The following is a 115,343-nucleotide window of genomic DNA, read 5'->3' on the forward strand; positions in this document are numbered from 1 at the left end:
ATGGCCTAACCATCCGATACGAGCAGGTAATCCTTGAAAAGGAACATACTTACGTGCTAATTTGATCCAATCTGTGATAATGGTATTATCTGAAAAGTGCTCTAAAAGATAATCATCAATAATGTGAATGTCCTTTGGATTCCCTGACAAGGCTATCCAACGAAAAGGACCTATGGCTCTTTCAAATAGAGGTCTTAAGAAAGCTTCTGTAAAAATAGGAATATCGAAGGCATTCTCAACTCCGAACCTTTTTGCCTGTGTACGAATATTATTCCCATTATCAAAAACTTTAGCACCTTTATTTTGGAAAGAAAGAATTGCTCTGACTTCTTTAGCAATTGAAGCACCAGCATCAGATTCTAGTTTCTTTGGATTTGACTGACGAACTCGTATCACTTTTTCTAAAGAGTAATTTTCTGGAACATAGCCATAAAGAAGATCATGAGCTGCTGTCTGATCACTCACAATATCAGGAACGATTCCTCGATCTAAAATATCTTGATAGACTGTTGCTGCATTTCCGATAACTGCAATAGAAACATTTTCACCTTTTCTTTTAGCATCATCTATCCACGACAATGCTTGATCTAAACTATCAGTCTTTTTATCAACATAACCAATTGATAAACGCTTATCAATATTGTCTTCATTAACATCGACAACAATAATATTTGCACCCGCCATTTTAGCTGCCAGAGGTTGAGAACCACCCATTCCACCCATACCAGCAGTAAGAATTAATCTCCCTGACAAATCATCGCTGAAATAAAGACGACTAATAGACTTAAAGATTTCATATGTTCCCTGTATGACGCCTTGTGAACCAATATACTGCCAATCTCCTGCAGTCAATCCACCCCAAGCAATTAAGTTTTTATCATACAAATCATAAAAATTTTCCGAAGTCGCCCACTTTCCAACTAAATTAGAATTAGCCATTATAACCAAGGGAGCATCTGGATGTGTTTTTAAAATGCCTATAGGTTTCCCAGATTGTATAATTAAGGATTCATCTTCCTCAATCGTTTTTAAACTTTCGACAATAGCTTCATACGACGACCAATCTCTTGCTGCTTTGCCTAGAGCACCATAAACGATAAGATTATCAGGATCTTCAGCATTTTCCAAAACATTTTCCAAGAGCCTAAGAAGCGCTTCTTGACGCCATCCCTTAGTTCTTAGTTGATTTCCTCTTTGTGCTTTTATCTTCATCCCTGTACTTCCTTTTCTTTAAATATGTTTTTTATGTTATCACCAAACAATTGTCTTGCATAAGCTATTTTTTTATGGCGCATCATAAATAAAAGTTATGACCGATTGTAAAAGTTTCAAATTATTCATGATTTATATTTCTCAATTGAAAACAAAAATACCTCAATAATTGGAAAAAAAGTCCAATCATTGAGGTACGATTTATTATCTTAGTCCTAGTATAAAATTAATATGATTTTTCTGCCTTAGTTGAAATTGCTATAGCCTTCTTCTACCCAAAAAAGGACGACCCGCAGGCCGCCCTCTCTGATTTATGAAAAATAAGTATTGCTTACTTAATAGAACATTATTATATCTATTGAACCTTAAAGAAACCTTAAAATAAGTTATTTTTTTTATGGTTTCAATAGATTTTTACTTAAACAGCGAATCTCTCTAATTCATGGTATACTGAAAATACAAGATTAATCAAACGAGGCGTGTTATGAAAAATTTAAAATTTCAATCCGTTTTTGACATCATCAGTCCTGTCATGGTAGGGCCTTCCTCAAGCCATACTGCAGGAGCTGTTCGTATCGGAAAAATTGTTTCGGCAATCTTTGGTGATGCACCCACTGAAGTAGAATTTCAACTTTTTAATTCCTTTGCAAAAACCTATCGAGGTCATGGGACAGATGTGGCTCTTGTGGCTGGTATTTTAGGTATGGAAACTGATGATCCTGATATTCCGCATGCGCTTGATATTGCACACGAAAAAGGTATTAAGGTCTACTGGAAGATTAACAAAGACAGCAATGTACCGCATCCTAACACCACTCGTATTACACTAAAAAATACTTCACTCTTACTAATTAATCTAATTTCAATTTTTAATTTAATCATAATGATAGAAAATTTACCTACTTCTCCTCATCCCAACCAGTCTTTTTCTTTGGCAATGCGGACAGCTTCTGTTCTGTTGCCTGCATCGAGTTTGGTCAGGATGGCTGTCATGTAATTTCGAACTGTTCCATTTGAGAGGAAGAGGCTTTCTGCGATTTCTTGGTTAGTTGAACCTTCGGCAACCATGACCAAGACTTCTTGTTCACGTTGGCTAAGTGGATTATTGTCAAAGGCGACACCTTCAACTAGCTCTGGCGAGTACTCCTTTTGACCTGCTAGGACGGTATGGATGGTCGCCATAAGGTCACTGATGGAACGCTCTTTGAGCACATAAGCATCCACCTGGGCTGCAAGGGCTCGTTTAAAATAGCCTTTACGTTTGAAGGTGGTCACAATAACGACCTTCGTTTCTCTTTGGTTGGCACGGATCCACTCTAGGACATCAAGACCTGTCTTAACTGGCATTTCAATGTCTAAAATTGCTACGTCGACCTCTTCTTTTTTCAAGAGAGCAATGGCTTCTTGACCATCACTGGCCGCATGGACATCTTCGACATCGTCTTCCAACATGAGGAGTTGGCAGAGGGCATCCCTCAACATTGACTGGTCTTCGGCGACTAATAATTTCATGCTTTTCCTCCCTCTTTCAAATGTACACGAATAATGGTTGGATGCGATTGAGACAGAATTTCCAAGTCTCCATCTACCAAACTGAGACGCTCTCTGATACTGTGTAGCTCTTGTCCTGTGACTTCCTCAAAGCCACAACCATCATCCTCAATCTCAAGTACAATACCATGATCACGTCTTAGACGAATCTGACAGCTATCGGCCTGGCTATGTTTGATGACATTATTGGCCAGTTCACGAAGCACCATGGACAAGGTCGACTGGCTAACGGGTGACAGGCTGTCTAAATCAAGGCTACTATCCACGGTCAGGACGATATCAGATAGGTCAAAGAGCCGCTCAAGTTCCAGTAGCTCCTCGGCCACCGTTCGGTACTTGAGCTTATTGACAATCTCACGCACCTCGTACATGGAGTCTCGGCTGATCTGGTTCAATTCTTCCAGATTCTTTCTAGCAGCTTCATACTGCTCCTTGTCCATCTGTTTTAGAGCCAACTCGGTTTTAAGACTCATCATGGCAAAGGTATGCCCTAAGGTATCGTGCAAATCACGACCGATACGATTGCGTTCATTTTCAGCTGACAGGATATTAATGGTCCGATTCTGCTCCGCAAGGGCTTCTTCCATCTTTCTCTCCTGACGCATACGGTTTTGAAAATAGTACATTCCCAAAGAAAAGAGGGTAATAGCCATAGACATGAGATGGGTACTCAAATCGTCTGTCAGTAGGAAGGATGATGACGTCAAAATCAAGAGTGTCGCTATAAAGGATAAGAATCGATAAGAAGATATTCTATCCTCAAAGCGCCAAACGAGAAGATTAACATTGAAAAAAACAAACCACATCATGCCACCTTGGAAGGAAATGGACATAAAGATAATGTAAGCTAGAGTGTAAAACCACAGAAATGGAATCCACTTGCTATAAGCTTTTTTCAAATACACTATAAGGAGATAAGCGGTGGTAAACAGGCCCGTCAAAACTAGGGTCCAAACTGGAAAATACCCACCAAAAACTCCTAAGATCGGGAAGACAAGGAAAATCAGACTAACAAAATAAGCAAAATCATTTTTCTGGTATGTTCTAAACATGGTCACTTTCTCTGTACGATTTGATAAAAAGGGCTAAGCCTGTAGTTATTGTAGCAATGACCAAGATAAAAATGAGTGATTTCCATGAAAATTCCCCTTTTTTTGAGAAATTGACTACCAACTGATTAATATGATAGATGGGTGTCCACTCCGAAATGTGCTGAACCCATTTTGGAAACATGGTAACTGGCATCCAAGAACCACCGATAATAGCAAGTCCAAGAAAGACGATATTTCCGACGATAGCCATGATTTGTTGAGACTTAATTTGGGCTAGGAGTAAGCCAAAGGATAGGAAGACTAGACTTGACAAGAGTAAAAGAGCACCTGAACCGAGCCAATGTGATAATGGCATCTTAACATCACGCACAAAAGCTCCTACACAGAAAGTTACGATGATAGCAACCATAAAGTTCATAAGAACTCGGAAGATTTTAGAGAGATAGTAGGCCTGAATACTGATTTTTGAATGTTCGATGTAGGTTAACCAATGCTCCGTTTGATCCTCTCTAAGCATGTAGGGAAAGGTAAAGAAACCAAAGCTGGACATAGAGAATCCTGTCATCGTCAACATATAAGACAAGATAAAGGCTTTTTGTGACTCTGGGTCAGGACTCATTTCCATACCTGAATACAAGAGGAAAAATCCGACGGGCATTCCGATAGACATGATAAAGACGGGCCAACTGCGCCATGTTTTTATCCATTCGATTTTAAGTAGTGCTTTCATGACTTGTCCTCCCTTGTGCTATCAAATAGGCTATCTAAAAGTGTCTTGTTTTGAATTTCAATGTCAGAAATGCGACAGCCTTGAGCTTGTAAACTACTCCATACACTTTCAATATCTTTAGTCATAAAGGTTACAACATCGCGTTTTTCAGTCACATCATAAATGGCTGCCAGTTTGTCAAGACTTGGCGCAAAGCGACTTGCTAAAGTGACTTGTTTTTCCTTTTCTTCGCTACGCATAGCGTGTGGCGTAGTATCCCTGATGAGTTTCCCCTGATGAAGGACCAAAATACGGTCCGCTGTGTGCTCGACTTCTTCGATATAGTGTGACGAATAGAGGATGGTCACACCTGACTTTTTCAGATCATTGATGATTTCCCAGAAACGTTGGCGTGTCGTAGTGTCCATCCCTGCTGTCGGCTCATCTAAAAAGAGAATGTCAGGCTTGCCAATTAGACAGAGGACAAAGGCAAGAAGACGTTTTTGTCCCCCTGAGAGTTTGTTCGCAAACTGCTGATACTGGTCGTCTTTGAATTGTAAAAGTGCTTGAATCTCTACTTTAGATAACCCATTTTCAGAAATATCTTGGAAAAAAGTAAGCAGTTCCTTGACTTTTAATTGAGAGGGAATGGTATTTTCTTGAAGGAGAACAGCAATTTGATCTTGTGCTTTACCCTTTTTACCCTTGATAAAGACTTGACTGCTACTGGCTTTCTTATCACCAAGAATGCAGGACATTAAGGTCGTTTTACCAGCACCATTTGGCCCAATTAAAGCAAGACAGTCGCCATGTCCCACCTCAAAGCTAATATGGTCTAAAATCGTTTTTCCCTTAATCTTTTTGACAAGATTTGTGACTTGAAGGATTGCTTCACTCATGTGTGTGATTTCCTTTCTTTTGAAAAAAAGCTAAAAAAACATAACAATCTGCAACAGACACACCCATAACACTATAGAGAATATCACTGCTGCCATGAAATAGGACATAAGCAAAGAGGATGGTCCAAGTTGTTGCTAGGAGCATGATGCTCAGTATTTTCAATAGTTTCATGCTGGGCCTCCTAGTTTTTCAAATCATTTATGACTAGATCGATAAAACTTTTAGCCATCGATATGAGAATGTAGGCTGAGATAGATAAGCCAATAATCATGCCAAGATTTGAGAAAATAGCTTCAAAGTTGCCTTTTTCAAAGATATCAGTAAACATGCTAAGTCCAGCAAAAACAGTTGCGATAACAGCGTAGATAAGGTAAGATGTTTTGATTTTCATGAGATGACCTCTTTCGTTTTTATTATTTCTGAGTTATGACTAAAGTATATCTTTTTGGTCACTCTCTTTTTAGCACCAAATGTCATGACATGATATGACATTTGTCATGTGACGTAAAAAAAAGCCAACCTAAGCTCAGCTTTTCATTTATCTTAATGACTCTTTTTTGAATGGTTCTTCCACCATGATGAGAGGATAGAACCTGAGATATTGTGCCAAATGCTAAAGATAGTTGATGGGATAGCAGCTTGTGGCACGAAATATTTCATGGCAAGCGTTGCCCCCAAGCTTGAGTCTTGCATACCCACTTCGAAGGTAATGGCTTTTTGTTGAGGTTCTTCCAAACCAAGGAGTTTTGAAAATCCAAAACCAAGGACATAACCACAAAGATTGTGGAGTATGACAACCGGAATGACAAGAGCTGTCGCTGCTGTGAAAATATTGGCATGGTTGGCAGAAACCACTGCCCCAACAATCAAGAGGATGGCAACCTGTGAAATCAAAGGCATAATCTTAATGATGGCATCGATTTTCTTACCAAAAATAGAGTGGATAACCACACCCAAGATGATAGGAACAACAACGATACGCAAGGTACTAAGAAAAAGGTTCTGTGCAGGCACACTGACATACTGATCAGCCAAAAAGGACAAGAGCGTTGGAATCATGAGTGGTGCCAAAAGGGTTGAAAGGGTTTCGATAGAAACATCTAAGGCGACATCCCCACCTGAAAGAAAGGCCATGACACTAGATGAAGTTCCACTCGGACAAGACCCAACTAGGATAACACCTGCCGCTGTCGCACCCTTAAGATGGAAAATTATACAAAGCAACCAAGCCAAACCAGGCATGATGACATAGTGGGCAACAGTCCCAAGGATAACAGGAATTGGACGCTTAGCAATACGCTTGAAATCCTCAGTGGTCAAGGTAAGCCCCATACCAAAGAGAATCAAACCAAGCAAGTAGGCCGTATTGGGAATGACCCAACTACTTGTTGCTGGAAAGGCGTAGTTAAAGACAGCCCAGAGAATAACAGCTGCAGTAAACCATTTGCTGAGCCATTTACTAAAAGATACAAGTGAATCCATAGTGTAACCTTCTTTCTATTTTCATGATATAGTATAGCACTTTCATTTTGAATTTCAAGATATGTTTGGAATTTTCTGAAATTTATTTCAAAAAGAATAAACCCTCGCACTTGAATGGCGAGAGCTTAGAGATTTCTATAAACTTTAAACCTTGTCTTTCGACTTCTCTTCAAACTGCTGAGCCCGTTCTTCTCCCCACCACAGTGGTAACAATTCCCCCAGAGTGATGGTTTGACGTGTTTCGTAGTCAACCATAAACTCTAAGTTACGATTGTCAGGATGGAGCTCCATTAAAAATTCTCGACAGGCTCCACAAGGCATACCAGACGGTCCACCGTGAGGTGGCTGGTCTCGAAAGGCAATAATACGCTTAACTTTGGTCTGACTAGTCTCTTGATACATATTAAAAAGGGCAGCTCTTTCGGCACAAAGATGGAAAACACCACAAGTCCCTTCCATACAAAAGCCTGTGAAAATTTGTCCATCTTCAGCCTCCACGGCAGCTACAACATGCCTAGCATAGACAAAGTCTGAGACTTCCTGTGGCTGATACAAGGCTTGAGCTTTTTCATACATTTTCTGCCAAATATCCATTATTTCTCCTTTAACCTCGATCACTTTCTCTATGAGACTTGATAAAGAGTGCAAGCCCTGTTGCTACTACATTATAAGCCAAAATAAACAAAAGTGATTTCCATGAAAATGTCCCGTCCTTTGCAAAATTAACAACTAACTCATTGACATGATAAACAGGCGTCCACTCAGAAATGCTCTGAACCCACTTTGTCGGGACCAAGCATCTTACAACAATTGGCACACTGGGTACAATCAATTTCTTGAAAGACTTCATTGTGTACCTGCTGAACAATCTTATCTAAATTTTTAGGAGCCTTCTTCTTGAGTTGTGCTAGAAACTTTCGGTGCTCCCCTTGCTTTTGACGTGCCAATTCCTCATAACGTTTGACATCAATAGTCTGTGACATGTGTTTTCTCCGATAATTTATAATTCTGTCATCTATTATAGCATAAAAGAAATAGAGCCTAGCTTGAACTAGACTCTATGTCAGTTACATTGATACTATTCTACGATAAGAACGCGATGTTAGGACGAAAACCAAGATATAAGCTAGGAAGAAAACACCACAAACAATGATAGTGACCACTAACATAAGATCTGGATTGAGAACTCCAATGATACGCACAATCAAACTGATCATATGATAAGCAAAGGCCAAGTGAATAAAGGCAAAAATCAAAGGGAGGAAGAAGACGGTAAGAACTTGCTTACGAATGGTTTGCTTGACTTGAAGGTCGTCCAAACCAATCTTTTGAAGAATAACAAAGCGCTCACGATCCTCATAACCTTCGGAAATCTGTTTATAGTAAATCACAAGAACTGTGCCAAGCATGAAGATGATGGATAGGAAGATACCAATAAAGAAGGTTCCGCCAACAAAGCCATTTACCATCCCTTCTGCATCATATCGGCTGTTTGCAGAGAAGTAAGACTCAGGGACACCTGTAGTTTGTCCAGCTAACTGTTTTGTTGCTTCACCTGCTATTTGGTCTAGCAAATCTAAATTTTTCTTGGCATCATGTGTGGGGTCCTTGACGTTAACACCAACATAAGTAGCTTGCGCTATTGATGTCCCTTTCATTGATGACTCAAAAATCTTGATATCTGGTACAACTAAGTAGCTATAATCTGACACAATAATCTTATAGATATTTGGTACTTTTTTATTGATAAAGTCACCAAGTTGCCTATGAATCTGGTAGTTCTTACCATCTATGGACAGACTCTTTTGCGTCTTCAATGTTTTATTCTTAGTGTATAAGGCAATTTGATTAGAACTGAGATTGAGTTCTTTCCCTGTCAATTGCTTAAAGGTTTCTTGAGAGAAGACCAGAACAATTGATTTTGGAACAACTTTTCTTTCATTTTTAGTAAAAACAGTTAACTTATTAGTTTCTTGATTTTTTATACCAAAGAAAAGATAAGAGACAGCTACTTCTTCATTTGCTTGCTCACCTGTTTTGATTAAGAAATCATCCATAAGCTTTTTAGTGCTTGTAAGGTCAACTTTATTGCCCGAAACTGAATAATCATGTGGAGCAGCACTCACCAAATAGTCTTTTTTCCCAGCATAGATACTTGCAGCTCCTACAAGTGTCACCAAAACCATACTTGAGAGGATAGCAATAGTCGCCAGCCCAACTGCATTTTTCTTCATCCGAAAGACAAGGTTGGAAATGGAAATCATATTATTAGGCTTGTAATAGTAGCTTTTCTTCTTTTTCAAGAGTTGCAGAACTACTGTTGTCCCGGCATTAAAGAGAAGATAAGTTCCTAGAATAACTAGTAAAACAGCCAAGAAAAAACTCATAATAGCTATTACTGGATTCTGAACAGAAAGAGCAAGGTAGTAACCATACCCCATAGCCCCAAGCCCCAAAAAGGTCTGAATAACTAGGAAACGTCCCTTTTTTTCACCCTTAAGGCCATCTTTAGTTAATTGTAAAGGATTAAGCCGTAGCAATCGGAAACCATTTACCAAAACCAACAAACTAAAAATACAAGCAAAGATGACAAGAACAATAGTAATTGTCATTACCTGAAAGGTTGAAACTAAACCAGTACTTTCACCGATAATCCTTTGAAGAAAAGCATAGATGAGTTTATCGAATAGCGCTCCTACACCTATACCTAGAAGCAGAGTCACAAAACCCAAAATCACCGTTTCTTTTAACATCATACTAAAGAGGTGACGCTTCTCTAAACCTAACACACTATAGAGACCAAGCTCCTTTGAACGGTTTTTCATGACAAAGCTGTTGGCATAAAGAACAATGATTCCTGAGGATAGGGCGACAATCACAAGTCCCATACCCAAAACCATCTTGATAGGATCTGACCCAGTTAAGTCATCCAGATGTGGATTAAGCGTTAAAGATGTAAAAATATAGGTAATGGCAATAGCCAGAATAGTTGCCAAAGCAAAAGGATAATAAAGCTTACGATTTTTTATGAGATTGGACAAAGTCAGTCTATTGGTTAGACGAAACATATTAGTTCACCTCACTTGCCATTGCAGTTAGTGTATCGGAAATTTCTTGGAACATTTGATGTTCAGACTTATCCCCTTTGAAGATTTGATTATAAAGAATACCATCCTTGATAAACAAAACACGCTTCGCTCGACTGGCGGCCGCTGTCGAGTGAGTTACCATGAGAATGGTCTGACCGCTGGCATTAATAGCATCAAAAACATCCAATAGCGCCGCTGAAGATTTGGAATCCAAAGCACCTGTTGGCTCATCTGCTAAGAGTATTTCTGGTTTTGTGATGATTGCACGCGCAACCGCAACCCTTTGATTTTGGCCACCTGAAATTTCATAAGGGTACTTCTCCAGTAAGGAATGAATTCCCAGTTGACGACTGATTGCATCTACTTGTGTCATCATTTGCTTAAGTGGGCGACGAGAAAGAACCAAAGGTAGCAGGATATTATCTTTAACTGATAGGGTATCTAAAAGATTGAAATCTTGGAAAACAAACCCTAATCTTTCACGACGGAAGCTAGAAGCATCCTTGTTTTTGATGGTTGCTGTGTCCATACCATTCAGATAGACACGCCCTGCTGTTGGTTTATCAAGCATGGCAAGGATATTAAGCAAGGTTGATTTTCCTGACCCGGACTCACCCATGATTGCAACATAGTCACCTTTATCAACCGTAAAATGGATATCTTTAAGGGCTTCAACCTGATTTCCTTTGAAACGTGTTTTATAGATTTTTTTAACATGTTGAACATCTAGTAATGTCATAATAAGCTCCTTTATTTTATAGATTTAGAAGAGATTCTAGGAACCTCTTACTTAACTTCTGATACCATTTTATAGAAAAAGCAAGGTCTCAACCATAACCCTTGCTTTCATTTCTAGCCTTATTTCTTACACTTTTGTAAGTTATTAATCAATAGCCAACTTCTGCTTTTGAAAATGAATGGAAACTGTGGTTCCTTGACCTACTTGGGAGCTAATACTAATATCATGTCCAAGCTGATCAGCTATTTTCTTTGAAAGATAGAGACCCAGTCCAGACGACTGCTGAGTTAAGCGGCCATTGTAACCTGAAAAACCACGCTCAAAGACACGTAAAATATCACTATCCTTGATACCAATCCCAGAATCTTTAAGATAAAGCCTATTATCTTTGAAGTAAATGTCAATGCCACCACTTTTTGTGTACTTCAAACTATTTGATAAGACCTGCTCTACGATAACCAAGAGCCATTTTTCATCTGTAACGACCTCAACATCCAAGTCATGTAGATTAATAGTTAATCCTTTTTGAATAAAGAAAATACTATGCTTTTTAACAACTTCTTTAACCAAGGGGTCTAATGCAACCTGCCTCAACTGCAAATCATCATGAAAGTTTTCCAAACGTAAATACTGCAAGACCAGATTGGTGTAGGCATCAATCTTGAAGACCTCTTGCTCCAAGAGAGCCCTCGTTTTACTATCTGTAACATCCCCTAACAATAATTGACTAGCCGCTATTGGCGTCTTGATTTGATGCACCCAAAGGGTATAGTAGTCCATCAAATCTGTATAGCGCTTGCGCTCCTCCTCAGTCTGAACCATTTGACTCTCCTTAGCATTTTCCAAGGCCTGAGCTAGATAAAACTCTAAAGGACTTGATGGTGTCATTTTCTCATAGAGATAGGCTAAGTTATAAGACTGATAAGAGCTAACCAAGTCCCAAATAGCTATGATGATAGCCACAAATGTCAGTATGGTCAAGGCATAATGAAGAATATCTGCTGCCTCTTCAAATAAAAAGGCAAACAAAACCAAGATGATTTCATTAAAAATAAACAAAAGATAGAAAGGTAGACGAGACCTAATCTGATATTTGACAAATTGACGCTTATCCATCATGACGCAACCCGTAACCGACACCTTTCTTGGTTTCAATAAAGTCCTTCAAACCAACTGCCTCTAACTTCTTACGTAAACGTGCCACATTGACAGACAGGGTATTATCATCAATAAAGAAGTCACTATTCCAAAGCTCCTTCATGAGGTCTTCCCGACTAACGATATTACCAGCATGTTCGAAGAGAGCTTGTAAAATCTGAAACTCGTTCTTGGTCAAAGAAACGACTTCTCCCTGATAAACCAGATCCATGGCCTTAAGGTTCAAAATCACACCCATATATTCCAAAAGACTCTGATCCTTTCCAAACTCATAAGATCGGCGCAAAAGCCCTTGAATTTTTGCCAAGAGAACATTTTGGTCAAAGGGTTTAGTCACAAAGTCGTCCCCACCCATATTGATTGCCATAACGATATCCATGGCCTGATCTCTGGAAGACAAGAACATAATAGGCACCTTGGAGACCTTACGAATTTCCTGACACCAATGATAACCATTAAATAGAGGTAAACCAATGTCCATAAGAACCAAGTGGGGCTCTACTTTTACAAAAATAGATAATACTTCCATGAAATCTTCAACAAGAACAACTTCGTAACCCCATTGTTCTAGCATTTTTTTGACTTGTTGACGGATAACCTCGTCGTCCTCCACTAATAAAATCTTATGCATAACTCTACCTCTTTCATTTCCCACTATTATATCAAGAAATGCTATAAGAAACGACAATTCTCAGCAAATCTTACAATAATGTTAGATTGAATTTTACAACTTTTAAAATAGTGCGTTTTCATAGGAAAATCCTTTGAGTCTTCAAAGAAAATATAGTATTATAATAGAGTTGATGTTGGTTTATCATCAACCAACGACAGCTTCATCAAATAATGAGAACATTACTTATTTATGTCACGAATCGGCGTGACGTTTCTACAAGGTGCCGTAACACCTAACAATGAGTAAGTCATAAAGTCATCAAAAGATTTTATCGTCTTTTTATGATTTTAAAGGCTTGCTTGGCAAGCCTTTTTCTGTTATTCGATTGGTTTGATCTTTGTCAGAGTCTCAATAGAATATGAGAAAAATCAAAATACACTTTATTTTTTATAGGAGGTAATATGAAATTACTGGAAGACCGTATTCTCAATGATGGGAATGTCCTTGGGGAGAACATCCTCAAAGTTGACTCTTTTTAACTCACCAAGTTGACTTTGAGCTCATGCGTGAAATTGGAAAGGTATTTGCTAAAAAGTTCAAGGATACTGGCATCACCAAGGTGGTGACTATCGAAGCATCTGGTATTGCACCAGCCCTCTATGCTGCTGAGGCCTTGGATGTCCCTATGATTTTTGCTAAAAAGGCTAAAAATATCACCATGAATGAAGGAATCCTCACTGCTGAGGTTTATTCCTTCACTAAGCAGGTGACTAGCACTGTCTCTATCGCAAGCAAGTTCCTCACTCCTGAAGATAAGGTTCTCATCGTTGATGATTTTCTGGCTAACGGCCAAGCTGCCAAAGGCTTGATCCAAATCATTGAAGAGGCTGGCGCACACGTCGAAGCTGTCGGAATCGTTATCGAGAAATCCTTCCAAGATGGTCGTGCTATTTTGGAAGAAGCCGGCTACCCAGTTGTTTCACTTGCTCGTTTGGAGCGTTTCGAAAATGGTCAGGTCGTATTTAAGGAGGCAGACATCTAATGCAAAATAAAGAGAAACACTCGCAAGCGGCAATCTTAGGACTGCAACACTTACTCGCCATGTACTCAGGCTCAATCCTGGTTCCAATCATGATTGCTGGTGCTTTGGGATACTCAGCTCATCAATTAACCTACTTGATTTCAACTGACATCTTCATGTGTGGTGTGGCAACTTTCCTCCAACTTCAACTCAATAAACACTTCGGTATTGGTCTTCCAGTTGTGCTTGGAGTTGCCTTCCAATCAGTGGCTCCACTCATTATGATTGGTAAGAGTCATGGTAGCGGTGCCATGTTTGGTGCCCTTATCATTTCAGGGATTTATGTTATCTTTGTTTCTGGTGTCTTTTCAAAATTTGCCAACCTCTTCCCTTCCATCGTTACGGGATCGGTCATCACAACTATTGGTTTGACCCTTATCCCTGTCGCTATCGGAAATATGGGGAACAACGTTGACAAACCTACTGGTCAAAGCCTCTTCCTTGCAGCTATCACGATTCTTATCATCCTTTTGGTTAATATTTTTACCAAAGGATTTATCAAATCAATCTCAATCTTAATTGATTTGGTTATAGGTACTGTTATCGCAGCAAGCATGGGCTTAGTTGACTTCTCACCGGTAGATGCGGCACCTGTTGTCCATGTGCCAACACCGTTCTACTTCGGAATGCCTAAATTTGAGTTGTCATCAATCATCATGATGTGTATCATCGCTACTGTGTCAATGGTTGAATCAACCGCGGTTTACTTGGCGCTTTCTGACATTACCAAAGACCCAATTGATAGCACTCGCCTCCGTAACGGCTACCGAGCTGAGGGTATGGCCGTTCTCCTTGGTGGAATCTTCAATACCTTCCCATATTCCCATACACAGGTTTCTCTCAAAACGTTGGTCTTGTGAAGTTGTCAGGCATTAAGAAACGCTTGCCAATCTACTATACAGCTGGCTTCCTTGTTCTTCTCGGACTCCTTCCTAAGTTTGGTGCCTTGGCTCAAATCATCCCAAGCCCAGTACTTGGTGGTGCTATGCTAGTCATGTTCGGTTTTGTTTCTATTCAAGGGATGCAAATCTTGGCACGTGTTGATTTTGCTAACAACGAACACAACTTCTTGATTGCTGCGGTATCAATCGCTGCAGGGGTTGGTCTTAACAATAGCAACCTCTGCAACAGTTTACCAACAGCTTTCCAAATGTTCTTCTCAAACGGTATCGTGGTCGCAAGCTTACTTGCCATCGTCCTCAATGCCATTTTGAACCATAATAAAAAAGAAAAATAACACAAGAACACCTGAGTCGCTTGACTTAGGTGTTTTATCATGCAATAAAACATATTGAATCCAAGTCATATCTATAGTACAATAAAAATATAAATGTTTGAAAAATTAATTTAGAAAGGAGAATAGAATGCACAAAACACATTCTCTCCGTGAGCGATTTCTTGTTTTCTTCAAGATTTTTGTGCCCATACTAATCTATCAGTTCGCCAACTTCTCGGCAGCCTTTGTGGACACTACCATGACTGGTCAATACGATGCCCTACACTTGGCGGGTGTAGCCATGGCAACGAGTTTATGGAGTCCTTTTTTTACCTTCTTAACAGGTATCGTCTCTGCCTTGGTTCCGATTATCGGGCACCATCTAGGGGCAGGTCGCAAGGATCGAGTAGCTCCAGATTTCTATCAATTTCTCTATATGGCTTTAGGTCTATCACTGATCCTCTTTGCCCTCGTTTTTCTGGGGGCACCCTTAGTTCTGGGACACTTAGGTTTGGAACCAGTGGTCAGAAAGGTAGCCCTTGGTTACCTACGCTTTTTGAGCCTTGGAATTATTCCCCTTCTGCTCTTTAGCGTGGTTCGCTCCTTCCTTGATGCGCTTGGCCTCACGCGCCTTTCCATGTACCTCATGCTTTTGCTTCTACCACTAAATGGTTTCTTCAATTTTCTCCTCATCTATGGCATCGCTGGTCTACCAGAGTTGGGGGGAGCCGGAGCAGGTCTGGGAACTTCATTGGCTTACTGGGCTCTTTTCCTTATTTCCATCGCAGTTATCAGAAAGCATAAGAAGGTTAAACCCTACCAGATTGAAAAAATCCAACCCCTTGATAAGACGGCTCTGCTTGATGCACTGAAACTAGGCCTCCCCATTGGTGGAACGGTCTTTGCGGAGGTCTCCATCTTCTCAGGCGTTGGTCTAGTTATGGCCAAGTATCCATCCCTAGTCATTGCCAGTCATCAGGCGGCCATGAATTTCTCAAACCTCACGTATGCCTTTCCTCTCAGTGTTTCCAGTGCAATGGCTATCATTATTTCTTATGAATTTGGAGCTAAACGCATGGATGCGGTTAAGAGCTATAGCAAACTAGGACGTCTAACTGCCTTAGTTTTTGCTGGCTTTACCTTGTTCTTTCTCTATTTCTTGAGATATGATTTAGCTGAACTCTATGGACATGAACCTGAGTTTTTGAGAATGACAACCGTTTTCATGACCTATAGCCTCTTCTTTCAAGTATCGGATGCCTTTGCGGCTCCACTTCAAGGAATTCTGCGTGGCTATAAGGACACCAAGGTTCCTTTCTATCTCGGTGTCTTGTCCTACTGGGGCTTGACCTTTCCTGTTGGTTACCTTCTTGAAAAAGTTGCTGGACTGGGTCCATATAGTTACTGGATTGGCCTGATTGCCAGTCTTATCGTCAGTGGTCTTTGTTACCAATGGCGCCTAAATAGAATCGTCAAACGCTACGAATCACATCATTAATATACCTTAAACAGTCTAGTTAGACTGCTTTTTCTCTGCTCAAAACTTGATAATAAAGAAAAAGCCTCCTTCATATTGAAAACAAATAAACTGTTGTCAATGTACAGAAAGTTTCTTTTATGAGTGATTAGTTATATTCAGATTTTCCTGCTTATTGCCAAACTGGATCCATTAATGAAAGCATAGATGTTTAATATTGAAAAAGGTCAATTTTTGTCCTGAAAGGTTAGGTGATATTTTATGTTAGATTTAAAAGGCTTTCCTTAATTTCTTTTACATGCAAAAGAGGTTGGTAGCAAGGGACTCCAACCTCTTTAGTTATGACATGATTCTGCTAAAAACATCTCTTAAAACTCGTGACTAGTCAATCTACTTGGTCAAGTAAGTAGGCATAGCCTTCTTTTTCCATATCAGCTTTAGGCACAAATCGCGTTGCTACACCATTGATACAGTAGCGTAACCCCCCCTTGTCACTTGGCCCATCTGGAAAGACATGCCCAAGATGAGAATCTCCTACACGACTACGAACCTCAATACGATCCATATTGTGAGAATGGTCTTCTTTGTAGTTGGCAACCTCGGGACTAATAGGACGAGAGAAACTTGGCCAGCCACAGGCTGAATAAAACTTGTCCCTAGATGAAAAGAGAGGCTCACCGGTCACTACATCAACATAAATCCCTGGTTCAAAATGATTCCAAAGTGGGCTTGTAAAGGCTCGTTCTGTTCTATTTTCTTGGGTCACAGCATAGGCTTCTGGACTCAGACTTACTTTAAGTTCCTCCTGACTTGGCTTGTGATAAGAACTTGAATCAATAACAGGGTTAACGGCTTGATTAACATTAATATGGCAATAGCCATTAGGATTCTTCTTGAGATAGTCCTGATGGTATTCCTCAGCAGGAATAAAGTGCTGAAGTGGCAACAACTCAACCGCCAAAGGCTGACCGTATTGCTCAGACATTTCTTGGAAAACTTTCTCGATGATTGGAAGGTCATTTACATCAGTATAGTAAACACCCGTACGGTACTGGGTTCCCACATCATTCCCCTGTTTGTTTTTGCTTAGAGGATTGATGATACGGAAAAAATGTAGCAGAATCTCTCGCAATGTCACCTTGCCAGCATCATAGGTCACCTGAACAGTCTCAGCATGTCCCGTCTGACTGATGAGCTCATAACGAGTCGTCTCACTACTACCATTAGCATAACCCGAAACCGCATCTAACACACCAGGCACACGAGAGAAGTACTCTTCCACACCCCAGAAACAGCCACCAGCAAGATAGATCACATGATTATTTGGATTTGACATTTTTAGCACTCCCTTCACTAGATACTTGCATCTCCACGCTTTAAGTGTAACTCTTTTTGGGAGATTTCGCACTTATGGTGACTTGGAGAGAAAAAAACAACGACATTGGGTCGTTGTTTGATGAGGGTTATTTTTTATAAGTGGCATCAATACCTGAGAAGTATTTTTTAGAAAGTTTTGAGACTGTTCCATCTTTAATTAACTCTTCCACAGATTTATCCGCTTTTTCTCGTAAGTCTTTATTTTTTCCTTTATTGAAAGCAATGGCAATGTTTTCTTGTCCTAATTCACCATCCAAAATCTTCAGATCTAGATTTTTTTGTTTAATAATAGCTGATAAGATTGTCTTAGAGTTTGAGTAACCATCAACTTGACCATTCGTTACCCCTGTCAAAGCTGCTTCACGGTCATCGAAGGTTTGAATTTGAATAGATGGATCATAAGCATTAACAACTTTAATTTGGTTTGAACCAACGGTTGCTGCTAATGTATGACCCCCAAGCTCATTAATATTTGTTAGTGAAGAATCTTTTTTAACGACAACACCATATTGGAAGGTTGCATACGGTGTTGTGAAATCGTAAGATTTTTGGCGTTCATCCGTAATTGCGATACTACTTGCGACCGCATCAACTTTACCACTTTGCAAAAGACCAAACAGTCCATCAAAACTTGTTGTTATAAACTCCACTTTATAGCCGATTTTCTTGCCAACTGCTCTAGCAATTTCTACATCAAAACCTGTCAAATCACCATTCGAATCTTTATAAGAACCAGGGAAACTTACACCTGTTGTGGCAACACGTAGAACCTTTTCATTTGAACTAGATTTTGAGACTGTTTGGGTCGTTTTCGAACCTGATGCAGTTTGATAGCCAAAATATGCAATTACAGCAATAAAAATAATACCTACAATAGCAAAAATTGATTTCTTTTTCATAATAATCTCCTTTATAAATTAAATAGTTACTTGTGATAAAACTTCATCCACTTTTTCTAGACATTCACCAATATTATTTTTAGGATCTACCCAAGATAATATATCTTCTTTTGTGAAGTTTAACCTCACCCTCTCATCTGAGTAAACCAAGTCAATGAAGTCTTTGTTTTCTTCAAGTGCAGTCATTGCTGCCTGATAGACAATTTCGTGGGCAGTCTGTTTGCCGAGTTTTAGTCCCACTTCAAACATGATACGCTCAGAATATGGGAGAGCTCCTTGTTTATTTAAATTATCAAGCATCTTATCTTGATTAACTTTCAATCCAGATAAAATATAAGTTGCGTTGACGATTTGAGCATCAAGATAGCTTGTAATTTCTGGTAAAGCTACCCATTCATTACGCCAATGAATAGCATCCCGCTCACCATCAATTAGAAGCGATTGAAACATCAAATCAACATCTTTAAAGACCGGTTGTGTCAGGCTCGCTAACCCTTCAATAAGGGCAGGATTACGTTTTTGAGGCATGGTTGATGATCCTACTTCACCTTTTTTAAAAGGCTCATGTACCTCATCAATTTCTGTTTTCATCAATGTAAAAAGCTCACGACCGATTTTCCCAAGTGTACCTGAGAAAATACCTAAAACACTTGCAAATTCAGAAAAACGATCTCGAGAAGGTTGCCAAGAGATGTTAGGAACAGCTAAGCCTAACTCTTTTAAGACTGCCTTCTCAACTTCTCTTCCTCTACCGAAAAATGAGGCATAAGAACCAACCGCACCACTGATACTACCTACGAAAACATCATTCTCAAGCAATTGCTTCAACCTTCGTTGACTTCGTAAGAGTTCATCCAACCAGATTGACAATTTGAAGCCAAAAGTGATTGGAATAGCATGTATACCATGTGTCCGACCTATCATAAGTGTCGAACGATGTTCTTTGGTTAATTTTGCTAGAGTAGAAATAAGGTCTTTTGTATGATCCAAAATGATATTATAGGCTTCTTTAGTTTGCAACATTATACCAGTATCCACTATATCTTGGGTAGTGACACCATAATGAACAAACTCACCTTCTTTTCCTCCAACCTCTTCTTGCAAAGCATGAATGAGAGCAATCAATGAATGACGTTTCTCAGCACTTTCTTTTTGTAGAGAAAGAAAATCAAAGTTATCTACCTTGGCTTTTTTCACAATTTTATCAGCTGCTGATTTTGGAATGATGCCTAAATCACCTTCAATCTTCGCTAAAGCAGCTTCAACAGCCAATTGTTTTGAAATTTTATTATCATCACTCCATATAGAACGTATAGCTGGAGTTGAAAAATTATTTTGCAATAATATGGAATCTAAAACACTCGTCATAGAATCTCCTTACAATTCTGCACTTTCTGGTGTGCCTCTGTACAGTGAGTTTACAAAAGAACGTACCCTATCATGACTACCCTCATTAGATAGTAAAATCTTAGCATCTCCTTGAGTTAGGATTTCACCATTTTCTATAAAGACAGCCTTATCTGCAATTTTTCTTGCAAACTCCATTTCATGTGTTACCAAGATCATTGTAATATTCTTCTTCGCAAGATTTACAATAACTTGAAGAACACTTTCAACCATCTCAGGATCTAGTGAAGACGTAGGTTCATCAAATAGAATAACTTCTGGATGAAAAGCAACCGCACGCGCAATTGCCACCCGTTGCTGCTGACCCCCAGATAGGGTAGCAGGGTATTGTGAAACAAATTTCTCAAGACCAACGTCTTTTAAAGCTTGTAGCGCAATTTCTTTAGCTTCTGACTTACTATATTTTCCGTTTAGAATAAGAGGACGATACACATTTTCTAGTACGGTAAAATTTTTAAATAAGTTAAAACTCTGAAAGATCATTGTTGAGTATTGTCTTATCTCTCGAATAGCATTCTTAGACAATTTTGAAGTATCAACTTCTGTATTAGAAATCCGTAATATACCTTGACTGGGCTTTTGAAGTAAATTAATAGTTCTTAGTAGGGTTGTTTTACCAGAACCACTCGGTCCGATAAAAACAGTAACTGAACCTTTTTCAACTTCCAAGTCAATATTTTTCAAAATTTGTTTTTTACCAATTGTTACATCTAGATCTTTCAAACTAATAAGAGTCATGTAAATCCCTCCTATACGGAATTTCTAATTCTTTTTCAAATTGTTTTTGAACCCATGTATATACTACAATCATTATCCAATATAGTAGACCAACTGCTAAATAGGTTTCAAAATAACGAAACGATTCGCCAGCAATCATCTTAGCATTACCAAAAAGCTCTGTTATCCCTAATGTAAAAGCCAAAGATGTTTCTTTCAACAAACTAATAAAGGTATTGCCTGTTGCAGGAAGAGCATTTAGGGTAGCTTGGGGAAGGATTACATGAAGAAACAACTTCCAAGCAGGAATATTCAATGCTTCCCCAGCTTCAATTTGTCCCTTATCAATAGAGTTAATTGCCGCCCTAAATATTTCTGACAAGTAAGCAGCCTCTTTTAACCCAATTCCAATTAAAGCAGCAGTTAATGCCGACATTCCTTTGAAAGCAGGAAATAGTTGAGGCAAACCATAAAAAATAAGGAACAATTGAACAAGCGTTGGCATTCCCCTAAAGAGAGAAATATAAACTTGTGAGATAAATATCAAAACCTTACTTTTAGACAATTGCAACCATGTAATAAATAGTCCAATTAGAATAGCTAAAATCATAGAAATAAGAGCTATAAAAATAGTTACTGGAATATAGGCTGGTAACTTTACAAATAATTCAAAAAAATATTCCCAACTAAAATTCATTAACATTCTCCTTTATTAGATCTTGTAATTCTTTATCATTAACATTCAAAAGAGCTTTTTTATCCAATATCTTAATCATATATATAGTCTTATGATCCGAAAAAAGTTGTTTTTCCGATAAGTAAACAAAGCCCAACTTCTCATAAGCTTTGATAAGCCATGGGTGTTCAAGTGCAGTTCCCAAAGTTATAGCAGGTGCTCTCAATTTCTTAATAACAAATTCGTCAATTACTTCTTCTATAAGCATCCTAGCCAAAGACCTCCCTTGATAATCAGGATGGGTCGCAACCCAACCAAGATGAGGTAAAGCAAAGGGAGAAGGATTTTTAGACCATGGTAATCTTAGAGATGCTGTTGTCACTATCTTTCCATCGGCCTTTTCAGTAAACATGGGTTGCCCTAGCCAATGGTCTTCAACTTCCTCAGAACTAATGGTAGCAGCTTTGAAATGAATTCCTAGCTTTTCATTATTACTATATGCTGTGTGAAAGAGTTCTGTGAGCTGTTCAATCTCTTTTATACTAACTTTCTCCATATCTTACCTTTCTGAAAGTAATTTCTTGATTTCACCCAGTGTTAAAGTTTCTCTTTCTTTTATCTTAAATAGAACATCTAATTTTCCATGACTTAGCTGAGAAGCCTTCTCAAAAATGTCATCTTCTAATAAAGGATTAGCTGGTGAACCTTTAGGATCCTCAACTAAGAATGAGTAAGTCTCCTCTTTAGTAATGATTTCTAAACAAATAGTCCTTTTTTCTGAGCTTGCTTTTAAATCATTTTTTCGTGTAATCAGATTTCGAAACTGATGAAATGCTTGGTCAACAGTGTTTTCAGAGAAATCAGAATAGTCAACCTTACCTTTTATCAAACCCAACCAAGTAATATACTCGATTGAAAATTTTCCCTCGATACCATTTTGAGGAGTACGATGTGTTAAAGCTCTGTCACCATCCTCGGTAAAATGAATAACAAGACTTTCAATTTCTGATAGAGATAGGTTTAGTTCAAAAGCTTTCTGAGCCGCTTCTAAACCTGCTGTTGCTGCTGAGCAGATAGGATAATTCTTAAACCAAAGACCCACTTTTTCTAACTGGCTAGGTTGCAACCAATTCTCTAGAAGTTGCTTACTATCTAATGCCTTACCAATTATAGTTTGACTCCATCCTCTTTTAGACGAAAAAGGATCCGCATACGCACTTAAGCCTGACCTTATTATTTGATAAGCAACCACTGCATTTCTCGCTGCAAAACCCGCATTCAATGGTTTACCATCAGTTCCTTCTTGATATAGAAAACCAGATGCTTGACTTGTGGCCAATGATAATAATTGCGAAAAACAATCGCTCGATAACTGTTTTAAGCTTCCTATTGCTGCTGTTGCTGCCAAAGTCCCAATTGTTGCTGTCGCATGCCAACCTTCTTTGACATGTTGTGGTTGAAATTGTTGCCCCAGTCTACCAGCTAATTCAACTCCTTGAACATAGGACCAGAGAAAATCTTTTAGCTGAACATCATTCTCAGAAACTGCAAGCAAAGCTGAGAAAATGACTGCACTTGGATGTCCTCTATAAGTTACTAAAACATCATCTAAGTCTTCGTAATGTGCTAGATAACCTTGTAATAGAGCTAATCTCTCAGGAGTCGTTGAATACGATGAAAACCAGATTTTTTTCTCTCCTAGCAAACCGAATGATTTAATAAACGCTTGGTTCTTTGTAGTTTCCAAGCCCTTTGATAAACAAGCAAGATAATCAATAAATGCTAGGTAGGCTATCTCAAGTTGTTTTTGATTATGAGTGGAAGGTTTATATCTTTTCAAGAGATGAAAAACTAAATCTTCAGTTACTGTCATATAACTCTCTTCTTTTCTAGAAAAGCAATTAGCTTCTCAATTCCTAATTGAATCGTTTTTAAATCTGATACTAAACTTAATCGGATGTATCCCTTACCAAATTCTCCAAAAGTAGAACCCGGAATCAAAGCTACTTGTTCCTTTGTAAGAAACTCTTCCACAAAAGTAATATCATCTATTGTTTTAGGTAGTTTAATCCAAATGAAAAAAGTTCCTTCTGATTTTATAACATCAATATTATGTTCTTCCAACAGACTTAAAACAAGATCTCGTCTTTCCTTATACAACTTTTGAAGTTGCCCACGTTCCTTCTCTGAATATAAAAGTGCATATGTCGAAGCATCCTGAACCGATCCAAACGTTCCTCCAACAGAAGCCCTAATATAGCCTTTTAGAAGAGAAATAACCTCTTTGTTTCCGACTGCAAAAGCAATCCCAAAGCCCGCCATGTTAAAGGTCTTAGAAAGTGTATAGATTTCTATTCCTACTTCTTTAGCTCCGGGAGCCTGCAGAAAACTAGGAGATTTTCCTGAAAAGCTAATATCCGAATAAGCAAAATCATGAGAAACAACAAGATTATTCTCTTTAGCAAAGGCTACAGTTTCCTTAAAGAATTCGTCATTTGCTCCAGCACCAGTTGGGTTATTGGGATAATTTAAAAAAAGTAATTTTGATTTCTCTAGGATTTCTTTAGGAATAGATGAATATTGAGGTAGAAAATTATTTTCAATAGTTAAAGGGAGAGGATAATTAACGGCTCCAGCCATCTTAATTCCCGCATCATATCCAAAAAATGCTGGATTCGGTGTTAAAACGATATCTTCAGGATTCGCCAGAACCATTGGTAAAGCAGTTAATGCCACAAGCAAACCACTAAATATCATCACTTCGTCATTACTAAGTTCAACATCATACTCAGATTTATAAAAAGAAATAATTGCTTCTTTTAAACTGTCCTTACCTCCATATGGAGGATAGCCCTGATTTTTCACCTTAACTGAAGCCTTTAAAAATTCTTCAACGATGGGTTGAAAGGTCGGTTGATCAGGATTACCTCGTCCTAAGTTAATGACCCTTTTTCCCTCTTTGTTTAATTTTTTTATTTCTCCCTGTTGATGAGATGTAAAATGATTCTGTCTCTGAGACACTCGATAGGGCGCTATTATTTCCATATCTATCCTCTAATTTCTTCTAAAGCTTCCCTGACAATGTGTGCTTCCAAACCTGGGAATACTGATTGAACTCGGCTATCATTTGATTTAGATATATAGTTAGATAATTCATCAAGCTCTTCGTCTGTATCCAAGCCCAGTTCTTTTAATGTCAAAGGTAAACCAATCTTAGCGTGGTAGTCCTCAATCTCCTTACGATAAACTGCCGAAGGCTCCCTTTCAATGATTGTCTGTAGAAGACTTCCTAAAGCAACAGCTTCTCCGTGTGTTTTTATATAATCCGGTTTTACTTTGACATAGCCATTATAAAATGCATGAGCTATAACACTTCTACCATCTTGATCCAATATCCCATCTACAGATGCAGCAACTAAGAAAATCGTATCAAATAAATTGGTCAATGCTAAATCGTCTAGGGCTTCAATGTCAGTCACCTTCAACACTTCACGCCTACAGATTGTAATATACTCTTTTCCTATTTGTGCAGAGACAAGGTTCTCATTTTCCTTGGTAATTTGTCGTCTTATTTCATAAAATTTAGCAAGTGTATCCCCAATGCCCCATAAAAGATATTTTCGTGGTGCTGTCTTTAGAATATCTGGTTCCAACAAGACTAAATCCACCGCTTTTTTATGTCTCACATTAGCTATTTTTTCGTGAGCCTCAGAATAGACAATACTCTTTGTTGTAAGGGCGGCACAGTTTGAAGGAACTGTTTGGACGATAACTGATTTTATCGATAAGTTATCAGTTACAAGTTTTGCTGTGTCTACCAACTGACCATCACCAAAAGCAATTAAAGCATCCGCATCAGTGATAATTTTTTCTATTCTTTCAACTTCTTGGAATGTGCAATATCCCGTGAACAATATTATAGATTTTCAACTAAAAAGCTTTCTGGGAGAAATGGTTTGATAACTTCCAGTACTATCTCGTCTGTCAGAATAATAGATCGATCAATTCCTCTATCCTTCAATAAAGATGGGAGTTGATTCAAAATACCGGCCTTATTTATATATTCTGATAGTCTCATTCTAATAATGCGTTTTACCATCGTTACTCCTTTTTAAAATGATTCAGTAGCGCAAATGCACTTTCAACGAAATAATTCACTGCAACTGGTAAAGCTTCATCTCTAACAATAAAATCATCATGGTGCCAATCAGGAGCATTCTCTTCACCATTTGAACCTACAAAAGCAAAGACCCCAGGAATCTTTTCCTGATAAGCAGCAAAATCCTCTCCTCCTGTTGAAGGAAGTGTTTCAATCACTTCAGCAAACTTTTTGCTATTTTCAAAAATGATTGGTGTCAAGTCTCTATCGTTAAATGTTACATTTGGAGCATTTCCCCAATTGATCTCAACTCTTGCATCAAATTGTTGCGAAACAGCTTTTACGACTTTCTCAAATCTTTCAATTACAGAAAGTCTTACCTCTGGATCAAAGGAACGAATGGTTCCTTCAAAATAACCATTTGCTGGAAGGACATTCCAAGTTGTACCTACATCAATATGAGTAACTGATAAAACAGCTGATTCAAAAGGTGATACCGTACGAGACACGATATTTTGCAAATTATTAATGATTGTCGTAATAACCAAAACAGTATCAACACCAAGGTCTGGACGAGCTGCGTGAGCACTCACTCCATTTACTATTACTTTAAACTGTTCAACCCCTGCCATAATTGCACCTGAGCGTAATCCAATTTGACCTGGTTTTAGATGCGGGTTATTATGGTAACCAATAATAGCTGAAACATTTTCAAGCCCACCAGCTTCAATAACCTTATAACCACCTTGAAAGTTCTCCTCAGCTGGTTGGAATATCAACCTAACTGTCCCATTTAATTCAGCTTCACGCTCTTTCAGTAGTTCTGCTGCACCAAGCAAACTTGTTTGGTGAAAATCATGACCACACGCATGCATAGCACCATTTGAACTAGCATAGTCAAGATTCGTCCTCTCAACAATTGGAAGTGCATCAATATCAGCACGTAAAGCTATAATTGGTAACCCAGATCCAATCTCAGCAATCACACCTGTCTCCAATGGATAATCCAAAGGTTTGATTTCAAGCTCAGATAAATAGTTTTTTATATATTTTGTTGTTTCATATTCTTGCTCAGAAATCTCTGGATGTTCATGAATATAGTGTCTCACTTTAGCTAATTTACTATAAAAAGTATCAGTCATCGGGTTACCTCTCTCGAAAATTTCATAGTCCATATCATAACATTGCATTCTAAACTTGCATAATTGTCATAAATTATGGCTAGCTATAAAAAATATTTATTGCAAATTTTTAATCTATCTATATTTCCTTATAGAATAATGGTTTTATACATTTCTAAATACTCTTATAAAAAGAAAAATGAGAGATGACATTACTAAAACCTATCTACCCATAAATAAAATCTATCACCCACACAAAAAAAATCCATCACAATTGTGATAGGATTTTATTTTTATTCCATTTCAAAGCTTTCGCTCTTGATTTTATCTGGTAAAACGAGAGACAAGAGGATACACAAGATGGCTGGTATCAACCATGGCAATGATGCTCCCGATAATGGAAGGAAGTTAATGATGGCATTAAGTCCTGCAAGTTTGAACTGACTGCCAATTACACTAAGCAAAGCGATAAGTGTCACTACAGTAACTGTAATTTGCATACCAGGTTTAGACAAGGCTACAAACTTATTAGCAATTACAATCATAACAATTGTAATTGTAATTGGGTAAAGAATCAAAAGTACTGGTACTGAGAAAGCAATGATATTATTAAGTCCCAAGTTGGCAATCGCAAATCCAATAAGAGTAAAAACAATAGCATAGGTTTTGTATGAGACTTGTGGGAAGGCCTTATTAAAGAACTCACCGGTCGCCACAATCAAGCCTGCTGTTGTCGTAAAGCACGTCACTGTTACCATAACTGCTAGGAAAATCTGTGAAATCGGACCAAAGATAGCCTGTGTTGCACTCGATAGAACTGCTGCTCCAAGGTTAGCACCTTCTCCCAAAGTTGATGTATCAAGTGGGAAATGGTTACCCAAGAATGCTAGACCTAAGTATAAACCTGAGAACATCAATCCAACCAGAATACCTACAATCCAAATGGTTGAGATGTGCTCTTTTTTAGATTTAAAGCCTAATTGATTGAGGGTTACTACTGCCACCACACTAAAGGCTACCGAAGCCAAGGCATCTAAAGTATTGTACCCTTCCAAGAAACCATTACCAAAAGCTGAGGCTTTATAAGCTTCTGTTGCAGTATGTGTGCTATGACCACCATATTTAAAGGCACCAACTACAATCAAAATAACGATTAATAGGGCAAAAATAGGAGTCAGGATTCGACCAATACTATCTAAAATCTTAGAAGGATTCATTGCAATCCATAAAGCCAAGGCAAAATAAACGGCTGTGAAGGCAAGTAACCATAGACTAGTATGACTATTACCAAGCATTGGTTCAATACCAATTGAAAAAGCTGTTGCTGCTGTCCTTGGGATGGCAAAGAATGGTCCAATAGACAAGTAAAGCACCGACAAGTATAGCAAGGCAAACTTAGGTGAGATTTTTTGAGAAATCTCATGAATATATCCCTTCGGATTTAGAGCCCCAATAATAAGTGTTAGAATTGCAATTCCGACACCAGATAGAACAAAACCGGCAATAGCTGGCCAGAAATGACCTCCAGATTCAAAGCCTAGCTGAGGTGGGAAAGTTAGGTTTCCCGCTCCGAAGAACATACCAAACAGTAAAAGGGCTGTAAGGCCTCCTTTTTTTAACATAAGTTACTCCAATCTAAAACAAAACATGACGTTTCAAAAGGAAACGGCTTGTTCATTAATACTTTTAGTTAACTTAATTAGTATGACATGATTAATTTGGAATTTCAAGCTATTGAAACTTATCCACAAAGGTTTTTAAAATTTCAAATATTCTGTCTGATTGTATGAAAAAACTAGACAAGATTCCTATCTCGTCTCGTTTAACGACTTAAATTATGGGTGACTAACAATTAGTTCAAGATTTCCCTCGATTTCCCAAGCTTGAACATCGCTTGGTAGAATGAAATAACCTCCTTTGGCAATGTCGTAATCTTGCCCGTCTACGTTAAGGCTTCCTTGACCATCAAGCACACTAAACAAACTGTAATCAGCAGTCTTTTCAAAATCAGCCTTACCTGAAATTTCCCATTTGTAAACAGCAAAGAAATCACTTGCCACTAAGAGCGTTGATTTGAGATCATCTACTTTTGTTGTAACTGGGCGACTGTTGGCAGGTTCACCGATAGTAAGCGCGTCGATAGATTTTTCTAGATGGAGATCACGCAAATTGCCTTGGTCATCCTTACGGTCAAAATCATAAACACGATAAAGTCGTATCACTAGATTGTTGTGTTTCAAGAACCATGATACCTGCACCAATAGCATGCATGGTACCACTTGGTACATAGAAGAAATCTCCTGCTTTAACTGGAACCTTGGTCAAGAAATTTTCCCAATCCTTACTTTCAATTTGCTGGCGCAATTCTTCTTTTGATTTAGCATTGTGACCATAAATGATTTCTGCACCTGGTTCAGCGGGAATGATATACCAACACTCTATTTTACCAAGCTCACCTTCATGTTCAAGTCCATAAGCATCATCTGGGTGGACCTGAACTGAAAGCCAATCATTGGCATCCAAAATCTTCGTCAAAAATGGGATATGACAACATTTTAGATATCTTCATCACTGAATATGATAAAGGAAACATTAATGTCGTGACTTATTAGACAAATCACTTGCATTACGGTCTAAGATTTTCTACAATGGTCTCATCATAAAAAAGGAGGTACTATCATGGGTATCGAAGATAAATTGAATCAAGCTAAAGGAGCTCTTAAAGAGGGTGCTGGTAAACTGACTGGCGATAAAAAGACTGAAATCGAAGGTGCGGTTGAAAAAGTTGTAGAAAAAGCAAAAGACGGTATCAAATATGTTAAAGAAGGCGTTGATGATGCGGTTGAAGTCCTTAAAAATAGCTTTAAAAAATAAGACAAAAAAGAAGTTTTCAAGCCATTTGGCAAGAGAACTTCTTTTTTATTTTTTTCTAAACTGAAATTACTTACGAGATCGCTTGCTTCCTTTAAGTGCAAATGATGTTTCATAAGTACAGCTCCTAATGCACCTAATCCCAAGCTACTCACATCACCAGTATCTGGTAAAGTTGATTTATTTACTTGGCTACTTTGTGAACTTTTAGCAGACTGGTTAGCCTTAGAGCTTTTATTTTATTTTTGAACAAGATTAGTTTGTACAACTGAGCTACCCAAAATTAAGCTAGCGACTAGGACTGCCCCAACTTTTTTCCCGTTTTGATGATTTCTTAATGGCATAACGTTCTTGTGTTTGTTTGGTATGTTTGTATGTCATCTATTAAACCTTCTACTTACTTTTGCGATGACTCTATTAAACACTAGAAAACTAGAACAAGGCTTAAAGAAACGTTAATCTTTACTTAAAGTAAAAAAGTCCCCAAAATATTGAGAACTTTCAATCTCTAGGATAGACCAGTCTAAATTTTTCCAAAACAACTTGGCTTTCCTAACTAAAATTCAATCCGGCCTCATGCAACCATTTGCTAAAGAGGTCCTCATGAATCTTTTGCCAGTAAGCTAGGATTCAATCTCCTTTACCTTCTTTGTATGGTCAACGCTAACTTGTTTAAAAGGAAGAACCACAATTTTAGTTGTTTCAATAATACAAACGGCATTTTACTTGGGCAATGGGGCCTAGCTAACTGCAAACAAGTCGACAGGTGAGCTAATTACTGTCTTTTGTCCCATCAAAACCAAATTGTGAGCTAGTCTGTCTCTACTTCAAATATCAAAAATGGTAGGCCAAAAGGGCTCTACCATTCTCATCTTAATACTTAGAATGTTTGTAACCGTAAAAGGCATAAATAGCCGAACCAATTAGCACTGCTATGCCAAAGGCTGACCAGGTTTGCCAACTGTACTGACTCATAAATGAGAGACAGACGATGATGGAAAGGATTGGTAAGACAGGAACAAATGGGACCTTGAACTCATCCTTCTGTGGCAAGCCCTTGTCTTTACGAAGAATGATAAGAGCAATAGCCAAGAGGACCAAATAAGCCAAAGTCGAAATATTAACCAAGGATGCCATATTAGCCAAAGAAAAGATGCCTGATGAGATGGCAGAAAGGACTCCAGTCAAAAGTGTCGCATAATGTGGAACCTTATGGGTCTTTGAAACCTTTTGAAAAGTTTGTGGAAGAAATCCATCACGCGCCAAGCTATAAACCATGCGACTAAGGGCATAGGCCATGGAAATACATACGGTAATCAAGGTCATAATGGCAACTACCGATACATAATTGGCTGCCCAAGACACACCAATATAACGAAGGGCATAAGCTACGGCATCGTCGACATTTAACTTGGTATAGTGGACAACTCCCGTCAAGACTAATGAAACCACTGCATAAAGTGAAGCGACGATAATCAAAGCGAGAACTATACCTCGAGGAACATTCTTTTGTGGTTCCTTAATCTCATCTACTGTCATAGAAATGGATTCAAATCCAAGAAAACCAAAGAACATGAGAGAAGCACCTGCCATAATCCCCGTCTTCCCACCATAAATTTGGCCGAAGCCAAATGGTGCAAAGTTAGCCCAGTTGTCCGGATTCAGATGGAAAAGACCAACTAGGATGAAAACCGCCAAGGCAGAGAACTTAAGCACTACTAGGAGTGAGTTCAAACGAAGGACTTGTTTGGAATCCATGAGGAGAAGAGCCGTCACAAGCACCAAAACCAAGACTGGCAATAGGTCAATATAGGTCCCCTGACTCGGATTAAAAGGGCCACTGATAGCCTTGGGGAGCTGTAGACCAAAGCTTGCCAAGAGCCCCTTGAGGTAGGCTCCCCAACCAGAGGCAACACTAGACACGGCGTTCATGAAAACGATCATTGTAAGCCATCCGCCCATCCAAGCAGGGTACTCACCCCAAGAAGCATAGAGATAACCATAAACACCACCAGCGGATGGATAGCGTGAGGCAAACTCAGCAAAGAAAATCGCCGACATACCCACACAAACGGCTGAAATCAAAACCGAAATAATCAGGGCTGGACCTGCCAAGGTTGATGCCGCGGTACCAGTAATCGTAAAGATTCCTGTCCCAACCATGGCACCGATTCCCAGAAGGACTACATCCCTAAGGGTCAGATGCCGTTTCATCTCGGTTTGAGACAAACCAACATCCTTTTTACGAAAAATACTCATTTTTATACTCCATTTTCTGAGAAATACCGCACTATTATACCATACTGCAAGACAAAAATAGAGCTATTTCTGTGTTTTTATACCTCTATTAATAAAAAACATATCAAGATTAAGATTTCGTAACAAGTATTTTCTAACGTGTGCCCTATATCTATCAAAAACCGACTGCTCAAAACTTTGCTTTAGTTGTCCATTATTCTGCAGTTTTAGTAAATTGGGATCATTTAAATTAGAAAACACTATGGAAAGGTTACCAATTGCGTTTGATTTTTCTAATGAAAGATGTTAGAAAGGTGGCATTAAAAGGAAAAGGGTAACTTTTATGGAAAATAGAGTTCAATTTAAACTTCATAAAGTGAAGATACAATGGGTTACCATTGCCGTGTCTGGTTTGGCATTTTGTGCCTCTTTGATTGGAGTTAGTGTCTCTGCCGACGAGCAGGCAACAAATCCATTAAGCTCAGCTAACACAGCTGAGAGCGTCAGCCAAAATCCAGATCTTGTCGTCACAGAAACAACTGTAGCTACGACAAAAGCTAATCAAGTCGCAACCAATCATACAACTGATTCAACTGCTACTGTTACAGCTGATAAGCAGCCTGTCCATAAAGAAGACCAAGCAAGTAGCACTTACAATTTGGCTAGCATCGAAACAAGAACTGCTACTTCAAATTCAGAAGTAGCTAGCTCAGCTACTGACGTAAACAGTCAAGTACCAGAATCTGTTGAAACTGCTGTCGTTTCTGGTGGTCATTTCAAGAGCGATGCTGATGGCAACTGGTACTATCTCAAAGACGGGAAAAATCTGACTGGTGCTCAAAACGTTGACCATTTCGACCTTTATTTCCACGAGAATGGCAAGTAGGCCAAGGGGGAAATTGTCACTGAAAATGGACAATTTTTCTACTATGACCAGGACAATGGACGTAAGGTAACAAATACTTCTATCAACATCGATGGTCAAACCTATAATGCAGATGCCCAAGGACGTTTAACACCTGTTCTTCCTGAAACTAACAAACGCAACCAGTTTATCGAAGATAATAACCACAACTGGTATTACCTTGGAAAAGATGGCAAACCCGTCACTGGTGCTCAGAACATTGATGGCATTAACCTCTACTTCCACGAAGATGGTAGACAAGCTAAAAACGAAATCATCACTATTGATGGTGATAGCTACTATTTCGATAAAGACAATGGGCGTCGTGTAACAGGTCGACAAGCTCTTGACAACGTCAACCATAAATACTTTGGTTTTTACTACTTCGACAAAGATGGCAAGATGGTCAAAGATGACTTCGTCACCGAGAATGGCGATCTTTACTACTTTGATGCTACTGGCAATCAACCTAATTTTGTCTTTGTTTCAGATAAAGCTGGTCATTGGTATTACATGAGGTACTTCAAGGCAACTAAAGGTTTCTCAGCCCCATTTGGTTTTGATGCCGAATTCCTAGACCGTAGCCCGTAGCCAATCCGGACTATAAGACATGCGTGCATAACCTGAACGGCCAACAGTATTACTTTGATACTAAGACTGGTATCATGGTAACCAATCGCTATGTTTCTGACGATCAGGGGAATTGGTATTACTTTGGCAAAGATGGTAGAGCGCTTCACGGTTTTCAAACAGTGGACGGTAACCTTCATTACTTCAATGATAGTGGCCAACAAGTCAAAGGTGACTTTCTTTACTACAATAACGATATTTACTATTTCGATAAGGATAATGGAAATCCAGTAACTAACCAATTCGTTAATAGAGATGATGCTTGGTACTATTTCGAAGCTGATGGTAAAGAGCCGTCTCTGGTTTCCAAACCATTAACGGACAGAACCTATGTTTCCACGAATATGGCGTTCAAGCCAAGGGACAATTGGTTACTGTTGACGGCAAAACCTACTACTTCGATCCAAATACAGGTGACAAGTGGGTTAATCGTTCACTTACCTTAAACGGTACGGTCTATAACTTTGACAATAATGGTGTGGTAACCACTAAAGCTGACCAAACCACACATCAAAACCAATTTGTTAAGGGTACCGATCAAGAATGGTACTACTACGATGCTAACGGCAAAAAGGTCACTGGTTTCCAAACCATTAACAAGGACCTCTACTACTTTAACAATAAAGGCGCCAACAAGTTCGAGGAGGTATTTTCAACCTAGGTGAAAACTACTACGTCGCCAACAAAGATACTGGTGCTACCCTTCGTAATGCCTTTTATCACGATACATCAACTGGCCCTTATGGCAACTTCTCTGAAAATATCTATTACGCTGGCAATGACGGTGCCTTCAAGACAGGCTGGTTAGAAGTCAACGGTAACCGATACTACGCTAGCGACTATTCTGATGACGACACCCCCAAAGGAAACCTTTACACAGGAGTCATCAGTTCACAACTCTTTAGTCCAGATGGGAAACTCTTGACAAACGGTCTCTAGCCTGAATTCAAGCGTACTGGTGAAAATGCTTATGAGCTTGAGGGTGTCTATGTCACAGATACTAACGGTAATATCAAAGAAGGTCCTTATCAGTATGATGGTAAGGTTATTGGGTCTAAATATAGTAGCATCCGCCAATCACAATGGTCAACTTTTGACGAATGGAACATTCTTAATGGACACCTCTACCACTTCGACTCAATGCCAATGACCTTCACAGCCCCAAATGGCCAAAAAGTGACCACAAACGTTGCCATTACAACAACTAACAAAGCCCTTACCTATCGAGGTGTGACCTTTAATTTTGATGCCAAGGGTATTGATGCGACAAAAGAAAAAGCCATCCACTTTGACCAATTGCAAACGGATCCTAGCGGTACAAGTTATCTCTATGAAAATGGTCAAAAAGTCACTGGTTTGAAGACCTTTGATGGCGTCAGTTACTATTTCTATGAAGATGGTCGTCAAGCCAAAGGAACAGAGGCTACAATTAACGGTAAAACTTACCAATTTGACCAATTGACTGGTATCATGACACGCAACGCCTTTTCAAAATCATACAATTATGAAGGCTCTCCACGCTATCCATACTACCCAACACGCTACTATGGCAACGACGGAGCTGCTCTTACCGATTGGCAAACCATCGACGGCAAAGACTACTACTTCCTAGCTAGTGGCAACCTTGAAACAGGACGTTTTGTCATAGGATACAGAGCCTACAATACTGATGACAATGGCGTAGTTGCTGACCGCAAGGGTGAACCTGCCTATCGCAATCGTATTCTCTACGATAAGGGTGACAACTATTACTACAATGACAAAAGTGAGAAAGTTACCGGCTTCCAAGAATTTGACGGAAAAGTCCTCTACTTCGACGCTGAAGGCAAACAAGTCCTCGGACGCTTTGTCACAGTTGATAACTACACCTATTATTTCGACCCTAAAACAGGGGAAAGATACACTAACCGCTCTGTCCTCATCGATGGTAAAATCTATACCTTCGATAAAGATGGACATGTGGTGTCTTAAGATGAGATGAAACCAAGACTTATGTCTTGGTTTTTTTGACACCAAAATGATAGGCTAGGAGGACTCTAGTATTGTACTGACCCCAAAAAGTTAGACAACTAATTTATCCAAAGGATTTAGTTCTGTATTACACAGGACTAAGTCCTTTTAATTTTACCTTAATGCGTTTGTTGTTGTAATAATCAATATAGTCTACAATAGCTTGTTCCAATTGCTCAAGTGAGTGAAACGTCTTCTCGTAACCATAAAACATCTCAGACTTAAGAATGCCAAATAAGGACTCCATCATACCATTTGTCTGGACTATTTCCCTTACGTGACATTGACGGTTGGATCCCTTTATCCTCTAAAAATTGATGATAATACTGATGTTGGTATTGCCAACCTTGGTCGCTATGGGAAATTGTATTTTCATAATATTCTCTGTTATAATCACAATATATCAAGGAGGAATTAAAGAACATGAATAAGAAATTACATGCTATTATTGGGTCTTAGTGCTGCAATTTTAGCACTTGGGCTATCATCTTCTGCACTTGCAGATGAACAATAATTGCCAGTAAGTCTTCCCGCTAAAGAGGCTCTTGATAACACTTCTTTTGAAAACCTAGTTGTTGAAAACATCCCTGCTTCAGCCGTTGATGTTAATCTAGCAAACGAATCCGCAAACACAGTTACTACTGCTAATCCTGCCACTGAAGTTAACTCAGCGACCACTGCTGTCCTTAATGAGGAAGTAACTGCACCTGCACCAGTAATTGAAAATGCAACCCCTGTAAATCTTGAAGAATCAAGTCCAGTTGTATACACACCAACAGTTGATGAGCGTGTGTCAGAAGTTCGTATTCATCATATCCGTCGAACAACCGAAGCAAGTTACTCACAATTCAGCTTTCAAACAGATGTGCTTTACGCAACGATTTAAACTCCTGCTTTCACTGAATACGACAAAGCTGCTTTTGCGCCAGCAACCGTTACCGATGAAAATGGAAAAACATGGTATTTTGCTAAATACGATGACATGGTGCTTAACAACAAGAGTAATTACGGTGCTCCAAAAAAAGGAATTGTTTCAAGTCCCATTATTGATGTCACCTACTTCTATGATGATGTTAGCCTTGCCGCCAACTGTCGCGCAACAGGCCCGTTTTGTCGATGATAAGGGACAGGAAATTGCTCCAACAAAAGTCAACATGGTTAGACGCGATATTGATTTAGCTTACTATGCCTATTCCCCGACTGCACCTAAAACAATTCAGGTGAATGGTAAAACATATGAGCTACAATTAATCGATGACCAAGAAATTAAGTCACACAAATTTAGCATCTCAAATACTGTGACAATCACGTATATTTACAAGGAAGTAACTGAAGGTACAGCTGAAAAACCTGTTACACCAACTACTCCAGTTATACCAACAAATAATAAAAAATTTCGTCTTCCTAAAGGCAATAACGGTGTAAAAACGCGTATCCCTGTTAACTACAAACACCAAACAAATTCTTCAAACCAAGGAACTGCAAAATTACGTCTCCCTAAAGGGAATAATGGTGTCAAAACACGTGTACCATCTAAAAAGAACACTCCTATCCTTGCAGTAGATTACCTATAAGTAATAAATAAACAAAGATAAACTAAACTCGTCTTTGTTTTTTTCATTCCTAATCAACACAGTAGTTTTTTAAATCATATATTCCAAGTCGTAACTAGCATCAGAAAGAATACGTGCCAAAAATTGTTGGGTGCGTTTTTCTTTTGGTCTGTAAAAAATGTCCTTTGGACTCCCCTCTTCAATGACATGGCCACCATCCATAAAGACAACATGATTAGCTACATCTCGTGCAAAGCCCATCTCATGAGTAACGACTACCATTGTTGTTCCTTCATTAGCAAGTTGTTTCATAACGTCGAGAACATCCCCGACTAACTCTGGATCAAGTGCAGATGTTGGTTCATCCAACAAGATAACTTCTGGTTTAACTGCAATTGCTCTGGCTAAGCCAATACGTTGTTGTTGACCACCTGAAAGTTGTGAAGGATAGTAATCTTTAAACTCCAAAAGACCAACTTTCTTAAGTGCCTCTTTAGCAATTTGTTGTGCTTCACCTTTTGGAACTTTTCTAGCAATCACTAAACCTTCTAAGATGTTCTCAATGGCAGTCTTATTGGCAAATAAATTGTAATGTTGGAATACAAAAGCCGTTTTCTTTCGTATATCCAAAATCTCTTTTTTCGACAATTTGTCCAAAGAGTAATCCTTACCAGCAATTGTTAATTGCCCTCCATCTGCATTTTCCAAATGATTAAGGCAACGTAAGAAAGTTGTTTTTCCTGAACCAGATGGTCCCAATATAACAACTACATCTCCCTGTTTCACTTGTAGATTAACATCAACAAGAACCTGACGATCTCCAAATGTTTTTGATATATGTTTAGCTTCTAGCATAGTGACTCCCTCTACGTAAATTGCAATTTTCTTTCTCCAAAATTAAAGAGAACTTGAATGATACCACAAATGATTAAATATAAAATGAAGATGACAAAATAAGATTCAAAATATTGATATCCATATGCTGCTTCAACTCGTGCAATTGCTGTTATATCCTTAATCGTCATAACAAAAACAAGTGAGGTACCTTTTACAATATTAATAAATAAGTTACACAAATTTGGCAGAGCAGCTTTAAGCGCTTGTGGAAAAACTATTCTCAAATAGGCTTGTCTTGTTGTTAAACCTATGGCTTGTGCAGCTTCTAGCTGCCCCTTATCAACAGTTAGCAATGCTGAACGAATGATTTCAGATAAGCTTCCTGTTGTCATCAAGCTATAGATAATAAAAGCATAGTAGAGCGGATTAACCTTGAAGATATCTACATGACTTCCAATTCCTTTAAAAAACTGGTTTAGTAAACTGGGGAATAAACTATAAAAAAATAAAATTAACAAAATGGGTGGCGTTGCTCGGATAAAGGCAAGATAAATAACTGAAAATGTTTTGACACCTCTAACCTGATAAATTTGACCTAACGCTAAGAAAAGAGCAGGTAGAAAACTCAATAGAATAGCCACAACCATGATTCCAAGTGTTACTGGGACCCCATGTAAAGCTTTGATAAAGGTATCAATAATAAAAGTTGAATTCATTTTTTACCTCGCTTTGATACTCAATTTTTTCTCTATCATTCTAGAAATTAGAGATATTATTAATGCTATTCCCCAATATACAAGGGCAACAGCTGTGTATGTCTCCAAAGAATAATTTCCTAAATGACGACTAATCAAAAGGTTTCCCTTCCCCATGACATCAATAAATCCAATCGTATAAGCCAATGCTGAATCACGCATTAGGTTAAGCATAGCTGTTGTAATATTAGGTAAAGCAATCCTAAATGCTTGAGGGGCAATAATTCTTACAAAAGTTTGTTCAGAAGTAAGTCCAATACTAAGCCCAGCTTCTAATTGTCCTTTAGGAATTGCTTGATAAGCTGCTTTAAACACTTCTGATATCATTGCTGAAAATAGGAGAACCATGGTCACAAGAACAAATATCAATTTAGACCAATCGTTTATATCTAACCCTAACCACCAATTGAGAAATTCAGGAACTCCATAGAATACCAAGAACAACAATACAATAGGTGGAGTACAACGTAAGATAAAAACATAACCCTTAGCCAGATTTTCAAGAACTTTATTCTTAGAAAGACTTGCCCATGTTATCAAACCTCCTAATAACGACCCTAGTATAGTCGTTAACAAGAGAACTAACAATGTCATTGGTAAGCCCTTTATGATTTCGGGAATTGCTCCAATCACTTTTGAAATGTCGTAATTGACCATATTTTCTCCTAACTAAACTCGTTCAGAAGCTTATCAAAGTAGCCCACTGTTTATACATCACAATCTAATTATTTATCAACAAATGAAAAAACATCTTCGCCAAAGTATTTTTTAGATAACTTTTCAAGCGTACCGTCTTCTTTTAGTTCCTTGATAGCCTTAGTATATTCTTTTGAAAACTCTTCATTCTTACTATCACGATGGAAGAGTGGGTAAGTCGGAATACCTTTATATGGGAACCAAGTTAACTTATCCGCATATTTATGATAAGCACCATCCTTATCAGTCACAGCTTTTTCAAAAGACAATTTAATATCAAAATAAGCATCATAACGATTTTCCAAGACCCATGCATAGGCATCTGAAACTTGGAAAGATTCTGCAGATGTCAACTCAATTGGCTGATCTTTATGTTTATCGTTATACTCCTTGATAACATTCCACTGTGCATTTTGTGGTGAGATAGGTACCAATTTCCCCTTTTGTTTGGCAAAATCTGAGATATTTTTATATTTATCTTTATCTTCCTTACGAATGGTAAATCCAATAATACTTGCTCCAATTGGATCTTTTGGTATGATGAACTTTTTAGCTCGTTCATCTGTGTACCAAGCACCCTTAGTACCAATATCATATTTACCTGACTCCAGACCGATTAAGAGGTCATCATCACTTGTTCCTGTATATTCAAATTTATACTGAGGAAGCTTTTTATCAATTTCCTTTAATACAGCTACCTCATAGCCATCAGAGTTACCATCTTTATCCACAAAATCATAAGGAACATAGTTCTGATTATGGGCAACTTTTAGTGTTGTCACCTTTCCAGAGTCTGATTTTCCCTTTTTATCTCCTGTTAAACTACGTCCAATAACTGTAGCTCCAATAAGTGCTACAACAACAGCTCCACCAATAATCCATGTCTTTTTACTCATATTAATCTCTCCTATTTCTTATAAAATTGCTGCTTCACGAACCCATGCAATACGCTCGAGGCTAATATCACTAGGAATCGTACAATCAGCCCCTATGATTAACCCATGAGTTCCTGTATCAGCAATAATCTCTTTAACCTTTTCTTGAATGACCTCTTTACTTCCATTGTATAAAAGACCATCTTTACCATTTTCAAAACCTCCAAGAACTGTCCGGCCACCAAAAATATTACGACCTTCTGCCAAACTAATTCCTTCAGAAACAACCGCCCAATTAACTACCTGAGCAGGATAATCTTTAAAAAGTTCAATGTTGTTACGGGCCCCTTCATAACCACAAATATGTAGAATATTATGTCCTTTAGCTTCGTTAGCTGCTTCTAAAACCTTTAATTCACTTGGAGCAATGATTTCCTTATAAATCTCAGCGCTAACACGATTATCTTGAATACTTTGAACACTTAGGTAAATACCATCAGCACCTGCTTCTTCAATCACCCTCTGACTAAGACTTGCAATGTCTTCGCCAATAACATCTAAAACATGATTAAACGCCTTACGGTTCTCCACCATGTAATCTGCGATAAGATCATCCCCACCTGAAACTCTTCCAACTAACCATTTAAAATAAGTAACAGGAGCGAAAATATTGTAAATTGCAACAATATCTTCAGGAAAATCGGCAATCAGACTTTTTACAAGTTCAACTTGTGCAGAAATCCAAGGATGTTTTGCACCTAAAGGTTCAAGCCTTTGCAAATCACTGATTGATTTAAAATCTTTAAAAGCTGGTTGTGGGTAGGCAAAGAAACCATCACTCATCAATTTAACAAAATCAGGTTTGACTTCTGCAATAAAATTTTTATGACCAGCTTTGTTCTTATCAATAATTCCTGGATTTTCAAAACCATGTAACCACTCGTCTTCAGTTGTAAAATGATGCCAAAATCCTACTGGAACACGATCAACACTCTCTCCACGAAATGCTTTCAAAACTAACTCTCTTTTTTCTGACATAAGATTCTCCTTTTCTTTTATCCTAATATCAACAGCTTAATGAACATACCTAAAATTCTATAAACTCCTATTATCATCGCTGTTTCAAAAGTGAATGACATAATCCTATCAGAGAATAACAAATCAGTAAAATAAAAAAATTTTATCCTCTGCCATAAATTTAATTTATGATTAAAGTATCAAACTCCCAATCAAGCCAGTAGTTATCTATTATCAAGCTATCTATCACTATAAAGTATTATCCCTGTTGGTTATAAGTAATTCTTAACGCCAAGATAAATAATTTCTATCACAAACATCATTTAATCTCTGGTCTTCTTGAAAAATCACTTATCTGACTAACTTTGCTATAATAGTCTCAAACAAAGCAAAGGAGACTTTTTATGACTAACTTATACGATTTTACAGTTTCAGACCAAGCTGACCAACCTGTGTCTCTCCAGGACTATAAGGGAAAGGTAGTTCTAATTGTCAACACAGCAACAGGCTGTGGTTTGACGCCACAGTATCAGGGCTTACAGAAACTCTATGACAAATACAAAGACCAAGGATTCGAGATTCTTGATTTTCCTTGTAATCAGTTTATGGGTCAGGCTCCAGGTAGTGCTGAAGAAATAAACACCTTTTGCACCCTCAACTACCATACAACCTTCCCTCGTTTTGCCAAAATCAGGGTCAATGGTAAGGAAGCTGAGCCACTTTTTGATTGGCTTAAGAAAGAAAAATCCGGACCACTTGGGGCTAGAATTGAGTGGAACTTTGCTAAGTTTTTGATTAACCGTGAAGGACAAGTCGTCGAACGCTTTTCTTCCAAAACTGATCCACTAAAAATGGAAGAGACTATCACGTTTCTTCTCAATAACTAAAAACAAAAAACGAGAGTAAAACTAGAACGACAATCACTGACTGTCGCCGGTTCTGCTCTCGTTTTCTGTGTTAAGAAAAAAAGTATAGAAAGAAAATTCTCTTTATTTTAGAACAAAGCTGTCAATGCTGTAATCATTCCAAAGATGATACCTGGCGCATTTGCATCAGCCAGGGGAAGGTCACGTTCTTTTTTAAAGAGACCATAGTAAACCCAAAGACTACAGTTGACAGCTGCTACCAAAGGTTGAATAAAGTTTCCTTCATGACCAGACAGATTGTCCATGATTTGTGGCACGTAAGATACGTACATCATTACTGACATGAAGGTCGCTACCCAACATAGGGTTTTCATTTGTTTATCAGACATGTTGATTCTCCTCCTTCATAAAAAAATTCACTTTGTCCTTTAGACCTGTTATATTATCCTCGAGACATGTTTCAATCTTTTAAAATTAAAACAGTGTCCATCTCACGCTATCATAGCAAAGAATGCAAGGATTCTGGGACAATGTTAATAAGCGGAAGTCATAAAAATGTCCCATCATGAGAAAAGAAGCGAAATAGCCAAGGAGCGCTCCAGCTCCAAAACTGAGTCCAAAAGCCCAAAATCGTTTAGCCAACTGGCCATTGCTATACCGCAAAGTCTTTAAAATTCCTAATTATTCCTTGTGGTCATCGACAAATTGTTTGATATAAAAACACATGAGTAGGATTGACGTTAAGGACAAGACAACCCCACTGAACCATGACCACCATCCAAGATAGCGAAACCTGGGCATCATAGTAGGTCTGAATCATCGTATTGGTTTTAGAAATCTCCAACTGCTCGATATCCAGGTAAAAATTCAAGAAGAGATTGGCCACAGAGACCGCACAAGCCCCAATAATACTGACGACAACTAATTTTCGAATATCTTTTACTGAAAACATGGCTTACCATCCAATCTCATAGGTAGTCTGAGGCTGATCGTTGGTCACCACTTCGGTAATCTTGCCACTATTGACGCGAATGATGGTTCTTGCCATATCCGCAATATTTTGGTTGTGCGTCACCATGATTAAGGTAAAAGCCCAGCTTTTCCTTCAACTTCCAGATATAGTCAAGAATCTTGCGCCCTGTTTCTTCATCGAGAGCTCCCGTTGACTCATCTAAGAAAAGAATCTCTGGCTTTTTGGCCAAGGCCCGAGCTATAGACTCTCTCTGATGTTCCCCACCAGACAATTCACTTAGATACTTGTCCAGCTTATCGCCAAGACCCAAATCCTCAATGATCTGCAAAAAATCGTGATTGTTTGCCAGGTCAGCTCCCATCTTTACATTTTGTCTAACCGTTAGATTAGGCAATAAATAATACTGCTGGAAAATAAAGGAAATCTTCTCACGTCTGAAGGCTGTCAATTGAGCATCCGTGAGTTGAGATAAATCCTGTCCTTGAATGAGAATATGCCCCTCATCTACCTTGTCTAATCCGGATAATACGTTTAAGAGGATTGACTTTCCTGATCCAGAAGGGTCTAGGATAACCACATCATCCTGGTCTTGAATCTGCAAATCAATTACTTTTAAAACCTTGGTTTGACCATAGCTTTTGTGAACATTTTCTAGTTGAATCATTTCTTTCCTACCATTTCTTTGATGAGAGATTGACAAACTTCTGTCATTAATCAAATCACTTCTTCCATGCTGAACTGATAAATACCAGAAGCAACCAAAGAGGTCATCCCATGTGAGTAGACAAATAGATGCTGGTACAAGCGACTAGCTTCCTCTAACGTCAACGGATAATCTGCGATAATCGAATCCAGAACCAATTGGTAACTATGATCCTTCATGGGAAGAAAATCTTGAAAGCGACGAATCGGATCCTTGCTAGGATTTTGGAAAAGCAATTGAAAGAGTTGGGGCTCTTTTGAGGCGAACAGGATATAAGCAACCCCGACATATCGAAACGGCTTCTCATCTTCTAAGGACTTGCGTATATACTCCACCACGACCATCTCCGCAGCAATAATAACCTCTGCTTGTAACTCAGACATATTAGCAAATTGCCCAAAAATGACTCTTGGTGTAGCTCCCAGTTTCTCTAATGCCCCAGCCGTCAAACTAGCCATGCCCTTCTCTCTCACCAATTGTAAAGCCGTCCCAATCATAGTCTCTTTACTAAATTTAACCTTTGGTGGCATAAGACTCCTTTCACGCAACAGTTGTTACGCAACATTTGTTACCTAACAAATACCATAACAAAGAAAGACTTGCCAAGAAAAATCTGCAAAGCATAAAACAAAAAACCAGCTCACCGATACAAGTGACGTCTGGTCTACTAATAAATATTCTAAGGTAAATCATTACCTGCAGACAGGTAGATTTGGTACCATTCCTTGCGGGTCAAGGTGACTTCTGCTGCTTTCCCCACTTCAAGGACATGCTGGGGCTTGGTTGTTCCGATGACAGCCTGCATCTTACCTGGATAGCGGAGGACCCAAGCAAGGGCGATAGCTGTCGGAGTGACCTGGTATTTCTTCGCCAAGTCATTAAGGACATGATTAAGGGCTGCAAACTCTTCATTTCCGACAAAATTCCCCTCGAAATAGCCATGCTGGAGGACGGACCAAGCCTGAATCACTGTGTTATTTAAGCGACAATACTCAAAGACACTGCCATCTCGCACGGCTGCTTTAGGACCTTCCATATTAACATGAAAACCAGCCTCAAAGCTCGGTGTAAAGGCCGGCACTCAACTGCAACTGGTTGACTTTTAGGTGCTGTTTGACAGCCGTTTTGAGCAATTCCATCATCATAGGATTTTGATTGGACACTCCAAAATGACGAACCTTTCCTACTTGCTCCAAGTGGTCAAAAGCTGCCGCCACTTCTTCAGGCTCCATGAGGGCATCCGGTCGGTGAAGGAGGAGACTATCTAATCGTTCAATCTGCAGACGCTCAAGGATGCCATCAACGGAGTCCAAAATATAGTCCTTGGAAAAATCAAAATAGGTAAAGCTATCCTTGCGAATACCACACTTGGACTGAATCCACATCTGATTTCGAAGATCCGGACGGCGCTTGAGAACCTTCCCCAGCAGAACCTCACACTGGCCATCACCATAGATGTCCGCTAGGTCAAAAGTGTTAATGCCAATCGACAAGGCTGTATCCACCTAGACCTCCACCTCATCTTCACTCATATGACTAATCCGCATCATCCTAAGAACAATGGTTGATAAACGCTCATTTTCAGCAAACTCAATATACTTCATGTCCGCCTCCTTTTCTATAGTTCTATTGTAGTGAAAAGGGTTTCAAATCTCAAGTTATAGCTTTCATTTATAATTAATCTACTAACTGGTATTAGGATACAAAAAAATAACAAGATTTCTCAATCCTGCTACTTTTTTGTCTTATCATTTTGATAATGTTCAGTCATAGTACAGCCAATTGTCAAGCTAACTGCCTGAGTTAAAGTGATTATTTATCGCCAAAAACTTTGAAACGACCTTCTGTTTGGATGTCTTTGTCTCCTGCTGCTGCTACGATTTGACCAAATGGTGCTTGAGCACGGAGTTTCCAGTTAGCTGGAATGTCATATTTTTCAGCTAATTGTTCATCAACAAGTGGATTGTAGTGTTGTACGTTCATACCGATATTCTTCTCAGCCAAAGCCAACCATGTCGCATAAAGGGCGATTCCATGACCTTGCTCTGACCAAATTGGGAAGTTTTCAGCGTAAAGTGGGAATTGCTCTTGAAGGCCTTTCACTACATCTTGATCTTCATAGAAGAGGATTGTTCCCTTAGCTTGAGCAAAACCTGCCAAACGTTCTTTTGTTGCCTCAAAAGCTTCTGCTGGCGTTACTTTTTCAAGCTCTGAATAAGCGATTTCATTCCAGAAAGCATCTGATTCTTCATCCAGCAAGATCACCACACGTGATGTTTGTGAGTTGAAGGCTGTTGGTGTGTTAAGGACAGCTCCTTGAATGGTTTCAATCAATTCTTGGTTAGAGAGCTCAAGGTCTTTTCCCAAAGCATAGATTGAACGGCGTTTTATTTGTAAGTCTGTAAAGTAGGTCATAGGTATTCCCTCTTCCTTTATCATAAATGTTAATTGTTAAAATTGTTAAGCTACTTTGTAATAACTTTGATTACAATAACCATTATAGCCGTTAAAAATGTAACGTCAATAGTTACGACTCAAAAAATCACTAGTTATTAATATTTCTTTCTTACGCGTGTCAAAATACCATCCTTATCCTAAACTGTTAACTCATTAGAAGATGACCATTTGACCTTGCCTCCACGATTGTTAGTACGCTCTGCTATGCCAACCAAGTCGTCCTTGTTTGCCAATTCAATGACGTGGTAAGCAAGACCAGGCATATCTTTGTCACGTTTGGACAAGTTTTTTCCGCCCCACTCGTTGACAGCAAGGTGACGGTGGTAATCACCTGAAGCAATCCAACTAGCGCTTGGAATGGTAAACTTATCCGCTAGCTCTAAAACATCCTGATAGAAAGTACTTGCTAGCTGACTATCTTTGACTGATAAATGAATATGCCCCATGCGAGTATCCTTAGCTATCACAAAAGGCTCAACCTTCCGTCCCATATCGTAAATTTCTTGAGCTGATAACTCTTCTGTGACACCAACGATGCGACCATCCTCACGAATATCCCATTCAGCAACCGGCTTGTCTCTATAAAGCTCAATACCATTGCCTTCAAGGTCTTCCAAATAAAGGGCTTCACTATAACCATGGTCAGCTGCACCGACAAATGGATAATCCAGATCAGCAATATGTTTGAAAACATCTGCTAAATCTTCGCGAGACGGTAACAAAATCGCCATATGGTAGATACCATAACTGGACTTGACCGCTTCCTCACGATTGGTCTGAATCAGATGGACCAAAGGCTTGTTTCCAGCTCCTAAAACAACTTCCCTTTCCGTTTTGGTTAGGATTCCAAGTCCAACAATCTGTGTGTAAAAGGCCGTCTCCGTCTGACCAGCTAAGTCCTTTACATTGAGTACCGCCTCTGCGAGGTAAATCTTACTATTGTAATCGTATGTCATATGATTTTCTCCTGTGTTGTAATCTTTTATGTGACATTATTATACTTGGTTTTATTGTAATATCAATTATTACAACCTAGAATCAAAAAAGAAACCGAATAATTTTGGCTCTATAATTTCTGTAGTGGGTAAAACCACCATAGAGATTATAGAGCTTTTTGAATGCAGACAAAAAGTCCCATAAGAACTATAATGAAAAGCAACCAAACCATCATTAGGAAGAACTTATGAGACTTATTAAGAATACCACAGAATTAATCGGAATTAAAGACCAAAATATCAAGATTTCACTTGTTTTTGAAACTGACACTCATATCGAGATTAAAGCAAAACTTGATTACCCTGCACCATCATGTCCTCATTGCCATGGAAAGATGATCAAGTACGACTTTCAAAAGCCTTCTAAAATCCCTCTTCTCGAGCAAGCGGGAACGCCAACTCTACTACGTCTGAAAAAACGTCGTTTCCAGTGTAAAAATTGTAGGAGAGTAACGGTGGCTGAGACATCTATCGTTGAGAAAAACTGCCAAATCTCCAATCTAGTCCGACAAAAAGTTATACAACTCCTAACTGAGAAGGGATCACTAACTGATATTGCAAGAAGACTTCGCGTGTCGACGTCCACTGTCTATCGTAAGCTTGATCAGTTTACTTTCAAGGAACATTATGACAAACTTCCAGCTGTTATGTCCTGGGATGAGTTTGGGTTCAAGAAAGGGGAATTGGCTTTTGTGGCGCAGAATTATGAGACAAACGAACTCATAACCATCCTTGATAATCGCCGCCAAACTACTATACGAAACTACTTTTGAAGTATCCATTGAAAGTCCGACAACAGGCACAGTTTATCACGATGGATATGTCTGGAGCTTATATTCCACTGGCTCGCAAGCTCTTTCCAAACGCAAAAATCGTTCTTGATCGTTTCCACATCATCCAGCACCTTGGACGTGCCTTTTTAAAGACAAGAATTGCAATTATGAACCAGTTCGATAAGAAGTCACTACCCTATCGAGCCTTGAAAAATCACTGGCGACTCTTCCAAAAGGACAGCCGTAAACCATCTCTCAACTCTTTTTATTCAAAGACTTTCCGCCAAACTTTAGCACCACATGAAGTTGTCGCGAAGACACTAGTCTTTTCAAAAGAGCTTACTGACTACTATACACTTTATCAGCTTTTGCTTTTTCACTTTCAGGAGAAGAGAGTAGATGAGTTCTTTGAACTGATAGAGGAAAATAGGAGCAAGGTCAATCATTATTTTCAAACTGTCTTTAGGACTTTTCTTAGACACAAGCAATACATCAAAAACGCACTAGAAACGGACTATTCAAACGCGAAACTTGAAGCGACTAATAAGTTGATCAAAGACATCAAACGTTTGGGCTTCGATTTTAGAAACTTTATCAACTTTAAGAAGCGTGTCTTCATCACACTGAACATACATAAAAAAAGGACCTATCCGGTCCTCTCTAGATGTTAGCTTTTCGTCACCCACTACAGTTGACAAAGAGCCATAATTTTCGATTTCTTATCATTTAAGATCTAAAAATCAAGCTCCAGTTTCTTTCCAGTTATCCTTAGCATCCTTTAAAATACCAGCTAAAGTTTTCTTTTCGAGTTCTTTTTCCATTGCCATTTGAACATCTTCTAGGCTCTGATCCAAAATACCATGAATATTACGTCCTACTGGACACGCTGGATTAGGATTGTCATGAAAACTAAAGAGTTGCCCACTTGGACCGATGCTATCCACCGCACGATAAACCTGTAAAAGGTTAATTTCCTCTGGTGCCATGGCTAATGTCGCTCCTCCACTTCCCCTTTGAACAAAAATCAAGTCTGCTTTCTTCAGTTGTGACAAGGTTTTGCGGATAATAACTGGATTGACACCCACACTACTCGCCATTAAATCACTGGTTAGCTTAGTTTCATTTCCCTTATTTTGTGCTATGAGGGTCAAAATATGGACAGCAATGGTAAAGCGACTTGGAATTTGCATATCAAGAACCTCTCGTTAATCTTTTTCTTTTCAATCAATTATAACAAAACCAACGTTGTAAAACAAGGAGTTACAACAACTGAAAGAGTTCCTCTTACACTAAAAAAATAGAGCTATCATAAACTCTATCCTTTTGTATTTGAAAATAAGTAACTAGACTAATAATACATAGTATTATTAGTCTAGTGAGGCTCTAACTTGGTCTTTTGCTTCTTGCGAAGACCTTGTCCTTCGATATGTTGTTTGATCAAGTCCACTACTTCATCATTGGTTGGTAAATCCGAGTGTTGGGCATCTTCACCTGTAACAGTGATTTCAGTGTAACTTTTTGCCTGATTCTGATAGATATATTTCCCAGCGGACACACTAGCATCAGGAACCAGCTCGTCCGAATCATAGGTAATGGTTCCCGCTACCGAATAGACATGCAGGGTAGACGGAATATTCTCTTTAGCAGCTATAAAGTCTGCTAGCATGACCGATTTATTTTTAATATTGGTTTCAGTGAAATTATAGGGCGTTCCGATAGTCATCAAAGAATTTATCTTGACATCGTAGTCGCTAAGATAATTTTCAATAAAAGCCGTATAAATCAAGCCACCATTTGAATGTGCCAACCCTTTAAAATTATTGAAATTGTATTTATTCTGCAAGGCTTCAAAGGCCTGATTCATCATCTTGGCTTGTTTCTTAATGTTGCTATAGCCATCCTTATTATTTTCAAATCCGATAACAATAATAGGCTCATTGTCATTTTTCCTGATATTACCCTCAAAGGTGATACGCCCATTATTCCAAACCTTAACCTTGAGGAGGCTATGCTTGACACCACGACGGTCTTGATTAAGCTTACGTACTAGGCCATCAAATCTATTTTCCGTAGCAGAGCTCCCTGGAATCATGATAATGGGAGACAATTTTGAATTATAGAAAGTCTCTATTTCCTTGACATTTTTCCTAGTCCAACTATAGGATGGGACGGCTAGACCAATGAGAAAGAGAGCAACAAGGATAAAGACCAACTTAGTTTTTTTATTTAGTTTCAAGGCTTTCTCCTTCCTCTTTTAGACCGTGTTGTACCTTATTAGACAGACGCACAAATGGAATAAAGATAAGAATGTCGACTCCCAAACAGAGGATACTAATAGCTAGAGCTCGTAAGCTACCCCCAGTTCCGATAAAGGCGTAAAGAAGACTTGGTGTGCCATCTGGAACTGGATAAACCGCAGCTGGCATAAGATGGATAGCCAAGGACACCGCAGCAATACCTATATTTACCATAGGTGCCAGTAGGAAAGGAACCAAATAAACTAAATTTAACAAGACTGGTATCCCCACCATAAATGGAGCCCCATAGTTAAAGAGACTAGGAAAGACACTTAGAAGACTCACCTTCTTATCCTTATAACTGGTTGATGCTAAAAGCAGAGCCACCAAGAGGGCTAGCCCTGAGCCAATGCCAGCAACCATACCATAACTATGATAAAGGTTTGTTAGCGTATAAAGGTGGGGAAGCCCAGTCGTCGTATGATGAGAAACAGCATAGGTCAGATTTTCCAAGGCAAAACTATCCTCGGCAATGGAATTTGGGGTAAAAACCTGATTATTCCCAATCCAAGCAGAAAAAGTGTTCAAAAGTCCCATCATAAAGGTTGACAACAGATGATTATCAGTTACAGTAAAGGTAGAAGTAAACTTCCTAATCGTTTGAAAAACATTAGCTTGATCTCCAATAACAAGAAGAAGGTTAAGCCCAATAGCTAAAATGAGTGATAAAAAAATGGGACGAACAGTCTTTGGTTGATAAATATAGTCCTTATCCACAATCTGATCATCACTAGCTCTCGAAAAGCGAAAAATCTGGCCAACCAGATACCCCACAAATATAGCCAAAATAATGTTGATTGAATCCGGTAAATTGATACGAGTCAAGACACCATCGTTTAGCGGTGACAGCAACAGCTCCTGCGATCCTATAATCAAGCTAACCAAAAGGGATGTCACACCAGCTGTACCAGTACTTCTACCATAGTGACCAGCTGTGTATTTTCCTGCAAAATAGGTTGATAAGGGCCCTGCTAAGCCACCAAGAAAGTTGGAAAGATTAATGAGCACCTGCCCAGTTATCTTAAAGGTCGGTAACCAGTCAGAAACTGAAAACAGCTGATTGATATAGCCCATCTCCGAAAAAACAGATAGTGAAATCACCCGAATAATTCCTGAAATCAGAAAAAATGGAAAGAGCGAAATCAAGGTCTTTTGAGTAATCTGGACAAAGCCCCGCTCACGAAGCCAGAGAAACCTCAGGATCAAATAGTCTATCATGAAAGACTCCTAGAAATTGGCAAAAGTAAACTTTAAATGCAACGTTTTCTTACATTATAGCACAAAGAAAGAGGCCTCACCTTAATCCTGGGTTACACCAACTTCTCAATCTTACTAAAAATACTTTGTTATCTTTTAATACAAAAAAACATGAGTCTCCACTTTTGAGACTCATGGCCGATTATTTATTAAGCAAAAGTAGTCACATCAGAGGCGTCCAAACGAACAGACTCAAAGCCTTCTTCATCAGCTTTCCCAAGGGCAATAATCAAAATAGGCACATGTCGGTCTTCATCAAGACCAAACGCTTTGGCAAGACCGTCTTTTTTATAGCCACCGATGGCATTTGTATCGTATCCATAAGAGCGAGCAACGAGCATTAACTGCATAGCAGCAAGGCTAGAGTCGATATGGACAATTTCATTCATCACTTCGAAAGGAGCATTCTCATACATTGGTACAATGCTTGATAGTTGTTTCTCCTTGACCTCTTCTGGCATTTTTCCTTGAGTAACGGCCTTCCCATAGATTTCTTCTGCTCTTTCTTGGCTCTTCAAATCGGCAAAAATGAGAACCATGGCTGAGGATGTTTCATTTTGTACACCATTGTAGCTGACAAAAGGTTTCAATTTATCTTTGCCTTCTTCGCTATCAACGACAACAAAGCGCCAAGGTTGCATGTTCACTGATGATGGTGCCGTAACGGTTTTATCCAAGATTTCCAACATTTCTTCACGTGGAATCTTGACAGAGGTATCAAACTTACGAATGGAACGACGGTTATATACAATATCTGAAAAATCATTACTTACTATAGGCATCTTATGTCTCCTTTTTATCATTAGACAAAATTAATATAACCAAGATTATAGCACAAGACTATTTTTATCAAAAACAATTACTACAAAAATACCTAAACTAAAGATTGGTTTTCTTGAGTCCCAGACGTTTCACTTCAGATGAATAGTAAACCATGATGGTCAAGAGGCTGAGTGTGATTAGCCAGATTGACTTAATATAAATGAAGCGCATGAGAAGAGCTGATACAACAGCACCAAGCATAAAACTGCCTACGACAAAGCTATAATTGACCGCCTGGCAACGATATTCTTTCTGATCCTTGCTACCCTGAATAACATAATAAAGTGCCGTCAGCATCCTTCGATAATTTCCTGAAGTCATAAAAATCATAAAGGGGTGATTTTCAATCTGACTACCGGTAAAAGTCTTCATCATGACACCCACAGAAAATGCAATAATCAGAAGCTCTATTAGAGCATTTGGCCTTAAGAATGGTAAAATAGCAGTCATCACAAAAAGAGGAAGTAGACCATGAACACGCCAGTAAGCATTCTTACGATGGTCTTTAAACCACATTCCAAAAAGAAAACCTATGGAAAAGAATAGAGAAACATCGCAATATGTTATGGTACATGCTACTACTACGCCAGTCAGCAACTAACAAGAGAATATTCCCCGTCTGAGTGGCAACCAAACTATGGTAATACATATGACAAAAAACATTCCAAAGCTCCCCCCCAAAAAAACTGAGCAAATTGGCCATCATACGTGTATTCTGAGGCAAAAGATTTCGAGACGCCATTACGTAACTCCCATCTATAAATAAAAAAATGATAGTTTTATTATAGCAAATCTAAAGAAACACACTAAAAAGCAACCCTGACGAGTTGCTTTTTCTATTAAAAATTAACTGTGTCAGGATCAACCTGAGTTTTGATTCCTTGAATCTTATCCAAGACTGCCATGTCTTCCTCTGACAAATTAAAGTCAAAGATATCCAAGTTGGCTTCAATATTTTTTGGTGTCACTGACTTAGGTAGTGGCAAGAAACCTTTTTGAAGGCTCCAACGTAGGGCAACTTGAGCAACAGATTTTCCATTACGTTCAGCTACTGCTTCAACATCTTCATTCCCAAAAATACTACCAGTACCTAGTGGGCTATATGCTTCAAGAAGAATGTCACGCTCTCGGCAATAGGCAACCAAATCTTCTTGGGTACAACCTGGAGCCAAGAGAATTTGATTGACATGTGGCATAATTTCAGCTGTTTCAAAAAGAGCTTCTAGATGATGTTGCATAAAGTTAGACACACCGATAGCACGTATCTTACCTTCTCTGTAGGCTTCTTCCATTGCCTTCCAAGCCCCTGCATTGCCAGCCTTCCAAGCATCATTCTCACGAAGTGCCTTTGGATTTGGCCAGTGGATGAGAAAAAGATCCAAATAATCTACACCTAATCTTTCGAGAGATTCGTCGATAGAGGCCTTAGCCAAATCGTAATCGTGCTTGTCATTCCAGAGTTTAGTCGTTAGGAAAAGATCCTCACGCGCCACATCACTATCAGCAATCGCCTTACCTACAGAAACCTCGTTACCGTAGATTTGTGCTGTATCAATATGTGTGTAACCAACCTTAAGTGCGAAACTAACGCTATTGTAGGCTACTTCCCCTTCTGGAATCTGCCAAGTCCCAAAACCAATTTTAGGAATAGCAACCCCATTTGAAAGTGTATATGTTTCCATCCTGTTCTCCTTTTCAAGTTGTAATAGAATTATCTTAAAAGATATCAGATAAAAATGCAAAGATTTACTATGAACTATAGGAAAAACTCCAAATTGTAGTTTTCTACCAGGTGGTGCTCCTATTCCTTATGATTAATCTCTATCGTCATAACCTTTTGGATGGCTTAAATGCCATGCCCAGGCACTTTCGATGATTTTTTCGATATTGTCAAATTGTGGTTTCCAACCTAGGACTGTACGAGCCTTTTCAAAGGATGCAATCAATGTATCTGGATCACCAGGACGACGACCTGCTTTCTCAGCTGGAATTTCTTTACCAGTAACCTTACGAGCTGCTTCAAGGATTTGAAGATTTGAGAATCCTGTTGAAGAGCCTAAGTTGAAGGCTGTTGACTCATTGCCCTTACGGAGATACTCCTCTGCTAAGAGGTGGGCATCCGCTAAGTCGAATGGATGTACATAGTCACGAACATTGGTACCATCTGAAGTATTGTAGTCATCTCCAAAAATCATGATTTTCTCACGAACACCTTGAGCCACTTGGAGAATAATTGGCAAGAGGTGGGTTTCAGGACCATGATCCTCACCAATCGAACCATCAGGTTTGGCACCCGCCACATTAAAGTAACGAAGAGGAACATACTTGATGCCGTAGGCTTGGTCTGACCACTTCATGATAGTTTCCATCATAAGCTTACTTTCACCGTAAGGATTGATTGGGTTTTGTGGTGTGGTTTCAAGGATTGGAATTTCCTCAGGAATACCATAAGTCGCAGCTGTTGATGAGAAGACAATGTATTTGACACCACATTCGTTCATGACCTCAAGCAACTTCACCATACCAGAGGTGTTATTGTCAAAATATTTAAGTGGTTTTTCCATAGACTCAGCCACAAGTGAGTAAGCCGCAAAATGAATAACCGCATCAACATCAGGATTTTCCTTAAAGACTTTACGCATAAAATCTTGATCTGCTAAATCCCCCTCGTAGAATACAGCGTCTGGATGGACTGCCGCACGGTGACCCGTCACCAAGTTATCCACGACAACAACTTTTTCTTGGCCCGCTTCAACCAAACGGTCCACCATGTGAGAACCGATGTAACCAGCTCCACCTAAAACTAAGATTGCTATAAATTTACCTTTTTCTTATTTTTCTATTATGAAAACATACTTCTAGTCTACGAGACCAACTTGAGTTAAGTAAGGTGAAAGAGGATAAAAAATGGTCGCCAACAGTTAGTTGGCAAGCATTTTTCCTTTATGAAATTAAATATTCTAAAGCGATTGTTATCTAGAAATCTAACTGCTGAGATGAGAACCCAAATTAAATAATAACTCTAAAGGACTATCATAAAAAATACGTTTCATGATTGACTTTCACCTCTTTTTCTCCAATAAATCGTCCTTCGCTAATAGCCTTTACCTTCGGCATTTGATATAATTTTTCTCAGAGGTATTTTTATTTATGAAGAAACAAGCTTTTAGTTCTGAACAGTATTTGAATCTACAACGCGACCATATTTTAGAGCGTATTAACCAGTTTGACGGTAAGCTCTACTTGGAGTTTGGTGGAAAGATGTTGGAAGATTTCCACGCTGCCCGTGTCCTTCCTGGTTATGAGCCTGACAATAAAATCAAGCTCCTTCAAGAGTTCAAAGATCAGGTTGAAGTGGTCATTGCCATTAATGCTAGCAATATCGAGCACTCTAAGGCTCGTGGTGACCTTGGTATTTCTTACGACCAAGAGGTCCTTCGTCTGATTGATAAATTCAACGAGCTCAATATCTATGTAGGTTCTGTTGTTATTACGCAGTATTCAGGTCAACCTGCGGCTGACGCCTTCCATAACCAACTGGAAAAAAATGGCATCACGTCTTACATCCACTACCCTATCAAGGGCTATCCAACGGATATAAACCATATCATTTCTCCTGAAGGTATGGGAAGAAACGACTATATCAAGACTAGCCGTAACCTGATTGTCGTTACCGCACCTGGTCCTGGTTCTGGTAAATTAGCAACATGTTTGTCTAACATGTACCACGACCAAATCAATGGTATCAAATCAGGTTATGCTAAATTTGAAACATTCCCAGTTTGGAATTTGCCGCTTCATCACCCAGTTAACTTGGCCTATGAAGCTGCCACTGCCGACCTTGATGATGTCAATATGATTGACCCATTCCACTTGGAAACTTATGGCAAAACTACGGTAAACTACAACCGTGACATCGAGATTTTCCCAGTCCTCAAACGTATGCTTGAGCGCATCCTTGGTGAGTCACCTTACGCTTCACCTACGGATATGGGTGTTAACATGGTTGGTTTTGCCATTACGGATGATGAGGCAGCTAAAGAAGCCTCTAAACAAGAAATCATCCGTCGCTACTATCAAACCGTTCTTGATTTCAAAAATGAACGTGTGCCTGAGACTGCTGTCAAGAAGATTGAGTTGCTCATGAATGATCTTGGTATTACTCCTGAAGATCGCCAAGTGGTCGTTGCAGCACGCGCTAAGGCTGAAGAAACAGGTGGTTCTGCTCTTGCCCTCGAATTACCAAATGGTCAAATCATAACTGGTAAAAATTCTGAACTCTTTGGTCCAACTGCAGCTGCTTTGATTAATGCTATCAAGACTTCTGCAGGTATTGATAAGGATACTAAACTTATCGAGCCTGAAGTGGTTAAACCTATCCAAGGTCTGAAAATTGACCATCTGGGTAGCCGTAATCCTCGTCTACATTCCAACGAAATCCTCATTGCCTTGGCTATTACAGCTGCCAACAATGTGGATGCGGCACGTGCCATGGAGGAACTTGATAACCTTAAGGGGTCTGAAGCTCACTCAACTATAATCCTTACTGATGAAGATAAAAATGTTCTTCGTAAGCTTGGTATCAATGTCACATTCGATCCTTACTATCAATACGACAAATTGTACCGTAAGTGATAACTGACTATAAACATCAAAGACCTCAGTTTTAATAACTAGGGTCTTTTAAAAATGACTTTAGCTTGATAAAGAAAAAAGGGAAACTCTATCGAGTTCCCTTTTTGATAACTAATTTTTCGTCTCAACCCGTTCCTAATAAAAAGGGGTGGCCTAGCATTATTATGAAAAAAATGAGTTAAAGGTATCAAACAGAGGGCTAAGCCACTCCCGATTCTAATCAGCCTACGATTTCTAACTTGAGAAAAGGTAAGCTAAAAAGCAAAACTATAGTAGATAGAACAGCAACAAGTGGGAGGTAACGACCTCCAAAAAGGTAGAGAAGCAATGGAGCTATCGCTATCAAATGATTTAGAAAATTGCTAGTAACCCGAACGGTTTGTCCATCCTCCACAGTAATAGTGTTGGACTTGTAACCCAATTTACCAACACTCAATCGAGCTTTTGATGATGGTAGGGAAACAGTCACTGCTTCCACACCAGAAACCGTCCCGACAAGACTAGTGTCTACTCGAATGGGACTCTTTCTAGCCACCTTACTAGCTTCTATTGTAATACTAGCCACTAAGCATCTCCTTTTCCTATCTTCTACTTATAGTATACACTTTTTCGAAAAGCTTTCACAAGATAATCGACTATTAAATCAAGGTTCCTTTACAATTTTGTGCCTTTTCAAAAAGTATTGGATATCTTGATTGCTATATCACTATCCACTTTTCCTTCAAAAAATCAATTATTTTTGACAGGAAATCCGTTATAAGATATTAAGATATAATGTAACAACGTCGTTTACAACTAGTTGGTAATAATGTAAATATAGAAAAAAGGTTACATGAAATCATATAAAGGAATTCTCCTACTAACCGTAAGCATTGTTCTTACGGTCTACGTCTGGTTAGCAACGGGCATGACAAACTTCGTCACTCCCGGTCTAGCTTTAACAACCTTATCATGGACTTTTATGTTGGCAACACGATCACGACTTTTAGAAAACTCTTTAACGGAATTGAGAGAATGTACGCTATCCACAAATTTCTTGCCATCTTATCAGTTATTCTCCTTGTCTTCCACAACATCGGTATGGGGAGTCTATAGGGGTCCCGTCTAGCTGGTCAGCTAGGAAACCTTGACATTCATACTTTCTTGGCCATTGTAGTTCTGGCCTTTCTTGGTAAAAGTCTCAAATACGAGACTTGGCATTGGCTTCATCGGTTGGTTTACTTAGCCTATATTTTTGGTCTCTCCCATGTCTATTTGATTATAGTTTTTTTATTTCATTTTCAATCTCTTGGTCTTTCCATCTTATAGCCCTAATCCCAAACAGTTTTGATAGCAGGAGTATTTGAATTTGTATACTTGGTCAACTCTTGCCTCAAAGCATGGATATGAACATTGAGTGTATTGCTATCATCCACATATTCCTCTTGCCATACCGTCTCGTAAAGTTCCGTCTTTGAAAAGGCTCTCTCAGGATTGCTAGCCAATATCCATAGAAGTTCAAAGGATTTCACTGTCAATTCCAAAGATTGGTCCCCTATGTGAACCTCATGAGTCACATGGTAGATTACTAAGTCACCAAGATCGATCCGCTCTGTCTCACTTCAACGGCTAAGGCGACGTAAGATATTATTCACTCTTAAAACCAATTCGCGCAGGCTAAACGGTTTGGCTATGAAATCATATCCCCCCAAACTTAATCCATAAATCTTATCCTGCTCGCTTGTTTTAGCAGTTGTAAAGAGAAAGGGTTGATTAGGAGCAATATATTGAACCTCACTGATAAAATCATAACCGTTCATATTGGGCATCATGATATCTGTGATGATGACGTCAATAGATTTTTTTCTGAAAAGTTCTAATCCCTCCTTGCCATCATGAGCAACTAAAACATCGTATCCCGCCTGTAAAAAATAGCGGTTTTGAATATCTATCTCATCATCAACCAGCAAAATTGTCTTTTTCATCTGACGCTCCTTTGATAAAAACAGTGTTACACATAGTCAGTATAACACTATTTATTCTAATATTTAAATGATTTGAATCTTAATCTTCTCGTTTGGTTGTCAAACCTAAAAGTCCAACAAGACCTGCCAAGGCTAGACCAAACATACCAAGGCCAGCTGTAGCCGTTTGAGCTTTCCCAGTATTTGGTAGTATAGGTTGCCCATCATTTTTCTTAGTCTTAGCCATGGAATTATCTGTGGAATCAGCCATTCTCATCTCTGAAACATGGGCCTCTTTCGTCATATATTTAATTTTGTTCATTAAGTCTGACGTAGAAGAAGACATAGATATCTGATCTCCTTGAGGAGTTCTGGACATCATTTCTGATCCATGAAGTCGAATCGTTACTTGATGAGTAGCAACTAGATTGCTCAAGTCTGGTTTGCCATCTTTAGAACCATACACTTTGACAGTAGCTTGGTAAGTGTGAGTGCCATTGGCACGAAGTTGGTCTAGAAGGGCTTGTCCTTCTTTGCCTGTCGTGTTACCATTCAAATCTACTTCTTAGAAATATTGGCCTTTAGCCAAGCCTTTTGGAGGTGTTGATTGTATCTTTAGGTAAGTGGGGTTGGAATAAATATAAAACACATAAGGAATTAAAGGCAGAAGAAAAAAACGAAATAGAAACTATTAAGGAAACAAGTGCAAAGGATTATGCTGAAAATCTATTGAATGAAGCAGATAAAGATGATGAAATTGTCGATATTATCATTGATGAAGATGGTTCAATCATTACAGTTGATTTTAGTTAATCTAGTTAAAAAGCAACAACCACATAATATAGGTTGTTGCTTTTTTTAGTATATGTGATTTTCCAAAAGATGAATTTGAAGAATATTGTCGAGTTGGACTAATCTATACCCTTCATTAGTCTTTATTGATATTTCCTTACGAGACAGTTCTCTCACTTCACCAAATAAAGTAACTTTTTTATCTCTATGTTTGATAGTGAACTGCCCTTTAAGTTGGTTGGCATAGAGTTGAGAAAGTAATAAGAGTTTCTGAGGTTTACTTAAGTCTGTTGAGAAGTCAAAACGATTTTTAGCAGCATGTAATGATGAGGTATGTTCGGACAGAAAGAACCCCATCCACTTTTGCATCCCTGGATCCTGGTATTCTCTTGCTGCTTGAAATGGTAAATAGGAACGATCAATCATTTTAAACCATCCAATCCTCCAGCAGAATGTCCTCCTATAAGACTACTTCTGGCAATACTTCTCGATGCACCGTCAAGTGCATTAGCTTTTAGTAGAGAGGTAAAGCCAAATTGGTCTCTGATAGAATCTATTGCTGTCTGGAGCCTTTCTTCTTTTTCAATTTGTTCGACATCATCGAACAGTGAGATTAAATCAAAAGATTCATCTACAAAACCAGAATAATTAACCGCTACACTTCGGATTGCTCCTGAAGTGTATTTATTATGGAATAACTTCAACACATAGTTTGTCAGCTTGTTAGTGTTATTCGTTGGTTCAATTTTCATTTGAGTATTGATAGAACGTTTGTTTTCTTGCTTAGAGTAGCCAAGGTGTATAGAAACAACAGTCGCTTTTTTGCCTATCCTTCTCAGTCGGATAGCAACTTGCTCGGCCATCTCTCTAAGGACAATCTCAATATCACGTTGTCTAAAATAGTCTCTAGGGAGAACCTGGGAGTTGCCTAGACCTTTTGATTTGGGTTTATAGGATTTATGAACGTTACTTTCATCAATACCATTAGCATGAAACCATAAACGAAGGCCAGCTACTCCTAGTTCTTTCTTCAAGATATCTGGGTTAGCATTTGCCAAGTCTTTGATTGAATGGATACCTAATGTGTTGAAGCGTTTCTCCATTCTTTTACCGATACCCCAGAAATCCGTCATGTTTGGAATAGCCCATACTTTCTGCTCTACATCCTCATAGGACCAATTAGCCCTCATGGTTGGAGTTTTCTTTGCTTCATTATCAAGGGCAAGTTTAGCTAGTAAAGGGTTAGCGTTGGACATACCAACGGTTGAATAGATACCAGTTTGTCTCCAGATGTCTCTTTGGATCCTTGATGAAATAAGGTCGAGTTTTTGCTTTCGAGACAACTGCTTATCTGGAACGAAGTAATTAAGAGAACTAGATAGGTCAATAAAACCTTCATCTATAGAATAAGGGTAAATATCATTTGGGCTACCATAGTTTTGAAAAATGCCTTGGATTTCCATATTAACTGCGATATACTCGTCCATTCTGGGAGGAACGATGAAAGTCACTTTTGCCCAGTCTTCAATGAATCGCACGTATTCTGGATCTGTTCTCAGTCCTTGTTTCTTGGCATTGTAGTACGAGAACTTTCTTGTTTGAACATCAAAAGGGAGGTCGTATGCTCTTCCTACGTTTGATTTCCCAAATACTTTCTTAAATATCGGTGAAGAAGCTAGGATAAGACCTGCAGAGTTATCAGCTCTACTCATAACACATAGAGAAGTCTTTAGAGGATGTAGCCCTCTCTCAACACATTCTACGCTAGCATAGAAAGACTTCATATCAATAAAGGCAATATCACTGCGAGGTTCCCTAGTGTAATCAAAATATCCCATGTGTTACCTCTTTTGTTAGTTTATATACTAACAAAAGTATAGACTATTTTCGTGAGGTTTTCAAGTGTTACAGTGTTGCCAATAGTATTTGAGAGTAAAAAAACACCAATAACTGTGTAATTGGCGTTTTCAGTAGTCTTCTAATTCATTTTAAAAGGAGTATCGAGTTATAAGTAACTTATTTAGAACTTCCCATTGATGATGACTCGGTAGAGGCATTAGAGTTATTGCCTCCGTTGCTATTATCTAGGACATTGGCACCCAAGAGCGAATTATAACCATTTTCATCAACATAGCTATGGTATTCAGGATTTAACATTATATCATTTGATGATTCGGGAACCCCAGAATCTTGTTGTTGTGCAGGTGTTTTTGGGGTGCTTCCAGCTACAGTTCTGGTGTCACTATAAGCTGATTCACTAACGGTTGCTTGAGTAGAGTTTGAACTAGACGATGATGGTTTCGTAGAGGATGAGGTTTCCGTTTTTGAGGTGTTTTTGCTTGTGCTATCATCTTTAATCTCAATTAACTTCTCATATATTTTTTGCGTCAAAGCATTTTGTTGCGATGCCGTTAATGATGCTGCGACACGAATAACAACCGTTCCGTAAACATAGTGTGACCCAGGGTTGATGACAGTTGGAAGGCCATCGAAAGCACTTAAATAGTCATTTCGTTTTTTGGCATCTTCTGCAGTTTTATAGACTTCAACACACCCACCTGCATCCGTACCTTTTGCTACTAAATCAGCACCAGGAACTGGATTAGTTACTTCGTTGTCAGCGAAATAAACTGCTGCCGTATAACTTCCTTGCTTGTTTAAGCCTTGGTTTGGATCATTATCTTCTGTGGCTGACTGAACATCTGAAATCGTATCAATTTCCTTAAGACGACTTTCCACAAATGTATTGGAAGGATTTGTAATTTGTTTTAACTGCTTAACACTTGTTGAATACTTCTGGTTTTTATCTTTAAGTACTTTTATCTCTGTTGTGTAGTTAATTGGTTTTTTTAGTGATTTAACTTGTTTATTGATGTCGCTTGTTTTCTTTTTGATTTTAGGAATTACTTGTTTTTTCTTTTCAGCAGTTGAGACTTCGTTTTTTAACTCAACCGTCAGACTTTCGTCTAAGGGTTTATCTTTACTACTAAGTAGTTCCTTAGATACTTTGATTGTTTCCTCTATGCTACGGTTTTCTTTTTGAATTTTGGCTGTCACTTCATTAAATGACTGTACCGCTCTTTGATGTGGTGAAATTGCAAGTACATAGTACCCTATACCGAAACAAAATAGTACGATAAGAGAAATTATGGCACTTTTCTTTGTATTAATTCTTTTCATAAAATCAGATTTCATTTTTAATCTCCAAAAATCAAGTGTTCGTTACCTCAAATAGCTAACGGGGACTTCCTATTAAGTATTCTGTTTTTATTATACTTAAATATTCTCACATTTTAAAGTAGTCTTTTGATTATTATTCTAGAAAATTATTGGAGTTGAGAAGTGAAATGTTGCGCGTGGTATGCGATTCAATACAAAAAGGATAGCATATAGTGATGTTATCCTTAGTTCATTCAATGTTTATTGTGCAGGTCTCAAGGTTGCTGCTACTGTTCTAATAGAACTTTGTGTAAGTTCAACTTGTCTTTCTTCATCTGTGATTACACGAGGTTTTGGAAAGTTTTCGATAGTCTTTTCATGTTCTTTGGCTTATTTTTTGGCTTGTTCAAGTCGTTGGTGTTGGGCTTCTGGGCCCCAGTCTTTTTCTGCAGCAATCTCAGAGAGCATAAAGGCACTATATCGATATGCTTCTGGAACAATCGTCTGAATTTGTTCTTTAGTGAAGCGGTCTCCCTCACTATAATCGACGACATCCCAAATTAGTCCACCATTGCCATCTTCTCGTGCTGCAAGGAAGTGTTCGCATCCGATAGGATTTGAGAGATTGATCATAAAGAGTTCTTCAGACCATTCTCCAGTCATTACAGCATCAATGAATGTTTTATATTCATCGTCCGAGGCAAAATTTAGATGCCCATCCTTTTCAGCTTTTTGAGCTTCACATAATACCTCAAAACGTTCTTGGGTACCATTTATCTAACCCCCCAGCCAACGAAATGATGAAATCATTATCATAGGTAATTGCCTTATTAACAGCCGAACTGCATAAGAACAATGAGACAACCATCAGAACCGCAAAAAGTAGTTTTTTAGGCATAGTCATCCCCTCCTAATTCCATTCCCACCACTATTATACCATTTAAACAATTTCAACCCGAAAGAAACCTAGTGTATAATAACCGTTCTTTATATCGCCTATGATACCTCTCAAAATTCAAAGAGCCAGGAAAAATCCTGACTCTTTATTTGAGTTATTACTTATATTTCTGTTTGATTTCACGCATCCATTTTTGAAGAACAGGACCTAATTTCATATTAAGCATCAACTTATTGCCTGCAAAGGTATTGGTAGCTTTATCAGGATCCAATGTTTTAGAGATATCATCACGAAATGGAATCTCTTCTGGCTTGATAAGACTGTACTCTTTAAGCGACTTACTAAGTAAATCAGCATCAATCCCCCACTCGGACGCAAATGCTTTAACTTCTTTGAATTGTTGTTTGTCCTGCCAATCCTGAAAGGCTTCATCAAAATTGCTAGTAGCCGGAATGTGACCACCTCGTAATTCTTCATTAACAAAACGTTTCAAAGACTCAGCCTTTTCATGTTCCCCAAGGTTACTCAACTCTTGGATTTGCTCTTGAATTAAGACCAAATTATTATCATTGATTACAATATAACCACCTTCTGTTGTCGTCTTATTTCCAATTAACTCTAGGATGCTCTGAGCATCAATGACTTGAAATCCTTGAAGTTTAGTTCTCCCTTGTAATTCTCTAATGACTTCCTCTTCTGGTCCATCTCCACCTCTAGGGAAAAGGTTTCTATAAGCACCTATATACTGAAGCCACTTATGCTCATCAAGGCCAAAACGCTTATTATCCCAGACAAATTCATAATATTGTTTAACAACATTTAACTGTTTAGCAGCTTCTTCGAATGCTGCTTTAAATCGTTTTTTGCCGTCTTCATCGTCACGTAGGTCTATCCATCGTGTTGGGTCTGAAAGTTCTTGGATGAGATTAACCATTCGCTTATTCAGTTCATCGACAGCATCCTCATACTTAGCAACGATAACTTTACTATTATTACCCCCGCTACCATAAAGTTCAAGGGCAGCCCTAACAAGCTCTTGTGTCATTCTTGGATATTGGAAATTAATAATCGTTCCGAATTCTTTAGAAGAACCAAAAACACGATTTGTTCTAGAATAAGCCTGAATCAAGCCTTGAAGTTCAAGACGTCTATCAACATAAAGGGTGTTAATACGTTTTGAGTCATAACCTGTTAGTAATTGGTCAGCAACAATAAGAATATCGATATTCTTAGGGTTTCTACCACTGCCCCCACGTTTCATACGGTCTGTTACATCTTCAAAGTAGGCTGCTTCACCATGAGTCTTATTACCAGGAACAAAGGAAATACCAGTAAAACTAGCATAATCTTCAAACATCTCATCAACGACTTCTTGAGCAATATTATCTGGATCATTCTCGTTTCCAAAGCTAAACGTCATGGCGACATTGGGTTTAGCTTCACCATCTTTAAATTTCTCAGCAATTTGTTTCTTAAATTCATGGTAATAAGCAATTACACGCTCTTTATATGCAGCCGTGAGGATTGCATTAAACTCTCCGTTTTGAGACTGTTCCTGCCAACCATCTAGCACTTCTTCAACTACTCGTGGAATATGAGTCTCATCTTGGTAGATTAAGATACCTTCTTCTGCAGCCTTGCTTTCAACCTCCAAATCATCCCACTGATAGACCTCTCGTGCGATGGCTTTCTCACCTTTTTCTGGGTGTTGCTCAGATAAGGTCTCAATCAGTTGCTCACGGAGTTCATCATAATTTCTAAACTCGCCTGTATTGATGTAATCAACATGAAAACCTAAGACATTACCGTCCGCAATCGCTTCATCGATAGTGTATTGATGGAGCAAGGGGCCAAAGAGCTTTTCAGTCGTATTAATGAGCTCGCTACGTTCATTGACTTTACCTTTAGCCTTATTTTCATCAAACAAGGGTGTCCCGGTAAAACCAAAGAACAAACCATTTTGAAAGAAATACTCTTTAATTTTAGCCATCATACCACCCATAGTTGTCCGATGGGCCTCATCAATAATAAAGATTATTTTCTTCTCTTTTAGGCTATCATCCTGTCCTTTAACAAGACTTTCAACGAGGTTATATAGTTTAAAGGTTGTTGTAACAACAATCCCACTCTTAGCAGACATCAATTGTCTTCTAAGTTGATAGGTGCTTTTTGTATCATCCACATTTACCGATTCATAAACAGAATAAGCCTTAAAAGCTTCTGAAGTTTGGTCGTCAAGATCACGTCTATCTAATAAGAAGACTACCTTATCATACTCCGTTCGAGTGGCTAAAACCTGAGCTGTCTTAAAACTTGTGATGGTTTTTCCTGAACCAGTTGTATGCCAGACAAAACCACCGTGCGGTATACTATCATTTGGCGAGCCAAAAACGGCCTTTTCAATGGCTTGTAACGCGTGGACTTGATAAGGTCGCATCAACATATGACGGCGATTTTCTTCAAATTTATCTTCATTTATTATCAAATAATCCCCAACCATTTGATGGGCCATAGGAATCTTTAAGAAATGTTCAATGACCTCTCGATAATCAGTCAGAATACGATGACCCAAGAACTTACCATCAACTTGACTTTTTCTCACAAGCGACCAGTGGAATACAAAAGCAGGGTTGAAATCGTTGAGTGTTTTAGGTGTCGCAAAGTAACGTGTTTCAATCTCACTTGTCACAACCATCATTTGTGAAAATGCCATGAAGTTATTGGTATATTCACCATCACGATAATAACGCTTAAATTGTCCAAAGGCTTCGTCTAATGTTTTATCCGTACGTTTTTGCTCAATATTAATTAATGGCAGTCCATTAATTAATAGGACAATATCAAATCGGTTATTATAGTCAGTCTGTACTTCACGCGCAATTTGATAATTAGAGTCTCCACCACTAACTTGAGCCTTTCTCAGAATCGTTAGGGTGATTTGTCGTCTAGTAACATCTGGGTGACTGTCACGATAGATACCGTCGATTTTACCCGTTGAACCTTCCATTGATAGGATCTTTGCGGCTTCATAACTATTTGATATCTGTTTGACCTTCGCCATAACCTGCTGGAACTCATTATCCGTCAAGGCAACACCCTCTAAGATGTCCGCATTGATACGATTTAGTTCATCACGCCAGTTATTAATAAGGTCTTGAACAGTTACTTTATGTATATTACCATTAAGTTTATCGGGAGCTTGCCACCTAAACTTCGTTAATTCTTTTACGAAATTTTCCTGAAATGCCTTTTCTGAAGCATTTTTGGGTGTATTACTCATAGGTGTCCTTTCTATATCAAACTGGAGATGACGTTACACGAATAGTTCATTCAAATAAGCTTTTTTCAAATCGTTTAGTTTGTCTAGTTTTTGTTGTTGGAGAGAGATTGATTGATCTAACTTTTTAAAAAAATTTCCAATTTGTTTTTGTTCATCAATTTTCGGAAATCTAATTTCAGTTACTTGTAAATTAGACTTACTGATAGAGCTAACTTTTGTTCCTTGCATTAAAGGCAATATTTGATTGTGATAAGTATCAGAATTTAAGTAATAGCCTAAATAATATGGAGCAAATAACTGTCTCGGTCTGGCAGCAATTGTATGTAAGCCAGACACCACATTATTACTCATAATATTTCTAATTTCTATTACCTTTCCAACGGTTGAATCTTCTGCAGCGTCTGCAAAAATTACATCACCATCCTGAAGAAGAGAATGTCTAAAATCTAACACACTAGAATTAATTATTGACGGCAAGTTATCTTGTTTTAGATCTAAAACACTTTGAAACTTTACTAGAATATCACCATAATGTATATTTTTAACTTCGTAAGATTTGTGCGTTAGATTTTCTCGTGAAAAAGAATTCGTTTTTATAGAGAAATCAACTATATTTCCTAAGAGGTCTTGCTCCCACTCACCTTCAAAACCAGGAAAACGACGTTTCGGCACGCGCTCACCTTCAGCTGGAAACATTTCTGAGAGATAGGCTTTTTTTAGATTTTTGAGTTTATCAAGTTTATGCTGATGGAGGGTGATGAGAGAGTCGATTGTTTGGAAAAATTTTCCAATTTTCAACTGCTCTTTAATATTCGAAATGTAAACTTTATATTCCTTCATGTCTGAAGCGAGAATATGTTGTATCGTATTACCGGTTGTAATCGTCTTGATTTTTTCCTTCGCTTTTGTAGTTTGATACTGATAATTTAAAAAATGTGATTCAAGATTTTCAGAAGGATTTCTAAACATTATTAAAGCATGAGCTGCAGAATTGTTAAGATTTTCAGGAATTACAGCAGCATGTCCAACATGACCTGATTGCACCATCACCATATCACCAGTTTGCAACCATTTATTCTTTTGTTTTTGATAAAACTCATCATTTATAAAAACTTCTGTATTGTAATTTATTTGCCCATCTTTAATATTATTTGATTCCAGATAAAAATGACCACTTTCAACATAATACGGTGTAGCTGTTCCAACAAATGCATTCCCTATATATTGAAATAGTTCTCTTAACTTTGTCTCTTCCCACTCACCATCTAATTCAAACTCTTTAAACCGTCTTTTGGGTAGATGTTTACTATTCGTCATTAAAGCACCACCAATTCCTTCATCATTGCTTCCAGTTCTTTTTCCAGTTTAGAGATTTCATCATCTAGACTATCTAATGTTTCAGAGTAACGTTTGTTCAATTCGTCTATCACTGCAATCTCAGACTTAAGAGAGGATTCTACTAAGTCCTCCACTTTTTCGATAACTGAACCAAACCATTTTTTGTAAAGGAGTTGATCTACTTCTTCATCAGTCAATTGAAGAATGCGATCGGCCACTACTTCTTTCAACTCTTGCTCTTTGGTCTTAATCTTTTTATTGACAGCTGATTTTTCTTTGGTCAAGTCATCGACTTTCTTTAGAAGGTCATACTCAAGAGACCCTTTTTCAGCCTCTTTCAAACTATCTTTAATCGACTTGCCTTCAAAACTGTCTTGGGCTTCACCCTCTTCATTCTTTTTAAGAGAGTCAAAGAGTGCATTGTACTCATCACTATCTTCTACCTTAGCATTTTCTACAAGCTCACTCATTTCGCTTTCAATTTCAACAATACGTGATTTGAAAGCCTCAATTTCAGCTAACTCTTTGGCATAAAACTCACTAGCAATAAGACTATTTGGAACAACAACCCCATTCCAACCGTCTTGAACTGGTTCTTTTTTCTTCCCTTTTTTGACCATATTAGGCTCACGTGTTCGACCAGCTTGGTAAAATCCTAACTGTTCAATAAACTCTGAGTCATGTTCAAGACTATTAGTCCAAATCTCAGCAATCATCTGATAGCCGTCATAACTGTCAAGTTGTTCAAAGGCTGATAGCTGATGTTTGATATCCGCTAACATGGCTTCTTTAACCTGTCTAGAGCTACGTTCCTTACCAAGCTCATGCAACTGGGTCCAATAGGTATTCAGATAAGCTTCAACTGTTTCTTTCACTTGTGTCATTGTCTCTTGAACGACAGTGCTAGATAACACCTCATCTGAAAATGCATCAATCGTTTTGTTTAAAGCCAAATAGCCAGGACGCTTTTCAGTGAAGGCTTGTTCTAAAACATCTGGTACTAATTGATTGAGAATCTTCAAGTTCTCAATATTCGCTTTTGGAATACCTCCGTATAAGTGGGCATCAACATCGTGAGCAATCTCATTGTCTATAGCTGTCACGTAGCGAGGAATGTTCATATTAAACTCATTGCTGATGAGTTCCTTTCGACTCGCTAAATGACTATATCCTTCTTCTTCTGTACGATTACTGTATGTATCTACAATCTTAGCAATATCTTTTTCTTGAAGGACATTTTGCTTCCCTACTTTAATAAAGCTATGCGAAGCATCAATAAAGAGAACAGGCTCATTCAAGTCACGATTTTTCTTCAAAATGATGATACATACTGGAATCCCTGTATTAGAGAATAGATTGCTTGGTAGACCAATAACGGTATCAATCTGATTCTTTTCAATGAGCTTCTGACGAATCTCGCCTTCTGCACCTCCACGGAAAAGCACCCCATGAGGTAACACAATAGCCATTGTACCAGTAGTTGATAGGTGATAAAGCCCATGAAGTAGGAAGGCAAAATCCCCTTTTGAATCTGGAGGTAGTACACTTACAATTTCAAAGCGTGGGTCTGAAGCTTTTAAGCCAACACGGTTCCAATTCTTAATCGAATAAGGTGGGTTCATAACAACCGCATCGAACTGTACACCTTCATCTGGACGCTCAGGATCTTCTGGCCAGTCTTGTGCAAGGGTATCACCGTTTTTAATGCTCATTTTCTCAGGACGTACACCATGAAGTAAGAGGTTCATACGTGTCAAGTTGTAAGTCGCTGTATTTTTTTCTTGTCCGTAATAGCTAAGAACCTTCTGCTGCTCTTCAGATAGATGTTTTTTTACAGTCAAAAGAAGTGAGCCTGAACCAACGGTTGGGTCATAGATAGAGGTTAGAGACTTATTTGTCGCAACTATCTGAGCCATGACTTCACTAACCTGGTGAGGAGTGTAAAATTCGCCAGCCTTTTTCCCAGACTCCATAGCGAACTGCCCAATCAAGTACTCATAGGCATCCCCTAAAATATCACTCTTTTGGAGAGCAACCATGTCCAAGTCTTCAAATAGACGAATAAGTGCCTGGATGTTCTTGCTTCGTGTATTCAAGTCACTACCAAGAGCTGTATCAGACAAATCCAAAGTTGAGCTTGAGAAAAGACCATTAAAATCATCTGTCTCGTCTGTTGAAACGACACTACGTTCAAATTCGCCTAGACTTTCAGTAACCGTCTGAACTTCAAACTGTCCTGTATTCATGTCATTTAGCCATTTTTGATACAAGTACTTAGGTTTGACTACATATCCTAAATTATCACTGATCATCTTCTCAAGATCTTTTTCGTATAACTCGTGTGCCTTTTGATATTCCTCAAACACGTCCACATCAGTAGAAAGCCCTGATAGTTCCGCAAAGGTCTTGAGTGTTTTGTCACTCAGAAATTTATAGAACATGAGTCCTAACATGTAGTCCTTGTAACGGCTAGCGTCCATTGAACCACGAAGCTCGGTAGCTCCATTCCACAGACGTGCTTTGATTTCTTCTGACGTAATCATTTGAGTCTCCCTTTACTATTTACCATTTTGTTTGCAAATTGCTATCTCTAAAAATGTTGTTACCTAGGCTTATGGTAACATTTCCAAGATAATATCCTCTTGATTATACCATGAAAGCAATGAAAACATAAGGAAGACCTTTTCCAATAGAATACAAAAAGGACATGAATCTGCTTTAGTCAGAAACATGTCCTTTTTGTATTCTATTGGAATTCTATCAGTATTTTGTTCTTATGAGAGGCGCCTGTAGCCCATCCTCCGTTCGCGATCACATCAAAAATATTCTCACCGTCTATATTATTATCAGATTATTAATCATCAAAAATGCTACTTTGATCCAACTGGAAAACAAGCCAAAGGAAAACGACTTCTGCTTGATAATAAATAAAATTCTTCTGATTCGCTTCTTAATGAGTCCTACTTTTCTCAAGGTTAACATTTGATTTATACTATCATCAAATTCGGAAAGAAATGCTATCTTGGTGAGCATACCTATATCCTTTTTTGAAAAAGATTCTACACTCTTCATAGACTACTATCAAGACTATTTCGAAAGAAGTCTAGATAGAAGCACGAACTTGTCCAATAGCCAGTGAACCGTCCTGTTTAAAGTACATCCACTGGTCATCACCTACTTGGAGGTAGCGACCGTTAGCGAGAATACCTGATTATGGCTCATAGTAATATTTAATGCCATTTTTTCGATACTTTCCCTCTTAGATTGGCTACCATCTTCCTTGAAGTAATAGAGGTAACCATCAATGCATTGACATCCAGGGTGACAAGCCTACTGAAAAAAGAGACATAGAACTGAGGTTCACACCCATCATGGCACTAGAGAAACCCAAGGAACCCATGGATCCCCCAAAGATATTTGTATTTTTCAAATCCACAAATGGTAGAACCAAGCGATTTCCTAAACAATAAATAAAGAGGAAAAAGATGGTCCATAACACACATTTGGTGATTATCGATTGACTAATTTTTTTACTGTTACTCCTATTTCCTGCCCTATAGACAGGCTGATGTTATGTCGTTAGAAATGAGACATAAACTAAATTGCAGCCCACTTATCCAAATAATGGATTACAGACTCTTCTTACGCATCTGGCGAATGGTCTCAGCCATCTCCTTCCAACGATCTCTTGAGTAGGTTTGCTGATTATGTTTGGTTGACTTGAGGTCCTCAAATCCTAAGATTGGTTTGTTTTCAAACCTAAAGGCATCAAGAATTTCCACTACTTTTCTACCTGGATTAATATCCAAAAGCAAGTCACTAGTACGCACCAATTCCAAATCTAGCCCATTTAAACCTGCAATGGCTGAGTAAACTGTCACATTTGGATAGGTAATCAATTGGGCCAATTTGTCTGTCACATGCTGGCGTGAGGCAATTTTAAACTGTACCTTAGGAAGAGCCAAGATAAGGTCCGTCAAATGAGGGATTTCTGAAATGTTGGTGTAGACCAAACAAGTAAATGGACGGCCCTTAGGATAAATCATGTCCTCTGAAAGTGGCAATAAAGCGGCATTTTCGGCAACCCCTGACCAATCCATTTGAGCATAGAACCACCAGACCTCGCGATAAGCTTGGCAAGCCAAAGGTAACCAGGGCTTACGGTGTGAAGTATAGTGTAAAACCTTAGGATAGTCTTGACCATTTGGCAAATGGTAACCAGATAGACTAGACTTGGTCACAGCGTAGTTGTTGTCAAAGGACAACGTCAACCAGTTGTTACAAAAAACCATATTAAGAATTGACTGCTCCGCAAATGGTACCTTATCATGCCATTCGCTAGTCATGTCAATTAAGTGACGTCTCATGTTGTACTGCTTCCAATAAGCCGTATCAATCACCATGAAGCCTGCATCAAACATTGCCTGACGATCCTGACCTTGAACAGCATAGTCACGTACAGCAGCCAAAGGACGGCCTTGCAAATCAAGGGTAAAGAGGTCTTCCAGAGAACCGGTAACCACCATGTCACTGTCCAAATAAAGAGCTCGTTCCTCAGACACAAAGTCCGCCACAAAATAGCGAAGATAGCTTGCATAGTTGCTATTAGTCTTGAATTGCTTGATATGACTACTATCCACACGACAGTTAATCACTTCACTACCAAAGGCAGCCAAATGACGGTTTAGTCCTCTAAACCACTCTTGAGAGAAATCATCGTTAATCAAGTAAAAACGAATGTTACGATGATGGAAAACGATGGATTTGATAGTCGTAAGCACTTGGTCAACATAAGTATAGTTAGCCGCAAGAACAATAGCACGCTTTTTAGTCTCATAACGTTGAGGAGCTAAACTCAAGACCTGGAATTTCTCCTGAATGGAGCGGTAAGCATCAGAATCCCTGAGACCTTGCTCCTCCACATTTTTCAAGCAAGCCTCTAGCATCTGACGGTAGGTGACCATGTATTTCTCCAAAGGGAAACCATGACTAGCAACAATAGCCAAGCGTTCTTCCATGGCATAAACCAAGGTCATCATCCAGTCTTGCATCCAAGTCGCTGATGGCATCTCTGGACTCTCACGATATACATAAAGTCCCTTGTTGAGATAAACCGTACGCTCACTCATGAGATAGGCTTTAAGGTTGAAAAAACCATCCTCTCCTGCATGCTCTTTCGGGAAAAGCAAGTCATTAAACAAGGAACGTTTGTAGAGTTTCCCAGTGGCTGAGATCAGAGCAATATTGATGTTATTGGTTTCTTCAAAGAGTCCATCAATAATCTGAGCTGGTGAATAAACCTGCTCATAATAATCTTCATCCTTGATATAAAAATAAAAGAGATCTTCCGATTCCTTATAGACACTGTAATTGGCTACTGCGATATCCGCCTTATGAGCCTGAAGCGTCTTATAAAGTTCCTCCAGATAGGTTGGCTCTACCCAATCCTCAGCATCCACATAGGTGACGTAAGTTCCCTTAGCCTGACGAATACCAATATGGCGAGCATCTGAAAGCCCTCCATTATCTTTTTTAAAATAGAGGATGCGAGAATCCCTAGCGGCATAACTACGGCAAATGGCATCACTATTGTCTGTTGATCCATAATTGATAAGGATGATTTCAAGATTTTGATAGGTCTGACTCAAGACACTGTCTAGACAGGTCTGGAGTTGATTTTCTACATTGTAAACGGGAATAATTACGGAAATTTTTTCTGTCATTTTTTATTTCCTATTTTTTCTAGCTAGTACATTTTTTATTTTCCTGTCTCAAACTTTCATAAGATAGCAAGGAACAGTCTAAGAATCTGATAAGTATTTTACGGTCCCAAGATATAAGGGCCGGAAACACATTCTATACACTTTTTCCTTGATTTTATCGAGACCTAACCATGTTAAATTATAACATAGTATCACTTAGTTTTCTAATAGATTAGCTTTTTTATGAGAGGTTTTTTTCAAACTAATTTCCTTTTATTTTCAGAAAAAAACTGATAGTTAGGAAGATTGAAATAAGTGGATAGAAAAAGAGATAGCTCAGATGTGAAACTATCTCTTTCTTCCTAAACTTATATTTTCAAATTCCAAAATCGAATAAATTTAACCATATTTCAAATCAAAAAATACAGTCTTTCTTATACTGTTAAAGCGATACAAAATAGACTTGCCTACTCACCATTTGCTAAATATAGATATTACATAATTTTCCTTTGTCTAATTTTACTAAATTTCGTAATTTTTTATTTTACTCTTCTTTCATTATTTCTGAGTGATATAATAAGAATGAGTGTTATAAGCGTATAATGCTTGTAATTGAAGTAAAATCAAAACTACTTATTTCTAGGAGAAAAAAATAGCTTATATTTTTTATAGTGGTGATGTTATCCTTAAATCTTAGAGTCACTATTGTATAATTTAGACAAAGGACAAAAACATGAAAAAACGCTACTCAAAAGAATTTAAAGAAACCCTTATCGCCTTCTATCATTCTGGTCAATCCGTCACCCAACTGTCTAAAGAATACGACGTGGCCCCTGCAACAATTTATAAATGGATAGACCTCTGCTCTAAATCTAATGAAAGCTCCGTCTCTAAAGCTGATTTTCTAGAATTAAAAAGACAACTGGCTAAAGTTAAGGAAGAACGAGACATCTTAAAAAAAGTATTGACCATATTCGCCGAGAAAAAGAAGTGAGTGCTGCGGATATGACTCAAACCATACAAACTTTAGCACTCAATGTCAGACTAAGCTGTCAACTCCTTGATGTTCCTGAATCAAGTTATTATGAACGGATTAACCGACATCCATCTAAAACTCAATTAAGGAGACAATACCTTGAAAAGGCAATACTTTTCTGTGCAAAATTTATAAAGTGTTTTTGTTAAACGATTGCTCTTTTAGTCATGGGTGTTTGGTAATTAAGTGTGCTGTGGATGCGATGGTGATTCCACCAGTGGACATAATCCTTAGTTTTAAGGGTTAATTTTTCCAGAGAGCGGAAGTTTTCTTGGTTGATAAACTCCAGTTTGAAGGAGCGATAGGTACTCTCAGCTACCGCATTGTCATAAGGACAACCCGCTTGACTCAGCAAACGTGTGATGCCAAAGGCTTTTAACATCTCATCAATCAAGGCATTATCAAACTCCTTACCACGATCAGAATGGAAGAGTTTGACCTTGGTCAGAGAGCGTAGGGAATGCTTTGAATGGCTTCTTTGACCAAGTCAGCAGTCTTGTGCCAACCAAAAGATAGGCCAATAATTTCACGGTTGAAGAGGTCAATGATAAAGCAAACGTAAGCCCAACGATTGGCAACACGAACATAGGTTAAGTCCGTCACAAGGTTTTCCAATGGTTTTTTGGTTAAACTGTCTCTCTAAGAAATTCGGAACTGGTGCTTCATTCTTCCCTTTAGAATGCGGTTTGAAGGTAGCCTTCTGGTAAACAGAAACCCAATTCAATCTCTTCATGATGCGACGAGTCCGACGGCGAGACAAGGTAATCCCTTGTGCTTCCAGACATTTCTTAATCTTCCTAGCGCCGTATCTGGACTTACTGTCAAGAAAAATGCGCTTCACCATTTCCTAAAGTTGTACCTCAGATACTGGCACTACAGCTTTGTAGTAATAGCTAGAGCGAGGAATCTTCAACCAACGACACATGGCTGAAATGCTGTATTTATCCTTGTTAGCAGTGATTATTTCCCTTTTCGTGCCATAATCACTGCCGATTGCTTTAGAATGTCTAATTGCATTTCGAGCTCTTTATTTCGTTTTCTGAGTTCTATCAACTCACGTTGTTCACCTGTCAGATTATCGACAGTTTTAAAGGAACCAGTTATTCTTGCTTGTTTAACCCACTTATCGAAGGTTGAGGGTGTTAAATCATATTCTTTGATCAGTTCACTGCGTTTTCTACCTACATTGTGCAAGTCAACGATTTGTTGTTTGAAGTCATCTGTGAAGTAACGGCGAATTTTTCTAGACATATCTGTTCTCCTCTTTTCTTTAGTGTAGAACACTTTATAAATTCTGTCTAGTTTAATGTAACCTATTCATTTTTTAGTTCGACCGTCAGATTTTCGTCTAAGGGCTTATCTTTACTACTAAGTAGTTTCTTAGACACTTTAATTGTTTCCTCTAAGCTACTGTTTTCTTTTTGAATTCTGGCTGTCACTTCATTAAATGACTTTACCGCTTTTTGATGTGGTGAAATTACAAGTAGATAGTACCCTATACCAAAACATAATAGTACGATAAGAGAAATTATGGCTTTTTTCTTTGAATCAATTTTTTTCATAAAATCAGATTTCATTTTTAATCTCCAAAAATCAAGTCTTCAGGTCCCCAAATAGCTATCAGGGATTTACTATTAATTATTCTGTTTTATTATACTTAAATGTTCTAATATTTTAAAGTAGTCTTTTGATTATTATTCAAGAAATTCAATGTTGTCTGTTTATAGATAAGAACTTTATCATCATAAGTTATCTCATAATAAAAACACCACAAGTTAGATTTTTTCTGTCTAACTTTTGGGGTGTAGTTCAAAATAAGCCTTTTTTTGGGGGGCTAAATTCAGTAAATTGTACTGTATTTCAATTCAAACTCTACCTTTTTTCGTAATACCTGGTTTTTTGTCTCATTTATCATTCTTTGATAAATGTCAGTAATACCAAGCACCTATTAGAGACTTTATTCGTTTCTCATCACTTATAACCTATTATTTCAGACCAAGGGTTAACAAAAATGAGTTTTCGGAGCTTATGTAATTGAGAAAAACAAATGTATTTACTTTACTTTTTTGTAAGTTCATTTTATAATGTATATACAAAAGGAGTAGAGCCATGAATGTTATCTTAAGAAAAACAGGAAATAGTACGGTTATTACAATTCCACATCAAATTAAAGAGACTCTTGGAGCAGAAATCGGAGAAGAAATCGAATTCATTACTTCAGGAAACAATGTCATCATTCGCAAAGCTGAGCCAAAATTTAATTTTGATAAAGAACTAGAAAAAGCCATGAACCAATACGATGAACTTTTGAAAGAATTGGTGGATAAATGAGGTATCTGACCGTTGCAGATATTATCAAAATCAATGTTATGGTTATTGGCAAATATTCTCCAAAGGAACCCGTTGGAATAGCTGACCCTAATAGCTTGCAGATGATTGTTGAACAGCCAAAACAGGAGATTTTCGGCAAAGTTCTCTATCCGGATATTTACAGTAAGGCTGCTATTATTTGGATTAACTTGATTAAGAAACACCCTTTTTATAATGCTAATAAACGGACTGCTGTTCTTGCCTTACATATGTTTCTGGCAATGAATGGCTACCAATCTAGTCTTTCCTTACATGATGGACTTGAAAAAACAGTTGAAATTGCAACGTTTCAAGGAGATTTTGATGAATTGAAAACAACCATTATCCATTTCCTAAAACAAGATGGAAATGTAACAAAATGACGATAAAAAGTGGTTATCAACCTTTAGTTGACAACCACTTTTTGTATTTCCGGCTCTTTGTCAACTGTAGTGGGTGACGAAAAGCTAACATCTAGAGAGGACCGGATAGGTCCTTTTTTTATGTATGTTCAGTGTGATGAAGACACGCTTCTTAAAGTTGATAAAGTTTCTAAAACCGAAGCCCAAACGTTTGATGTCTTTGATCAACTTATTAGTCGCTTCAAGTTTCGCATTTGAATAGTCCGTTTCTAGTGCGTTTTTGATGTATTGCTTGTGTCTAAGAAAAGTCCTAAAGACGGTTTGAAAATAATGATTGACCTTGCTCCTATTTTCCTCTATCAGTTCAAAGAACTCATCTACTCTCTTCTCCTGAAAGTGAAAAAGCAAAAGCTGATAAAGTGTATAGTAGTCAGTAAGCTCTTTTGAAAAGACTAGTGTCTTCGCAACGACTTCATGTGGTACTAAAGTTTGACGGAAAGTCTTTGAATAAAAAGAGTTGAGAGATAGTTTACGGCTGTCCTTTTGGAAGAGTCGCCAGTGATTTTTCAAGGCTCGATAGGGTAGCGACTTCTTATCGAATTGGTTCATAATTGCAATTCTTGTCTTTAAAAAGGCACGTCCAAGGTGCTGGATAATGTGGAAACGATCAAGAACGATTTTTGCGTTTGGAAAGAGCTTGCGAGCCAGTGGAATATAAGCTCCAGACATATCCATCGTGATAAACTGTACCTGTTGTCGGACTTTCAGTGGATACTTCAAAAAGTAGTTTCGTATAGTGGTTTGGCGGCGATTATCAAGGATGGTTATGAGTTCGTTTGTCTTATAATTCTGCGCCACAAAAGCCAATTCCCCTTTCTTGAACCCAAACTCATCCCAGGACATAACAGCAGGGAGTTTGTCATAATGTTCCTTGAAAGTAAACTGATCAAGCTTACGATAGACAGTGGACGTCGACACGCGAAGTCTTCTTGCAATATCAGTTAGTGACACTTTCTCAGTTAGGAGTTGTGTAACTTTTTGTCGGACTAGATTGGAGATTTGGCAGTTTTTCTCAACGATAGATGTCTCAGCTACCGTTACTCTCCTACAATTTTTACACTGGAAACGACGTTTTTTCAGACGTAGTAGAGTTGGTGTTCCCGCTTGCTCGAGAAGAGGGATTTTAGAAGGCTTTTGAAAGTCGTACTTGATCATCTTTCCATGGCAATGAGGACATGATGGTGCAGGATAATCAAGTTTTGCTTGAATCTCGATATGAGTGTAAGTTTCAAAAACAAGTGAAATCTTGATATTTTGGTCTTTGATTCCGATTAATTCTGTGTTATTCTTAATAAGTCTCATAAGTTCTTCCTAATGATGGTTTGGTTGCTTTTCATTATAGTTCTTATGGGACTTTTTGTGTACACTCAAAAAGCTCTATAATCCCTACAGTAGTTTTACCCACTACAGAAATTATAGAGCCACTATTCGTTGCTTGTCTTCCTTTAATTCTTCAATTGGAAAAAGTTCATCTAGTTTTTTAGATCCAATTCAAATAAGCAAAGAAAAAAAGACAGCTCCAGTTTCGGAAAACTATCTCTTTTGAAGCTCTATCACATTTAACAGTTGGAATAATAACTTAGAAATAATTAGTTATTGTGCAGGTCTCAAAGTTGCTGCTACTGTTCTAATAGAACTTGGTGTAAGTTCATCTTGTCTTTCTTCATCTGTGACTACACGAGATTTTGGAAAGTTCTCGATAGGCTTTTCATGTTCTTGAGCTTGCTTTTTAGCTTGTTCAAGTCGTTGGTGTTGGGCTTCTGGGCCCCAGTCTTTTTCTGCAGCAATCTCAGAGACCATAAAGGCACTATATCGATATGCCTCTGGAACAATCGACTGAATTTGTTCTTTAGTGAAGCGGTCTCCCTCACTATAATCAACGACATACCAAATTAGTCCGCCATTGCCATCTTCTCGTGCTGCAAGGAAGTGTTCACATCCAATAGGATTTGAGAGGTTGATCATAAAGAGTTCTTCAGACCATTCTTCAGTCATTACAGCATCAATGAATGTTTTATATTCATCGTCCGAGGCAAAATTTAGATGCCCGTCCTTTTCAGCTTTTTGAGCTTCACATAATACCTCAAATCGTTCTTGGTATAGTGAGAAATTGTACTGCTTCAAAAAACTTGCTTGTTCCGTTGTTAAAATATTTTTCTTCATCGTGATTACCTCTTATTCTAAGTTAAATGTCAGTGTTACCTTGGTCAATGGGATGTGTTTAAGCCCCCAAGAGCCAGATTTCAGCAACACTTTGAACATACCAGCTACATTTCCTTCTGTATCTTGCCTAAACTTTTCATCTCTGATTTCCGTAAGACCTTTAAACTCGTGAGAAATGCTACTAGCAATAGATGAACGCGTAGATTCCTTGATTGAAAAGGCAATACTTTTCTGTGCAAAATTTATAAAGTGTTTTTGTTAAACGATTGCTCTTTTAGTCATGGGTGTTTGGTAATTAAGTGTGCTGTGGATGCGATGGTGATTCCACCAGTGGACATAATCCTTAGTTTTAAGGGTTAATTTTTCCAGAGAGCGGAAGTTTTCTTGGTTGATAAACTCCAGTTTGAAGGAGCGATAGGTACTCTCAGCTACCGCATTGTCATAAGGACAACCCGCTTGACTCAGCAAACGTGTGATGCCAAAGGCTTTTAACATCTCATCAATCAAGGCATTATCAAACTCCTTACCACGATCAGAATGGAAGAGTTTGACCTTGGTCAGAGAGCGTAGGGAATGCTTTGAATGGCTTCTTTGACCAAGTCAGCAGTCTTGTGCCAACCAAAAGATAGGCCAATAATTTCACGGTTGAAGAGGTCAATGATAAAGCAAACGTAAGCCCAACGATTGGCAACACGAACATAGGTTAAGTCCGTCACAAGGGTTTCCAATGGTTTTTGTTGGTTAAACTGTCTCTCTAAGAAATTCGGAACTGGTGCTTCATTCTTCCCTTTAGAATGCGGTTTGAAGGTAGCCTTCTGGTAAACAGAAACCCAATTCAATCTCTTCATGATGCGACGAGTCCGACGGCGAGACAAGGTAATCCCTTGTGCTTCCAGACATTTCTTAATCTTCCTAGCGCCGTATCTGGACTTACTGTCAAGAAAAATGCGCTTCACCATTTCCTAAAGTTGTACCTCAGATACTGGCACTACAGCTTTGTAGTAATAGCTAGAGCGAGGAATCTTCAACCAACGACACATGGCTGAAATGCTGTATTTATCCTTGTTAGCAGTGATTATTTCCCTTTTCGTGCCATAATCACTGCCGATTGCTTTAGAATGTCTAATTGCATTTCGAGCTCTTTATTTCGTTTTCTGAGTTCTATCAACTCACGTTGTTCACCTGTCAGATTATCGACAGTTTTAAAGGAACCAGTTATTCTTGCTTGTTTAACCCACTTATCGAAGGTTGAGGGTGTTAAATCATATTCTTTGATCAGTTCACTGCGTTTTCTACCTGCATTGTGCAAGTCAACGATTTGTTGTTTGAAGTCATCTGTGAAGTAACGGCGAATTTTTCTAGACATATCTGTTCTCCTCTTTTCTTTAGTGTAGAACAGATATGTCTAGTTTAGTGTAACCTATTCAACCACTATTTATAATGAAAAAGGTAATATAAAGGATATTGATACTAATACTTGAAGAGATATATACAATAAAAGCAAACCTACTTTCAAACAGGGAGCCTATATATCCGCTATAGCAGCTTCTCTAGAAGGGGTTACTGCATTTATAACAGCAATAATTAAAAAAAAGCGCTTAGGGAAAACTATTAGTGAGTTTACAAAAGATGATTGGCTTGATATCTCTAAAGATAGTGGAATTGGAGCTATTAAAGGAAGTACTCGAGGTGTTACCATCTATGCCCTAACAAATTACACAGCCACTCCTGTAGCAGTAGCAAGTTCATTGTGCACTGCTTCATTTGGTATCGCTGAAGAAGCATACAAATTCCGTAAAAACTTAATCACAAAAGAAGAATTTTTACTAAATTCGCAAATCTTATGTATTGAAGTATCAGTTAGTGCATTATCCTCAATGCTAGGACATGCTATAATTCCAATACCTATTTTAGGAGCGGTTATCGGAAATACTATAGGAACTTTCCTATATGAAATCTCTAAAGATAATCTCACAATGAAAGAAAAATTACTAATGGAAGATTACTTAAAGGAGATACAAGAATGTGGCTATTTTTTAGAGAATGAATTTGAATTACATAACCATCAACTTCAGAGAGAAATCAAGGCTTACTATAAACCTTTAGGAAAGGCATTTTCTCCTGACCATAGCATCGCTTTTCAGGAATCTATAGAATTAGCAGTAAGTTGTGGTGTTGATGAGGTGGATATACTAAAAAATGAGGAGGAAATTGATAATTACTTCACCTAGCTAAAAGTTCAACGAATTAGGGAGACATTAGGTAGCCTCATATTACCTTGATTAGTTTTTGCTATAACATTGTCAAATATGATGACAAAAAAATCCGTCCGCACTTTTTTACGAGTAGGACGAATTAAATATGTTATACAAACCATCAGCTTTTTAACAATTCTACATAAGGTAGTTGTTGATGCAACTACCTTTTTTCTATGCTGATTAGAACAAATTTGACATGGCTACAACTGCGATTATCTGATATAGAGTATTATATAAACTGATTCCTCCTACCCCTTATCCACAATTTTAATACGGCTACTGCCATCGTGCGACTTGATGATAACTAGTTGCTGAGCAATACCTTCTTTCATATCGTCCACGTGGCTGATGACACCGACCATGCGATTTTCACCGATTTGTTCTAGGACAGAGATAGCCTTGGTGAGGGCTTCCTTATCAAGTGAACCGAAACCTTCGTCGATGAAGAGAGCTTCAACAACAGCACCCTTGCTGGTATTTTGCACCACTTCTGAGAGGGATAGGGCAATGGCCAGTGCAGCGATAAAGGTTTCACCACCAGACAAGGATTTAACGGAGCGTTCACTACCTGTCAGCTGGTCATAGACGTTGATATCCAAACCGAAGTGATCACGCGCCCTGCGTCCTTCCTCACTTAGAACAAAGGAATAGCGGTTATCCGTTAATAGTCCGATGTAGTTAGCATTGGCATAGTCCAAGATTTGTTGGAAATACTGACGGATAACGTAGACCTCAAGATTAAGACGACCAGTTAGAGCAGTATTTTCTCCCTTAACCACCTTAACCAAATCACTGAGTTCTTGGTGGGCCTTAAAGGCCTCTTGGTTGCTGTCTTGAAGGGTTTTAGCCGCTTGGTAGGTAGCCGTCGCATCCTTAAGTCCCTTTTCCATGACAGAAAACTGAGCGAGCTGCCTATCATAGATTTCCTGACAATTCTGTACTGCTTGCGCTAGACTATCGAGATCTGGTTGTTCTTGATTTTGGAGAAGCTCTTGCCCCTTACGAATCTGCGCCTGTAATTCTTGTTTGAGCGTTGCATAGGTCGTTAATTTGGCCTGAAGCATAGGAATAGCTTGATTATTTACCTCAATAAGCCAGAGTTCGACCTGCTCTAAGTCATTGGCGAGGGCTCCTTCAGCCTTGAGACTTTGCTCTAATTCAGCAGATAATCGCTTAACATCTTGATTTACCTTATCTTTAGACTTAGTTATACTCTCAATCTGCCCCTTGATTCCTTTAATGTCGGCATGAAGTTGGTTGTAGGCTTCGCTATTTTCCTTGACTTGCTTATTGTAGAGGTTCAGCTCCTGATGAGCAAGGGAAATCCGTTCTTGATATACCTCAACAGACTCAAGTTCTGGATGACCTTCCTGCAAGTCCTCTAGGCGTTCTTGAGCTTGGTCAAGCACTGCCTTGGCCTCTTGATAGGTTTTAGCCAAATCTGTCGCTTTTTCTTGAGCCTTACCTAGCTCATCTTGATATCGGACATAATCTCTCTCTTCCCTATCATAACGTTTTTGTAACTCTTGATAATACTGCTCAACCTTCAGGAGTAGGGCTTGCCCACGGTCAGTTTCATAGTCTACCGAAAAATCAAAATCAAACCGTCCCTTAACGTGCTCTTCTAATTCTTGATAGTGCTTTTCAAGAGTTACCTTGACTTTAGCCACTTTGTCAAGCAAATCCTGACGTTTAGATGCAACTTCACTCAAGGTAGCCTGACGATTTGATAAAGTAGCGACTTGCTTTTCTTTTTGAGCTTGAAGCTTCTCCACCTGATCCATGAGATTTTTCAAGGCCACTTCATCAGCCTGTGCTCCACCAATATTAGGGTGTTCCAGAGCACCACAAACCATACAAGGCTGCCCCTCCTCTAACTCTGCCTGCAGTTGGACGATCATGAGTTGACGGCGTGAAGCCAAAGTCCTTCTTAACTCCTCTTCCAATTCTTTGAGAATTTCTTGAGCTTGATCAATATCGAAAGATAACATTTGATGACGTTTTTCGGTCTTTGTCAACTCCTGATTCAAGTCCTCTATTTCTTTCAGGTCCTGAGCCAGTTGATTCTCCACACTGTAGCCCACAATCTGGAGGAGTTTTTCGGCCTCATGTAAACTCTCTAAACTAAGACGATTAGCCTCCAAGTCAGACAAGGACTTGTTAAGCATCTCAATCTCTTTTCTAGCCTGCTGATAGGTTTCTTCCAACTGCTTGTAGTTAGTCATTGAACGTTTGATTTTCTCCTGTTCTTGGGCAAGACTCTGGGCATAGATAATATCCTCTTTCCAAGTTTCAAGCTCCTCTTCTTTTTGAAGAAAATCCTTAGATTGAACTGCGAGTTCCTCTTTTTGAGCCTTAACATCCTCAAACGCCTGACGCTTTTCACTTAATACTTCTTGAGCAATGTCAAGGTCCTGCTCTAATTGTACCAACTGTTTCTGATATTGCTTCAAGCTACTAATGGTTTCTTGTAATCCTTGAGCGAACTGTAATTCCTCCAGATGTGCTTTTGCCTCTGCCTGTCCCTGAGCTCCCTCCTCAATTTCCATACGGTAACGCTCCTTGGCTTGCTCCACTTCTTGAAAAATCTTTGCCATATCTTGGGCAGTTTGCAAACTCTTCTGCAGTTGTGCCAAATCCTCATGGGCATCCTTCAAGATGCTTTTTTGCTTCGTAACATTTTCTTGACGCTGAGATAAAAACTCTTCAAGACGTGTCAATTTTTCAGAGGCTGGCGTTTGCTCCAAGAGGGCTAATTCTTCCACAGACCAAACCTGACTGGCAAAATGGCCATCTAGCTGAGCCTGACGCTTTTCCATATCCTTATTACTCTGACGAAGACGCTCTTCCAAGCTCTTTTGAAAATGGTCAAAAATACCCGTTCCAAAGATTTTCTTTAAAATTTGAGTCTTGGTCTTAGAATCTTCTTTCAAGAAACGGCTGAAATCATTTTGTGGAAGGAGAATAATCTGTTTGAACTGCTCAGCATTGAGCCCCAAAATCTGCTCAATCTGGTCACTCACTTCCTTGATCTTATCCCCAAGCTTTTCAATTTCCTGACCACCAATCTTATCCACAATGACTAGAGAAGCCGTCGCCTTTTGCATGGTAGTGCCCCCACCCTGCTTGGCCCTCTCTTGCTGGAGAACTCGGTCAATGCGATAAAGGTGATTGCCTTGTTGGAAATAGAAAGTCACCTTGGTCAAATCATCCTCTGGACCAGCGAAAGTTGACCGCATCTCCTCAACATTACGATCACCACTGGTCGTAGCAAACAAGGCTACCGTTATGGCATCAAAGAGAGTACTCTTACCAGCCCCTGTGTCCCCTCCAATCAAAAAGAGGGGAGCATGGTCAAACTGAGTGAAATTAATAACTTCCTTACGATATGGTCCAAAATTGGTCAATTCTAACTGGACTGGTCTCATTGTCGACTCCTCTCAATCTCCTCAAAAACACTTTCCACAAGGGCAGTCTGTCTCTCAGATAAGACATCGCCCCCAGTTACTGTCTGGTAAAAATCAAATACGATTTCCTGGGGCGACTGCATTTCCAAATCTTTTAAGTGCTGATCAACGGTCAAGTTTTCTTCCCTAACATCACCCAGACGACTGAAAGTAATTTCTACAATGTCTGTCCCATAAATCTCTTCCAGTTGGGCACGCACATTGATACCCTCTAATTCCTTACGACTAGACAGTTGAATATCAAAGGCGAACCAGGCTTTTTGACAAGGTTGATTCTTATAAAATTCAGGTGACATCAAGGTTTCAAAAGATTCCTGTAAAGCCACAATCGGCCGTTTAACCTCTAGAGTATGGAAGGTCTGAGACATATCACCAGACGCATCCAGTTCAAGAATATAGACACCCTTTTCTTCCTTACGCTTGGCTTCTTTGACATTAAAGGCGACTGGACTGCCTGAATATTGCACGCGCTTGGTAGGACTAGCAAAACGCGTATGGATATGCCCTAAGGCAACATAATCGAAAGACTTGAAAAGGTCACTGGTCACATTGGTAAGACCACCTACCGTATTACTGGTTTCAGACAACATCAATTCTCGAAGACCCTGACCATCGCTATCATCCTTCTTAGAAACCGCAAAATGCGCCACCAAGACATGAGCTTTGTCAGGATCAAAAGCTTTTTCCATATCCTCAAGAATGTAGGTCAAGGCATCACCAATCCCCTGAATTTCCTTTCCCTCATCATCCTTATAGTAAATACGAGCATCAATAGGATCGATAAAAGGCAGCAGAAAAATCTGGCAATTCTCCAACTCAATAGGCTCAAAAGCCTCCTCCAAACGTGTACTTAAATGAAGGCCCTGATGTTGAAAGAAGTCACGCCCAAAATGTAAACGTTCAGCCCCATCGTGATTACCACTAATCGCATAGACAGGAATCTGCTCCTCCAGTACCAAGCGGGCCAAGGTCTTATTAAAAAGCTTAATCGCATCCACAGGGGGCACCGCACGGTCATAGAGGTCCCCAGAAATGATAACCCCATCCACTTTTTCGCTAATAGCCAAATCCACAATTTGTTGAAAAGCCCACTCCTGCTCCTCCAACAAAGACCAGCCATTGAGGGTTCGTCCTACATGCCAATCTGACGTATGTAAAAACTTCATGACAACCTCCTCATTCATTTTGTCTTACTTCTATTGTACCTTATCAAGCTAAATACTGCTTAAAAGTTTCATAGGCTTTGATAGTTTTCCCGTTTTTTAGCTGTAAAGATCAAAAAATCTCTCCCAAGCTATCCTGTACTGACCCCAAAAAGTTAGACAATTTATGTAAGCAAAGGATTTAGCTCTGTATTGCACAGGATTGAGTCCTTTTAGTTTTACCTTAATGCATTTGTTGTAGTAATCAATATAGTCTAGACTACCCTGCCTCAATTGGTTAAGTAATTTAAATACCTCTAACCAAGAAAATCAATATTATCTATTCTTTTAATTGACTTTTATAGATTCTAAGCATTATCATATAGGTTGGTACTAGTGCACATCTTGTATTTTAGGCAATAATATTTACTCACTTTTCGTTATTGTCAGTACCGATCCTTTTTAAATTTTTCACTATGAAAACCTAAAAATAATCCGAACCCTAAGGACTCCTGACTTTACTTTATTCTAGGCATTTTTTATCCGTAGCTTGTTAGCTGACTTGGAACTAGGCATGTAGTATTTACTATTTCCCTACTTGAGATTTTTTATAAGTCACATGCATTATTCCATCTGAACGAATGGTATGATTTTTATTTCTTTTAGAGAAACACCGGTAATAGCTAATTCCTATCTTAAATCACTTGAAATATATTTATATTGTGTTGGAGTGCTAATCAGTACCGCTTGTAGATTTTTGGAAGATACTAACACACTAATGATTTAATCCCCTTTAAAACATGAAAAGAGAAGCCTCCAAAGCTTCTCTTTTATAATTATCAAATAATGTACAACTAGATTCTTAATAACTACCTAATTTAGTGGTTCAATCATGAAGCTTAATTGATAGCTATCTGCTGAGCTAAGCAAGAATTCGTCATGAACTGGAGCACCCCATGAGTCGTCACCACCTACACCCATTTGAGCAGCAAGAACTTTAATCCATGTAGCATCAGATTCTTGCAACTCATATTGGTGACGAGCATTTTCAATTTGTTCAGTACTGTTACGCAAAGCACTGAATTCGAATGCTTTATTAAGTGCGGTGAATTTAAGACCATTATGGTTATCATCAGATACTGTGAATTCACGAGTACCATAGTGATTACCAGATTCTTGTGGCATTAGATATGGAGCAAATGTCTTTTCAACAGATGTTTCATATCGACCAAGATAGGCACCAGGAAGTTTATCACGGTAGCTTTCTTCTGCACCGTATCCATAATAGCTAAGGTTTGTAAATTGTGAACCGATAGCAAATTCTAGACCAAATTCAGGGAAGTTTGGCAAACCTGCTTTACCATCATAGTTTGCAGTAACAAAGATTCGACCCTTGTAGTCAACTTGATAAGTTACCTTAACTTCGACATCAGACAAGCCTGGCAATTCATGAACATAAGTCACTTTAACAGAGTCGTCTTCGATTTGAATTTGAGTATCTGTAACTTTACTATAGTTTCCAGCAACCTTCCATCCTGCCATTTCGAATGGATATCCAGCACCACGATCGTTGTCAGTGTAAGCACGAGTGAAGTTAAGTTTAGGACCTTTCTCAATGAATTCAACACCATTATACTTAGCAGATACTAAAGTATTTTGTGCACGTGAAAGCAAGATTGAGAAGTTTTGTCCTTGAATACCGATGTTGAAGTCACCTTCAACAACATTCAAAGGTGCTTTGACTGGTGTTTCAGTGCTAATCTTTTCAACAACATATTGACCACGAACAATTTCATGACCTTTAGGAGCCCATTCAGTTGCTTCCCTCAGAACACAAGCAACTTCGTAAATTTGTTCAGAATTTGAAGCCTCGACTACAAAGTTAACTGGGAATGTTGCTTCTTCGCCTGGTTTAACATCAAAGTGATATTCACTTTCACTAACTTTTCTACCATTTTCGTAAACTCTAGCTAGGAAAGTATAAGCAGAAAGATCTTCGAAGACATTATCATTCTTGATAGTTACTGATTTTTCATCAACAGCAATCTTAATATTAGAGTAAAGATGTTTAACTGTTTGAAGTTTTGGAGTTAGGGTACGATCTGCAAAGACAATACCATTTCCACAAAATTCGTAGTCAGAAGGTCTATCATGCCAGTCACCACCATATGATAGGAATTCGCTACCATTTGGAAGTGTTTTGTAAATAGCTTGGTCAATGAAGTCCCAAATAAATCCACCTTGGTATTCTGGATATTTCTCTAAGTCAGTGTAGAGTTCCAATCCACCACCAGAGTTACCCATTGTGTGCATGTATTCACATGAAATATAAGGTTTTTGAGGTTTGTTAGTTAGGTTACCTGAAGCAAAGTGTTTATCACTAACTCTTGAAAGATCAACTAGTTTACCAGTTGTGAGGTATTCTTCGATATCAGCTGGTTTCGCATACATACGACTTTCGATGTCTGTAATGTAATCAAACTCACGACACCATGCAACACCTTCATAGTGAACTGGACGAGTATTGTCAACACTACGGAAATAATCAGCCATGTCAGCAATATCTTTACCAGCATATGATTCATTACCACAAGACCAAATGATAACACTAGCGTGGTTCTTATCGCGTTGGAACATGTTATTGGCACGATCCAAACAAGCAGGCAACCATTCTGGTTCACTAGCTGGGATATTCCATGAAGGTTCGCATAGACCAAGTTTTTGCCATGTACCGTGTGTTTCAAGGTTGGCTTCATCGATAACATAAAGTCCATATTCATCACACAATTCATACCAACGTGTTTGGTTAGGATAGTGTGAAGTACGAACAGCATTGATGTTATGTTGTTTCATCACTTTGATATCCCAAAGCATATCTTCTTCAGTGATACAACGTCCTGTTCTAGCATTAAATTCGTGTCTGTTAACCCCTTTAAAGACAATTCTCTTACCATTCAAAAGCATAAGTTTATCTTTAATTTCAAAGCGTCTAAATCCAACTTTAACTGGAACGACTTCAACAACTTGGTCATCATCCAAAACATGAAGGATCAAATTGTAAAGTTTAGGACTTTCAGCACTCCAAGGTTTGATTTTAAGATTTTCAAGACTTACAGATAGTTCACCGTCACCATTAACAGATGCATCACCTTCTGTAACGATGCCTTCATAATCTGAAAGAACATATTTAATCTTCTTGTCTTCATAATCACCAACAGTCTTCAAATCAATATCCAATTGACCTGCTTTTGTTTGGTAATCATAATCTCCCTTAACAAAGAGATCTTGAACGTGAACTTTTGGAATAGCATACAAGTAAACATCTCTAAAAATACCGTAAAGTCTCCAGAAGTCTTGGTCTTCCAACCAGCTTGCTGTAGAGTAACGATAAACAGCTACCGCCAACTTGTTATCACCTTCAACAAGGTAATCACTAATTTCAAATTCACTAGGTGTAAATGAATCTTCACTGTATCCTACGAAGTTACCATTGACCCATACAAAGATGGAAGTAGCAACCCCTTGGAATGAGATAAATACTTTTTTATCTTTTAATGCATCATTCAAGGTAAAATGTTTAACGTATGATGCAACAGCATTTGATTCTTGAGGAACTTGAGGTGGACGAAGGAATTCTTTACCATCCCAAGGATACTGGGTATTCACATATTGTGGAGAACCAAAACCTTGAAGCTCTAAATGACCTGGTACATTGATGAAATTCAAATCAGTTTCATCAAATTCTGTTTTATAAAAGTCTTTTAAAACCTGATTTGTATTCTGAGCATAGTGAATTTTCCATTTTCCATTAAGAGATTGTCTTAACTTCATCTCCCCCTCAGAAAATTCTGCAAGAGATTCAAAATACTTATGATCTGAGTGAGCGTCAACAGTATTAACGCTAACAATCTTTGGATCGTTTAAGTAAGTTTGAATTTTTTCAGTCGTGTTCATAAATTATTCTCCTTTTTTGAAGGTAATAACTTCAGACAAAGCTTCTACCTTTTCTCCAACTTTTTGTTCAAGATGGAAAGCACTGAATTTTTCTGAATTAGTTACAGTGACAAGTACTGTGTCATCAAGACCATTTTTCTCAATAATTGGTGACCAGAACTCAAGAAGTTTTTGTCCAACTTCAACACGATCACCTTGTTTTACGTAACTAATGAACCCTTCACCTTTAAGTTTAACTGTTCCAATACCAACGTGTACGAGAACAACGACACCATCATCACTTTCAATACCAATCGCATGACGAGTAGGTAGAATCTGACGAACTGTACCACTAATTGGGGCAAAAACCTTACCATCTGAAGGTTTGATTGCAAATCCTTTACCTAGGCTACCTGAAGCAAAGCGTTTATCACTAACGCTTGAAAGATCAACTAGTTTACCAGTTGTAGGGGCTACAAGAGATACGACGTTAGCTTTAACTTCATTTTCAGAAGTTGCTACGCTAAAGCGATTTTCCAATTCTTCAACAATTTCAGCGTGACGTGCTTCAGTCAAAGTGATTTTACGAGCAATAATGAAGGCACCGATAAGCATTGCTGCTGCTGGGAAACCAAACATGCTAAGCTTAAAAATAGACTGTTGATGTGTTGTAATTGTTGATGCTGAGGCACCTGTTGTCATACCGGCAGCTACGGCAATTGTAGAAACAAGCCAGTTTGACATCGCACCACCAAGTTTATCAACAAGTGGACGAACTGACAAAGTAAGTGATTCATCACGGTGTCCCAATTTCCATTGACCATATTCTACTGAGTCAGAGATAATCATAAGGATAACAAGGAACACAAGAGGTTGTGGAATGAAGAAGAGTTCAGCTGCAGTCAAGATCATTGGAAGTGAAGTACCTGCAATACTAAAGATTCCGATACCACCGAGCATTACTGCAATACATCCATAGAACAAACGTTTACGGTTGAATTTACCAGCAAGACTAGGGAACAGTGAAACTGAAACCAAACCAACAACTGTATTCAATCCGTAAAGGATTGAGTATTTCCCTGAATCACCAAGGATAAATGTGAAGTAATAAAGTTGAAGAGCATTAAGTGTATTAATACCAAGACCATAGAACCAATATCCGAGAGACAGCCACATCAATTGGTCGTTTTTACCAAGAACTTTAAAGACTTGTTTAAGGCTAGTTTTTTCATTGTTATCACGAAGTTTTGACTCAACTTCACGTGTACCAATACCAACAGCAATTGATGTAATCACACCAATGAGTGCAACGATAAATGCAAACCAGAACCATCCAGATTTATCTCCAGAGCCACTACTGTTCGTCATAGAGAAGAACAAAACGATTGGCATGATGGCAACACCTACAATATTGGCACCAATCGTAGAACCGATACGGGCAAAAGTTGCCATTTTTTCACGTTCGTGACTATCAAGAGACAAGGCAGGAAGCATTGACCAGAAACCGATATCTTTAATCGAGTAGAAGACATCCATTATAAGGTAGATAATTCCAAAAAGTACAAGGTACAAGAAAGGATTTGTTTTATTCAAACCACCTAAATCGGTGAAGAGAAGCAACAAGGTGATAGAACTGATGATACCACCACCAACTACCCATGGTTTGAATTTACCATACTTAGTGTTAGTGTTATCAATCATATTACCAATCAATGGATCGATAAATACTTCCAAGATACGCAAAATAGCGATAATGTTAGTAATTAATAGTACGTAGTGACTATTTTGCTTTGGATCACCTGTGTTAAACAAGTGAGTTGTCACAAACATGATAAAGTATGTTGACAACGTTGCATAGAAGACGTCGTTACCAAAAGCACCCGCTGCATAGGATAGACGAGACTTCATCTGAACGTTAGATTTTCTCATTATGAGAACCTCCTGTTATTTTTGAATACGCTTCCATTATACAAGTATTAGTTTGAATTGTCAATAGTTTTAGTAGTTTTTTACTAAACTTTTACTAATACATGATTATTTTGATGAATTAAAGTATTGGAAGCCAATTTCATAGTTTACACTATGACCTTTATCTAAGATAATATCTCCAAAACCTTTGTGATTAATGGCATCTGGAAGGGTTTGAGCTTCCATGGCTATAGCTTCTCGTCCTTTTGCAATTGTTCCTCGATCTCTTGCAAAGTAAATATTATCCTCTATAATATCCATAGTATAAATAACTAAACCATTTCTGTTTGAGAAGATTTCAATACCATCTCCGCTTTCTTTGTCATGCAAAATAGCTACTTCTTTGACATGATCACAAGTTCCCCCTCCAACTACAAAGGCATCATCAAAACCATTATTTGCTTCAATTCGAGGTAGCAAGTCAGTTGTCTTTCTAAAATCATAATTCGTTTCATCTACATTAATTTTTTGTCCTGTTGGAATTAACTCAGAATCCAACTCTAAACGATAGTCTGAATAGATTTGTAACTCATGACTTGATAAATCCTGTTTGTCGCTAAGATTAAAGTAAACATGGTTTGTCGGATTAAAAATTGTTGACTCTGTAACATCGAAGGCTTCAAAGAGTATTGTTAAGCGGTTATTATTGTCAAGTCTATAACTAATAGAGACTGTCACATCACCAGGAAAGCCATCTACACTTGAATAAAGTCTTCTAATAAATTTTGTCTCAACATATTCATCATTCAGGTTTGTGACATAGTTCCAATTTTGGACCTGCATTCCTTTTGGACCGCCATGTAAGCAGTTTTCTCCCTCATTCTTAGGAAGGCTATAAAGAACCATATTATGAGTATACGAAGCTTTCCCAATTCTTCCAGCAACCCTACCAATGGACTGGCAGGCACATAAATTATTCTTATAGTAATCCTCGAAATCACTGAAACCAAGTACTATATTTTTAAGAGCACCAGTTTCCGTTGGAACCAAAAACTCCTGAAGTGTAGCACCTGTTGTGAGTGTGGAAATGACAACACCATTATTGTTTTCCATTGAAATTTTACTGACATCGCCTGAATCAACTTTTCCAATAATTTCACAGCTTATTTTCATATTATTTCCTCAAAAAACAAAGAGTACAACAATTATATATACTCTTTGTTTTTTGTTTATTATTTTAATTATCCTCGATCATCGTACCCTTTTGGATGGCTAGAATGCCATGCCCAAGCACTTGCGATGATTTTTTCGATGTTATCAAATTGTGGTTTCCATCCAAGAACTGTACGTGCTTTTTCAGATGAAGCAATCAATATATCAGGATCACCAGGACGACGATCAGCTTTTTCAGCTGGAATCTCTTTACCAGTTACCTTACGAGCTGCTTCAAGAATTTGAAGGTTTGAGAAACCTGTTGATGAACCTAAGTTAAAGGCTGTAGATTCATTACCTTTACGAAGATATTCAACAGCAAGGAGGTGAGCGTCCGCCAAGTCGAATGGATGCACATAGTCACGAACGTTAGTCCCGTCTGGAGTATTGTAGTCATCCCCAAAGATCATGATTTTTTCACGAACACCTTGAGCTACTTGAAGAATAATCGGTAGAAAGTGAGTTTCTGGACCGTGGTCCTCACCAATCGAACCATCAGGTTTGGCACCAGCAACGTTGAAGTAACGAAGAGGGACATACTTGATGCCGTAAGCTTGGTCTGACCACCTCATAATGGTTTCCATCATCAACTTACTTTCACCATATGGGTTGATAGGATTTTGTGGTGTTGTTTCAAGAATTGGAATTTCTTCTGGAATTCCGTAAGTTGCTGCTGTTGATGAGAAGACAATGTATTTAACACCGCATTCGTTCATAACCTCAAGCAATTTAACCATTCCAGCTGTGTTGTTATCAAAATATTTGAGTGGTTTTTCCATTGATTCACCAACCAAAGAATAGGCCGCAAAGTGAATAACAGCATCAACATCAGGGTTTTCTTTGAAGACCTTTCTCATAAAATCCTGATCAGAAAGATCGCCTTGATAGAAAATAGCATCTGGATGTACGGCAGCACGGTGACCTGTTACCAAACTATCTACTACTACTACTTTTTCTTGACCTTTTTCAACTAAGCGATCAACCATGTGAGAACCGATATAACCAGCTCCACCTAATACTAAAATTGCCATTTCTTATCTCCTTTCTTCAGAAAAAAATTAATCAGCTAAATTTACAAAATCTACAAATGCTTTAAACTGATCCAAGCCTTCACTATTAGTCTTATAAACACCTGCATCTTCTAGTACACGAGCAAAGATATCTGCAACAGATTGTCGAACAACTTCTGTCACTTCCTCAGCCGTAATATTCGGATTTTGAGCTTTGAGTTCATCTGCCCATTCTTGGTGAATTGGAGCAACTTGGTTACCTTGACCTAATAGATAATCTTCAACATCTTTAAGTTCTGTTTTCAAACGAGGTGGAAGAATGGCCAATCCCATAACTTCAATCAAACCAATGTTTTCTTTCTTAATATGTTGAACATCTTTATGTGGGTGATAGATACCGTCTGGATGTTCTTCAGAAGTTTGATTGTCACGAAGAACCAAATCCAATTCAAATTTGTCGTCTTTTCTACGAGCAATTGGAGTAATGGTGTGGTGAGGTTGTCCATCAGATTCAGCCAAGACCCCAGCTTTTTCGTCTGAATAACCACGCCAGCAATTTAGGATTTTAGTTGCAAGAGCGATAAGTCTTTCCTTGTCTTCACTTCTTAGACGAAGAACAGACATAGGCCAATTAACGATGCCAGCCTCAACATCAGAGTAACCATCAAAGCTAACTTTTTCTTTAATGCCTGCTACTTCCATTGGGAAGGTATGGCGACCACCTTGATAGTGTTCATGTGTAAGAATTGAACCACCTACAATTGGAAGATCGGCATTTGAACCTGCGAAGTAACCAGGGAATGCTTCAACAATTGTTAGGAGACGGCCAAACGTCAATGGACTGATGTGCATTGGTTCGTGCTTACCATAAAAGAAGATAGAATGTTCGTTAAAGTAAGCATAAGGCGAGTATTGGAAGCCCCACTCCTTGTCTTCCATTTGGAAACGAACAACACGGTGATTGCTGCGGGCTGGGTGATTAATGCGACCCAAATAACCTTCATTTTCCATACAAAGTTGGCATTTTGGATAATCAGAAGCTACCGCATTTTTAGCTGCAGCGATGGCTTTGGGATCTTTTTCAGGTTTTGAAAGGTTAATCGTAATTTCCAAGTCACCGTATTTAGTTGGTGCTTTATAAGCAATATTTTGTGCAATGGCTTTGACTTTCACATAATCATTTCGTTTACTTTGTGCATAAAAGTCAGCAATTGCTTGCTCTGGGTTAGATTTATAAGTACCCCAGAAGTTACGATTGACAACGCTCGGTCTTGGTGTAATTAAGTCCATGAGTTGAGCACCGATGATATCTTGTTCTTCGTCAAGTTCACCTACGGAACCAGCTTTAACACCTGCTTGAAGCAACTGGTCTTTAAGGTCAATCAATTCAGAGCTATCTGTTTCAACATCAGCAACTCCTTCTCCAACCAAAGTAAAAACTTTGTTTGTCAAATAGATACGGTCCAATTCCTCATAATCACTATTTTCAATAACCTGAGTTACAAAAGTGTTTACTAAATTTTCAGCCATAATCTCTACTTCTTTCTCATTAATCAAGTACTCGTGAACCACCAGTTACTTCGGCAATATAGAAGATTGGTGCATAACCAACGACTTCTTCATAGCGTTGACCAATTGCTTTTTTGAAGTCTTCAACTTTGTCTTTGTTTACAAGTGCAATGGCACACCCACCGAAACCAGCTCCTGTCATGCGGGCTCCTAATACTCCTTCTTGTTCCCAAGCTGTGTGTGCCAAAGTATCAAGTTCAAGACCTGTAACTTCGTAATCATATTTCAAAGACACATGAGAAGCATTCATAAGGCGTCCAAAGCCTTCCAATTCTCCTGCTTCAAGAGCTTTACGAGCTTGAAGTGTACGTTGATTTTCAAGAACTGCATGGCGTGCACGTTTGATACGGTTTTCGTCTTTAATCAAATAGCTGTATGCGTCAAATGTCCAGAGGTCTAATTCACCGAGAGTTTGGATATCCAATTTTTCTTGTAGTTCAGATACTGCTGTTTCACATTCAGCACGACGTTCATTGTATTTAGAATCAGACAATTCACGACGTTTGTTAGTGTTCATGATGACTACGACATTATCCTTGAGGTCAAGGGGTACCAAGTCATACTTTAGAGTATTTGTGTCCAAGTAAATCGCACATTGATCAGCTCCCATACCAATAGCGAATTGGTCCATGATACCAGAGTTAACGCCAATAAAGTCATTTTCCGTTTGTTTTCCGATTTTAACCAAGTCCAGGCGTTCCAATTTAAGGTCATAAAGTTTTTCAACAATAACACCAATCAATAATTCCAAAGATGATGATGATGACAAGCCTGATCCGTTTGGAATGTTACCATAGATGTAAATATCCATACCTGAATCAATCGTATGCCCAGCTTCTTGCAAGAAATGAAGAACACCTTTTGGATAGTTTGTCCAGTCGTGTTCTTTTTCAAAACGAAGATTTTCAAGTGGCACTTCGATGATTCCCTTCTCTTCAAAGTTAGCTGAGAAGAAACGCAAAACTTTGTCATCACGTTTGCGGGCCGCTCCGTAAGTACCTAGGGTAATAGCTACCGGAAGGACGTTACCTCCATTGTAGTCCGTATGCTCACCAATCAAATTAATACGACCTGGTGAAAAGAAAGTATGATCTGCTTCTACACCAAAAACTTCTTTAAACTTTTCTCTTAACTGTAACGTATTCATAGGCTGTATCTCACTTATTCTTTTTGTTTACACTGAAATTGTAATCCCTTTCACATGAAAAATCAATACTTTTACTATTTTTTTAGTAAAATATAGGTAAAAAAGAAAAGTTATGTTATACTGAAATATGCGGAGGATACTATGGCTACATTAACAGATATCGCAAACTTAGCAGGTGTATCTATTTCAACTGTTTCACGTGTTCTTAATAAAGATGAAACTCTTTCCGTAACAGAGGATACTAGACATCGGATATTAACTATCGCTGATGAAATCGGATATACTAAATACAAAACAATTAATAATTCAAAAAAAAAAAGTATCAAGTGGCAATTATTCAATGGGTTAGTGAAGAACACGAGTTAGATGACATCTACTATTATAATATTAGACTTGGTATTGAAAAAAGAGCCTATGAACTAGACTACGAGATGCTTCACTTTTTCAACGACATTCCTTCAAGTCTAGGAGAGGAGGTCGTTGGTGTACTCTGTATCGGAAAATTTAGTCGTGAACAAATTGCGAAACTAGAAAGACTAAAAAAGACTCTGGTCTTTGTTGATAGTGATACTCTTAATCAAGGACATCCATGTGTTACTACTGATTTTGAAAACTCCGTACAATCGGCACTCTGTTATCTTAAAGAACAAGGTTGTAATAATATAGGCCTACTCATTGGGCAAGAAAAAACAACAGATGCAACTGAAATCATCTCTGATCCTCGTTTACGTTCTTATCGGAACTACTGTATGGAAAAGGGAATCTATGACCCTCTTTTTATTCTGACTGGTGACTTCACTGTCCAATCTGGCTATGAACTTCTTGATTCTAAGATTAAGAGTGGAGCTACTTTACCTGATGCTTACTTTGCGGCTAGTGATAGTCTAGCTATTGGTGCACTCAGAGCACTTCAGGAAAATGGTATCAAGGTCCCTGACGACATTCAAATTATCTCTTTTAACGATACAACTCTAGCTAAACAAGTGTATCCTCCACTTTCTAGTGTCACTGTCTATACAGAAGAAATGGGACGAACAGCTATGGATATTCTCAATAAACAATTCTTAGCACCTCGAAAAATACCAACACTTACTAAACTAGGAACAAAATTAACATTAAGAAACAGTACAAAATAGGTAAATCATATCATCACTATTTTCTACGGTTTTGAGATCATAATTACAATATTCAGATAAATGATACCTTTTACTCCAATGTCTAGTTTTTTAGAGATAACGATTTGAACCATAAACCTGAATAGGAAAATAACATACATAAATTGATTTAAACTAGAGATTTTCATAGAATAACAAATACTAAGGAAATACTATACCTGATCAATCTCTTTTTAAAGCACTTTAAAAGACAGTACTAATTTAAACAACAATAATCTGTCTTACTTCATCAAGAGTGAGATGGATTATTTTTTCACCATTAAAAAGTTTGAAAAGCGGCTCAATTATCTACTCACCCCAAATAGATTGAATCCCATAGTCAAACTAAGGAAATTCTCTATTTTTGAACTAAAGTTCAGTGTAAAAAGCGTACGCAAAACCACCACCTTACTGTACTGACCCCCAAAAATTAGACAATTAATTTAAGTAAAGAATTTAGTTCAGTATTGCACAGGACTGAGTCCTTTTAGTTTTACCTTAATGCATTTGTTGTTGTAATAATTAATATAGTCTACAATAGCTTATTCCAATTGCTCAAGTACCTATAACGTCTTCTCATAACCATAAAATATCTCAGACTTAATAATTTCAAAGAAGGATTCCATCATGCCATTGTCTGGACGATTCCCCTTACTTGTCATGGACGGTTGGACTCCTTTCTCTTCTAAAAATCGATGATAATACTGATGTTGATATTGCCATCCCTGGTCACTATGGAGAAAGATTATAAGCAATAAGTTCACTATTGAAACCATTTAAAACGAGTGATGAATAGAGTTTTTGGCTGCTTGTTGGAGTGGCAAATCTGTATAGCGCTTTTCCATTGTTTTAGATGCTTCGAACTGGCGTTGAATGAGATTCTCTGCTTTCTTGCCAACCTCTCCTTGATATGAAGAATACTTGCGTCTACGACGAATTAGAGCGGTTAGACCAAGAACTCTCATCAGACGTTAGACCTTCTTATGGTTCACTACAAAACCACGATTCCTCAATTCATATATTTGAATTTTATCTTCATAACTCAATTTCATAATAAAAGCACCCCAAAAGTTAGATCTTCTCTGTCTAACTTTTTGGGGTGCAATTCATTTTCGCCAAAGGGAATTCTTTCATCTATTATTTGAAAATAGAACTTGTGAAACTATCTGTCTCTTGTAGGAGTTTCTTATAGACAGCTTCTTTGAGTTTCGTCGTATGACTTGTTGACACAGATTTATTCCCCTTATTATCTGTTTTAATAGTTGCAGCATCTTTTGCTACTACAGCTTTAAACAAGGCTAATAAATCATCATAAGAGCTTATTGTTGTACCGTCAATTGCAACTGTCGTCAAACCATGTGATGATTTGTCTTTCACTTCTTTGAAATAGGCCTTCTTGAAGTCTTCTAGTAAGTTGAACTGACCATCAGAAATCTTGCTAATGATAAAGTCGTCTCCAAGGGTGTCCTTACCAGCCGCTTTTGCTTCTTGTTTATACTTGTTAGTTGCATAACCTAGGAAGCCTTTTTCATAGCCATAGTAACCCCAGAGTCTGAAGGTGTTATGCTTGAAGGACATAGCTCCTGGAGATCCCTCACTGGTATTACCACCATAAATAGCAGACATCATAGGGACATTGACATAGGCAGAAGAGAAATCATCTGGTTTATAGACACCATTCCCAGGACCACGATTGGTCATAAAGTTATCATCTACAAGGTCATCAATAGAAGTCAAGTTAATAGCCTTTTCACTATCACTTAGAGAACGAACCTGGTCGTATTGATTTTTACTGTTACCTCGTAACTGTTTATCTACCTTCTTGAAGCATGCGTTATTGAGGTCCTGATTTCCTTGACTGAGGACTGCTTCCCCTTCAAGTGAGTCAAGAAGCATGAGGGTATCGTTGTAACCCTTCATGTAACGGTCGATGGCTTCACGTGAGTTCAACTTGTTTGGATTAGTGTTGTACCACTGATTACCGTCGTTTTCTCTTTCAAAGGTCATGTTCAGTCCTAAGGCACCGTATCCACCTTGATGCCCCTGAGTAGCTGGTGATTGAAGAAGACCTTGGGCATAAGCTTCAACGTCTGTTCCTTCACGACGACCATAATCTCCAAAGTAGGCAATACGGTCATTGAGGTGGGTAGTTTCATGCGTGAAGGCCGAAGCACCGTACTCACTAATCATGTTAGACATGACGTAAGTAACCTTGGCACGATTATCATATGGATTGTCATAGATAGCAGCATAGGCACCAGCCATGGCTCCATTGTCTCCATAGTACTCACCAACTGGACCATAGATTTCACGAATTGGCGCATAGACTTCCGTACTGTTCTTGAATTGGCCGTAACGCTCTGGCCAACCATGACCCCAGACATAGAAACCTTCCCAGACAGGATTGACAATATCTTTGAACAACCTGTTTTTAACTTTGTCTCTAGCCAATCTATGCCAGAAATCAAGGTAGTTGATTTGACGTTGGGCAGCTAAATCAATCTCAGATTTCAGTTTTTCAAGAGTCGTATTGTACTTGTTATCTGTTCCATAAGACATGGTGTCATAGGTTGAAATCAAGAACATCTCTGTCTTATCAAGATTCAATAATGGTAGAATCATTTTTCTGTGTAGACCACGTGTTAAGTTATCTTAAGCACGATACTTGTGCTCGCCAACACCTTCATTTTGAGACGCCTTTTCTACAACGTAGACCTTATCCTTAGTGGCATCGATAAACCAATCATTCATATTGTCGATAGTCGTAAAAAGTTTTCGATTGTAGTTGAGGAAGTCGTTTAAATCCCCAGATTTAGTATATTTCGCTAGAACTTCACCGAAAGAATCATATGTTCTTGAGCCACTGATATTATTTTCCTTAGAGCCAATTTCAATTAATATGATGTAATTTTAACAATATCTGTTATACTATCTTTAGTTAAGTTTCTTCACTTATGGAGATAGAAGGTTTCAGATTTGAGAACAGAATAGAATCATTCGATACAGGCTAGATTAGTTTCTACTGAATATGCTTTTTTGACCATAACAAAACACTCCTGTTTCTAGTTTACCAGAATTCAACAAGAGTGTTTTCTTGTGTCTCATTTTATAGATGCAGTGCCTTCAATCGCTGGCCTATCTGGTGGCCAAAAAGGAAAACTACTCCTACTGCACATCGTCATAGAAAGCCCTCAACTCTTGATCTTAGATGAACCAACCAGAAATTTTTCACCCACCTCACAACCCCAAGTCCGACAGCTCTTCGAGAACTATCCAGGTGCACTTCTTACAGTATTACATGATGTCAACTACCTCAGACAAGTTTGTCAAAAGATATATCGCCTGGATGCACACGGTTTAGAAGAAGTTGAGATTTAAGAGATCAAATCTATCGTTTTTACAAGAGAAAACTCAAAAGAAACCTTTTACATATTAATCAATTTCAAGACCGCCAGTATAAAGTCGGTAGTAGGTACCACCTTGTTCCATAAGGGTATCATGGTCACCACGTTCAATGATACGCCCATGATCCATAACCAGGATAACGTCAGAATTAACGATGGTTGAAAGACGGTGGGCGATAACGAAGACCGTACGTCCTTCCATAAGCCGGTCCATCCCCTCTTGTACCAATTTTTCAGTACGAGAGTCAATCGAAGAAGTCGCTTCATCAAGGATGAGAACCGGTGCATTGGCAAGGGCAGCACGCGTAATGGCAATCAGCTGACGTTGTCCATCAGACAAGCCTGCGCCATCATCTGTAAGAACAGTGTCGTAACCATTGTCCAAATGTTGCACAAAAGAATCCACGTTAGCAATACGAGCAGCTTCAAGAATTTCCTCGCGAGTCGCATCCGCACGGCCGTAGACAATATTTTCAGCGATAGTCCCTGTGAGGAGATGCGTATCTTGAAGTACGATACCAAGTGATCGACGAAGAGAATCTTTTTCAATCAGTTTCACATCGATGCCATCATAAGTAATCACACCAGATTGGATGTCGTAGAAACGATTAATCAAGGTAGATTCTTAGCAAATCCAGCAGAAGCAACAGCCGCATAGCGAGCCGACTGCATACCACAGAATAAGGATAGAAAGGCGCAAACCAACATGAGACCATCATAGAACCAAATGTTAGACATGTTGGATTGTTGGACACCTTTGTCCAAAAGATTAGCCATGACAAAGGGAATGGAAATCTCAAACATGACTTCTAGCGCCATAAAGAGGGACGATAGAAATGAGGGTTTCTTGTATTCCTTTATCTGGGCGATAAGAGTTTGAAACATAATTATCTCCGTTTTATTTGTTTTTCTTTTATTTTTTGATATTTTTCTTAAGTGGCTTCGGACGCTAGCAGCTTCCTTCGGAATCTCATAGCTAAGTTTTGATCCTCAGTCTCAAAACTTCCGTGTTATAGAAGTCTTTTGACTTCTATAACTACTACCACGGTGAAAAATATCGCCTACTCTGTGCAGAGCGTGTTTCATTCAGTGATAGATAAAGCGAGTTCTCCAAGTCATCACAGTGAAAGTATCGCTGGGCGAACAGGGTGACTTGTGAGATTATTACTTTGTTCTCAACAAGACCTAGACTATTGGTTAACTACTGCCACTATGAAAAAAATTGTCTGCTCTATTCAAAGGAAACATTTAAAATATCCAGCTAAATGCTCATATTTTATCTATAAAAGAACGGTTATACCCTTTTGAAGGCATACAAAAGCCCCTGAGGGCATATCCTAGGGATTCTTTCGTTCTCATATATACTTCACAAGTATAGGCTAATTTGATTTAAATTGCAAGTAAAATTTTATGTAACTGAGAATTGTTCTAATTTCTCATTTTTTGATTGAAATCTGTTCATTTTTCACAAACTCATTCAAAATATTCGGAAATTCCTCTTAACCGTAGCAGAAATTTGTTTTCTGTTCCTATTTATAATAGACTATCACTAACATTACATGAAAAGGTGATTCTATGACATTAAACCAACTGCTTCAAAAACTGGAAGCTACCAGCCCTATTCTCCAAGCTAATTTTGGAATCGAGCGCGAGAGTCTACGTGTCGATAGGCAAGGACAACTGGTGCATACACCTCACCCATCCTGTCTAGGAGCTCGTAGTTTCCACCCCTATATTCAGACTGATTTTTGCGAGTTTCAGATGGAACTCATCACACCAGTTGCCAAATCTACTACTGAGGCTCGCCGATTTCTGGGAGCTATTACTGATGTAGCTGGCCGCTCTATTGCTACAGACGAGGTTCTCTGGCCTTTATCCATGCCACCTCGTCTAAAGGCAGAGGAGATTCAAGTTGCTCAACTGGAAAATGACTTCGAACGCCATTATCGTAACTATTTGGCTGAAAAATACGGAACTAAACTACAAGCTATCTCAGGTATCCACTATAATATGGAACTGGGTAAAGATTTAGTTGAGGCCTTGTTCCAAGAAAGTGATCAGACCGATATGATTGCCTTCAAAAACGCCCTCTATCTTAAGCTGGCTCAGAACTACTTGCGCTACCGTTGGGTGATTACCTATCTCTTTGGGGCCTCACCCATCGCCGAACAAGGTTTCTTTGACCAGGAAGTTCCAGAACCTGTGCGTTCCTTCCGTAACAGTGACCACGGCTATGTCAATAAGGAAGAGATTCAAGTATCCTTTGTAAGTCTAGAAGATTATGTCTCAGCCATTGAAACCTATATCGAACAAGGAGATTTGAATGCAGAGAAAGAATTTTACTCAGCTGTTCGTTTCCGTGGACAAAAGGTTAATCGTTCCTTCCTTGACAAAGGAATCACCTACCTAGAGTTCCGTAATTTCGACCTTAACCCTTTTGAGCGTATCGGTATTAGTCAGACTACTATGGACACTGTGCACTTACTCATTTTAGCCTTCCTTTGGCTTGATAGCCCTGAAAATGTCGACCAAGCTCTTGCACAAGGCCACGCGTTAAATGAGAAAATTGCCCTCTCTCATCCTCTAGAACCTCTACCTTCGGAGGCTAAAACTCAGGACATTGTAACTGCCCTAGACCAACTGGTGCAACACTTTGGACTTGGTGACTATCATCAAGATCTGGTTAAGCAAGTTAAGGCAGCCTTTGCGGATCCAAATCAAACGCTCTCTGCCCAGCTCTTACCCTATATCAAAGACAAATCTCTAGCCGAATTTGCTTTAAACAAGGCTCTTGCCTATCATGATTACGACTGGACTGCCCACTATGCTCTCAAGGGCTATGAAGAGATGGAACTCTCCACCCAGATGTTGCTCTTTGATGCCATCCAAAAGGGGATTCACTTTGAAATATTGGATGAGCAAGATCAATTCCTAAAACTTTGGCACCAAGACCATGTTGAATACGTCAAAAACGGTAACATGACCTCAAAAGACAACTACGTGGTTCCCCTTGCTATGGCTAATAAGACCGTAACCAAGAAGATTCTAGCAGATGCTGGCTTTCCAGTTCCTTCAGGAGACGAATTTACCAGTCTTGAGGAAGGACTTGCCTACTACCCTCTTATCAAGGATAAGCAAATTGTTGTCAAACCCAAGTCAACTAACTTTGGTCTGGGAATTTCCATTTTCCAAGAACCTGCCAGTCTTGACAACTATCAAAAAGCCCTTGAAATTGCTTTCGCAGAAGATACCTCTGTCCTTGTTGAAGAATTTATTCCAGGAACCGAATACCGTTTCTTCATCTTGGATGGGCGTTGTGAGGCTGTTCTTCTGCGTGTCGCTGCCAATGTTATTGGTGATGGCAAACACACCATTCGTGAACTAGTCGCTCAGAAAAATGCTAATCCATTGCGTGGCCGTGATCACCGGTCACCTCTGGAAATCATTGAGCTAGGAGACATCGAACAACTAATGTTAGCTCAACAGGGTTACACACCTGATGATATTCTCCCAGAAGGAAAAAAGGTCAATCTGCGTCGTAATTCCAACATCTCTACAGGTGGTGACTCTATTGATATCACTGAGACCATGGATTCCTCTTACCAAGAATTAGCCGCAGCCATGGCAACTAGCATGGGCGCCTGGGCTTGCGGGGTTGATCTGATAATTCCAGATGAAACTCAAATTGCCACCAAGGAAAATCCTCATTGCACCTGCATTGAGCTCAACTTTAACCCTTCGATGTATATGCACACCTACTGTGCTGAGGGTCCTGGCCAAGCTATCACTACTAAAATCCTAGATAAACTTTTTCCAGAAATAGTGGCTGGTCAAACTTAATAGCTGTAACTTTAGGAACCTAAAAGCACCTTTATCATAATGATAAAGGTGCTTTTACTCTATTAGCCACACTCTCCTGCTTCTTCCTCAGGATGAGCTTCCATGTACTGGATGCGCTCTATATAGGCATCTTGAGCCTGGTTGAAGGCTTCCTGATCTCTATATGGATAATCTATATAAAATAGGTCCCGCCAACCATTAAACGTTTGGCTATTGTAAAAACCTTGAATCTTGGTAGGAAGGAAATCCTTGTTGTAGCTGATACGCAACTTAAGCAAGTCCTTGTCCTGAAACTGAGTGATGATACTACTGAAAGACTCCTGCCCTTCCAGACTAGACCAAACCTTCTTAAGAGTAATGTCTTGACTATAATGGTTAGACTTAATACGATTTTTATCCACAGGTAGCTTTTGAGTGGCTACTAAAAGGTAGGATAACTCCCCTTGAAAATAAGCTTCAATAGTCAAGTCACCAAGACTAGACCCATACAAGATACCATCCTTAATGGCAATATTTGACCCAAAAAGTCTCTGGCCAGCCACATCAAAGGACATCCCTTCATCCTGCCTATAGAGCTTGATGGCGTAGGCATCCCTTACACGATAGAAATTTTTAGCGATGAAAACATTATCTAGGGTCTCATTCTTTTTTGTCTCCACCTTGGGGCTTGTAGCTTTCTTGGTAAAAGCTGTCAAACCCATTGAGCACAAGATTAGAACGAATATAATCAAGGTAAGCATTGTAGACCTGAAGCCTGTCTTCTGTCTTAACTTGTCTCCATGTTTCAAGGTCTTTCAAGCCTCCCTTTTTAACAATATCAGCATAGTGCCCACCGTTTAAGACATTCTTGGCATTTTTCCACTTTCGAACCATCTTGCGTCTAATCGCATTGTCGGTAGGGTGACGAACGTCGAGATAGGTATGGCTATTATTGAGATAGGCTGGTAGGTCAGCATTCAATCCCTTAGACAGCCCATAGTTAGCAGAGTCCGTATCGGCAATGTCAGCACCATCTTCAATCTTGTAATGCTTGGGATTAGAGTCGATGCTACCGTCTTTCCTTTTCTTGTAGACATTCCACTCAGAAACAAATTTCCTTGTATCCATATTGACAATAAATTCAATAAAGCGGGAATTGCTGACACCGTAAGCTCCCATGACACTGGTCTGAGGTAGCTGAATTTTCATGTTCTCTGGATAGGTAAAGTCTCCCAAGCTTCGATTATGATAGGAAGCACCTGTAGTATAATCCAACTTAATCTTCTTGTCCTTGCTGTAAGCCAGAAGCTTGTCTAAATCCGTCTTGCCCTTGTAATTGGTCCTAATATAGTCCATGGACTGCTTATCAATCCAAGACCTAAAAAGGTGGAGCTTGATACCTAAGTCATCTATACCAAGCCCTAAATCCGTCTGATACGTCTCCATAATAGCCTCACGGAAGTAACTGTAAAAAGGACTGGTCGGCTCTAGCTTTTTGGAAAATTTATAACCTGACTTTCCTAACTGGAGGAACTGGTACTTATCCACATAAACCTGCATGTGAGTCATAACCAAATCAAGCTTGTCATGATTAGGTAGTTGAGAAGCTTGAAAAAAGTCTGTATAGGTATCTGAGCCTACTTCCTTACTTTCTTGGTCAATATCCTGTAGAACCTTGTCTAGCTGGGTTAGGGAAGTCTTCTTCATCTTACTTCTCACCTGAGCCACATAAGCAGGCTTAATGGTCGGATCCCAGTGGTCACGAGCCATAATGGCATCTTCTTTTTGAGAAATCAAGGTCAACCGTTTCTGATAAGACTCGTCCTCCAAAGCAAGCTTTAAAGCTTTTGATGGCGTAGCTTGAACCACAGATAAATCACCGTAGATATCTGCTTTGAGGACAAGATTTACCTGCATATCATATGAATGATTGACATGGAGAACTAAGCGAATCTTCCCATCTTCCTTCCTAACAGACAGATCGTCGAGTTGATAAGATTGGATAACCCCAGCATGACTAAGGGCCAGTCTGTCTAGATTTTCCAAAGAATCCTGATAAATATAGGAAATCTCAGGGTCTTTGACCTTCTTTACCAGAGATTGATTTCGCTGTCGGTTAGAAACCACAAGACCAAGTATAAGGATTACAGTCAGAGCACTTGCCAGATACTGTAAAATTACTTTCTTCATAGTACTTACATTATAGCATAGGAGGACAAAATATTCTGAAAACTATTGGCAAACGCTGCAAACAAATGAAAAACAGGTCGACTAAGACCTGTTTGGTTTGATTGTTTATAAATCACTCAAGCGACGATGCTTAATATTTAAGTCAAAATAAGCTTTTTCTTGAAGTTTGCGGAATATCTCTCTGTAGGCTTCTTCGTCAAAGTGATCACCACGATAGAGAATCTCAAAGCTTAAACCTTCATATTCCAAGAAGGCATTGGAAGTCTTGAACCCATTACGCTTATAAAAATCCCAACATGCCTCACGTTGCTTAGGATTGTCATTTGGTTCATCCAAGCGTTCTACTTCCAAGACCATAGAACGCGATGATCCATAAAAGTCCACCAGTTTATCAATAATCTCACTTCCGTAGCCATGACTCCGCATTTGAGGTACGATGGCAAAGTGACGTTAAGTCAAGTTTTTAGAGTAACAAACGTAGAATTTTAATCTATTTATTTCAAGCACTTACCTTTTCAAATTGATTAGGGGAAAATAAAAAGTTAGCTTTCAATTAGTCTAAAATAGCATAGTATCAGACACTTGCAGAATTCTAACTGTATTTTATTTTCAATACAACTGATTATCAAATGCAATATTTTGGATTGTATTTCAATTTGAACTCTGTGTTAATCACGAAATCTATAATCTTCTAACTTAATAACCTCATCATAATTATCTTTATTGAATTTATGAGCAATTTCAATAATTGTACAATCTTGAGAGTAAATAAGCTGTCGAATCTCTTTGGCATTCGTATCATCCAATGAAGCTGTTACCTCATCAACAAGTAGAATGGGCTTCAATCTAAGCAAAGCTCTGGCAAGTTCTAATTTCATCATTTGACCACCTGATAGATTTTGTCCATCAAGGTATAGTTCAAGATTATTGCCAACTTCCTTAAGAAGATTAACTTTCTGTAACACATCTATTATACTACTGTCTGAAAAATCTTGGAAGAGAGTTACATTATCTCTTAAACTACCTTTAAAAATATAAGGCTTTTGATGAATGACTGATACACAATCATACGATGGCTTAAAAGACATTCCATTCTCACTTTCAAAAGAAATAGTTCCTGAAAATTCAGTATCTTCACCGCTTAAAAGTTTAAACAGAGTAGATTTTCCACTACCGCTTGCTCCCGTCAGTAAAACCTTTTTTCCAAAAGGAATATTAAGAGATAACTGTTGAAAGAGATTTTTTTCTCCAAATGATTTACTCAAATGATCAATATCAATACATAATTTTCTTCCTTCAACGTTTTTTTCCTCTACTTCAGTAAATCCATCACTTAACTGTAAAATAGAAACTACCTTATCTCTAATAGCTGTGGAGGATTGTAGACTAGAAGTACCTTCTAGCAATTGTTGTAATGGAGAAATAAGATTCATCGAGGCCGTCATCATGGCCAGTAATGTCGTCAGAGTTAAAGAGGTTGTTCTCATCAAAAATAAGCCTATCATCAGAGGGATAACTAGCCCTATACCTTTGAGAGGTCCTGTCCAAAACATGACTAAATTATGACTTATAAAATAATGGTATTGCTTCCTTTCAGTGTTTTTGATAGCATCCAACACATGGGCTGAAAACTGATGGCTAGCCTGACTACTACGAATAGTATCTATTCCTTTGGTAAAATCTGTGATAGAAGCCATACTGTTTTCTCTAGCTTTACTTAATTCCTCCCCCCGTCTCTTCAACATCTTATGAAAGATAAACTGGGGTATAATCATTAAAAATCCCCCAACTGTAAACATCAGACCTAGTTGGATATGTTGTATCAAAAGATAGAACACAGAAGCTAGAATAGATAGTCCAAAGATAGGATAAATAATGAGCGGGGCCAGATACTCTTGCCAAAACATTGGAATATCTTGTGCTAAAAAGGAATTTAATTCTGATGGACTGTATTGCAATGTTCTTTGATAGAACGTCTCAATAGCTTTTTTAGAAATAAGAACATTAAATTCTTCAATGATTGCTCGTGCTAGGATATTATTGACATACATACAAGCATAGATAAAGACAAATAATAACACTCCACTTAATCCAAATGTTAGTATCATTCGATTGTCATTTACATCAACTTTTCCTGCTCCCTGTATGAGAAATGAAGTAACTAAGCCTTGTAAGGAATATAGTAGCGAAAATAATAAATAAAAAAATAATTTAGTTTTTGAGATATGCCTAAAAATAGTTCCCATCTCATTCCACCTTCAATTCATAATTGACCTTATTGGATAAAATCGCAAGTTCAAAATTTTGTAAAATATTTTGTCGCATACGTTGGCACTTTTCATTAAACGTCCGTTCATTAAAAATATCACGTTTAGGACAAGCTCCACCTTTACAAATCAATAATAATTGGCATTTCGAACATTTCTGTGAAAATTCATAGTTGTTTATCCAGAGTTTTTGTTTTTGATCATCGATAACAAAACTATCTAAATTTCCAATTTTATTTTCTTCATCATATAATGCTACCGTACATTTTAAAAGGTTTCCTTTTGTATCAATGGTGTAGGTATGCTCTTTTTGAGCATAGCAGGCATAGAAATTACTTCTAAACAATAAGTGATCAAATAAATTGTATCCTTGTTTAATTGCTTTTTGAGATAGTTCAAAAGAAACATCCTCTGCAAATCTTTTAACCTCGTATCCTTCTTTTCTATCCCCACATCCCCAATCACCAACATTTCTAAAAAGTAATTGAAATCTCTTGTCCCTTTTAAATAATTGCGCATCTGTTACTAAGAAATTCTCCACATCTGAATAATTTTCTTTGGAAACATTTAATCGTATTAGTATATGGAAGTTCAAGTCTAATTTCTGAGCATTGCTAAGATTTTTTATTATACGGTCATACGAACCATGTCCATTTTTTAAAACCCGTTGATTATCATGACCCTCTTTAGTTCCATCAACTGTAATTTGATAGGACTGGACTTGACATTCTGTGACCAACCTTGACAAAGTTCTACTATTTAGCAAGTAGCCGTTAGTCGTCATATCAGAATGATAGCGAATTCCATAGGTTGATGATAACTCAATTAGTGCTTTGGAAATATCTAAAATGTCTCTATAACCTAAAAGAGGCTCCCCACCAAACCAAGAAACATGAATATCTTTAAATTGGTATTGTTCAAATTTATTTTTCACAAATTTTAAAATACTCGATTTTTGTGATTCTATGGTACAATCTACAAATTTTTCATAACAATACTTACATCTAAAATTACAATCTCCATGAGCAAGTATAATGATTCTAAGAGTTGATACATCTCTGTCCCTAAACATTTGTACGATACTGTCAATAATTATGTGTAAACACTCAAGTAGAGTTGAAGAATGTTAATCAAATAAGCTTTCAAGTGTGTCAGCACACTGGCCAAACCCTTTATGGATGCGTTGATTTTGCTTGAAATTATAATCTTCAAACAGGGTAACTAAATAACGTTCCAGAGCCTCCTCGTTAGGAAAAAGAACCTTCTTTTTCGTTTGACGTTTGATTTCTTTGTTAAGAGACTCAATGAGGTTTGTCGAATAAATGCTATGCCAAATCTGGTAGGAAAACTGATAAAAAGTTAAAAGATTATCCGTATTCTCCAGACTTTCCATGACTTTCCTATACTTTGGTTTCCATTCGGCGATAAAGTTCTCTAAAGCTTGCACTGCCATTTCTAAATTTTCAGCACGATAAATCGTTTTAAATTGCTCCAGAATAACCGCTCTATCTGCTCGTTTCACTTTACTAGCCAGATTTCGACTAATATGAATTAAGCAACGTTGTTGTTTAGCTAATGGGTAAGCCTGATTGATAATCTGTTCAATCCCCTTGAAGCCATCGGTCACTACAAGAGAAACCTGTTGGATTCCTTGGTTTTGAAGCTTGTCTAACAGGGTGGACCAAGAAGCATTGTTTTCATTTGGGGCGATTTCATATCCAAGAACAGCCTTCTGTCCTTCTGGTGTAATGCCAAGTGCGATATGAATACATTCTTTACTAACGGTTCCACGTCTTAAGGGAAGACAGGTTCCGTCAAGAAATAAAACAGAGTAATTGGCTTCTAAGCTTCGCTCATGAAAAGTAGCGACATTCTCCTGAGTTGCTTTTGAGATATTAGAAATTGTGGCAGGACTATAGTGATGACCATACATTCGCTCGATGATATCACTAATTTCTCGAGTCGTTACACCGGTTTGATAGAGTTTGATAACCATCTCTTCCAAGTGGTCATCTCGACGTCCATAAGCGGGAAGCAAAGCTGGACTAAAGTTCCCATTACGATCTCTAGGAATACTCAACTGAACAGTCCCATATTTGGTTTCGAATTTCCGTGCATAGCTTCCGTTACGACTATTCCCAGAATTATAGCCTAATTTATCGTAAAGTTCATACCCTAAAAAGGCTGATAACTCTGCTTGAAGCAGATCATTCATTGCTGTTTCAAGAGAAGTACGGAAAAATTCATCAATATCTTGCTTTTGGGCTAGGAAGTTAAGTAGTTCTGTGGTAAACTGAGTCATAGGAATAAATCTCTTTCTAGTAATGTTTTGCAACTCTACTATAACGGATTTATTCCTTTTTGTGTTTACACAACTTATTTTACACTACCATTTGTACTGCTTCTTCCAACTCATTTCTTTCTGGTAAAAATTTTCTTGTATAAAGAAAATTATAAAATTGCTTCCTAGTTTTACTATCAGTTTCAATTTTTTCAAATAAACGATTTTCAATTTTAACCGCCAAATTATTCTTTGTATTAAACAAAAAGGTATGTTCTTTCTTTGGGATTGATACAACATAACGTGAATACTTCATCAAAACTTCTCCTTATAAATAATATTTCAAGAGCAGAAAGCATACTCTCTCTGCTCCTAAAATACAAATTATATAGAACAAAGTGAACACTTCCACATAAGTTCGAGAGAACTACTAACTCAATGACTGGTCAATTGTATTAGCGACAAAGTGAACATAGGATTGATCGGAATGCATTTAGCAGCCTGAACCGCATACAAAATTTTTGAAGATATCATAATCTTGATAAAAATCATGTTCAACAATTTCATTGATAACCATGTTTCTTTCCCTTTCCTTTTTGATATCAGTATTATATAATATAAAAATTGTGAAAAGGAAAAATTTCGGAAATCCGAACATGACTAATAGAGAAAAATTTAAGGCAATTCGTAAGCAAAGAAAACTATCTTTAAAAGCACTTGGAGAAATTGCTGGTTCTGCCACCAGTATTTCAGATTTTGAAAATGGTCATACAACCCTTTCTAATGATGTTCTATTTCGACTTCTAGGATTTATGTTAGTTGAAATTAATGAATTCTTTGAATGGAAAGATTTCCGAGACAAAGATTTTTACCAGCTAACCGAGCAGTTAGAAGAGGCACTGAATAACAAAGATACTCAGATACTTTCCGAACTAAAATCATATCTCTATGAGTTATCAGATCAGAAAGGTCAATACATTTACAAAATTATAGCTCGCGTTTTAGAGGTAATCATCTGCGAACTAAAGCAATTAACCGTTCCTCAAGATACCATTTTTCAACTCACTGACTACTTTATTTCATTAGAGGACTGGACAAATCTTGATGTCGGTCTGCTTGGTAATCTCGTCCCTTATTTTACATCGGATGCTCTTATAGTCCTCACTAATACTATTCTCGAAGATACTCCTCAGTCGCTAAAAAATAACCTAGATCGTATTAAAATTGATACCGTCCTAAACTGCCTATCTGTTTTTTTAGAACGAAAAGAAAGAAACGCTAGCCAAAAACTTCTGACATTATTATTTAACAAAAATTATCCAACCTATTTTTCTTTTGAAAAACTATATCTACATGAACTTAAAGCCATATTTGATTATCTTTGGGGTGACAAAGAGGAGGCTTTAAAAATACATCAAACTATTCTAGAGACAATTAATATTATTTTTAATCCTGAGGCAGTGAAGGAATGGGATGATAACTTTAGAAAAAACACATCTCAACTAGCATAACTAACTAATTTTATTTCAACATAGAAAACACTTAGATTTTTTTGTGATAAGTATTTGACTTTGAAATAAATTTATTCACCAAAAGCATAAATTTATTTCAAAGTCACAGACAACCTGTGCACCAGTTTCACGCACTAGTGGAATCAATTTGTTATAGACCTTGTTTCCAAGATTGCTTGGTGCTGATCCAGCAAAAACAACCACATCATCGGCACTTACCTTTTCAAATTGATTAGGTGTAAGATACCCTAAACTTTGATGGATTCGTTTTGAATTATAAAAGGCTTCGATGTACCAGAAAATACTCTGATAGGCTTCTTCAAAGTTCTTATATTTAAATTGATACACCCACTCTCTTTTTAAATGTCCATGCCAAGATTCAAGACTGGCATATGATAAGGGTGTCCCCTTCGACTGAAAGAGTGAGTCATCCCATAATACTTAAGCAACTCTTCATACTCTAGACTCGTATACTGGCTTCCTTGGTCAGAATGAAGAATAACAGCTTCTGGATAGTCTTGTGATTTAATGGCCTTATTTAAAGTTCTTTGCACTAATTCTACAGTCATTCGCTTGCCCAAATCCCAAGCAATGACTTTTTTAGTATAACGATCTATAATGGTTGAGAGATAAGCCTATCCTTGTTGAGTAGGAATATAAGTAATGTCGGTTGACCAAACCTTATTTTTCTTTGTAGGTTCAGTCTGTATGAGATTTTTTTGATTGATGTGATCACTTAGTGAGTATCCAGGCTTAAATTTCTTAATGACTACAGACTTGAGTTGAAGTTGCTTCATTAGCTTCTGTACGAGTTTTAACCCGACTTTTTCCCCTTGTTTAAGTAGAGGATGATGAATTTTAGGAGCACCATAGATTCCTCGGTTAGCATTGAAGAGTTGAGAAATTTTGAGTGACAGGTATTGTCTCCTTAATTGAGTTTTAGATGGATGTCGGTTAATCCGTTCATAATAACTTGATTCAGGAACATCAAGGAGTTGACAGCTTAGTCTGACATTGAGTGCTAAAGTTTGTATGGTTTGAGCCATATCCGCAGCACTCACTTCTTTTTCTCGGCGAATATGGTCAATACTTTTTTTAAGATGTCTCGTTCTTCCTTAACTTTAGCCAGTTGTCTTTTTAATTCTAGAAAATCAGCTTTAGAGACGGAGCTTTCATTAGATTTAGAGCAGAGGTCTATCCATTTATAAATTGTTGCAGGGGCCACGTCGTATTCTTTAGACAGCTGGGTG

At 38.4% G+C, this 115,343-nt stretch carries 84 protein-coding genes, 32 pseudogenes and 1 riboswitch (2 of these 117 running past the window's edge); of the genes and pseudogenes, 27 read left to right on the forward strand and 89 right to left on the reverse strand.

What is annotated here, in order from left to right; translation table 11 throughout:
* Positions 1-1,212: the 5' portion of a thiourocanate hydratase gene (locus tag E3C75_RS09105; protein ID WP_014727592.1), read on the reverse strand. It extends 423 nt beyond the left edge of the window; only the first 1,212 of its 1,635 coding nucleotides appear in the window; it begins with the start codon at positions 1,210-1,212; its stop codon lies beyond the left edge, outside the window.
* A 484-nt stretch (positions 1,213-1,696) separates the two neighbouring features.
* Here E3C75_RS09105 and E3C75_RS09110 point away from each other — a divergent pair.
* Positions 1,697-2,048: pseudogene (locus tag E3C75_RS09110) on the forward strand (serine dehydratase beta chain); the annotation flags it as partial.
* 73 nt (positions 2,049-2,121) lie between these two features.
* Here E3C75_RS09110 and E3C75_RS09115 read toward each other — a convergent pair.
* From E3C75_RS09115 to E3C75_RS09180, 14 genes and pseudogenes are all read right to left on the reverse strand, one after another.
* On the reverse strand, positions 2,122-2,724 hold the full coding sequence (locus E3C75_RS09115) for a response regulator transcription factor (protein ID WP_084830715.1): 603 nt from the start codon (positions 2,722-2,724) through the stop codon (positions 2,122-2,124).
* Entirely contained in the window at positions 2,721-3,815 is a 1,095-nt protein-coding gene (locus E3C75_RS09120; RefSeq protein ID WP_111679641.1) for a sensor histidine kinase, read from the reverse strand. Before E3C75_RS09120 ends, E3C75_RS09115 begins: the two co-directional genes overlap by 4 nt.
* A complete protein-coding gene (locus E3C75_RS09125; protein ID WP_084830717.1) occupies positions 3,808-4,545 on the reverse strand; it encodes an ABC transporter permease in 738 nt (245 codons plus the stop codon). The genes E3C75_RS09120 and E3C75_RS09125 overlap by 8 nt, the downstream gene beginning before the upstream one ends.
* A complete protein-coding gene (locus tag E3C75_RS09130) occupies positions 4,542-5,423 on the reverse strand; it encodes an ABC transporter ATP-binding protein (RefSeq protein ID WP_084830718.1) in 882 nt (293 codons plus the stop codon). The genes E3C75_RS09125 and E3C75_RS09130 overlap by 4 nt, the downstream gene beginning before the upstream one ends.
* On the reverse strand, positions 5,416-5,595 hold the full coding sequence (locus tag E3C75_RS09135; protein ID WP_084830719.1) for a hypothetical protein: 180 nt from the start codon (positions 5,593-5,595) through the stop codon (positions 5,416-5,418). Before E3C75_RS09135 ends, E3C75_RS09130 begins: the two co-directional genes overlap by 8 nt.
* Before the next feature lie 10 nt (positions 5,596-5,605).
* Positions 5,606-5,815 carry a hypothetical protein gene (locus E3C75_RS09140; protein WP_084830720.1) on the reverse strand — a complete coding sequence of 70 codons (210 nt, stop codon included), beginning with the start codon at positions 5,813-5,815 and terminating at the stop codon, positions 5,606-5,608.
* A 152-nt stretch (positions 5,816-5,967) separates the two neighbouring features.
* A complete protein-coding gene (locus E3C75_RS09145) occupies positions 5,968-6,906 on the reverse strand; it encodes a bile acid:sodium symporter family protein (RefSeq protein ID WP_084830721.1) in 939 nt (312 codons plus the stop codon).
* A 144-nt stretch (positions 6,907-7,050) separates the two neighbouring features.
* The gene (locus tag E3C75_RS09150; RefSeq protein ID WP_111679642.1) at positions 7,051-7,500 is read right to left on the reverse strand and encodes a cytidine deaminase family protein; all 450 of its coding nucleotides are present in this window, start codon (positions 7,498-7,500) and stop codon (positions 7,051-7,053) included.
* A 10-nt stretch (positions 7,501-7,510) separates the two neighbouring features.
* Positions 7,511-7,690: pseudogene (locus E3C75_RS09155) on the reverse strand (ABC transporter permease); the annotation flags it as partial.
* Position 7,691: 1 nt separating this feature from the next.
* Positions 7,692-7,889, reverse strand: a pseudogene (locus E3C75_RS09160) (YkgJ family cysteine cluster protein); the annotation flags it as partial.
* A gap of 84 nt (positions 7,890-7,973) precedes the next feature.
* Complete coding sequence (locus tag E3C75_RS09165) at positions 7,974-9,974, reverse strand: ABC transporter permease (protein WP_111679643.1); 2,001 nt, start codon at positions 9,972-9,974, stop codon at positions 7,974-7,976.
* 1 nt (position 9,975) lies between these two features.
* A complete protein-coding gene (locus E3C75_RS09170) occupies positions 9,976-10,734 on the reverse strand; it encodes an ABC transporter ATP-binding protein (protein ID WP_111679644.1) in 759 nt (252 codons plus the stop codon).
* A 144-nt stretch (positions 10,735-10,878) separates the two neighbouring features.
* Entirely contained in the window at positions 10,879-11,853 is a 975-nt protein-coding gene (locus E3C75_RS09175; RefSeq protein ID WP_011227354.1) for a sensor histidine kinase, read from the reverse strand.
* Complete coding sequence (locus E3C75_RS09180) at positions 11,843-12,523, reverse strand: response regulator transcription factor (protein WP_111679645.1); 681 nt, start codon at positions 12,521-12,523, stop codon at positions 11,843-11,845. Before E3C75_RS09180 ends, E3C75_RS09175 begins: the two co-directional genes overlap by 11 nt.
* 205 nt (positions 12,524-12,728) lie before the next feature.
* Positions 12,729-12,824: riboswitch (purine riboswitch) on the forward strand.
* Positions 12,825-12,966: 142 nt separating this feature from the next.
* Between E3C75_RS09180 and E3C75_RS09185 the strand changes: the two are divergent.
* From E3C75_RS09185 to E3C75_RS09195, 3 genes and pseudogenes are all read left to right on the forward strand, one after another.
* Positions 12,967-13,547 (forward strand): annotated as a pseudogene (locus E3C75_RS09185) (xanthine phosphoribosyltransferase).
* Positions 13,547-14,823: pseudogene (locus E3C75_RS09190) on the forward strand (nucleobase:cation symporter-2 family protein). Before E3C75_RS09185 ends, E3C75_RS09190 begins: the two co-directional pseudogenes overlap by 1 nt.
* A 127-nt stretch (positions 14,824-14,950) precedes the next feature.
* Complete coding sequence (locus tag E3C75_RS09195; protein WP_162173404.1) at positions 14,951-16,300, forward strand: MATE family efflux transporter; 1,350 nt, start codon at positions 14,951-14,953, stop codon at positions 16,298-16,300.
* A gap of 364 nt (positions 16,301-16,664) precedes the next feature.
* Here the strand turns inward: E3C75_RS09195 and msrB are convergent, their stop codons facing one another.
* The 13 genes and pseudogenes from msrB to manA form a co-directional block, all read right to left on the reverse strand.
* Positions 16,665-17,615 (reverse strand): peptide-methionine (R)-S-oxide reductase MsrB, encoded by a 951-nt coding sequence (gene msrB, locus E3C75_RS09200; protein WP_041827064.1) that lies wholly within the window; start codon positions 17,613-17,615, stop codon positions 16,665-16,667.
* 127 nt (positions 17,616-17,742) lie between these two features.
* Positions 17,743-18,555, reverse strand: a complete 813-nt coding sequence (locus E3C75_RS09205; RefSeq protein ID WP_002953233.1) for an amino acid ABC transporter substrate-binding protein — start codon at positions 18,553-18,555, stop codon at positions 17,743-17,745.
* Between the two features lie 18 nt (positions 18,556-18,573).
* Positions 18,574-19,923: an adenylosuccinate lyase gene (purB, locus tag E3C75_RS09210; protein ID WP_084828927.1), complete on the reverse strand. Its 1,350-nt coding sequence runs from the start codon at positions 19,921-19,923 to the stop codon at positions 18,574-18,576.
* 9 nt (positions 19,924-19,932) lie between these two features.
* Positions 19,933-20,700 carry an amino acid ABC transporter ATP-binding protein gene (locus E3C75_RS09215; protein WP_084828928.1) on the reverse strand — a complete coding sequence of 256 codons (768 nt, stop codon included), beginning with the start codon at positions 20,698-20,700 and terminating at the stop codon, positions 19,933-19,935.
* Positions 20,687-21,376: an amino acid ABC transporter permease gene (locus E3C75_RS09220; protein ID WP_162173405.1), complete on the reverse strand. Its 690-nt coding sequence runs from the start codon at positions 21,374-21,376 to the stop codon at positions 20,687-20,689. Before E3C75_RS09220 ends, E3C75_RS09215 begins: the two co-directional genes overlap by 14 nt.
* Entirely contained in the window at positions 21,366-21,911 is a 546-nt protein-coding gene (locus E3C75_RS09225) for a GNAT family N-acetyltransferase (RefSeq protein ID WP_002953238.1), read from the reverse strand. Before E3C75_RS09225 ends, E3C75_RS09220 begins: the two co-directional genes overlap by 11 nt.
* Before the next feature lie 3 nt (positions 21,912-21,914).
* Positions 21,915-23,228: an MmgE/PrpD family protein gene (locus E3C75_RS09230; protein ID WP_084828929.1), complete on the reverse strand. Its 1,314-nt coding sequence runs from the start codon at positions 23,226-23,228 to the stop codon at positions 21,915-21,917.
* Positions 23,225-24,400, reverse strand: coding sequence for an aminotransferase class I/II-fold pyridoxal phosphate-dependent enzyme (locus tag E3C75_RS09235; RefSeq protein ID WP_023909783.1), 1,176 nt, complete (start codon positions 24,398-24,400; stop codon positions 23,225-23,227). Before E3C75_RS09235 ends, E3C75_RS09230 begins: the two co-directional genes overlap by 4 nt.
* A gap of 2 nt (positions 24,401-24,402) precedes the next feature.
* Positions 24,403-25,269, reverse strand: coding sequence for an iron-containing alcohol dehydrogenase (locus E3C75_RS09240; protein WP_227972276.1), 867 nt, complete (start codon positions 25,267-25,269; stop codon positions 24,403-24,405).
* 2 nt (positions 25,270-25,271) lie between these two features.
* Positions 25,272-25,454 (reverse strand): hypothetical protein, encoded by a 183-nt coding sequence (locus tag E3C75_RS11780; protein WP_002953250.1) that lies wholly within the window; start codon positions 25,452-25,454, stop codon positions 25,272-25,274.
* A 2-nt stretch (positions 25,455-25,456) separates the two neighbouring features.
* Positions 25,457-26,596 carry a M20 peptidase aminoacylase family protein gene (locus tag E3C75_RS09245; protein ID WP_084828930.1) on the reverse strand — a complete coding sequence of 380 codons (1,140 nt, stop codon included), beginning with the start codon at positions 26,594-26,596 and terminating at the stop codon, positions 25,457-25,459.
* Between the two features lie 272 nt (positions 26,597-26,868).
* The gene (gene brnQ, locus E3C75_RS09250; protein WP_100273711.1) at positions 26,869-28,197 is read right to left on the reverse strand and encodes a branched-chain amino acid transport system II carrier protein; all 1,329 of its coding nucleotides are present in this window, start codon (positions 28,195-28,197) and stop codon (positions 26,869-26,871) included.
* 213 nt (positions 28,198-28,410) lie between these two features.
* A pseudogene (manA, locus tag E3C75_RS09255) lies at positions 28,411-29,116 on the reverse strand (mannose-6-phosphate isomerase, class I); the annotation flags it as partial.
* Between manA and E3C75_RS12155 the strand changes: the two are divergent.
* Positions 29,110-29,187 (forward strand): annotated as a pseudogene (locus tag E3C75_RS12155) (DUF421 domain-containing protein); the annotation flags it as partial. The pseudogenes manA and E3C75_RS12155 overlap by 7 nt on opposite strands.
* A gap of 67 nt (positions 29,188-29,254) precedes the next feature.
* Positions 29,255-29,449, forward strand: a complete 195-nt coding sequence (locus tag E3C75_RS09265; RefSeq protein WP_014608492.1) for a CsbD family protein — start codon at positions 29,255-29,257, stop codon at positions 29,447-29,449.
* An 870-nt stretch (positions 29,450-30,319) separates the two neighbouring features.
* Here the strand turns inward: E3C75_RS09265 and E3C75_RS09270 are convergent.
* Positions 30,320-31,705 carry an amino acid permease gene (locus tag E3C75_RS09270; protein WP_022097091.1) on the reverse strand — a complete coding sequence of 462 codons (1,386 nt, stop codon included), beginning with the start codon at positions 31,703-31,705 and terminating at the stop codon, positions 30,320-30,322.
* A 322-nt stretch (positions 31,706-32,027) separates the two neighbouring features.
* Between E3C75_RS09270 and E3C75_RS11790 the strand changes: the two genes are divergently transcribed.
* The 6 genes and pseudogenes from E3C75_RS11790 (at position 32,028) to E3C75_RS11820 (ending at position 35,189) form a co-directional block, all read left to right on the forward strand.
* A complete protein-coding gene (locus E3C75_RS11790; RefSeq protein WP_223899664.1) occupies positions 32,028-32,570 on the forward strand; it encodes a hypothetical protein in 543 nt (180 codons plus the stop codon).
* Between the two features lie 168 nt (positions 32,571-32,738).
* Complete coding sequence (locus E3C75_RS12160) at positions 32,739-33,179, forward strand: hypothetical protein (RefSeq protein ID WP_228024413.1); 441 nt, start codon at positions 32,739-32,741, stop codon at positions 33,177-33,179.
* A gap of 74 nt (positions 33,180-33,253) precedes the next feature.
* Positions 33,254-33,484 (forward strand): annotated as a pseudogene (locus E3C75_RS11805) (hypothetical protein); the annotation flags it as partial.
* Positions 33,485-33,531: 47 nt separating this feature from the next.
* Positions 33,532-33,591, forward strand: a pseudogene (locus E3C75_RS11810) (hypothetical protein); the annotation flags it as partial.
* A gap of 105 nt (positions 33,592-33,696) precedes the next feature.
* Positions 33,697-33,879: a hypothetical protein gene (locus tag E3C75_RS11815; protein ID WP_223899663.1), complete on the forward strand. Its 183-nt coding sequence runs from the start codon at positions 33,697-33,699 to the stop codon at positions 33,877-33,879.
* Positions 33,880-34,364: 485 nt separating this feature from the next.
* Positions 34,365-35,189: a hypothetical protein gene (locus E3C75_RS11820; protein ID WP_223899662.1), complete on the forward strand. Its 825-nt coding sequence runs from the start codon at positions 34,365-34,367 to the stop codon at positions 35,187-35,189.
* A 127-nt stretch (positions 35,190-35,316) separates the two neighbouring features.
* On the opposite strand, the pseudogene E3C75_RS09280 reads toward E3C75_RS11820, so the two are convergent.
* Positions 35,317-35,605 (reverse strand): annotated as a pseudogene (locus tag E3C75_RS09280) (IS3 family transposase); the annotation flags it as partial.
* Positions 35,606-35,742: 137 nt separating this feature from the next.
* On the opposite strand from E3C75_RS09280, the gene E3C75_RS11825 reads away from it, so the two are divergent.
* Both E3C75_RS11825 and E3C75_RS11830 read left to right on the forward strand, forming a co-directional pair.
* The gene (locus tag E3C75_RS11825; RefSeq protein ID WP_111679646.1) at positions 35,743-36,114 is read left to right on the forward strand and encodes a hypothetical protein; all 372 of its coding nucleotides are present in this window, start codon (positions 35,743-35,745) and stop codon (positions 36,112-36,114) included.
* A gap of 124 nt (positions 36,115-36,238) precedes the next feature.
* Complete coding sequence (locus tag E3C75_RS11830; protein WP_223899661.1) at positions 36,239-36,802, forward strand: hypothetical protein; 564 nt, start codon at positions 36,239-36,241, stop codon at positions 36,800-36,802.
* A gap of 69 nt (positions 36,803-36,871) precedes the next feature.
* Here the strand turns inward: E3C75_RS11830 and E3C75_RS09290 are convergent, their stop codons facing one another.
* The 5 genes from E3C75_RS09290 to E3C75_RS09310 all read right to left on the reverse strand — a co-directional run bounded on the left by E3C75_RS09290 (position 36,872) and on the right by E3C75_RS09310 (position 40,982).
* Complete coding sequence (locus E3C75_RS09290; protein WP_084828932.1) at positions 36,872-37,636, reverse strand: amino acid ABC transporter ATP-binding protein; 765 nt, start codon at positions 37,634-37,636, stop codon at positions 36,872-36,874.
* A gap of 11 nt (positions 37,637-37,647) precedes the next feature.
* A complete protein-coding gene (locus E3C75_RS09295) occupies positions 37,648-38,334 on the reverse strand; it encodes an amino acid ABC transporter permease (RefSeq protein ID WP_111679648.1) in 687 nt (228 codons plus the stop codon).
* 3 nt (positions 38,335-38,337) lie between these two features.
* Positions 38,338-39,030, reverse strand: a complete 693-nt coding sequence (locus E3C75_RS09300; RefSeq protein WP_084829722.1) for an amino acid ABC transporter permease — start codon at positions 39,028-39,030, stop codon at positions 38,338-38,340.
* 68 nt (positions 39,031-39,098) lie between these two features.
* Positions 39,099-39,965: a transporter substrate-binding domain-containing protein gene (locus E3C75_RS09305; protein WP_084828935.1), complete on the reverse strand. Its 867-nt coding sequence runs from the start codon at positions 39,963-39,965 to the stop codon at positions 39,099-39,101.
* An 18-nt stretch (positions 39,966-39,983) separates the two neighbouring features.
* Positions 39,984-40,982, reverse strand: coding sequence for a uroporphyrinogen decarboxylase family protein (locus E3C75_RS09310; RefSeq protein WP_084828936.1), 999 nt, complete (start codon positions 40,980-40,982; stop codon positions 39,984-39,986).
* A gap of 383 nt (positions 40,983-41,365) precedes the next feature.
* Here E3C75_RS09310 and E3C75_RS09315 point away from each other — a divergent pair, with 383 nt between their 5' ends.
* Positions 41,366-41,848, forward strand: coding sequence for a glutathione peroxidase (locus E3C75_RS09315; RefSeq protein WP_084828937.1), 483 nt, complete (start codon positions 41,366-41,368; stop codon positions 41,846-41,848).
* A gap of 107 nt (positions 41,849-41,955) precedes the next feature.
* Here E3C75_RS09315 and E3C75_RS09320 read toward each other — a convergent pair whose 3' ends face one another.
* The 8 genes and pseudogenes from E3C75_RS09320 to E3C75_RS09350 form a co-directional block, all read right to left on the reverse strand.
* Positions 41,956-42,216, reverse strand: coding sequence for a SemiSWEET family transporter (locus E3C75_RS09320; protein WP_084828938.1), 261 nt, complete (start codon positions 42,214-42,216; stop codon positions 41,956-41,958).
* A 151-nt stretch (positions 42,217-42,367) separates the two neighbouring features.
* Positions 42,368-42,779: pseudogene (locus E3C75_RS09325) on the reverse strand (ABC transporter permease); the annotation flags it as partial.
* A 3-nt stretch (positions 42,780-42,782) separates the two neighbouring features.
* Positions 42,783-43,464, reverse strand: a pseudogene (locus E3C75_RS09330) (ABC transporter ATP-binding protein).
* Between the two features lie 50 nt (positions 43,465-43,514).
* The gene (locus E3C75_RS09335; RefSeq protein WP_084828939.1) at positions 43,515-44,033 is read right to left on the reverse strand and encodes a WHG domain-containing protein; all 519 of its coding nucleotides are present in this window, start codon (positions 44,031-44,033) and stop codon (positions 43,515-43,517) included.
* A 149-nt stretch (positions 44,034-44,182) separates the two neighbouring features.
* Positions 44,183-45,008: pseudogene (locus tag E3C75_RS09340) on the reverse strand (aldo/keto reductase).
* Entirely contained in the window at positions 45,009-45,107 is a 99-nt protein-coding gene (locus tag E3C75_RS11835; protein WP_223899660.1) for a glutamyl-tRNA amidotransferase, read from the reverse strand.
* Between the two features lie 208 nt (positions 45,108-45,315).
* Complete coding sequence (locus E3C75_RS09345) at positions 45,316-45,918, reverse strand: nitroreductase family protein (RefSeq protein ID WP_064355605.1); 603 nt, start codon at positions 45,916-45,918, stop codon at positions 45,316-45,318.
* A 179-nt stretch (positions 45,919-46,097) separates the two neighbouring features.
* The gene (locus E3C75_RS09350) at positions 46,098-46,916 is read right to left on the reverse strand and encodes a VOC family protein (protein ID WP_065973344.1); all 819 of its coding nucleotides are present in this window, start codon (positions 46,914-46,916) and stop codon (positions 46,098-46,100) included.
* A gap of 227 nt (positions 46,917-47,143) precedes the next feature.
* Between E3C75_RS09350 and E3C75_RS09355 the strand changes: the two are divergent.
* A pseudogene (locus E3C75_RS09355) lies at positions 47,144-48,392 on the forward strand (ISL3 family transposase).
* Between the two features lie 76 nt (positions 48,393-48,468).
* On the opposite strand, the gene E3C75_RS09360 reads toward E3C75_RS09355, so the two are convergent.
* The 7 genes and pseudogenes from E3C75_RS09360 to galE (E3C75_RS09390) all read right to left on the reverse strand — a co-directional run bounded on the left by E3C75_RS09360 (position 48,469) and on the right by galE (E3C75_RS09390) (position 54,920).
* Complete coding sequence (locus E3C75_RS09360; protein WP_071417530.1) at positions 48,469-48,918, reverse strand: Rrf2 family transcriptional regulator; 450 nt, start codon at positions 48,916-48,918, stop codon at positions 48,469-48,471.
* 182 nt (positions 48,919-49,100) lie between these two features.
* A complete protein-coding gene (locus E3C75_RS09365) occupies positions 49,101-49,964 on the reverse strand; it encodes an alpha/beta hydrolase (protein ID WP_111679649.1) in 864 nt (287 codons plus the stop codon).
* Positions 49,951-51,243, reverse strand: coding sequence for a PTS transporter subunit EIIC (locus E3C75_RS09370; RefSeq protein WP_014608497.1), 1,293 nt, complete (start codon positions 51,241-51,243; stop codon positions 49,951-49,953). Before E3C75_RS09370 ends, E3C75_RS09365 begins: the two co-directional genes overlap by 14 nt.
* A gap of 188 nt (positions 51,244-51,431) precedes the next feature.
* Positions 51,432-52,064 (reverse strand): nitroreductase family protein, encoded by a 633-nt coding sequence (locus E3C75_RS09375; protein ID WP_043878288.1) that lies wholly within the window; start codon positions 52,062-52,064, stop codon positions 51,432-51,434.
* A 97-nt stretch (positions 52,065-52,161) separates the two neighbouring features.
* Positions 52,162-52,846 (reverse strand): annotated as a pseudogene (locus E3C75_RS09380) (DUF1275 family protein).
* Positions 52,847-52,943: 97 nt separating this feature from the next.
* A complete protein-coding gene (locus E3C75_RS09385; protein WP_111679650.1) occupies positions 52,944-53,786 on the reverse strand; it encodes an aldo/keto reductase in 843 nt (280 codons plus the stop codon).
* 132 nt (positions 53,787-53,918) lie between these two features.
* The gene (gene galE, locus E3C75_RS09390; RefSeq protein ID WP_111679651.1) at positions 53,919-54,920 is read right to left on the reverse strand and encodes a UDP-glucose 4-epimerase GalE; all 1,002 of its coding nucleotides are present in this window, start codon (positions 54,918-54,920) and stop codon (positions 53,919-53,921) included.
* Positions 54,921-55,254: 334 nt separating this feature from the next.
* Between galE (E3C75_RS09390) and E3C75_RS09395 the strand changes: the two genes are divergently transcribed.
* Positions 55,255-56,739 carry a DUF1846 domain-containing protein gene (locus E3C75_RS09395; RefSeq protein ID WP_111679652.1) on the forward strand — a complete coding sequence of 495 codons (1,485 nt, stop codon included), beginning with the start codon at positions 55,255-55,257 and terminating at the stop codon, positions 56,737-56,739.
* A 220-nt stretch (positions 56,740-56,959) separates the two neighbouring features.
* On the opposite strand, the gene E3C75_RS09400 is transcribed toward E3C75_RS09395, so the two are convergent.
* Positions 56,960-57,304 (reverse strand): hypothetical protein, encoded by a 345-nt coding sequence (locus tag E3C75_RS09400; RefSeq protein WP_011681366.1) that lies wholly within the window; start codon positions 57,302-57,304, stop codon positions 56,960-56,962.
* 267 nt (positions 57,305-57,571) lie between these two features.
* Here E3C75_RS09400 and E3C75_RS12325 point away from each other — a divergent pair.
* Positions 57,572-58,002 (forward strand): annotated as a pseudogene (locus E3C75_RS12325) (ferredoxin reductase family protein); the annotation flags it as partial.
* A 47-nt stretch (positions 58,003-58,049) separates the two neighbouring features.
* Here E3C75_RS12325 and E3C75_RS09410 read toward each other — a convergent pair.
* Positions 58,050-58,703 (reverse strand): annotated as a pseudogene (locus E3C75_RS09410) (response regulator transcription factor).
* A gap of 79 nt (positions 58,704-58,782) precedes the next feature.
* Positions 58,783-59,283, reverse strand: a pseudogene (locus E3C75_RS09415) (SSURE domain-containing protein); the annotation flags it as partial.
* Between E3C75_RS09415 and E3C75_RS09420 the strand changes: the two are divergent.
* Positions 59,283-59,495, forward strand: coding sequence for a hypothetical protein (locus E3C75_RS09420; RefSeq protein WP_223899728.1), 213 nt, complete (start codon positions 59,283-59,285; stop codon positions 59,493-59,495). The pseudogene E3C75_RS09415 and the gene E3C75_RS09420 sit on opposite strands and share 1 nt — an antisense overlap.
* A gap of 45 nt (positions 59,496-59,540) precedes the next feature.
* Here the strand turns inward: E3C75_RS09420 and E3C75_RS09425 are convergent, their stop codons facing one another.
* The 9 genes from E3C75_RS09425 to E3C75_RS09470 all read right to left on the reverse strand — a co-directional run bounded on the left by E3C75_RS09425 (position 59,541) and on the right by E3C75_RS09470 (position 73,872).
* Positions 59,541-59,900 carry a hypothetical protein gene (locus E3C75_RS09425; RefSeq protein WP_084826059.1) on the reverse strand — a complete coding sequence of 120 codons (360 nt, stop codon included), beginning with the start codon at positions 59,898-59,900 and terminating at the stop codon, positions 59,541-59,543.
* Positions 59,897-61,312, reverse strand: coding sequence for a Y-family DNA polymerase (locus E3C75_RS09430; protein WP_111679654.1), 1,416 nt, complete (start codon positions 61,310-61,312; stop codon positions 59,897-59,899). Before E3C75_RS09430 ends, E3C75_RS09425 begins: the two co-directional genes overlap by 4 nt.
* A gap of 178 nt (positions 61,313-61,490) precedes the next feature.
* Entirely contained in the window at positions 61,491-62,669 is a 1,179-nt protein-coding gene (locus E3C75_RS09435; protein ID WP_223899727.1) for a hypothetical protein, read from the reverse strand.
* A gap of 354 nt (positions 62,670-63,023) precedes the next feature.
* The gene (locus E3C75_RS11840; RefSeq protein WP_223899726.1) at positions 63,024-63,296 is read right to left on the reverse strand and encodes a hypothetical protein; all 273 of its coding nucleotides are present in this window, start codon (positions 63,294-63,296) and stop codon (positions 63,024-63,026) included.
* A gap of 88 nt (positions 63,297-63,384) precedes the next feature.
* Positions 63,385-63,531 carry a hypothetical protein gene (locus E3C75_RS09445; protein ID WP_162173386.1) on the reverse strand — a complete coding sequence of 49 codons (147 nt, stop codon included), beginning with the start codon at positions 63,529-63,531 and terminating at the stop codon, positions 63,385-63,387.
* 157 nt (positions 63,532-63,688) lie between these two features.
* Positions 63,689-66,811 carry a type I restriction endonuclease subunit R, EcoR124 family gene (locus E3C75_RS09450; RefSeq protein ID WP_111679655.1) on the reverse strand — a complete coding sequence of 1,041 codons (3,123 nt, stop codon included), beginning with the start codon at positions 66,809-66,811 and terminating at the stop codon, positions 63,689-63,691.
* Positions 66,812-66,844: 33 nt separating this feature from the next.
* Positions 66,845-68,128, reverse strand: coding sequence for a restriction endonuclease subunit S (locus E3C75_RS09455; protein ID WP_111679656.1), 1,284 nt, complete (start codon positions 68,126-68,128; stop codon positions 66,845-66,847).
* Positions 68,128-70,692: a type I restriction-modification system subunit M gene (locus E3C75_RS09460; RefSeq protein ID WP_111679657.1), complete on the reverse strand. Its 2,565-nt coding sequence runs from the start codon at positions 70,690-70,692 to the stop codon at positions 68,128-68,130. Before E3C75_RS09460 ends, E3C75_RS09455 begins: the two co-directional genes overlap by 1 nt.
* 1,086 nt (positions 70,693-71,778) lie before the next feature.
* Complete coding sequence (locus E3C75_RS09470) at positions 71,779-73,872, reverse strand: glycosyltransferase (protein ID WP_111679659.1); 2,094 nt, start codon at positions 73,870-73,872, stop codon at positions 71,779-71,781.
* 712 nt (positions 73,873-74,584) lie between these two features.
* Here E3C75_RS09470 and E3C75_RS09475 point away from each other — a divergent pair.
* Positions 74,585-75,000: pseudogene (locus E3C75_RS09475) on the forward strand (transposase); the annotation flags it as partial.
* Between the two features lie 32 nt (positions 75,001-75,032).
* On the opposite strand, the pseudogene E3C75_RS09480 reads toward E3C75_RS09475, so the two are convergent.
* Positions 75,033-76,138: pseudogene (locus E3C75_RS09480) on the reverse strand (IS3 family transposase).
* A 62-nt stretch (positions 76,139-76,200) separates the two neighbouring features.
* Positions 76,201-76,464, reverse strand: coding sequence for a hypothetical protein (locus E3C75_RS09485; RefSeq protein WP_084828952.1), 264 nt, complete (start codon positions 76,462-76,464; stop codon positions 76,201-76,203).
* Between the two features lie 532 nt (positions 76,465-76,996).
* On the opposite strand from E3C75_RS09485, the gene E3C75_RS09490 reads away from it, so the two are divergent.
* Both E3C75_RS09490 and E3C75_RS09495 read left to right on the forward strand, forming a co-directional pair.
* Positions 76,997-77,218 carry an AbrB/MazE/SpoVT family DNA-binding domain-containing protein gene (locus E3C75_RS09490; RefSeq protein ID WP_084828953.1) on the forward strand — a complete coding sequence of 74 codons (222 nt, stop codon included), beginning with the start codon at positions 76,997-76,999 and terminating at the stop codon, positions 77,216-77,218.
* On the forward strand, positions 77,215-77,619 hold the full coding sequence (locus E3C75_RS09495) for a type II toxin-antitoxin system death-on-curing family toxin (RefSeq protein ID WP_084828954.1): 405 nt from the start codon (positions 77,215-77,217) through the stop codon (positions 77,617-77,619). Before E3C75_RS09490 ends, E3C75_RS09495 begins: the two co-directional genes overlap by 4 nt.
* Before the next feature lie 91 nt (positions 77,620-77,710).
* Here E3C75_RS09495 and E3C75_RS09500 read toward each other — a convergent pair.
* From E3C75_RS09500 to E3C75_RS09510, 3 genes and pseudogenes are all read right to left on the reverse strand, one after another.
* Positions 77,711-78,960: pseudogene (locus E3C75_RS09500) on the reverse strand (ISL3 family transposase).
* A gap of 291 nt (positions 78,961-79,251) precedes the next feature.
* Positions 79,252-79,821 (reverse strand): hypothetical protein, encoded by a 570-nt coding sequence (locus E3C75_RS09505; protein WP_084828951.1) that lies wholly within the window; start codon positions 79,819-79,821, stop codon positions 79,252-79,254.
* Positions 79,822-80,079: 258 nt separating this feature from the next.
* A pseudogene (locus tag E3C75_RS09510) lies at positions 80,080-81,187 on the reverse strand (IS3 family transposase).
* Between the two features lie 382 nt (positions 81,188-81,569).
* On the opposite strand from E3C75_RS09510, the gene E3C75_RS11845 reads away from it, so the two are divergent.
* The gene (locus tag E3C75_RS11845) at positions 81,570-82,052 is read left to right on the forward strand and encodes a hypothetical protein (protein WP_223899710.1); all 483 of its coding nucleotides are present in this window, start codon (positions 81,570-81,572) and stop codon (positions 82,050-82,052) included.
* 275 nt (positions 82,053-82,327) lie between these two features.
* On the opposite strand, the gene E3C75_RS09520 is transcribed toward E3C75_RS11845, so the two are convergent.
* The 9 genes and pseudogenes from E3C75_RS09520 to E3C75_RS09560 form a co-directional block, all read right to left on the reverse strand.
* A complete protein-coding gene (locus E3C75_RS09520; RefSeq protein ID WP_084828955.1) occupies positions 82,328-85,507 on the reverse strand; it encodes an SbcC/MukB-like Walker B domain-containing protein in 3,180 nt (1,059 codons plus the stop codon).
* Positions 85,504-86,712 (reverse strand): metallophosphoesterase family protein, encoded by a 1,209-nt coding sequence (locus E3C75_RS09525; protein ID WP_084828956.1) that lies wholly within the window; start codon positions 86,710-86,712, stop codon positions 85,504-85,506. The genes E3C75_RS09520 and E3C75_RS09525 overlap by 4 nt, the downstream gene beginning before the upstream one ends.
* Before the next feature lie 171 nt (positions 86,713-86,883).
* Positions 86,884-87,000: pseudogene (locus E3C75_RS09530) on the reverse strand (IS3 family transposase); the annotation flags it as partial.
* 561 nt (positions 87,001-87,561) lie between these two features.
* Positions 87,562-90,642, reverse strand: coding sequence for a beta-galactosidase, LacZ type (lacZ, locus tag E3C75_RS09535; RefSeq protein WP_111679660.1), 3,081 nt, complete (start codon positions 90,640-90,642; stop codon positions 87,562-87,564).
* A gap of 3 nt (positions 90,643-90,645) precedes the next feature.
* Positions 90,646-92,550, reverse strand: a complete 1,905-nt coding sequence (locus tag E3C75_RS09540) for a sugar MFS transporter (protein WP_084828960.1) — start codon at positions 92,548-92,550, stop codon at positions 90,646-90,648.
* Positions 92,551-92,655: 105 nt separating this feature from the next.
* Complete coding sequence (locus tag E3C75_RS09545) at positions 92,656-93,702, reverse strand: aldose epimerase family protein (RefSeq protein ID WP_084828961.1); 1,047 nt, start codon at positions 93,700-93,702, stop codon at positions 92,656-92,658.
* Positions 93,703-93,770: 68 nt separating this feature from the next.
* On the reverse strand, positions 93,771-94,772 hold the full coding sequence (gene galE, locus E3C75_RS09550; protein WP_084828962.1) for a UDP-glucose 4-epimerase GalE: 1,002 nt from the start codon (positions 94,770-94,772) through the stop codon (positions 93,771-93,773).
* Positions 94,773-94,799: 27 nt separating this feature from the next.
* Positions 94,800-96,281, reverse strand: coding sequence for a UDP-glucose--hexose-1-phosphate uridylyltransferase (gene galT, locus E3C75_RS09555; protein WP_100262617.1), 1,482 nt, complete (start codon positions 96,279-96,281; stop codon positions 94,800-94,802).
* A 19-nt stretch (positions 96,282-96,300) separates the two neighbouring features.
* Entirely contained in the window at positions 96,301-97,467 is a 1,167-nt protein-coding gene (locus E3C75_RS09560; protein ID WP_111679661.1) for a galactokinase, read from the reverse strand.
* Positions 97,468-97,608: 141 nt separating this feature from the next.
* Between E3C75_RS09560 and E3C75_RS09565 the strand changes: the two are divergent.
* A pseudogene (locus E3C75_RS09565) lies at positions 97,609-98,603 on the forward strand (LacI family DNA-binding transcriptional regulator).
* Between the two features lie 479 nt (positions 98,604-99,082).
* Here E3C75_RS09565 and E3C75_RS11850 read toward each other — a convergent pair.
* Together E3C75_RS11850 and E3C75_RS09585 are read right to left on the reverse strand one after the other, a co-directional pair.
* Positions 99,083-99,637, reverse strand: a pseudogene (locus E3C75_RS11850) (IS3 family transposase); the annotation flags it as partial.
* Between the two features lie 121 nt (positions 99,638-99,758).
* Positions 99,759-101,519: pseudogene (locus tag E3C75_RS09585) on the reverse strand (ZmpA/ZmpB/ZmpC family metallo-endopeptidase); the annotation flags it as partial.
* A gap of 228 nt (positions 101,520-101,747) precedes the next feature.
* On the opposite strand from E3C75_RS09585, the pseudogene E3C75_RS09590 reads away from it, so the two are divergent.
* A pseudogene (locus E3C75_RS09590) lies at positions 101,748-101,999 on the forward strand (ATP-binding cassette domain-containing protein); the annotation flags it as partial.
* 54 nt (positions 102,000-102,053) lie between these two features.
* Here the strand turns inward: E3C75_RS09590 and E3C75_RS09595 are convergent.
* Positions 102,054-102,647: pseudogene (locus E3C75_RS09595) on the reverse strand (ABC transporter ATP-binding protein); the annotation flags it as partial.
* Positions 102,644-102,910, reverse strand: a pseudogene (locus E3C75_RS09600) (ABC transporter ATP-binding protein); the annotation flags it as partial. The pseudogenes E3C75_RS09595 and E3C75_RS09600, both read right to left, overlap by 4 nt.
* 690 nt (positions 102,911-103,600) lie before the next feature.
* Here E3C75_RS09600 and gshAB point away from each other — a divergent pair.
* Positions 103,601-105,865 (forward strand): bifunctional glutamate--cysteine ligase GshA/glutathione synthetase GshB, encoded by a 2,265-nt coding sequence (gshAB, locus tag E3C75_RS09605; protein WP_100262614.1) that lies wholly within the window; start codon positions 103,601-103,603, stop codon positions 105,863-105,865.
* 62 nt (positions 105,866-105,927) lie between these two features.
* On the opposite strand, the gene E3C75_RS09610 is transcribed toward gshAB, so the two are convergent.
* From E3C75_RS09610 to E3C75_RS09640, 7 genes and pseudogenes are all read right to left on the reverse strand, one after another.
* A complete protein-coding gene (locus E3C75_RS09610) occupies positions 105,928-106,524 on the reverse strand; it encodes a hypothetical protein (RefSeq protein ID WP_084828969.1) in 597 nt (198 codons plus the stop codon).
* The gene (locus E3C75_RS09615; protein ID WP_084828970.1) at positions 106,505-108,034 is read right to left on the reverse strand and encodes a DUF1310 family protein; all 1,530 of its coding nucleotides are present in this window, start codon (positions 108,032-108,034) and stop codon (positions 106,505-106,507) included. The genes E3C75_RS09610 and E3C75_RS09615 overlap by 20 nt, the downstream gene beginning before the upstream one ends.
* A 105-nt stretch (positions 108,035-108,139) precedes the next feature.
* Positions 108,140-108,478, reverse strand: a pseudogene (locus tag E3C75_RS09620) (GNAT family N-acetyltransferase); the annotation flags it as partial.
* 224 nt (positions 108,479-108,702) lie between these two features.
* Positions 108,703-110,280 (reverse strand): ATP-binding cassette domain-containing protein, encoded by a 1,578-nt coding sequence (locus tag E3C75_RS09625; RefSeq protein WP_100273505.1) that lies wholly within the window; start codon positions 110,278-110,280, stop codon positions 108,703-108,705.
* 1 nt (position 110,281) lies between these two features.
* A complete protein-coding gene (locus E3C75_RS09630; RefSeq protein WP_223899712.1) occupies positions 110,282-111,373 on the reverse strand; it encodes a radical SAM/SPASM domain-containing protein in 1,092 nt (363 codons plus the stop codon).
* A gap of 54 nt (positions 111,374-111,427) precedes the next feature.
* Positions 111,428-112,603, reverse strand: a complete 1,176-nt coding sequence (locus E3C75_RS09635; RefSeq protein ID WP_111679662.1) for an IS256 family transposase — start codon at positions 112,601-112,603, stop codon at positions 111,428-111,430.
* Positions 112,604-112,682: 79 nt separating this feature from the next.
* Positions 112,683-112,898, reverse strand: coding sequence for a hypothetical protein (locus E3C75_RS09640; RefSeq protein ID WP_133264038.1), 216 nt, complete (start codon positions 112,896-112,898; stop codon positions 112,683-112,685).
* Positions 112,899-113,238: 340 nt separating this feature from the next.
* On the opposite strand from E3C75_RS09640, the gene E3C75_RS09645 reads away from it, so the two are divergent.
* Positions 113,239-114,093 carry a helix-turn-helix domain-containing protein gene (locus tag E3C75_RS09645; protein ID WP_111679663.1) on the forward strand — a complete coding sequence of 285 codons (855 nt, stop codon included), beginning with the start codon at positions 113,239-113,241 and terminating at the stop codon, positions 114,091-114,093.
* A 96-nt stretch (positions 114,094-114,189) separates the two neighbouring features.
* Here E3C75_RS09645 and E3C75_RS09650 read toward each other — a convergent pair.
* Both E3C75_RS09650 and E3C75_RS11315 read right to left on the reverse strand, forming a co-directional pair.
* Positions 114,190-114,309 (reverse strand): annotated as a pseudogene (locus E3C75_RS09650) (1-phosphofructokinase); the annotation flags it as partial.
* Positions 114,304-115,343: pseudogene (locus tag E3C75_RS11315) on the reverse strand (IS3 family transposase); its annotated part runs 68 nt beyond the window's last position; the annotation flags it as partial. The pseudogenes E3C75_RS09650 and E3C75_RS11315, both read right to left, overlap by 6 nt.

The sequence above is a fragment of the Streptococcus thermophilus genome, assembly GCF_010120595.1.
GTDB classification, from domain to species: domain Bacteria; phylum Bacillota; class Bacilli; order Lactobacillales; family Streptococcaceae; genus Streptococcus; species Streptococcus thermophilus.

What these genes read in the sequence shown, in the direction of transcription:
- E3C75_RS09175 (WP_011227354.1), bottom strand. Translation starts at nt 11,853, where the DNA reads ATGATGGATAAGCGTCAATTTGTCAAATATCAGATTAGGTCTCGTCTA.
- E3C75_RS11780 (WP_002953250.1), bottom strand. Translation starts at nt 25,454, where the DNA reads ATGGTAAAACGCATTATTAGAATGAGACTATCAGAATATATAAATAAG.
- E3C75_RS09230 (WP_084828929.1), bottom strand. Translation starts at nt 23,228, where the DNA reads ATGACAGTAACTGAAGATTTAGTTTTTCATCTCTTGAAAAGATATAAA.
- E3C75_RS09130 (WP_084830718.1), bottom strand. Translation starts at nt 5,423, where the DNA reads ATGAGTGAAGCAATCCTTCAAGTCACAAATCTTGTCAAAAAGATTAAG.
- lacZ (WP_111679660.1), bottom strand. Translation starts at nt 90,642, where the DNA reads ATGAACACGACTGAAAAAATTCAAACTTACTTAAACGATCCAAAGATT.
- E3C75_RS09625 (WP_100273505.1), bottom strand. Translation starts at nt 110,280, where the DNA reads ATGGGAACTATTTTTAGGCATATCTCAAAAACTAAATTATTTTTTTAT.
- E3C75_RS11835 (WP_223899660.1), bottom strand. Translation starts at nt 45,107, where the DNA reads ATGAAGTATATTGAGTTTGCTGAAAATGAGCGTTTATCAACCATTGTT.
- E3C75_RS09215 (WP_084828928.1), bottom strand. Translation starts at nt 20,700, where the DNA reads ATGACTCTTATTAGTTTGAAAGATCTAGATGTAACAATTGGTAAAAAA.
- E3C75_RS09295 (WP_111679648.1), bottom strand. Translation starts at nt 38,334, where the DNA reads ATGAATTCAACTTTTATTATTGATACCTTTATCAAAGCTTTACATGGG.
- E3C75_RS09385 (WP_111679650.1), bottom strand. Translation starts at nt 53,786, where the DNA reads ATGGAAACATATACACTTTCAAATGGGGTTGCTATTCCTAAAATTGGT.
- E3C75_RS09145 (WP_084830721.1), bottom strand. Translation starts at nt 6,906, where the DNA reads ATGGATTCACTTGTATCTTTTAGTAAATGGCTCAGCAAATGGTTTACT.
- E3C75_RS09545 (WP_084828961.1), bottom strand. Translation starts at nt 93,702, where the DNA reads ATGAAAATAAGCTGTGAAATTATTGGAAAAGTTGATTCAGGCGATGTC.
- E3C75_RS09640 (WP_133264038.1), bottom strand. Translation starts at nt 112,898, where the DNA reads ATGAAGTATTCACGTTATGTTGTATCAATCCCAAAGAAAGAACATACC.
- E3C75_RS09315 (WP_084828937.1), top strand. Translation starts at nt 41,366, where the DNA reads ATGACTAACTTATACGATTTTACAGTTTCAGACCAAGCTGACCAACCT.
- E3C75_RS09645 (WP_111679663.1), top strand. Translation starts at nt 113,239, where the DNA reads ATGACTAATAGAGAAAAATTTAAGGCAATTCGTAAGCAAAGAAAACTA.
- E3C75_RS09460 (WP_111679657.1), bottom strand. Translation starts at nt 70,692, where the DNA reads ATGATTACGTCAGAAGAAATCAAAGCACGTCTGTGGAATGGAGCTACC.
- E3C75_RS09235 (WP_023909783.1), bottom strand. Translation starts at nt 24,400, where the DNA reads ATGGAAATAATAGCGCCCTATCGAGTGTCTCAGAGACAGAATCATTTT.
- E3C75_RS09220 (WP_162173405.1), bottom strand. Translation starts at nt 21,376, where the DNA reads ATGAATTTTAGTTGGGAATATTTTTTTGAATTATTTGTAAAGTTACCA.
- E3C75_RS09135 (WP_084830719.1), bottom strand. Translation starts at nt 5,595, where the DNA reads ATGAAACTATTGAAAATACTGAGCATCATGCTCCTAGCAACAACTTGG.
- E3C75_RS09430 (WP_111679654.1), bottom strand. Translation starts at nt 61,312, where the DNA reads ATGGGATATTTTGATTACACTAGGGAACCTCGCAGTGATATTGCCTTT.
- E3C75_RS09360 (WP_071417530.1), bottom strand. Translation starts at nt 48,918, where the DNA reads ATGCAAATTCCAAGTCGCTTTACCATTGCTGTCCATATTTTGACCCTC.
- E3C75_RS09425 (WP_084826059.1), bottom strand. Translation starts at nt 59,900, where the DNA reads ATGATTGATCGTTCCTATTTACCATTTCAAGCAGCAAGAGAATACCAG.
- E3C75_RS09560 (WP_111679661.1), bottom strand. Translation starts at nt 97,467, where the DNA reads ATGAATACGTTACAGTTAAGAGAAAAGTTTAAAGAAGTTTTTGGTGTA.
- msrB (WP_041827064.1), bottom strand. Translation starts at nt 17,615, where the DNA reads ATGTCAAATCCAAATAATCATGTGATCTATCTTGCTGGTGGCTGTTTC.
- E3C75_RS09140 (WP_084830720.1), bottom strand. Translation starts at nt 5,815, where the DNA reads ATGAAAATCAAAACATCTTACCTTATCTACGCTGTTATCGCAACTGTT.
- E3C75_RS09370 (WP_014608497.1), bottom strand. Translation starts at nt 51,243, where the DNA reads ATGATAGACTATTTGATCCTGAGGTTTCTCTGGCTTCGTGAGCGGGGC.
- E3C75_RS09305 (WP_084828935.1), bottom strand. Translation starts at nt 39,965, where the DNA reads ATGAGTAAAAAGACATGGATTATTGGTGGAGCTGTTGTTGTAGCACTT.
- E3C75_RS09265 (WP_014608492.1), top strand. Translation starts at nt 29,255, where the DNA reads ATGGGTATCGAAGATAAATTGAATCAAGCTAAAGGAGCTCTTAAAGAG.
- E3C75_RS09495 (WP_084828954.1), top strand. Translation starts at nt 77,215, where the DNA reads ATGAGGTATCTGACCGTTGCAGATATTATCAAAATCAATGTTATGGTT.
- E3C75_RS09270 (WP_022097091.1), bottom strand. Translation starts at nt 31,705, where the DNA reads ATGAGTATTTTTCGTAAAAAGGATGTTGGTTTGTCTCAAACCGAGATG.
- galT (WP_100262617.1), bottom strand. Translation starts at nt 96,281, where the DNA reads ATGGCTGAAAATTTAGTAAACACTTTTGTAACTCAGGTTATTGAAAAT.
- E3C75_RS09165 (WP_111679643.1), bottom strand. Translation starts at nt 9,974, where the DNA reads ATGTTTCGTCTAACCAATAGACTGACTTTGTCCAATCTCATAAAAAAT.
- E3C75_RS09540 (WP_084828960.1), bottom strand. Translation starts at nt 92,550, where the DNA reads ATGAGAAAATCTAACGTTCAGATGAAGTCTCGTCTATCCTATGCAGCG.
- E3C75_RS09350 (WP_065973344.1), bottom strand. Translation starts at nt 46,916, where the DNA reads ATGACATACGATTACAATAGTAAGATTTACCTCGCAGAGGCGGTACTC.
- E3C75_RS09245 (WP_084828930.1), bottom strand. Translation starts at nt 26,596, where the DNA reads ATGACTGATACTTTTTATAGTAAATTAGCTAAAGTGAGACACTATATT.
- E3C75_RS09615 (WP_084828970.1), bottom strand. Translation starts at nt 108,034, where the DNA reads ATGAAGAAAGTAATTTTACAGTATCTGGCAAGTGCTCTGACTGTAATC.
- E3C75_RS09195 (WP_162173404.1), top strand. Translation starts at nt 14,951, where the DNA reads ATGCACAAAACACATTCTCTCCGTGAGCGATTTCTTGTTTTCTTCAAG.
- E3C75_RS09525 (WP_084828956.1), bottom strand. Translation starts at nt 86,712, where the DNA reads ATGAAGTTTTTACATACGTCAGATTGGCATGTAGGACGAACCCTCAAT.
- E3C75_RS09120 (WP_111679641.1), bottom strand. Translation starts at nt 3,815, where the DNA reads ATGTTTAGAACATACCAGAAAAATGATTTTGCTTATTTTGTTAGTCTG.
- E3C75_RS09635 (WP_111679662.1), bottom strand. Translation starts at nt 112,603, where the DNA reads ATGACTCAGTTTACCACAGAACTACTTAACTTCCTAGCCCAAAAGCAA.
- E3C75_RS09225 (WP_002953238.1), bottom strand. Translation starts at nt 21,911, where the DNA reads ATGGAGAAAGTTAGTATAAAAGAGATTGAACAGCTCACAGAACTCTTT.
- E3C75_RS09125 (WP_084830717.1), bottom strand. Translation starts at nt 4,545, where the DNA reads ATGAAAGCACTACTTAAAATCGAATGGATAAAAACATGGCGCAGTTGG.
- E3C75_RS09205 (WP_002953233.1), bottom strand. Translation starts at nt 18,555, where the DNA reads ATGAAAAAGAAATCAATTTTTGCTATTGTAGGTATTATTTTTATTGCT.
- E3C75_RS09435 (WP_223899727.1), bottom strand. Translation starts at nt 62,669, where the DNA reads ATGAAATCTGATTTTATGAAAAGAATTAATACAAAGAAAAGTGCCATA.
- E3C75_RS09150 (WP_111679642.1), bottom strand. Translation starts at nt 7,500, where the DNA reads ATGGATATTTGGCAGAAAATGTATGAAAAAGCTCAAGCCTTGTATCAG.
- galE (WP_084828962.1), bottom strand. Translation starts at nt 94,772, where the DNA reads ATGGCAATTTTAGTATTAGGTGGAGCTGGTTATATCGGTTCTCACATG.
- E3C75_RS09485 (WP_084828952.1), bottom strand. Translation starts at nt 76,464, where the DNA reads ATGAAATCTGATTTTATGAAAAAAATTGATTCAAAGAAAAAAGCCATA.
- E3C75_RS09455 (WP_111679656.1), bottom strand. Translation starts at nt 68,128, where the DNA reads ATGACGAATAGTAAACATCTACCCAAAAGACGGTTTAAAGAGTTTGAA.
- E3C75_RS09505 (WP_084828951.1), bottom strand. Translation starts at nt 79,821, where the DNA reads ATGAAGAAAAATATTTTAACAACGGAACAAGCAAGTTTTTTGAAGCAG.
- E3C75_RS09320 (WP_084828938.1), bottom strand. Translation starts at nt 42,216, where the DNA reads ATGTCTGATAAACAAATGAAAACCCTATGTTGGGTAGCGACCTTCATG.
- E3C75_RS09375 (WP_043878288.1), bottom strand. Translation starts at nt 52,064, where the DNA reads ATGCCTATAGTAAGTAATGATTTTTCAGATATTGTATATAACCGTCGT.
- E3C75_RS09345 (WP_064355605.1), bottom strand. Translation starts at nt 45,918, where the DNA reads ATGACCTACTTTACAGACTTACAAATAAAACGCCGTTCAATCTATGCT.
- E3C75_RS09395 (WP_111679652.1), top strand. Translation starts at nt 55,255, where the DNA reads ATGAAGAAACAAGCTTTTAGTTCTGAACAGTATTTGAATCTACAACGC.
- E3C75_RS09115 (WP_084830715.1), bottom strand. Translation starts at nt 2,724, where the DNA reads ATGAAATTATTAGTCGCCGAAGACCAGTCAATGTTGAGGGATGCCCTC.
- E3C75_RS09470 (WP_111679659.1), bottom strand. Translation starts at nt 73,872, where the DNA reads ATGACAGAAAAAATTTCCGTAATTATTCCCGTTTACAATGTAGAAAAT.
- E3C75_RS09335 (WP_084828939.1), bottom strand. Translation starts at nt 44,033, where the DNA reads ATGCCACCAAAGGTTAAATTTAGTAAAGAGACTATGATTGGGACGGCT.
- purB (WP_084828927.1), bottom strand. Translation starts at nt 19,923, where the DNA reads ATGACGAGTGTTTTAGATTCCATATTATTGCAAAATAATTTTTCAACT.
- E3C75_RS11820 (WP_223899662.1), top strand. Translation starts at nt 34,365, where the DNA reads ATGACCTTCACAGCCCCAAATGGCCAAAAAGTGACCACAAACGTTGCC.
- E3C75_RS09300 (WP_084829722.1), bottom strand. Translation starts at nt 39,030, where the DNA reads ATGGTCAATTACGACATTTCAAAAGTGATTGGAGCAATTCCCGAAATC.
- E3C75_RS09290 (WP_084828932.1), bottom strand. Translation starts at nt 37,636, where the DNA reads ATGCTAGAAGCTAAACATATATCAAAAACATTTGGAGATCGTCAGGTT.
- E3C75_RS09630 (WP_223899712.1), bottom strand. Translation starts at nt 111,373, where the DNA reads ATGTTTAGGGACAGAGATGTATCAACTCTTAGAATCATTATACTTGCT.
- E3C75_RS09170 (WP_111679644.1), bottom strand. Translation starts at nt 10,734, where the DNA reads ATGACATTACTAGATGTTCAACATGTTAAAAAAATCTATAAAACACGT.
- E3C75_RS09450 (WP_111679655.1), bottom strand. Translation starts at nt 66,811, where the DNA reads ATGAGTAATACACCCAAAAATGCTTCAGAAAAGGCATTTCAGGAAAAT.
- E3C75_RS11790 (WP_223899664.1), top strand. Translation starts at nt 32,028, where the DNA reads ATGGAAAATAGAGTTCAATTTAAACTTCATAAAGTGAAGATACAATGG.
- E3C75_RS11840 (WP_223899726.1), bottom strand. Translation starts at nt 63,296, where the DNA reads ATGACTGGAGAATGGTCTGAAGAACTCTTTATGATCAATCTCTCAAAT.
- gshAB (WP_100262614.1), top strand. Translation starts at nt 103,601, where the DNA reads ATGACATTAAACCAACTGCTTCAAAAACTGGAAGCTACCAGCCCTATT.
- E3C75_RS09310 (WP_084828936.1), bottom strand. Translation starts at nt 40,982, where the DNA reads ATGTCAGAAAAAAGAGAGTTAGTTTTGAAAGCATTTCGTGGAGAGAGT.
- E3C75_RS09445 (WP_162173386.1), bottom strand. Translation starts at nt 63,531, where the DNA reads ATGCCTAAAAAACTACTTTTTGCGGTTCTGATGGTTGTCTCATTGTTC.
- E3C75_RS09490 (WP_084828953.1), top strand. Translation starts at nt 76,997, where the DNA reads ATGAATGTTATCTTAAGAAAAACAGGAAATAGTACGGTTATTACAATT.
- E3C75_RS09180 (WP_111679645.1), bottom strand. Translation starts at nt 12,523, where the DNA reads ATGCATAAGATTTTATTAGTGGAGGACGACGAGGTTATCCGTCAACAA.
- brnQ (WP_100273711.1), bottom strand. Translation starts at nt 28,197, where the DNA reads ATGTTAAAAAAAGGAGGCCTTACAGCCCTTTTACTGTTTGGTATGTTC.
- E3C75_RS09520 (WP_084828955.1), bottom strand. Translation starts at nt 85,507, where the DNA reads ATGAGACCAGTCCAGTTAGAATTGACCAATTTTGGACCATATCGTAAG.